Origin of the sequence: Streptomyces sp. NPDC056738 (genome assembly GCF_042790435.1) — a bacterium.
In the GTDB taxonomy this organism is placed as follows: domain Bacteria; phylum Actinomycetota; class Actinomycetes; order Streptomycetales; family Streptomycetaceae; genus Streptomyces.
Map to the genome: position 1 here is coordinate 436493 of NZ_JBHTZF010000001.1, position 112771 is coordinate 549263.

Consider the following 112771-nt stretch of genomic DNA (forward strand, 5'->3'; position numbering starts at 1 on the left):
CCCACCACGGAGGCCCCCCACCCGCGCACCCCGCGCGCCCCCCCCGGCCCCCACGACCCCCCCCCCCCCCCCCGCGCCGCCGGCACGCGGGCGCCGGGGCGCCGCGGCCCGTCGTGGGGCGATGGAGATTGAGGAGCGAAGAGCGGGCCTTGATCACCGTTGGCTAGGTTGGGGCCATGACGGGTGATTGGCGGACGGATCGGATCGGGGCCGCTCTACGGGGTGAGAACCCGACGGTGCTGCGGCGGCTCGAGTCGGGGTTCGCGGTGATCGGCGACGTTCAGTTCCTGCCGGGTTACTCGGTTCTCCTCGCGGATGACCCAGGTGTCGAGCGGCTGTCCGATCTGCCGAAGGCGAGGCGTCTGTCGTTCCTGTCCGACATGGACCGGCTCGGCGAAGCCGTCGAGCGCGTCTGCCGACGCCTGGACCCCGGCTTCCGCCGGGTCAACCTGGAGATCCTGGGGAACTCCGACCCGTTCCTGCATGCCCACGTCTGGCCACGGTTCGCGTGGGAGCCGGCCGAGTTGGTGGGCAAACCTGTATGGCTGTATCCGGGCAACCGGTGGAGGGACGAGGAGTTCCGGCTGGGGCCGCAGCATGACGTGTTGCGGGACAGGATCGGCGACGAACTGGATCGGTTGGGCTCGACGGTCTGACTGCGTGGGCAGCGCAAACGGCAGCGTCGCGACCGATTACACGAAGGCCACGGGCGGTGCCGACACTGACCTGCTGGAGGCGCTCCCGCTCATTGGGTCGGACGCCCTAGAAGGGCGGCCAGTCGGCACCGAGCGGCGGCACGGGGCGTATCCGTTCGCGCTTCTCGCCTCGGTCGTCGACAGGCCAGCGACCGTCGATGACGACGGCTGCCTCCCGGCACCCTGAGCAGGCCTCGTCCCAGTCGGGGAACCACGGATAGGGCGAGGGAACGATGCCCTCCTGCTCCATGCCGCACAAGGTCGTGCCGAAGTAGCCGTACGCATGAGAAACGCCAACGGGCGGTCCCGGCATGTCGGCCCACTCCCACCGCATGTCCACGGTCTCGTACCACGACCGGCTGATCAGCCCGGGGGCAGTCCCCAGCTCGGTCCACGCGTAGCACCAGGCGCAGAACCACCGCTCCCTCACCCGCGATTCCGTCGTCGGCACCTGTCGCATCTCGCACCCGCACACATCACACGTCACGGACCGATCCTTCCACCCACCCCTGACGAGACCGCTACGGCGTCGCTGCGACCAGCCCGGAGAAGGCCACGGACCGCACGCACGGGCAAGAGTGACGCCGCTTCGGCACGCTCGTAACAGGTCAAGGGGATGGGCGGGGTCCGGGTTCCTCGTCCACACGGTTGCGGCACACTGGAGGTCCTGTGCGGGCGGGGCCGGGGGGTCGCGATGGTCGGGTACGTGCGTCACGAGCTCATGGGGACCTGCACGGTGACGGCCGCCGCCGGTGTCGGTCTGGTGGTGGCCCTGCCCTTCCGCCCGCTGCCGGATGTGGAGCTCGAGGGGGATCTCGTCGCCTGGTCGGCGGGCATCCTCGTGGTCGTGTCGTGTCTCTCCGTCGCCATGGAATGGCGGAGTTTCCGGTCGGCGGTGCCGTTGCGGGATCCCGCAACGGTCTTGGCCCGCGAGCACGCGCCGCGGCCGCTCCTGTTCCACGGCGGGTTTTTCGCCTTCCTGCTGGTGATGACCCTGACGGCGGCCCTCGTGACGAACCCGCTGATTGCTCTGTGCGCGCTGCCTCTCGCGGCGCAGTCGCTGGTCAACGCCGTCTGTGCGATGTACTGGGAGCGGATTCACGGTCTGCGGATCTGGCGAGGCACCGCCCCGGAGCAGCCGCTGGGCAAGGGGCAGGTGTTCTACTCCTCCAGCCGGCCGCCGCGCCGCCGGGAGGATCACGATCTCCGGGCGGAGTACCACTAGGCTGCCAACCTGCACCGGCCTCAACCCTGGAGTGGATGTCATGGTCGACCCCTTCGGGAAGCACCCGTACCCCGACGCGTTCCGCCCGGACGACAAGCCCGCGCCGCACGCGCTGCTCGCCCCGGTGATCGGACTCCTCGGCACCTGGGCCGGACAGGGCCGCGGCGGCTACCCGACGCTCGACGAGGAGTTCGTCTACGCGCAGGAGGTCACCTTCAGCCACGACGGTCGGCCCTTCCTCCACTACGAAGCACGTGCCTGGCTGCTGGACCCGGACGGCTCTCCGCTGCGCCCGTCGGCCCGGGAGAGCGGCTGGTGGCGGATGCAGGCCGACGGACGCGTGGAGGCGTTGATCACGCAGCCCACCGGCATCGCGGAAATCCTGGTCGGGCGGGCCGCCGACGCTGCGGTGGATCTGACCACCGAGCAGGTGGCCCTCGCTCCCACGGCCAAGGAGGTCGTCGCCACGCGACGCCGCTACACCTTGGCGGACGCGGACACGCTGGACTTCCTCCATGACCTGGAGGCGGTCGGTCAGCCGTTGCAGCACCATCTTTCCGCGCGGCTCCGGCGGTCCGGCGAGAGCTGAGGAGCGGGCGGAACCGCTCACCGGTGCGGCGGCTGCCCGATGCGGGTGCCCATCACCGGGGCGGCCCGGGGCCAGAACCGGTCACCGGGGCCGCCCGACGCCGGAACCGCTCACTGCGGCCCGACCCCGGAGCCCGTCACCGGGGCCGCCTGACGCCGAACCACTCACTGCGGCCTGAGCCCGCAGCCCGTCACCGGGGCGGCCCGAGGCCAGAACCGCCGACCGGGCGGCCCGAGGCCGGGATCGGCGCGGCGCCCGCCTCCCCGTACACGGTGTCGTCGTATCCGTACCCTGGATGCATGCGCATGCGCCCCACCCTGACCTGGATCCCCTCCGGGGATCTCCCGCCCGGCACCACCGACCTGGAGCCGGTCGCCGCCGCGCTGCGCACCGGCGGTGTGCTGGTGCTCAGCGGGGCGGGCATCTCCACGGAGTCGGGCATCCCCGACTACCGGGGCGAGGGCGGGAGCCTGCGCCGGCACACCCCGATGACCTACCAGGACTTCACCGCCACCGCTCAGGCCCGGCGGCGGTACTGGGCGCGCAGCCACCTCGGCTGGCGGACCTTCGGCCGCGCCCGCCCCAACGACGGACACCGGGCCGTCGCCGCGTTCGGACGGCACGGCCTGCTCTCCGGAGTGATCACACAGAACGTCGACGGACTGCACCAGGCCGTCGGCAGTGAGGGTGTCGTGGAACTCCACGGAAGCCTTGAGCGGGTCGTCTGCCTCTCCTGCGGCGCCCGCACCCCGCGCCGCGAGCTCGCCCGCCTGCTGGAGGAGGCCAATCCCGGCTTCGCGCCGGTGGCCGCCGCCGTCAACCCGGACGGTGACGCCGACCTCACCGACGAGCAGGTCGGGGACTTCCACGTGGTCCCGTGCACGGTCTGCGGCGGCGTCCTCAAGCCGGACGTGGTCTTCTTCGGCGAGTCCGTCCCGCCGTCGCGGGTCGAGGAGTGCCGTCGGCTGGTCCGTGAGGCGACTTCGCTGCTGGTCCTGGGCTCCTCCCTGACGGTCATGTCCGGACTGCGGTTCGTCCGCCAGGCGGCCGATGCCGGGAAGCCGGTGCTGATCGTCAACCGGGACGCGACCCGGGGCGACCAGCACGCCCTCACCAGGGTCGCGCTCCCCCTGGGCACGGCCCTGACCACCGTGGCCGACCGGCTCGGCATCCCCTTGGACGAGACCGCGGCCTGACCCTGATGGGGTGACCGGCCGCCGCGGAGCCGCCGCGCGGGGGCGTGGTTCAGTGATCGCCCCGGAAGCGAGCGGCCCAACGGACCAGGGCCCTTCGCGAGCGGTGTGCACGGGAGCGGGCCGCTGGCGTGCGGTGCGCTGAACGCGCGCTGCCCGTCCCGCCCGCGCCGGGCTGCCCGTGGCCGTCGGGCGACAGGAGCGGCGCCTTGCGTTGCCTGTGTGCCTGAATCTCGACGTGAGCCGCGTGCGAGGTCGCGCGAAAGGCCTCTTCGTACGAGGCCAGGGCCGCGTTCACCGCCCCGCCGGCGAGACCCCTGGCGCGGACGCGGGCGGCGAGCCAGACCAGGAAGCCCAGGACCGAGGCGAGGCCGCCGAACATGACGGCGAAGGGCACGAGCGCATCCATGGGGTGAGGCTACTGGCCGATCGAAATCGGCTGGCGGCCGCACTGCCCGGCCCCTCGACGACCACACTCACCGATGAGGTACGGCGCTCATCCCCCCGCGCTCACAGCGCGGGCCCGCCTGCGCAGCTCCAGCCTGGCCGCGGGCATCCGGCCCGGCCCCGTCCAGAACGGATGCCACCACAGCCGGGCCGACAGCACCAGCAGACGACGGCGCAGCGCCGTGTTTCCGAGCGGGCGGGACCCGGCGAGGGCGTCATAGGTGCGACACCAGGCCACCTCCAGTTGGACCAGGTCGTGAGGGAAGGACATGTGCGACACGGACTCCATCGCTCTATTAGTTCACATGTTCGATTTCATGCTCAAGTCGACCCCCCACGCCCCAGACCCATCGAGTCGCCCGCTCGGATGAACAGCCGGATACTGGCTGTATGGCCCAGAAGACCGCGAAGGCACACGGGCCGTCCACCGTGACGGTCAAGGGGCGGGACTACCGGCTACGCAGCATCGGCTTCTTCGTGCTGGCAGCCCTCACGATCTGGTTCATCGCAGCCAATACCGGTTCGGTGACCATCCGACTCTGGATCCCTCAGGTCACCCTCCCCCTGTGGATCGTCCTGACCGTCACGCTTCTCGTCGGCATCCTCCTGGGGCTGCTGATCGCCTACCGCCGGGCACGCCGGTAGCTCGAGTTCCGCGTTCCGTCCTCGGTCGGGCCGCCCGGACCCGGGGCCTGCCCGACGGATCACGCCGGACAGGCCCACGCCGGCCCCGAGAGGCTCAGCGCTTGAGCGTGAAGGTGAAGTCGCCGGACACCTTGCCGCTCAGCCTGACCGCCGAGACGACCTTCCCCTCGTCCATCAGCCGCTCGACCTCGGCCCGCGACAGGCCGCAGCCGTCGGCGATCAGCCGGACCGGCCGGACGGGGATCCGCGCCGCGAAGCGGACCGCGACATCGATCACCTCGCGGCCCAGGTGATCCGAACCGCCGGTGTCGAGACGCCAGGCACCGTCCCAGTCGAGAGCGACGCGACTGCGGCGGCGCACGACCGGGTCCTGCAGCAACTCCGCCGCGAGGCCGGGGTCGTTGTCGTGCATCCGGTCCAGCAGGTCCGGTCGGATCGAGCGCACGTGCGCCCGCTCCAGGATCGTGAGCTTCGCCGTGTCCCCGCAGCCGACACAGAGCACGAGGAGCCAGGCGTCGAGGAGTTTGCGGTTCGCGTTGACACGGAACTTTCCGTCGGCCCGGAAACGCCCGGAGCCGCAGGCGTGGCATCGACGGAGAACGGTAGGCAGGCAGGTGGGCATGACCACCCAGCTATTGAGCACAGAAGTACACCGGTTTCAGTGAGAAGTCCGCAGCAAAAGGCAGCACGGCGCACGGATGCGACGCGCGACAGATCAGCGCTCGGGAGGTCTCACACGGTGTACAACGGGACGTCCTTGCCTAGACGAAGGGGCCGGGCAGCACGCTAGCGGCGGAGCGAGCCCCCACTCCACCGGTTTTTCGCACGCCCGACTCGACCGATCGCCCCGACCGTCCGGCTCGACACGACCACCCCCGCTGTGACGACCCCGACCGCCACCGGCCACCCCCACCCCCGGCGGCCGATACCCGACGTACGCCACATAGTCGCGCGCGAGTTGGGCAACCTCCCCAGATGGTGACGTCCAACCGATGGCGTGCGCCCACACGCAGAAGCGTCCTCCCGACGAGACCCGCCCGCGACCCGCGGTCCAGCGCACGCGGCCACAACGCGCGGGGAGGCGCGGTGTGTTGAGGTTCTTCGGCAAGGTGCGGCTCGCGGAGCCGGAAGTGTCCGATGCGGAGCGCGAGTTGTTCGGCGGTCCGTTGCGCTACGACATGGGCTGGTCCCAACACGAGCACGCGCGCCTCGACTTGACCATGCTGTCGGCACTGCGGTCCATGCCGACCCTGGTCGGGGCGACCTTGCGGATGGCATGGGGCACTGACCGCCGGGCCCTCATCGCGGTCGGCGTGAGCGAGATCGGGCAGGGTGTCGCCGCCGCCGTCGGGCTGCTCGCCGTGAACGCGGTGATGCACGCCCTGCTCGGGGCCGGCACCGCGGTCGAGCGGCTGCACGCCGTGATGCCGGGTCTGCTGGCCGCCGCCGCGATCGCCGTGGTCAACTCCGTACTGGCGGGCTGGTCCACGTCCCGGGCGGGCAGGCTCGAACCGCTCGTGGAGCGGATCGCCACCACCCAGTACCTGGCGGCCGCGGCCTCCGTCGAGCTGGAGGCCATCGACGACCCGGACTTCCGGCGGCTGATCGACATCGCCCAGTACGGCCCGGCGTCCGCCCGCCAGATGATCAGCGCCTCCGTGGCCGCGCTGAACAGCACCATCTCCTTGGTGGCCACGGCGGGCGTGCTCACGGTGCTGCACCCGGCGCTGCTGCCGATGCTCGTGCTCATCGCCGCCCCGCGCGGCTGGGGCGCGATGCGCGTGGCCCAGGAACGGTACGTGTCGGTGATCAGCTGGGTCGAGCACCTGCGGGCGAGCCGGCTCATCGGCAACCTCCTCACGGAACGAACCGCCGCCCAGGAGGTTCGTATCCACGGGGTCGGTCCCTTCCTGCTCAGCCGCTACGAACGTATGGCACGCAGCGCCGAGGCCGAGCAGGAACGGCTGGCCGCCGGCAAGGCGGTCACCGAGTGGGTGGCCTCCGCGCTGTCCGGACTGGCGATGGCCGGCACGTACGGAACCATGATCTGGCTGATCATGAGCGGGCACATGAGTCTGGCGGTGGCCGGCACGGCGGTGATCGCGGTCCGGTCCGGGTCGGCGAGCCTGGGCGCTCTGGTGATGAACGTCAACTCCCTGCACGAGGAGTCCTTGTACGTCCGCGACCACGGGCGCTTCCTGACCGAGGCGGCCGGGTACGCCATCCCCGAGACGGGCGCCCCGGTTCCGGAGCAGGTCAAGCAGATCACGCTCGACGAGGTCTCGTACCGCTACCCCGACCGCGAGGCTCCGGCGCTCGACCGGGTCACGCTCACCATCCCCATGGGCTCGGTCACAGCCGTCGTCGGCGAGAACGGCTCAGGCAAGAGCACCCTCATGAAGGTCCTCTCCGGCCTCCTGCTCCCCCAGGGAGGGACGGTCCGCTGGGGTGAGCTGGACGTCACCGGGCTCAGACGCTCACAGGTCTTCGAGCGCGTCGCCCTGCTCACGCAGGACTTCCAGCGTTGGCCCGTGACGGCGGCGATGAACATCCGGATCGGCCGTCCCGAAGTCGAGGCGACGGACGACGACCTGTGGGAGTCCGTCGACTACGCGGGGGCGGGCCCGGTCGTCTCCCGACTCCCGGACGGGATGCGGAGTCTGCTGGCCCGGGTGTTCCGCGGGGCCATCGAACTCTCTGGCGGCGAGTGGCAGAAGGTCGGTCTGGCCCGCACGCACTGGCGCAGCTCCACCTCGCGGGCGGACAGCATCCTCATCGTGGACGAGCCGACGTCCGCGCTCGATCCGGAGGCCGAGATCGCGGCGTTCGACCGCATCCGCGGACTCGCCGCCCCGCACCGGGCCGTCGTCCTCGTCACCCACCGCATGTCCGGGGTCCGCCACTCCGACCGCATCTACGTCCTGCACCAGGGGCGGCTGGTCGAGGAGGGCGGCCACGACGAACTCATGGCGGCCCAGGGCCGCTACGCGGCGATGTTCGCGGCCCAGGCAGCCCAGTACGCCCCCACCCTCACCATCCCGCACCCCGCCACACCCCCCTCACCCGACGCATCCGCCCCGCCCGACTCATCTGTCCCACCCGACTTATCCGACCCACCCGGCTCACCACCATCGCGCAGCTCATCCGACCCACCCGGCTCACCCGACTCACCGGCCGTGGCGGACCCGGCCTGACTCCGCGAGAGGAAACGAGCGGACGGGCGGTCGTTCCTGTTCCGTTCCGACGGTCCCGCGACCCTGGACGAGACACCGACCGGGGGTCCCGGTGTCGCGATATAGCGTTAGTCTTCTCCTCGCGTCGCGCCCGCGTCGCGCGGAGTCGTTCGACAGGATCAGGACGGAAGCATGTCGGGAGAGATCGCGCCCACCGGGAAGCCCGCCGGCCCCGGCTCGTCGCCCGAGCTGCGTGCCTCGCACGCGGACCGGGACCGGGTGGTGGACGTGCTGCGCATCGCGGCCGGGGACGGCCTGCTAACCGCGGACGAGCTGGACGAACGCCTGGAAGCCGCCCTGTCGGCGAGGACCTTGGGCGAACTGGCCGGGCTCACCGTCGACCTGCCGTCCGTCGGCGCCGCCGCGGCGGAGGCCAAGGACAGTGTCCGGATCGAGCAGGTCCACAGCGGCGCGGTCGAACGCGTGGGGCGCTGGGTCGTGCCGCGGAGGCTGCAGCTCGCGGTGACGTACTGCGAGGTGACGCTCGACTTCAGCGAGGCCGTGATCACGCACGACACGCTGCGCGTCGACGTCGGCATGGTGGGCAAGACCCTGACGCTGGTCACGCGGCCGGGGGTCGTGGTCGACACCGACGGTCTGCGGCTGGTGCACTGCAGGGTCAAACACCGTCCGGCTCCGGGGCAGCCGGACACCCCGGTCGTCCTGCGGGTCGAGCTGGTCGGCGAGAAGGCTCACGGCCGCGTGGTGGTGCGTCCGCCGCGCCGCACATTCGGACAGTGGCTGCTGCGCAGGCCCGCGGACGCTGCCCGCCGGTAATTGCAGGTGACCTGCGGGGACGGCACTGCTTACCATCGGGCGCTGCAGTCCGTGTCCGCTGTCCCTGATCGGTCGTCTCGTGAAGTCTTTGGTTCCTGGTGTGCTGCGTGATGAACCGCAGTTCGCCCGCCTGTTCATCGGGCAGTCCCTGTCGGTGCTGGGCGACCGTGTGTCGTTCGTGGCCGTGCCCTTCGCCGTGCTCTCGGTGGGCGGGTCCGCCTCCGACGTCGGGCTGCTCGCGGCCGCGGGCCTCGCGCCCATGCTGCTGTTCGCCCTGGTGGGCGGGGTGTGGGCGGACCGCTTCCGGCGCCACCGCATCATGCTCGTCTCGGACCTGGTGCGCTGCGCCGTGCAGGGGCTCGCCGCCGTCCTGCTGCTGACCGGCGTCGCCGAGGTCCGGCATCTGGTGCTGCTGATGGTCGTGTTCGGCACGGCCGACGCGTTCTTCATGCCCGCGGCCACAGGACTGATACCCCTGGTCGTCGGCGCCGACCGGCTGCGGGAGGCGAACGCCCTGCGCGGTTTCGTCCAGTCGGCGAGTCTGGTGGCCGGTCCGGCCGTGGCCGGGATCCTGGTGGCGGCGGCGGGACCCGGCGGTGCCCTGGCGGTGGACGCGCTGACCTTCGCGGCCAGTGCCGCGTTCCTGGCCCGGCTGACCCCCCGCGCGATGACACCCGGGACGGCGCAGGCGGCCCCGGGCGGAAAGTTTCTCGGGGAGCTGCGCGCCGGCTGGACGCAGGTACGAAGCCGGGCGTGGGTGTGGTCCGGCATGGCGGCGATATCCGTCTACCACGTCGTCGTGCTGCCGTCGGTGTTCGTGCTGGGGCCCGTCCTCGCGGAGCGCGAGTGGGGTGGCGCGGCCGCCTGGTCGATCGTGACGGCCGGCTTCGGTATCGGCTCCATCGTCGGTGACGTCGTCGCCTACCGGGTCAAGGTCAGGCATCCGATGGCACTCGCCGCCGCGGCGCTGGCGGTGGGCTCCTGCCAGGCGGTCATCATCGGGTCCGGCGCGCCCGTCGCCGTGATAGCCGTCCTCGAAGCGATCACCGGCGTCGGTGTCTCCCTCTACTTCGTCATCTGGGAGACCGCGCTGGGGACGCACATCCCCGAGGCCGCCTTGTCCCGGGTGAGTTCGTACGACTATCTGCTGTCGACAGGGCTCATGCCGCTGGGCCTCGTGCTCGCCGGCCCCATCTCCGACTCCTTCGGCGTGCGGCCCACGCTGTACGCGATGACGCTCGTCGCCGTCCCCGCGTCGCTCGCGCTGCTGTGTGTTCCCGCCGTACGACGTCTCCCCGCGCACGCCCCGGCCCCGACCGGCGACGGTGACGTCGTCCGCACCGCTCCGGAGGCCGGCGTCGCGTGAAGCGGGCGGCGGGGAGCGGTGGCCCGACGGCCGCCGGGCAGGGGCACGGGTGGCCGTGCCCCCTTGGCCCGTTCGGGGATGAAGACCGTTAGCCCATCCGTTTCCTGTGGTGAGACGGCCGTCGGCGCGCGTCCGCTTCGGGGACCTGCGCAAACGCTCCCGCGGGCGGCGGCAAGCCCGCTGCCCGGGTGACTCCTGGGCCGAATCCTCCTGTTGCGGAGCTGACGGAGCGTCGGTTTTCTCGTCGCAGGAGATCACAGGAGCGCCGAGCGGACAGGTCGGCCACTGCTTTGTCGGAGGATTCCCTTGCGAAACACACACGTTGGCGTCGGTGTCGGACTGCTCCTCGGCGTCCTGGCTCTGCAGAGCCCGGCCGCCGTGGCCGCCGGTGACACGGAACTCCGTATCGACCCGGGCAGCGCGGCGCCGGGCTCGACGGTCACGGTCACGACCACCGCCTGCGGCCCGGATGTGACGTACGGCAAGGGCGAGTCGGCGGTAGGGGGTCAGTTCCACATGTTCGGCGGCACCCGCAAGGGCGTGCTCGTCGGTGAGTTCACGATCCCGGCCGAGGGAGCGTCCGGCACCGACACCGTCACCGTGAAGTGCCCGCCCCGGATCAAGCTCACGGACACGTACGAGATCGCGGACCAGCAGCCGAACGGCGCCATCCACGCCGGGTTCGGAGACGCCCAGGACACCAACACCCAGGTCGCCATGGGCGGTGCGCTGATCACCGCGGCCGCGGCCGGGGCGCTGTACCGGATCCGCCGACGCGCGCACGGCGCCCGGCCCTGACCCTCCGCTCCGGCCGCCCAGGCCCCCGACCCCGTTCCCCGCACGGTGGGAGCGGACCCCATCCGGCTCCCTCCAGGCAAGAGGCCCGACGTTGAAGGAATCCAGGGACAAGGCCGACGCGCCGACGCGCACGTTCGTCCCACCAGTCACGTTTCTGATCGTGGCCCTGGTGGCGGGCGTCCTGCTGGTGCTCGGCACGATGGTCGACAGGCGGCCCCCGCAGCCCTCGGCCGACCAGGCCTTCCCCACCCCGCCGGCGGGTCATGCCGCCCCGCCGGCACACCGCGCCGCCCCGCCACTGCCTCGCTCCGAGCCCGTGCGCATCCGGATCCCCGAGATCGGTGTGAACGCCTCCCTGGCACGGCTGGGCCTCGACCGGGCGGGGGCTCTGCGGCCCCCGCCCGACGGCGCGCCCGATGTCGCCGGCTGGTACGGCGGGGGCACCGCACCGGGCTCGCGCGGCACGGCCGTGACCACGGGACACGTGGACACCCGTGACGGAGACACCGGCGTGTTCTACCGGCTCGGCGCCCTCACCAAGGGCGAGACGATCGAGATCAACCGGGCGGACGGCCGCACCGCCGTCTTCACGGTGGACGCCGTGGAGGTCTACGACAAGGACCGGTTCCCCGACAAGAAGGTCTACGGCAGCACGGGCCGGCCCGAACTCCGTGTGATCACCTGCGGCGGCGGGGCCGGGGACGGCGGATACCGCGGCAATGTCGTGGTGTACGCGACCCTCACCGGCTCGCACCGGACCGAGGTCCACACCTGACGAGGTGGCGCGCCACGCCGCCTGGCCCCGGTGAACAGCCGTCCTGGACGCTCTGGAACCCCTGCACGCCCAGGCCGAGAGCGACCGTCCGAGCAGTGGCCGGTCGACCGCTCCGCCCCCTGCGGGCACCCGACGGTTGATTTGCCCGCGTCAGCGGGGGAACTCGACGGGGGCTCGTCGGACGGTGTCTGTCGGAGGACAGGCAAGGCAGGAAGCGAGGTCGGCTCGTGGAGTACGAGTTGCGCGCGGAGTACGCGGAAGGCGCCCCGCCCGGGTCGGTCGGCTCCCGCATCGGGCTGTGGCACATGACAGGGGCGGGCGAACGCGTCTCGCTCTGCGGGCGGCGGCTCGATCCGGCCGCCTGGACCCAGCCGCCCACGGCCTGGGGCACCCCCGCGTCCGATCCCTTCTGCCCCGAGTGCGGGGTGAAGTATCTGCGCATGGGCGTGGGCTGATGCGTGTCTCGGCGGGCCCGGCCGGATCGGCCCGGGCGACACGGAGCGGCTTCGCTGGTGCCCCCGTGCGACGAAATCGAACGTCCGCGGCCTGCCGGTCCCCCCGTCGGCCGCGAGCTCGTGTCAACCGGCGACCGATGGGCACCCGGAGGCACCAGACGGACCATCCAGGAGCCGTCACCACGCCGGAGAGGTGGAGGACATGGGGCACGGTGGAAACGTCATCGACGAGCTGACGACCGATCATCGGGAGGTCGAGGAGATCTTCGGGCGCATCGACCGGTGCGCGCCCGGCGACAAGGACCGGAAGGTCTACGCGGACCAGGTGACGATGGAACTCGTACGTCACTCGGTGGCCGAGGAGGCCTACCTGTACCCGGCCGTGCGCCGGCACGTGCCGAACGGTGACGCGATGGCCGACCGCGAGACCGACGACCACTCCAAGGCCGAGCAGATCATGAAGGACCTGGAGAGCTACGAGGCGGACGACCCCGAGTTCGACCGGCTCCTCGCGACCCTGATGATCGAGATCCGCGCTCACATCGCCGACGAGGAGCAGAACCTCTTCCCGATGCTGCGCGCCGCGTGCCCTCCGGAAGCCCTGGACGATCTCGGGGACAAGGTGCGCCAGGCGAAGAAGGTGGCCCCCACCCGCCCGCACCCGTCGGCCCCCGACTCGCCGCCCGCCAACAAGCTCCTGGCACCGGGTATGGGCATGGTCGACCGGCTGCGCGACGCGCTGAGCGGCCGGGGCAAACTCGACTGAGAGCCGGCACCACGAACCCAGGACGCCCTGGCCGCCCGTACGACGTCGCGTCGCGTACGGGGGTCCAGGGCGCCCGTACACATCGGCGCCGCCCTTCAGACGACGAGCGCGCGGCCCTGTCCCAGACGGCCGGCGAGCTCCTCGTGATGGAGCGCCGCCACCGGGGCGAGCAGGTCGGGGTGGCGCAGCAGTGCCGCGGCTCGCCGGTCGCCGTCGTCCGGCGCCCTCAGACGCCCGAATGCCACGGGCGCGACCCTCACATGCTCCCCCTCGGCGAGCGCGGCGACCGCCAGATCGGCCAGCCGGGCGTCGGCGAGGAGGGACGCGGCCCAGCTCACCACGGCCTCGTCCACCCACGTACGCCAGGCGTCGTCGTCCGCCTCGCCACCGTCCTGACCGGTCAGGTCCGAGCCGACGACCATGTCGAGGTTTCCTGCGCCTCCCGGGCCCGCCATCGCCACCAGCGCGGCGTCCATCGGCGTCGGATACCGCAGCCATGCGGCGACGGTCACGGCCTGACGGGCCTGGGCCTCGCAGAGCGCGGACGCGAACGGCCCGCCGCAGGCCGGGTAGGCACGCGTCAGCCATTCCGTGGCGGCCGCGATGAGCGGGGAGAGATCTGCGAGCACTGCCGGCCCTCCGGGAGCTGCCGAGAAGAGTGAGTCACCTTCGACGCACGGTAGCTCCGGCCGGCGGCGACGCGATGTGGCGCAGCCCTCGGCGACGAGGTGGGATGCGACACAGGTTGCGCCACAGGTGTCTTTGTCGGCGAGCCGAGCTTCCCCAGCATCTGGACTCACCGGCCGGGCCGATCCGCGCGTCTCGATGTCCCGCGCCGAGCTTTCACCCGCCGTATCCGGGCATGCGGGCAAGGACATGGGCGAGCGGACAAGCCCGAACCGGAGACCAGACCGCGGAGGAAACGGTGGGTGGGGGCGACGAGGTGGACTCGACCTCTTCGACGTCGTCGGAGGCATGCGTCGCGGCGCGCCTGAAGGAGCTGGAGGGGGAGAACGTCCAGCTCCAGGAGGCGCTGCGGTCGCACGCCGTGGTGGATCAGGCGATCGGCGTCGTGCTGGCCCTGGGCGGGCTGACGCCGCACGAGGGGTGGGATGTGCTGCGGACGGTCTCGCAGCGGACGAACACGAAGCTGCGGAGCGTGGCGGAACTGCTCATCGAGTGGGTCAGGACCAAGGAACTGCGCGCCGACATCCGCACCGAGCTGGAGCGGCAGCTAGCACGGATCCCCGCCCATCGGCAGGCGGACACCCTGTGACCGCAGAGACCTGTGACCACCGCGGTCGGCCTCTCCACGGCTTCGCCCGCCCGGCCGGCGGAGGGCTCAGCGGCCGAGGCCGGACAGCCCGTCCCCGAGGACGTTGGCGCCCAGGAGCAGCAGCACGATCACCGTGATGACGGTGCTGTTGGTGACCATGAACCCTCTGACGGTGTCCAGGAAGGACGCGGCGCGTCGCCCTCCGCCGAGTTGGAGGGCGACGGAGCCCAGGACCGTGCAGGAGGCGATGAGGACGTAGACGGCGACGGCCGCGACGAGACCGACGTCGTGCGCCCCGGCTTCGACGATCGCCGTGGTGGCCGAGGCGGTCAGGACGAGGTTCTTCGGATTGGCTCCCGACAGCATGGCGCCCAGCAGCAGCGCCCGCCCGGCGGTGGCGTCTTCGAGGGAGGCCATCCAGCGTGGCTCGTCCGCCTGCTCGCCGCCACGCGGGCGTCTCCACCACGTGCGCACGCCCAGCACGACAAGGGCTCCCCCGGCGACGACCCGCCCCCAGTCCGCGATCGCCGACGAGGTGCTGTCCGGGTCGTCGGCCCCGCCGAAGAGCAGCGCGACGAGCGTCGCCGCGATCGTGAGGCCCGTGATCCAGCCGACCGCGAACAGCAGGCCGTTGCGGCGGCCGTGCGTGCCGGACAGGATCAGGATGATCCCGATCAGCGGGAAGGGACTGAGCGCGACCGCCAGCGCGGCCGGGAGCATCGCCCCCATCGCCTGGCCGAGCACGGGCTCCCCTTCCACATCGCGCGAATTCCACGTCGTACGACGTGCCATCGTCGTACGACCGGGACGGCACCCTTCGTGGAAGTCATCCCGATGCTGCCCCAGCGAGGGGCCACGCGCCTTTCGAACGCGCCGACGTCACCCGTCTGCGGAAGGCTCGCCTCCGGCCCTTCGGTCATGGGCCTCTGGCTTCGCCGGCCTTCAGGAGCAGCACGGCGATGTCGTCGGTCGGCAGGCCGTGGGGCCAGGAGTGGTGGATCAGCTCGTCTATGAGCCGGGCCGGGCGTGACGGGCCCGCGAGGAGCTGCGCGAGCTCACCGGTCAACCGGTCGAGGTCGGTGCCGTGCACTTCGACCAGTCCGTCGGTGTACAGGGCGAGGGTCGTGCCCGGGGGCATCGGAACCGTGGTGATCGGGTACGGGAGGTCGACGCCGATGCCGAGCAACGGACCCGGCTCGATCTCCAGCACGACGGGGCGTTCGCCGGGCCGGTGGAGCAGCGGTGGAACGTGGCCGGCGCTGGCCAGGCTCATCCGCCCGTGAGCGAGGTCGATGTGCGCGTACAGACAGGAGACGAGGAGATCGGGCTCCAGGTCGGCGAGGACGCGGTTGGTGCGGGAGAGCACTTCGTCGGGCCGCTCGCCCGCGGTGGCGTGGACGGCCGTACGGACCTGTCCCATGAGGGCGGCGGCCGCCATGTTGTGTCCCTGGACGTCGCCGATGACGGCCGCCGCGGTCGTGTGGTCGAGCCGGATGAGGTCGTAGAAGTCGCCGCCCACATCCATGCCGTGGCCCGCGGGGAGATAGCGCGCCGCCACCTCCAGTCCGCCGAGGGTGGGCAGGCTGCGCGGGAGGAGTGCCTGCTGGAGCGTGTGGGCCAGGTCGAGCTTGGCGTCGTAGAGGCGCGCCCGGTCGAGGGCCTGGGCGACGAGTCCGCCGAGCGACGTGAGGATGGCCCGGTCGTCGGCGGTGAAGGTGTGGGGGCGGGCGTAGGTGAGGATGCAGCAGCCGACGGGCCGGGCGTCGACGATGAGCGGGAGGAAGGCCCAGGCCTGCTTTCCGCTGATCCGTGGCGCGGCAGGATAGTCGCGTGCGAGTTCGTCGGGGTCGGAGAAGAAGAGGGGGATGCCCCTGAGCAGCGCCTCTCCGGCGGGCGTCAGGCTGGTGCCGACGGGAAGGCCGTCGAGGCGTTCGATGGTCTCCGCGTCGTAGCCGTGGTGGCCCATGATCCTCAGGCGTCCGGCGTCCGCCGCGGACAGGACCATGCCGTCGGCCCCGAACGCGGGCAGGATCTGGACGGCGACCAGGTCGACGACATCCTGCACGCCGACCACGTCCGTGAGGGCCGCCGCGAGATGCACGAGCTGGTACAGACGGCCGACGGACGCACCGGGCGTCGCCGGAGAGGCCGCCCTCGGCGAGTCGCCGGGCCCGGAACGGCGAGCGTCGAGGCGGACGCTGATGCCGCTGGCGTCGGGGTGGAGTTCGATGTCGAGCCAGGTGTCCGGCGGTCGCAGAACGGTGAAGCCGACGGGCTCGCGGCTGATGACCGCGGTGCGGTAGTGGTCCTCGACGAAGGCCTGGTCCATCCAGGGCAGGGACTGCCAGGGCCTGGTTCCCAGGAGGCGGCTGACGCGGCGGCCCAGGAGGGACGCGGCCCGGCCGGTGATGAAGGTGATCCTGCCCTGCAGGTCGAGGGCGAGGAAGCCCTCGGGCAGCCGTTCCAGGAGATCGGCGGGTGCGTCGGTGGACAGGGCGAAGCGCTCGGAGGCGCCGTCCAGGGGGATCATGAGGGGCTCGTCCGGTGGTACGAACGCTCTGCCGGCGTCCTCGATGACCCGGGCGATCCGTCGGCCGTGGGCGGCGAAGTTCCCCCTTTCCCTCGGCGAGGCCCGCCCGGAATGGGCGGCCGGCCAGAACAGGAACAGCGCGCCCCAGCTTCGGCTGCGGCCGGAGAGCGGCGCCGAGGCCAGTGCGTACTGGTAGGGCAGCGCCGCCGCGGTCTGCGGATAGGAGAGAGCCATCTCCCCCTGCGAGCCAACCCACACGACACGGTCGTCACGGAACGCCTCGGCGACCGGGACCGAGGCGGACACGGGCACCTGCCACCAGGAGTCGGCGACGTCGGCAGGGAGCCCGCAGCCCACCGTCAGTCGCAGATTCTCCCCGGTTCCGTCCACGAGGTAGACGCCTCCGCCGGACGCTCCCGTACGACGGACGGCCAGGGCCACCGACTCCGCCAGCGGCCCGATACCACTCGCCTTTCCGGCGGGCCCCTTGCCCGCAGGGCTCGACATCCCCGCACGACCAGGCATCCCCGCAGGGCCGGCCTTCCCGGCTGGGCCCGGCTCCGCGGCGGGGCTCGCCGGCCCGGCAGGGCTCGGCTCCGCGGCAGGGCGCGCCTCCCCAGGGCTCGGCTCCGCGGCAGCGCTCGACGTGCCGGCCTCGGCAGGGCTCGACGTGCCCGTGCGGATCGTCTCCTCGGCGCGGCCGGGATTCACCCTTCTCGGGTCGGTCGACACAGCGGCGAACCTCCTCCGCAGCCACCCTCGACGGTCAGGTTCGCGTGCCCCGGCACGCTCACAGGGCTGCGGCACGCTCCTGTCGGCCTACCCGTCCGGCCACCAGGTGCGCGCGATGTCCTTTCGGACCTCGGGACGCGGACGCTGCTCGGCTTCCTCGTGCGCGCGGCGACCGGGCTCGGGCTTCCTGTCAGGCTTCTTCTGCACCATTTCTCGACGCATCTTTCTGCCTCCTCGGCCTCTCCCAAGTTCCGCGTTATGCCCGTTTTAGACATTTTTCGAACGTATTGCTCAGATGCGAGCCTTCACCTCTCCGCGCTCCCTGTCCACCCACAGGCCCCACATCCTCGGGACACACGCCGCGCACCGGCAGGTGGCACGAAGGCCGAAAAGCAGTGGTCGCCCCGGCGGGCGGCCATGCCAGACTCCCGCGCATGCCCGTGCGATTCCCCAGCCCCTTGCGTCCCGGCGACCGTATCGGCGTCACCTCTCCGTCCAGCGGAGTTCCCAAGGAGATGCGGGAGCGGCTGGACGTCGCCGTCCGCGAGGTCCGGGCACGGGGGTACGAGGTCGTGGTCGGCGCGTGCATGGACGGCTCCGGGCACGTGAGCGCCCCGGCCGCCGAGCGGGCGGACGAGCTGATGGCGATGCTGACCGACCCGACCGTCCGGGCGGTCGTCCCGCCGTGGGGCGGGGAGACCGCGATCGACCTGGTGCCGCTGCTCGACTGGGACGAGCTGCGCGCTGTGGAGCCGACCTGGCTCGTCGGGTTCTCCGACCTGTCGACCCTGATGACACCGCTGACCCTGCTCACCGGGACGGCGACCCTCCACGGGAACAACCTCATGGACACGCCGTACCGCGTCCCCGAGGGCCTGCTGTCGTGGCTCGACATCGCCGCCGCGCCCGCGGGCCACCGGTTCACGCAGCGTCCGCCCGGCCGTCATCGGACCACGGGCTTCGACGACTTCGTCGGCCATCCCGAAGTACGCGAGTTCACGCTCGACACGCCCGGTACCTGGACCCGGCTGGACGGGACCGGAGACGTGGAGGCCGAGGGCAGGCTGATCGGAGGCTGTATCGAGGCCCTGTGCAACCTCGCGGGCACGGGCTACCTCGACACCTCGGCCTTCGCCCGCGCCGAGTCCCCGGACGGACTCCTGGTGTACGTGGAGGACGCGGGCAGCGACGTCTTCACGGTCTGCCGAAGCCTGCACGGCATGCGGCTCGCCGGATTCTTCGACCACGCGAACGCGATCCTCGTCGGCCGGAGCAGGGCGCGGGACCACAGCTCGCTCAGCCACCGGGAAGCGGTCCTGGACGCGCTCGGCTCCCTGGACGTGCCCGTCATCGCCGACGTCGAGTGCGGCCACGTCCCGCCGTACATGCCGATCGTCAACGGGGCCCACGGCCGCATCGTCCACTCCGCGCTGCGCGCCGAGCTGACACAGAAGCTGGCCTGACGTGCGGGCCGGTCACCCCTGGCGCACCTCCGATCTGTCCCCTGTCCGATGACGCGCCGCCTGTCACGGTCGTCCGCGGGCCGGGGCGATCTGCCCGTGACGATCGTGCACGCGTGTCTGCGCGGAGGCCGTGGCGGGAGTCCGACCGCGGTCGTCGCCGGGGGCCTCTCGACCTCGACCGACAGTCCGTTGACCGATGACGAGCGGCGCCGCGTGCCCGCCCTGGCCGGTACCTCTCATGCCGTCTTCCTCTCGAACGACCCCGCTCCGGCGGACGGTCCCGCGAACGTACGGCCCGTGGTCACGGCGCGCTTCTTCACCACCGAGGGGGCGCTGCCCGCGTGCGGCCACGGCACCGTCGCCGCCCTGGCCTTCCTCGCGGCGCGCGCGGGCCGCGAGGAGCACCGGGTCGAGGTACGGGTGTCGGAGCGGGTCATCACGGGGCGCGCGGTCCTCGGGGCGTCGGCCTCGTCCGTGGACGTCACCTTCGGGGCCGGCCCGATCGACCTGCGTGAGCCGACGCCGTACGAACTCGGTCTGCTTCTCCCCGCTTTGGGGCTCCCCGCAGCGGCCGCGACCGGGGCCTGCATCGCGACCCTGGGTCGTCCGCGACTGCTCGTCCCGGTGCCCTCCCGGTCCGCTCTCGCGGCACTGGCCCCGGACCTCGACCGGCTCACGGCCGTATGTACACGCCTGGACCTGCTGGGCTGCTTCGTCCACTCCCCCGGTGGGGCGACGGGCCGGGTCGCGGCCCGCATGTTCGCCCCGTCGATCGGCGTACCCGAGGACATCGCCAACGTGAACAGCTCAGCCTGCCTGGCCGCCCACCTCCTGGCCCGCAACGGAACGCCCCGGATCGAGCTCGACATGGGCGATGGATTGGGCTGTCCTGCCACCGTGACCGCTCGCGCACGCGGTGCTTCCCCGGGTGCGCTGGTCGACATCACCGGGGCCGCGCGGATCGGACAAGTACTGCGCTTCTCCGTGTAGTTGCGCGGCCCCGGGTCGACGCCGCCGCACCCGCGATCAGCCTTCACAGCAGAGCCACTAAGGTGAGCGGATGGCCGAAAACAGTACGAGGGACACGCCGGTGGCGCTGCCCGCCCACAGCATCGAGGTCGGGACCGAGCCGCTGGAACGGCCCGTGCGGAACTCTGTCGGCGGCTGGCCCTTCCTGGACGACGCCGACGACTGGCCCGAGTGCTTCTGTGGCGAGCGGTTGGCCCTGTTCTTCCAGCTCGACATACCCATGGACCTACCGCACTTCGGCGGAGACCACCTGATGGTGTTCCACTGCCGTGCCCACAACGACGCCTCCGAACCGGAGTTGGCCGACGGCCGCCTCGTCCCCCGGTACTGGGACGCGCCACAACCGCCCTACCCGCGTCCGTTCTGGCGCGTGCTGCTCCAGCGGAGCGCCGGCGTGCCCACGGCGGAAGCCGAACCGGCCGTCCGCGCACTGCCGTTGACGCTGAGCCCGTTCGTGGACACGCCCGGACCACGCGGACTGGGAGCCCAGGACTTCAAGGTCGGAGGCACGCCGTCCTGGGCGCAGGACCCCGAGTACTACCGGTGCGCGTGCGGCTCCGACCTGGTGTACCTCTGCCAGGTGCCGGAGAGCATGGAGTTCGCCGTCCACCCCGGCCTGCCGGAGCAGCCGTACAGCGTCGGCGCCGACACCTACAACCTGTTCCTGGCCAACGAGGTCTACCTGCTCGCGTGCCCGGACCACTGCGACCCTGCGGCGGTGTGGCCGGTGAACCAGAACTGAGCTCTGCTTCACCGACCACATGCCTCCCCCGCGGGCGCGGGTGTCAGCTCTTGGGCATCAGGACCGTGTCGATGATGTACACGTTGGCGTTGGCGGTCTTCACGTTGCCGCAGACCACCTTGGCGGAGTCGTTGACCGTGTAGGACTCGCCCGAACCGGACGTCATGACCTTCGACTTCTCCAGCGTGGTGAAGGAGCCGTTCTCCAGGTCCTTCGGCGTCAGCTTCTGGCCGACGACGTGGTAGGTGAGGATCTTCGTGAGCTGGGCCTTGTCGTTGAGGACCTTGTCCAGCGTGGCCTTCGGGATCTTGGCGAACGCGTCGTTGGTCGGCGCGAACACGGTGATGTTCTGGGCGTTGTTGAGGGTGTCGACCAGGCCCGCCTTCTTCACCGCCGTCACCAGGGTGGAGAGCGCGGGGTTGTTGGAGGCTGCGGTCGCGACCGGGTCCTTGGCCATGCCGTCGAACGAGCCGGCGCCATCCTTCGGAACGGAGGAACAGGCCGGGCCGAAGGGCTGGTCCATGCTGCTCGCGCTGCTGCCGGAGTCGGCCATCTTGTCACCGCCGGTTGTCGCGGACGCCGCCGCCGAACTGCCGGAATCGGACTTGCCCGAGTCGCTGCTGCCGTTGGAGCAGGCGGCCAGGGCCAGGGGCAGCACGGCCGCGGCGGCGAGAAGGCCGGAGGTACGACGGATACGAGTGTTCATCATGTTCTCCTGTTGGAAAGCGCAGCACGATGCGGCTGCGTCTGGGGTTGTGCGGACAGGTGGTTCGGGAGGGCGCGCGGGCCCTGTCGCGGTCCCGGCGCGGCTGGTCGCCAGGGGCGGGCGCGGCTAGTCGACGGTGACGACGACGGAGTGCCGCCCGCTGGCGCCGTCGGGAATGGTGCGGGTGCGTTTTTCGGTCTGCACGGCACCGGTGCGGTCCGTCGCGCGGACAGTGAGGGTGTGGCCGCCTCGGGTGGCCTTCCAGGGCATCGACCACTGGCGCCAGGTGTCGCGGGTGTCCTCAGCGGCCAGGTGGGCCTTCTGCCAGGGGCCGTCGTCGATGCGGACTTCGACCTTCTCGATGCCCCGGTGCTGGGCCCAGGCGACGCCGGCGATCATCACCGTGCCGGATTTGGGCCGGGCGAAGGGCTTGGGGGTGTCGATGCGCGATTCGGTCTTGATCGGGGCCCGGCGGGCCCAACCCCGCTTGACCCAGTACGGGTCGTAGGGATCGAAGGTGGTGAGCTCGATGTCCTCGATCCATTTGCAGGCCGAGACGAATCCGTACAGGCCAGGGACCACCATCCGTACCGGGAAACCGTGTTGGAAGGGCAGCGGCTCACCGTTCATGCCGAGGGCGAGCATCGCGTCGCGGCCGTCCATGAGTTCCTCGACCGGGGAGCCGATCGTCATGCCGTCCACCGACCGTGCCACCAACTGGTCCGCCGGACCTCCCCGGGACGGAGGCCTCACCCCGCACTCGGCCAGCAGATCGGCCAGGCGTACGCCGGTCCAGCGGGCGTTGCCCACGTAGGGGCCGCCGACCTCGTTGGAGACGCAGGTCAGGGTGATGTTCCGCTCGATGAGCTCCCTGTGCAGGAGGTCGTCGAAGGAGTAGATGGTCGGACGGCGTACCCCCTTGCCGTGGATGCGCAGTCGCCAGCCGGTGGCGTCCACCTTGGGCACCACGAGCGCGGTGTCCACCCGGTAGAAGTCGCCGTTCGGGGTGACGAAGGGGCTGATGCCGGGGACCCGGAGCCCGGCACCCCTGGGTACCGGTCGTGCCGCTGACCGAGGGGCCGGCAGCACGATCCTTTCGCGTGAGGTGACCGCTCCCCGGCCGCGCGAGGCGTTCAGTGACCGGCCGACCACGCCCACCGCGGCGGAGGCCGCGGCGGCCGACGCGGCCGCCAGGACGAATCCCCGTCGGTCCCAGTCCGCGCGCAGGGGTGAGTCCGCGCCCTCGGTGGCTGCCTCGGCCGGCGCCGGTGATGGCTTCACCGCGGTCAGGCGGCCCACGAGGACGTACAGAAGCAGGGCCCCGGCCATGGCCCCCACGACGGAGGGGAGCATGTCGGCGGGGCCGACCGAGTCGGGCCGGTTGACGGCTGCCGCCGCCCCCACGACCCCGAAGAGAAGGACTCCGGCGGTTCCGACCCGCCGGAACCGCACCGCCAGGACACCCAGCGCCAGCGCCGCGACAGCCAGCACGGCGAGGATGCCGAGCTCCAGCACGAGCTTGTCGTTCGTGCCGAAGTGGTGGATCGCCCAGTCCTTGACCGGAGCGGGAGTCGCGTCGATGGACGCGCCGCCCACCGCGACGATCGGACTGGACTGCGGACGCACCACCGCGGCGACCAGTTCGGCCACCGCCAGCGCGGCGAACGCGGCCAGTGCCCCGCTCAGCGCACCGAGCGCCCAGCGCGACAGACCTGTCCGTGCTCGTTGATCCTTCTCTTCGTCCCTCACATGGGGAATCCGGTTCTGCGCCCCGGACGGATTGGTCGACCCACCTGATCGGGTGAAACGAGATGTTCCACCCATCCACGAGGCGTTCCGCAACGGATAAGACGCCCGCTTCGTGAAGTGGCCGGCTACCCGTTCACGGGCTCCGGCCCCGTCCCGAGGCCCGTGTCGCCGCCCTGGCCGAGGGAGAAGAGCTGGTCGAGTCCGACGATCCGCAGGATGCGGAGCGTGTTGGCCGGTACGGCCTCCAGCGCTATGTCCGCCTGAGCGGTGTGGGCATGGTGGTGGGCCGCGATCAGGGCGCTGAGTCCGCTGGAGTCGCAGAATTCCATGCGGCCGAGGTCCAACGTGAGGCGCTGGCCCGGCCGGAGGGCGACGGTGGGGATCAACTCCCGTAGTTCGGAGGCGGTGTCGAAGTCGAGTTCCCCGGCGATCTCCAGAACGGGACCGGTGGCGGCATCTCGGGTGGTGATCTTCAGCGGGCTCATCAGGTGCTTTTCGTCAGGGTGTCGGTGGCCGGGACGCCGAGGGCGAGCAGGGCCGTGTCGTCGTCGAGCCCGTCTCCGAAGCCGTGCAGCAGGCCGGTGAGGGCCTGGATGACCGCCGGTGCGGGCTCGCCGGCGTGGTCGGCGGCGAAGGCGAGCAGGGCCTCGTCCCCGTACAGGCTCTTCCGGTCCTCGGTCGTACGGGCCTCGGTGATGCCGTCGGTGTAGAGCAGCAGGGTGTCCCCGGGGGCGAGCACGGTCCTGGCCGCGGTGAAGCGGGCGGAAGGGAGGATGCCGACGAGGAGACCACCGGGGGTGGGCAGGAAGTCGGCGGTGCCTTCGGCTCGTAGCACGATGACCGGCGGATGGCCGCCCGAGGCCAGGTGGACCGCGACCAGCCCGGTGGCGGGGTCGGGTTCGAGGGTGCCGAACACGGCGGTGCAGTACCGCGGATCACCGCTGCCGCCCGCGTACCGCTCGTAGAGCACCTTGTTGAGGGTGCTCAGGGCGGAGACGGGATCGGGGTCGTGCAGGGCCGCGGCGCGCAGGGTGTAGCGGGTCAGGGAGGTGACCGCGGCGGCCTGGGGCCCCTTGCCGCACACGTCGCCGAGGAAGAACCCGAAGCGCTTGCCGTCGATGGGGAAGACGTCGTAGAAGTCGCCGCCGAGCCGGTCGGGATGGGCGGTGTGATAGCCGGCGGCCGTGTCCACGCCGGGGATCGGCGGCAGGGTGTCGGGCAGCAGTGACTGCTGGAGGACGGCGAGGGCGTCCTCCAGTCGGGCCCGGTCGGCCTCCGCCCGCTTGCGCGCTTCCTCCGCCTGTTCGCGTGCGTCTTCCGCCTGTTCGCGCGCCTCCTCCGCCGCCTTGCGGCCGCGCAGGAGTTCCTCCTCGTAGGCCCGGCGGTCCCGGGCGTCGAAGAGGGTGGTGCGGATCAGGAGGGGCTCGCCGGTGCTGCCGTGCTTGACCACGGAGGAGACCAGCACCGGCATCCGGCCCCCGGGCTGCTTGAGTTCCAGGGCGATGCCGTTGATCTCGCCCCGCATCCGCAGCAGCGGCGCGAAGTGCGTCTCGTGGTAGAGCTTTCCGCCCACGGTCAGCAGGTCGGTGAACCGCATGCGGCCCACCACCGCCTCACGTTCCAGGCCGAGCCAGGTCAGCAATGTGGTGTTGATCTTCGCTATGGTGCCGTCCATCAGCGTCGACAGGTACCCGCACGGCGCGCTCTCGTAGAGGTCCTCGGCGCTGTCCTCCAGGAGTGAGGCGAACGCGGCGCCGGACTCCTTCTTGTCGTCGGCCTCGTGCGGATCGGAGTGCTGTCCGGCGCGGCACATCACCCTTGGCCCGCCAGGAACGTACGGATGGCGTCATTGGTGGCCTCGGGCGCGGACAGGTGCGGGCAGTGGCCGTACGCGTCCAGGGTGACCAGCGTCGAACCGGGGATCGCTCGGTGGATGAACGCGCCGACCTCGCGGGGAGCGATCACGTCCTGGGTGCACTCGAGCACCAGGGTCGGCACCGTCACCGTCTTCAGGTCGTCCCGCGAGTCCGACAGGAACGTGGTGCGGGCGAAGACGCGCGCCATCTCCGGATCGGTGGCGCAGAAGCTGTTCTTGAGCTCGTCACCGAGCTCCGGCCGGTCCGCGTTCCCCATGATCACCGGCGCCATCGCCGCCGACCAGCCCAGATAGTTCGACTCCAGTGACGCCAGCAGCTCGTCGATGTCCTCGGCGCTGAAGCCGCCGCGATAACCGTCGTCGTCGATGTACCGCGCGGAGGGAGCCACCATGACGAGCGCCCCGATCCGCTCCGGGGCCGCGGCGGCCGCCAGCACGCCGATCATCGCGCTCACGGAATGGCCCACGAACACGGCGTCGTGCAGGTCGAGCGCCTCGCACACCTCCACGACGTCCTGGGCATAGCCGCTCAGCGAGGCATAGCGATCCGCCGAGAACGCGGCCGCGTCCGAGCGGCCCGCGCCGACGTAGTCGAACAGGACCACCCTGTAGTCGTCGGCCAGGGCGGGCACGGTCAGCCGCCACATGTTCTGGTCGCAGCCGAACCCATGCGCCAGCACCACCGTGCGTCCCCGCGGGTTGCCGGTGACGGTGACATTGTTCCTACGAGCGACATCCATGCCCGGCAGTCTCTCAGGACCTGCCTGGTACCCCATTGCGACCATCCACCCCGTGTATCCCTTCCACCTCTCCCGCAAACCGATTCACCTCGGGAAAGGCGCGGCCGCCGGGAGGGCACGGCGGCCGGAAGAGCACGGCCGCCGCGAAGAGACGCCCCAGCTCTGCCGTGGTGCGCGGGCACGCCGCCGAGACGAGCGGAGTGCGGGCGGGACGATCCGGAGTCTGACCTCGCGAGTGCGCTCACCCGGTCCGGGTACTCGGCGCCCCTCCCCCGAGTGAGGTGATGAAAGTGGCATCGACTCCACGCCGGTCGGATCTGGCCGGCCTGTCCGCACTGGTGACAGGTGGGTCCAGGGGCCTCGGGCTTCTGCTGTCCGCGCGGCTGGCCCTGCGCGGCTGCCTGGTCACGATGGCGGCCCGCGACGAGGACGAACTGCGCCGGGGCGCCGAATGGGCCGAGGAGAGGACGGGCAAGAAGTTCTCCACCGCGGTGTGCGACGTCCGTGACCGCCGCGCCGTGGAGTCGGTGGTCCGGCAGGTGGATGCCCGGCACGGCGGGCTGGACGTCGTCGTCGCCAACGCCGGTGTCATCCAGGTGGCCCCGGTGGCGTCGCTCGACAGCCGGGCCTTCGAGGACGCCATGGAGACCATCTTCGGCGGCGCGGTGAACACGGCCATGGCGGCACTCCCCTCCCTGCGCGCGAGCGAGGCCGGAGGCCGCCTGTGCCTCATCGGCTCGGTCGGCGGGCTGCTCGCCGTGCCGCACCTGCTGCCGTACTCGTGCGCCAAGGCGGCCGTCGGAGCGCTGGGCGAAGGACTCCGGGCCGAGACGACCGGGGACGACCTCAGCGTCACGACCGTGCATCCCGGGCTGATGCGCACCGGCTCGCATCTTCAGGCCGAGTTCGGCGGACGCTCGTCCCAGGAGTTCGCCTGGTTCTCGGCTCTCTCCGGGGCACCCGTCGTCTCGATGGACGCCGACCGTGCGGCGGAACGCATCGTGCGGGCACTGGAGAAACGCCGGACCCGCCTGGTGCTCACTCCCGCCGCGCGGGCCGCTTCGCTGGCGCACGGCGTGGCACCGGCCACGGTCACCCGGCTCAACGGGCTCGCCGCGCGGCTCCTGCCCCCGCCCCCGTCCGGCCCGCGCGACACCGGCACCGCGGGCCAGGGCATCGAGCAGGGCCATGGCATCGATCGGTCCGCTGCCACCTGGACGGAGAAGATCCGCAGGCTGGGCAGCAACCTCAACGACCGGGCCGCCCGCCGCTACAACCAGCGGATTCCCGGCCCGCCGACCAGTGCCTGACCCCCGGCACGAGTCGAACCCTGCGACAAGAAGGAGCTCTCATGCGCGCACTGACCTGGCACGGCAAGCGGGACGTCCGTGTGGAGACCGTGCCGGACCCGCGGATCGAGAAGCCCGACGACGTGATCGTACGGATCACGTCGAGCGGCATCTGTGGATCCGACCTTCATCTCTACGAGTTGTTGGGCCCCTATCTGGACCCCGGGGACATCCTGGGGCACGAACCCATGGGTGTGGTCGAGTACGTCGGGTCCGAGGTCCACGCCCTCGGACCGGGCGACCGCGTCGTGATCCCCTTCAACGTGTCGTGCCGCGACTGCCACATGTGCGACCGCGGACTGCACTCGCAATGCGAGACCACACAGGTCCGTGAACGCGGTACCGGTGCCTCGCTCTTCGGGTACACCAAGCTCTACGGTCAGGTCCCGGGCGGCCAGGCCGAGCTGCTGCGGGTCCCGTTCGGCAACAGGCTGCCGATCAAGGTCCCGGACGGGCCGCCGGACGACCGGTATGTCTATCTGTCCGACGTCCTGCCGACGGCCTGGCAGGCGGTCGAGTACGCCGACATCCCCGACGGCGGCACCGTGACCGTCCTCGGGCTCGGCCCGATCGGTGACATGGCGACCCGCATCGCGCAACACCGCGGGGCCGGTCTGGTGATCGGGATCGACCCGGTCTCCGATCGGCTCTCGCGCGCCTCCGCTCACGGCGTCACGTGCTTCGACGCCCGACACGAGGGGACCGAACTCACCGCATCCGTACAAGAGTTGACCGAGGGGCGGGGAACCGACGCGGTCATCGACGCCGTCGGGATGGAGGCGCACGGAGCGCCGTTCGCGAAGGCCGCCCAGTGGGTCACCACCCTGCTTCCGGACAGTGTCGCGCAGCCGCTCATGGAGCGGGCGGGCGTGGACCGGCTGACGGCCCTGCACACGGCGATCGAGCTGGTAAGGCGCGGGGGCACGGTCTCCGTCTCCGGCGTGTACGGAGGGGCGGCGAGCCCGATGCCCCTGCTGACCATGTTCGACAAGCAGATCCAGCTCCGGATGGGCCAGGCGAACGTGTGGCGCTGGGTCGAGGACATCCTGCCGCTGCTGACCGACTCCGATCCGCTCGGCGTGGACTCCTTCAAGACCCACGACATGCCGCTGGAGGACGCCCCGAAGGCCTACGCGATGTTCCAGGCCAAGGAGGACGCCATGGTCAAGACGCTCCTCCACCCCTGACCCCGGGATCCACGCTCGACCCTGATTCCACCCCACCCGGGACCGCAGAGGCATCGGCGCCGGGCCGGGGGCACGCCACCCGACCGGAGCGGGCACAGGATGTCGGGTGCGGCAGGCTTGGTCCTTCATACCTTGGTGCTCGAAAGGGAAGGAGGCCGGGCTTGCTGGATCGGTTGAACCAGGCCATGGAGTACATCGAGGGTCACCTCGACGAGCACATCGAGGTGGCCGAGCTGGCCCGGATCTCGGTCACGTCGGAGTACCACTTCCGGCGGCTGTTCTCCACGCTGGCGGGCATGCCGCTGTCGGAGTACATCCGACGCCGCCGGCTCACCGTCGCGGGAGCCGAAGTCCTGGGCGGGGAGACGACGTTGCTGGAGATCGCGGTCCGCTACGGCTACACGTCGGGGGAGGCTTTCGCCCGGGCGTTCCGCGCCGTGCACGGCGTCGGTCCCGGCGAGGCCAGGCGCACCGGCGCGGCGCTGAATTCGCAGGCCCGGCTGTCCTTCCGCCTCACCGTCGAAGGGAACAGCACCATGCGCTATCGCATCGTGGAGAAGAAGGCATTCCGGGTCGTCGGCAGGAAGGCGCGCGTGCCGCTGATCTACCACGGCGTCAACCCGCACATCGCCGAGCTCATCCGGAGCATCCCGGCGGAGACGATGGTCCGGATCGCCGGGCTCTCGGACGACGACCCCGAGGGCGTGGTGTCGGCGACCGTCCGTCTGTCGGACGGCTTCGAGGAGGGCAGCGAACTCGACTACTACCACGCGGTGGTGACCTCGGCCGCCGAGGTGCCCGAGGACCTCGACGTCCTGGACTGCCCGGCGGGCACCTGGGCCGTGTTCGACAACACCGGGCCGTTCCCGGAGGCGCTGCAGCAGATGTGGGGCGACGTGGCCGCCCAGTGGATCCCGTCCAATCCGTACGAGTACCGACCGGGACCGGAGATCCTGCGGACCCGCCCGGCACAGGACGACCCGACCCACTCCGAGGCACAGCTATGGATTCCGGTGTCGCGGACCACGTCCTGATGCGGAGGGTGTGCCGGGTGCGGAGGGTGTGCCGGGTGCGGAGGGTGCGCGAGTGAGCCAGTGCGCCAGGTGTGCCGGGTGTGCCGGCAATCGTCGCGACGCTCGTCTCGGCCGTCGCGGTCAGTGCAGGGGGCCTTCATCAAGGGGCCCTCATTACCCCCGATCCCCCACTCGAATCCGAGATTTCCCCAGTGAATTCCGCGCCTCCAGGATGCTGAGGCAAGATCCTCAAGAATCCGAGATTGCCAGGTATACGGATCGACCCGGCGGGCATCCGATGCTCCGGAGGTTGATAACTATGGTTCCCGTTCTTCTTGTTCTTCTGCTCGCACTGATCCTCTTCGGTGCCGGTTTCGCGCTCAAGGCGCTGTGGTGGATCGCGGTCATCGTGCTGATCGTGTGGGCTCTCGGCTTCGTGATCCGACCGACGGCGAGCGGTGGCAGGCGTGGCCGCTGGTACCGCTGGTGAGTCCGTCAGACCGGCAGTATCCACGGGTGGGCCCCGACACTTCGGTGTCGGGGCCCACCCGTTTGTCTCCCCCGCATCAAAACGCCCCGAGCATCAAAACGCCCCGAACGTGACCTGTCTCGACTTTCGGGTGCACTCGGAGAGGCCGGTGAGGCCACCGAATTCGGCGGCTCTCAAAAGAACTCCACGGTCGGGCGGTCGGACGTGGAGCGGAATGGAATCACGACAAGGGAACCGTTCCCTGTCGGCGACGGCCTCTGCGGCTACCGGGCGACCGTGCGGGACGAAACGCCTTCAGTTCCGTTCCTTCTGCGGAAACACGTACTCGTCGAGGACCAGACCGACGGCGACAGCAGCCGGAATGGCGACGAGGGCGCCGATGATGCCGAGGAGCGCACCACCGACCAGCACCGCGAGGACGGTGACCAGTGGGTGGACGTCGACCGCGAACTTCATGGCCCTCGGCACGATGAAGTAGTCCTCGGCGACCCGGAAGACGACGTAGAAGACCGCGGTCCCGATCGCGATCGGCAGGGACACGGACAGCGCGACGAGGCTGACGACGATGCCCGCGAGAGTGGAGCCGACGATCGGAATCAGGTCCATCAGCGCGGTGAAGATTCCCAGGGCGGCAGCGTAGGGAACGCCGGTGGCCACGCACCAGGCGAAGGTCGCCAGGCCGGCGATCCCCGAGGTGACGAGGTTGCCGAGCATGAACTTCCCGATGCGATTCATGATCTCTTCGGCCACGCCCTCGACGCGTTCGCGCCGGCTCGCGGCCACGAAGCGGTAGCAGAACTGCTTGATGGCCGGCAGGGCCGCCATGCAGTACAAGGTCACCGTGATCACGATCGCCGTGGACGTGAGGGTACTCAGGACCATCTGGCCCGCGCCGAGGACACCGCCCGCCAGGCCGGTCGCCCCGTCTCCCGAGCCGATCTGCTGCTTGGCCTTCTCGACGAGGTGGTAGCGGTCCTCCAGGCGGCCGAGCGCCGATTGGTGGTCGTGGATCTGCTGCAACCAGCCGGGCACCGCGTCGACCACGGAGGACATCTCCTTGGTCACCGGCGGAATGACCAGAGCCAGGAATCCGCCGAGGACCACGATGAACCCCGTCAGCACGATCGCGACGGCCCAGCCGCGCCGCAGACGCCGGTGCGTGAACCACACGACGAGCGGCTCCAGGCTGATGGCGATGAACACGGCCAGCAGCAGCAAGGTCAGCATCGAACTGACCCGCAGAACGGTCTGAACGGCGAGCCACGCCAGACTCGCGCCCAGGCCCAGACCGAATCCCACCGTCACCCACGACCGCCCGCGCCCGCGACGTGGATCTCGACGCGGCGGCTCCTGGGGTGGCTCTTGGGGTGCCTTCCGAGACGTCTCTACGGCGTCCTCCGGGCCGGAATCGGAGCCGTGTGCGCCCGCTTCCTCCAGCACACCGTGCACCTGCCGAACGGACTCGGGCCCGGACCCGGACTCCACAGACATCGCGACGCCTCTCCTCGACTGCCTCGAACGGGCGTGGGACGTGTCCCTCAGGCCGCTCCTGAGCGCTTCTTGCCCTCACCGCCCACGAGCACTTCGCCCGAGGCGCCTTGCGGCACAGACCCGGTTACCCAGGTACTGCGCTCGTACCGCGTCCGTGCCCGCCCGGCGCGTCGTGAGCCGACCGGGGTACCCGCATGGTGAACGCTTGGCCCGCATCCGATCTCCTGAGGCGGGAGCCGAACACCGTGACCGAACTCGACCCCTTCACCGACCTGCTCGACTACCCGATGTACGTCGTGACCGCGGAGGCCGACGGGGAAAAGGCCGCCTGTCTGGTCGGATTCGCATCGCAATGCTCGATCCAGCCGGCCCGGTTCATGGTGTGGCTGTCCAAAGCCAACCGGACGTACCGGGTGGCCGAGCGCGCCGAACGACTCGCGGTCCATCTGCTCCGCGGCGACCAGCACCGGCTGGCCCGGCTCTTCGGCGCCGAGACCGGCGACCGCACGGACAAGTTCGCCGACGTCCCGTGGCACTCGGGACCGGGCGGATCACTGATCCTCGACGAGGCCCCCGCCTGGTTCGTCGGCCGCGTGGAGGAACGGATCGACGGCGGCGACCACGTCGGTTTCCTGCTCGCTCCGGAGGCGGCGGAAAATCCCGCGGGCGACCGCCCCCCGCTGCTGACGTTGAACGACACCCATGACATCACCCCGGGCCATCCGGCGAACTGACCAGCGGCTCTTCGCAGGTTGACGCAGCCCTGGGCCGTCCAAGGAATCCATAAGTTCCGAGGGAATGCCGGACCCCACCCATGTCCCGTCCCGACGATCGCCCGGCAGCACCAGGTGGCGACGCACCGGCGCCTCGTCCCTCGGACCGAGACGTGTCAGATGTGAGCCCTGATCTGCCGCACTGGATGTCCGAGCGCGTCCCCGATGACGCCACCGGGGAGCTGGAACCTCGTCCAGGCGACGCGATACTACGGAACGCGTGTTCGGGCGGTTCAAGCTGGTCACGTGCCGTGGGCCGGGCCACTGCATCCGGTCGGCGTCGCCGTCGGGAAGAGGATGCAGCCAGGCCTCGCGAAGCCTGAGGTCAGCCGCTGCGGTCTCCGCGAAAGGGACGTTCCATGGTCGAAGTCGAGCGCACGCTCACCCTGCACCACCCTCTGCCGGACGTGGTGGCATACCTGGCCGACTTCTCGCACGCGCAGGAATGGGACCCGGGCACGGTGAGCTGCCGTCCGGCCAGAGCCGACGCCCCCGTAGCCGAGGGTGCGGAGTGGCTCAACGTCTCGACGTTCCGCGGACGGCGCACCGAACTCCGCTACCGGTTGGTCCGGCTCGAGGACGAGCGGCTGACCTTTGTCGGACGCAACCGCACGGCCACCTCCACGGACGACATGACCTTCCGCGCGGAGAGCGGCGGCACCCTTCTCACGTACCGGGCCCACATCGACTTCCACGGCCTGGCCCGGCTGGCCTCTCCGTTCCTGCGCGGGGAGTTCGAGCGCCTCGGGGACGAGGTGACCCGCCGAATGCCACAAGCGGTGGACAGCCATCTCGGTTCAGGCGGAGCCTCGGCCCGCTGATCCCCACCGCAGGAATCCGGTGCAGCCACTCGGTGACTTCCAGCGGAAGAACGGGCCCGCTCACCTTCCTCTGTGTCCGCGAGGTGTGCGCGGCGTGCGCGCCGGCGTGGCCGTGCCCCCGCGGTGTGCGGCGGGCCCGTGGGTGAGGTTGTTTGCGGGTGGTGGGGACGGGAAGGCGGGGATTGTGCTTCGGACCGGAGGCGCAGCCAGGCGGAGACCACTCACGCGGCCGCACCTTCCTTCGGCGCTCTGTGCGGCTCTCCGTGTGGCAAGTCCCGTCATTCGCGCACGGGTCTGCGTCCCCTGTCCCCACGGATCAGCGGACGCGCCCCCAGGAGGGATCCGCATGCTGACCGAGAGCCCCGACCGTCCCGACCGGAAGCACACCACCTGCACCACCGCCGAGTTCCAGCCTGTCCGTTCCGTCTCCACCGGCCGTGGTTACGACGACTCACCCGATACGAGCGCGGGCTTCACCCGGCTCGTGACACTGGACGACGGACCGGAGCGGGACGTCGTACGCGATGAACTGGTCACTGTCTGGCTTCCGATGGCCCACCGCATCGCCGGCCGGTTCCGCAACCGCGGCGAAGCCATCGAGGACCTCCGCCAGATCGCGGCCCTCGGCCTCGTCAAGGCCGTCGACCGGTTCGACCCCGCCCGAGGCGCCTTCGAGAGCTACGCGGTTCCGACCATCACCGGAGAGGTGAAGCGGCACTTCCGGGACCGGATGTGGGCCGTGCGCGTCCCGCGCCGCGTCCAAGACCTGCGCAACCGCGTACGCGTCGCCCGCAGGGAACTCAGCCAGAGGCCCGGCGCGGCCGAGCCGACTCCCGCTGACATCGCCGCCCACACCCGCCTCACGGAAGACGAGGTGAGCGCCGGGCTGGAGGCCATGGAGAGCTTCAGCGCCCTGTCACTGGACGCCGAAACAGGCACCGGAGCCGATGGATACAGTCTCGGCGACACCCTGGGAGGCACCGACTCCTCCTTCGACACCATCGTCGACCGGGAGGCGGCCAAGAAGGAACTGCGCCAGCTCCCCGAGCAACAGCGGGCCGTCCTCTACATGCGGTTCTTCGAAGACATGACGCAAAGCCGCATCGCCGAGAAACTCGGCATCTCCCAGATGCAGGTCTCCCGCCTCATCACCCGGAGCTGCGCCCTCGTCCGCCAAGGGGCGCTGGCGCAGTGACCAGGCGAGCCAGGAGTCGAGGGGGCGAGCGCACGTGAGCCGGCGACCGGGTCTCGGACAAGGCGAACGTTCTGCCGACAACACCGAGATGCCGCACTCCGATCGGCCCCGGTCCGAGGGCGACGGGCAGGCCGTGGTCGAACGAGCGACGGGCGTGATGATGGCCCTGGGCCGACTGGACACGGACCAGGCCGGGCTCGCGCTGTCCGAGGTCTCCAGGCGCACGGGGATCGACTTGGGTCGTATCGCTGAACTGCTCACGGCCTGGACGTCCACGGGCGAACTCAATCTGGGCCTTCGGATCGCCCTGGAAGAGGCCATCCGGCACCAGCGCCCCGCTTCCTCGCGCCGGACGCCCTGAGAATCCGGCGCCGCGCGCCAGGGCGGACGCCGCCTGCCCCGGATGCCGGATGCCGGATGCCGGATGCCGGATGCCGGATGCCGGATGCCGGATGCCGGATGCCGGATGCCGGAGACAAGCCTCCCATCGCATCGGTCCAGCCGTGGAGAGGATGCTCCGGCCCGCACCGGCCTCGACCCCGGGCTCCTGTTCTCATGGTGTGTCCGAACAACCCTCGTCCGCTTCGCCGGGGTACGGGAACCGATCGTGAAGGTGCGAGAAATGGTTGAGCTGAGCCCGTTCACCCTTGCCGACGCCGGTGTTGTCGCGTCGTGGATATCCGGACCGGCTGAACTGGCGAATTGGGCCGGTCCCGGATTCACCTGGCCGCTGGATGATGTGCAGCTCGCCGCCTATGTGGCGGAGCCGGGACGCCGGACTTGGATGGGAGTCGGAGCCGATGGCCGCTTGGTGGGCCATGCCTCGCTACGGTTGGCTGCTGACGGCATGTCCGCAAGGCTCGGGCGGGTCCTCGTCGCCCCGGACGCCCGAGGCCAGGGATACGGGAGCGCGTTCCTGACGCTCGTGCTGACCTTCGGCTTTGCCCGACTGGGCCTGGAGCGAGTGGAGCTGGGGGTCTTCAGCCACAACGACAGCGCGGTGCGGCTGTACGAGCGCCTCGGGTTTCGCCTGGCCAAGGTGCTTCCCGCCACGGACCAAGGGAGCGGACAGTCCTCGTCCGCACTGGAGATGAGCCTCGCAAGGGCCGACTGGTTTCCTGAGACTCATCGAGTTGAACCCTGAACGGTGCACGTTCGATGTGAGGATCACGACCGGCGTTCGTGTCACCACCACTCAGCCTGCCGCCCAAGGCGCCTGCCACACGCCAGGACACCCGAACAGCACGAGACGAGCAGCCGCCCCGCATTGAGCCAAGGCCGCCGCCCCGGCCTGGCCGCCCCGTCTGCCGTGACAGTGCTGCCGTGAAGCGCGGGGCGGCGAACTCGCCCTTCAAGCCCTCGTCGACCGGATCAGCACCTGCGCCCGCCGCGCAGTTCCAGCCGCTCCCCCGGGAAGCGCTCGCGGAAGCCCCGGTCGTGCGAGACGGCGACCACCGCTCCCGGGTACACCGCGAGCGCTGCTTCCAGGTCCTCGACCAGGTCGAGTGCGACATGGTTCGTCGGCTCGTCGAGCACGAGAAGGTCCACGGGGTGGGTCACCAGCCTCGCGATCTGCAACCGGCGTTGCTGGCCCGCGGACAGCTCGGTGACCGGCGTATGCAGGTCCTCCTCACGGAACAGCCCCAGTGCCAGCAGTTGTCCGGCGTACTCCTGCGATGGTCCGGGCCGACCGGACGCGAAGGCGGCGAGCAGCGGGAGCCGTGTGGAGCGCGCGGGCAGTTCCTGCGCGAGATACCCGAGCCGAGCCGGGCGCCGCACCATGCCGGCCTCCGGTTCCAGATCGCCCGCCAGGACCCGTAGCAGCGTGGTCTTGCCCGCCCCGTTCTCCCCCGTGACCAGCAGTCGTTGCCCGGGGGCGATCGTCAACAGCCCTTCCAGTCGCAGCCGTTCGCCGACCGCCACGTCGGTGAGCTCGGCGACCGGGCGGTCGAGGGGAGGCCCGCCGTCCACCGCGCCCAGGGCGGCCGTGAACCGCAGCGGTTCCGGCGGCGGCGCGACGGGGTCGCGCCGTAGATGGCCGAGCCGCTCGCGGACCGCCCGCACCTGACCGCCGAGCTTCGCCTCGTGCGAGCGACGGTGCTTGCCGAAGCCCTGCCGCGGGTCCCCTCCAGTGGTGGCCAGCCGCTTCCCGGCGGCCTCCAGCAGTTCCTCGGTGCGGGTGACCTCTTCAACCCAGTCCGTGTACCGCTGTTCGGCACGGCGTCGGGCCGTCGTCTTCGCGGAGCGGTAGCCGGCCCAGCCGTCGCCGTACCGGTGTACCGTGCGCGCGTCCCGGTCGACCTCGAGGATCGTGGTGGCGATCTTCTCCAGGAAGCCGCGGTCGTGGGTGACCGCGACGACGGTGCCGCGGTGCGCGCGCAGGCGCTCCTCGAGCCAGTGCACGGCCACCGCGTCGAGGTGGTTGGTCGGCTCGTCGAGGAGCAGCAGTTCGGGGGCGGCGGCCAGCACACAGGCGAGCGCGAGGCGCGACTGCTCCCCGCCGGAGAGGGAGCCGAGCAGGCGGTCACGGGTGATGCCGGCGAGCCCGAGTCCGTACATCGCCGCATCCACGCGGGCGTCGGCCTCGTACCCGCCACGTTGCTCATACGCGATCAACAGCTCGCCGTACGCGCCGAGTTCGTCTTCTGATGCCTCGCCGAGGCGCTCCTCGGCCTCACGGAGTCGGCGTTCCATGGCGCGCAGTTCGGCCAGCGCGAGGTCGACCGCGTCCTGTACGGAGCGGTCCGGGTCGAGGTCGAGTGTCTGGGCCAAGTAGCCGGTGCCGCCCGGGAAGTTGGCGGTGATGTACCCGGCATCCGGGACCTCGGACCCGGCCAGCAGTCGCAGCAAGGTGGACTTGCCGGAGCCGTTCTCCCCGATGACGGCCGCCTTCTCCCCCGGACGGACGGTGAAGCACACCTGGTCGAGAAGGGTCCGGGTGCCGTAGGACTTGGTGACGTTCTTGAGAGACAACTGCGCCACGGCAGCGGGCACAGCGATATGGGCGCGTTCGCGCATGTGACTTTCCCTGATGATGCGAAGTGTCTACGGGCAGCAGAAGCGGCGGCGTCGGCCGCGCCCGGACTCAGAGAAAGTAGAAGAAACGCATAGCTGCATCGTACAGGATGATTCACATCCACCCCGCCCTCGACGGCCTGGCGAACGCGTCCGGCCCAGGTTCCACCGTTTGCCTCAGTTGGACGGGAACCCTGCACAGCCATGACGGCGCGTTTCTCCGTCACTGGCCTGCACCGACAGCCCCAGCCGAGCCGCCCTTCCGTAAGACAACCCCCTAAGCCTTGATGGGTGCGGCCGACCTGGCGGCCAGCTCGATCTTCGCGCAGTAGGCCGCACGGGCTTCCTCGTCGATCTGCTGCTCGTGTTCGGGGCGCAACCCGGTCCGGCCGTCGAGGCCCTCGCGCAGGATGTCGGCGTGCCCGGCATGCCGGTTGGACTCGCCGAGGACGTGGACCATGACGGCGAACAGGTTCGTGTTGTGGTGAGGGTCCGGCCACCACGGCACGTGGCCGGGAGCATCGAGGGGAAGCCCGTTGATCGTCGCGTCCGCGTGTTCCCAGGTGCGCCGGTAGAACCCGATGATCTGCTCGCGGGTCTCGTCCTCGGTCGCCCACAGGTCGTCGCCCTTGTAGTCCTGCCACCGGGGCAGCGGTTCCGGGGAAGGGCGGTCGAAGACCTCGCCGAAGTACCTGGCCTCGACGGTGGCCACGTGCTTGACCAGGCCGAGGAGGTTGGTCCCGGTGGCTGTCAAAGGCCGACGGGCGTCGTACTCGGACAAGCCGTCGAGTTTCCAGAGCAGTGCCTTGCGGTCCCGCCGCAGTCTCCCGTGCAGGTTGTCCTTCGCGAAGTCATCGATCATGCGGCATGAGCCTGCCACGGGCTGGTCGTGGTCTCAAGGTCCCGAACACATGGCCGCGAGAGCTCAGTGTGGCTATGTACGAACGAGCCTCGTTCAATCTCCTCCGCACCCGGAATCCCACCAGTCATGAGGGCAGCGGCTCACGCTCGCCTCAAGCGACGAATCTGGTGGCGAAGGCCGACATCAGGGTGTCCGCCCTCAGCAGTAGCTCAGGGTCGGACGTTCCCGCCACGCGGACAGAAACCTCAGCGCCACCCACGGCGTTGGCAAGGTGCACTTCAAGGTGATGGGCTGATCCGAAGAGTGTATAGCTGTACCAGCGGTCCGGGTGCTCATCGTCGGTGACCTCAAGGCCGAGTTCGACGGTCTGCCAGTCGGTTTCATCGAAGTCGTAGCCGGCATACTGCGCCAGGAGCGTCAAGAAAGGCTGGACGTTCTCGTTCCAGATCCAGCCGCCTACCGCGCGTTCCCGGTCGCTCTCCGCCATGCGGCCAGAGTGCCATACGCGGCATGTGCGCGCCCTGCCATATATCCGTACACGAAGCTGCGGACAGAGCCTCGAAAACGGCTCTGGCCGCGCCTACGTGATCGATCTTGAGTTGCGTCGCCGTGTCGGGAGATGCTGCAACTGTGAACAACGACCAGGGTGTTGGGTGGGCGGCGGTCGAGGGCGATCTGCGGTTCGTGCTGTCTCAGCCGCTGGAGCGGTTGATCGCCGGGGATCAGCAGGTGCTCATTCCGGAGGCCCAAGGCTGGGACATTCCCGAAAGCGACCGGAGGGCTCTGCGCGAGCTGGGCCTGCCGCGCCTGCCGCTCTTCACGTTCAGGCCGCAGTCCAGCCCAGATCCGGTACTGGCGCCCAACCTGGCGAGCACGTACGAGCGCCGTTTCATCGAAGGTGGCCGGCGACTCTACGACCTGGGGTTCTGGGGACCGAGCGAAGACAGCTTCGTGGTCGGCGTAGTTCCAGGCGATGGCTGTGTCCTGTGCCTTCTCCCCGAACCCCCATCACCGTCGAAGACATCCCGGAGTTCTCCGGCCCCACCACGCAGGTCTGCACACACCAGCGGACGTCCCTCAGAACTAGCCACGCAATCGCCCGCGAAAATCCCGGCGACGTCGGCGGTCGCGCCCGGGATACTGGGCGCCCATGGATGAGGTCGAAGTCGTCGTCGCCCATTCCGAGCGTGCGACCCTGCGCGTGGGTGACGTGTTCTTGAAGGTGGACGTCGATCAGGCGCGCGTCGACGTCGAGGTCGAGGCGATGTCCCTCGTTCCGGTCCCGACCCCGGATGTCCTCTGGCGCAAGCCGCCGGTGCTCGCGATCGCCGCGGTCCCGGGGACGACGCTGGGGAGCCTCGGCGGCCCCGCGACCGGATCGCCGTCGGCGTGGGCCGCGGCGGGCGCCGCCATCCGGAAGCTGCACGAGGCACCGCTGCCGCCCCGGACCGGCCGCGCCGGCCGCAGCATCGACGTACTGGCGACCGAACTCGACGAAGAGTGCGCGTTGCTCGTGACGACTGGCCTCCTGCCCGCCGACCTGGTCACCCGCAACCGCGAGGTCGCCGAGGCCGCGCTCCGGCCGTGGACGCCCGCGTTCACACACGGCGACCTGCAGATCGCACACGTCTTCCTCGACGGCGACGAGGTCACCGGCATCATCGACTGGTCCGAGGCGGGCCAGGGTGATCCCCTCTACGACCTCGCCACCTTCACACTCGGACACGAGGACCACCTCGCCGACGTCGTCGCCGGCTACGGCACCGACGTCGACCTCGATGTGATCCAGGCATGGTGGTCGATGCGAAGCCTGCTGGTGGTCCGCTGGCTGAGCGAACACGGCTTCGACCCCTTCACGCCCGGCTGTGAGGTCGACGTGCTGCGATCCCGGATGTGACGTCGCAGGTGGCCGCCAAGCCCGTCGTACCGTCAGTTCGCGTGATCGGTCACCGGATACGGGACGAACGTGCTGGTGTTCTGGTCGATCCGTAGGGGACGGCCGAGCGGTGGTGCCGCGCGTTGGGGGCAGTCGAGGCGTTCGCAGACCCGGCAGCCCATGCCGATGGGGGTGGCGGCGGAGGCGTTGGTGAGGTCGAGGCCGTCGGAGTAGACGAGCCGGTGGGCGTGGCGGATCTCGCAGCCGAGGCCGAGGGCGAAGGTCTTGCCGGGTTCGCCCCAGCCGCCGCGGTGGCGGGTGATCGCCCGCGCGGTCCACAAGTACCGCTGCCCGTCCGGCATTTCGGCGATCTGGACGTGGATGCGACCGGGCGCGGCGAACGCCTCGTACACGTTCCACAGGGGGCACGTGCCGCCGGCGCGGGAGAAGTGGAAGCCGGTCGCCGACTGTCGTTTGGACATGTTGCCCGCCCGGTCCACGCGGACGAAGGAGAAGGGCACTCCGCGCAGGCGGGGGCGCTGGAGGGTGCTCAGACGGTGGCAGACGGTCTCGTAGCCGAGGCCGTAGCGGTCGGTGAGGCGTTCGATGTCGTAGCGGACCTCTTCGGCCGCCGTGTGGAAGGCGGTGTACGGGAGGATCAGCGCCGCGGCGAAGTAGTGGGCGATGCCGATGCGGGCCAGGGCGTGGGCGGACGAGCCCGCCGGGAAGTCCTCCGACGCCTGCTGGTCGAGCCCTTCGCCGTGTTCGAGCAGGGCGAGTTGGGTCGCGAGGCGGAACGCGCGCTGGCCGGGGCGCAGGCGAGCGGAGAGGTGCAGGGTGCGGGTCTGATCGTCGTAGTGGTGCAGGCGCTCGCCGCTCCCGACGGCCGGCCGCACGCCGTGTCGTTCGGTGAGGCGCGCGGCGAGGGCCGGGACGACCTCGCCGGGGCGGATGCCGATCTCCTCGGCGAGACGTTCGGCGGCGAGGTCGGTGTCGTGGAGGTAGTTCTGGCGGCGGTAGAAGAAGTCGCGGATCTCCTCGTGCGGGGAACGGGGGCCCTCGTGTTCGGCGTCCCGCCCGTCGGCGGCGCCCGCGAGCCGTTCGGCCAGGAGCTGGTTGCGGCGGCCGAGGTCCAGCAGGACCTGAGCGACCGCGGGCAGGCGCGCGGCGAGGTCGGCCAGGTCGGACGCGGACACCCGGGCTCCCGCGATCTCGCCCGCCAGCGACTCCCGTAGATCGGCGACCAGCCGAGTCGTGTCGCGCTCGGAGAAGAAGGTCGGGTCGACGCCGAAGGTCTCGGTGAGCCTGAGCAGGACCGGCACGGTCAGCGGGCGGGAGTCGTGCTCCATCTGGTTCAGGTAGCTGGGCGAGATGGCGAGGACACGGGCCAGTTCGGCCTGGCTCATCCGCCGCTCCTCACGCAGCCGCCGCAGTCGTGCTCCCGCGTAGGTCTTGCTCACCGCGCTCCTCCCCTGGCCGGGACCGACGGTGGTCAGCGTAGGCGAAGAACGGTCTTGCCAACCCTTCGCAAACTTGGCAAAAGGCGCCGTGAAGATTCGCAGAAGTTGGCAGCCGTCCACCGTTGTTGGCACCGAGTGCCAGTGCCAGAGTTCCAGTGCGGCCCGCCGGACCTTCGGCAGCAGGCGCGCAGAACCGGGCGCGATTCACGCCCTGACGTCGGAGATCCCGGCATCTGCGCTCTGCTGCGCGGCAGCATTGCTCAGCCCGTTCAGCGACGGAACGGCGGGCCGCATCCCAGGCAGAGACACAGAGTGCCACTCCCTCTCTCCACAGCCGGGAGATTGGCAGATCGAACAACCGAGGAGACGGTGAAGACCATGGCAGAGTCGAGAACCACGGCGGCCGAGGAACTCGCGGGACACTGGGCCACCGACCCCCGTTGGCGTGGAGTCGAGCGCACCTACGGCGCCGAGGACGTGATCCGGCTCTCGGGCAGCGTCCGTGAGGAGCACACGCTGGCCCGTCGCGGTGCCGAGCGCCTGTGGCGTCAGTTGCACGAGCGGGACTACATCCACGCGCTCGGCGCGCTCACCGGCGGGCAGGCGGTCCAGCAGGTCAGGGCGGGCCTTCAGGCCATCTATCTGTCCGGCTGGCAGGTCGCCGCCGACGCCAACCAGGCCGGCCACACCTACCCCGACCAGAGCCTGTACCCGGTCAACTCGGTGCCACAGGTGGTCCGCCGGATCAACAACGCCCTGCTGCGCGCCGACCAGATCGCCACCGCCGAGGGCGGCACGGACACCACCGACTGGCTCGCCCCCATCGTCGCCGACGCGGAGGCCGGTTTCGGCGGCCCGCTCAACGCGTTCGAACTGACCAAGGCGATGATCGCGGCCGGCGCGGCCGGCATCCACTACGAGGACCAGCTCGCCTCCGAGAAGAAGTGCGGCCACCTCGGCGGCAAGGTCCTCGTCCCGACCTCGCAGCACATCCGTACCCTCAACGCGGCTCGTCTGGCCGCCGACATCGCCGACGTACCGACCGTCATCGTCGCCCGCACCGACGCCCTCGCCGCCAATCTGCTGACCAGCGACGTCGACGAGCGCGACGCCCGGTTCGTCACCGGCGAGCGCACCGCCGAGGGCTTCTACCGCGTCAGGAACGGCATGGAGCCCGTGATCGCCCGCGGCCTCGCCTACGCCCCGTACGCCGACCTGATCTGGGTCGAGACCGGCACCCCCGACCTCGCTCAGGCCCGGGAGTTCGCCGAGGCCGTCCACGCCGAGCACCCGGACCAGATGCTGGCCTACAACTGCTCGCCGTCCTTCAACTGGAAGGCCGCTCTGGACGATGACCAGATCGCCAAGTTCCAGCGGGAACTCGGGGCCATGGGCTATCGCTTCCAGTTCATCACCCTGGCCGGCTTCCACTCCCTGAACCACGGCATGTTCGACCTCGCGCGTGGCTACGCCGAGCACGGGATGACTGCTTACGTCGACCTCCAGGAAAGGGAGTTCGCCGCCCAGGAGCACGGGTTCACCGCCGTCAGGCACCAACGCGAGGTCGGTACCGGCTACTTCGACCTGGTCTCCACCGCCGTCAACCCGGCGTCCTCCACCACCGCTCTGGCCGGGTCCACGGAGGAAGAGCAGTTCCACTAGAACGTGTGGCCTCCCCCGCCCGCTCCCGACCGAGTGGGGATCGTACGGCCTCCCCCGTCCGCTCCCCACTCCCCCCTTCCGTCTGGAGAACCCGATGTCCACCACCACCCTGACCCACCGCGTCCGCGTGCTCGCGGCGCCGGGCGACCGGCACGACGAGATCCTCACGCCCGCCGCCCTGGACTTCGTCGGCAGCCTCGCCGCCGCGTTCGGCGAGCGCAGGCGGGAGTTGCTGAAGGAACGCAGACGCCAGTCCCTGCGCATCGCGGCCGGCTCCCCGCTCGACTTCCCCATCGTCACCTCGGGCGTCCGTGCCGACCCCTCCTGGCGCGTGGCGCCCGCGGCACCTGGCCTGACCGACCGCCGGGTCGAGATCACCGGACCGCCGGAACGTCGTATGGCGGTCAACGCCCTCAACTCCGGTGCCCGGGTGTGGATGGCGGACTTCGAGGACGCCACCGCCCCCACCTGGGCGAACATCATCGGCGGCCAGCTCACCCTGCTCGACGCGATCGAGCGCCGCATCGACTTCACCGCCGAGGACGGCAGGGAGTACCGACTTGCCGACCGGGAAAGGCTCGCCACCATCGTCGTCCGGCCGCGCGGCTGGCATCTCACCGAGGACCACCTGGAGTTCGACGGCGGACCGGTGCCCGCAGCCCTCGTCGACTTCGGGCTCTACTTCTTCCACTGCGCGCGGCGTCAGATCGACGCCGGGCACGGACCCTACTTCTACCTGCCAAAGCTGGAGAACCGGTACGAGGCACGGCTGTGGAACGACGTCTTCCTCACCGCGCAGGAACTGCTGGGCATCCCCCGGGGCACGATCCGGGCCACGGTCCTCATCGAGACGATCACCGCGGCCTTCGAGATGGAGGAGATCCTCTACGAGCTGCGCGAGCACAGCTCCGGCCTCAACGCGGGCCGGTGGGACTACCTGTTCAGCCTGATCAAGACCCTCGGGCATCGCACCGACTTCCTCCTCCCCGACCGGGCGAAGGTCACCATGACCGCGCCTTTCATGCGGGCATACACCGAACTGCTCGTGCGCACCTGTCACAAGCGCGGCGCCCACGCCATCGGCGGCATGGCGGCCCAGGTGCCGAGCAAGGACCCGGCCACCCACGAGGCGGCGCTCGCCACGGTACGGCTGGACAAGGAGCGCGAGGCGGAGGACGGGTTCGACGGGTCCTGGGTCGCCCATCCCGGGCTCGTCCCGGTGTGCCGTGAGGTGTTCGACGGTGTCCTGGGGGACCGGCCCGACCAGACCGACCGGACGCGGGACGACGTGGACGTCCGGGCCGCGGACCTGCTGTCGGTGCGCCGGATCACCGGACCGCCCACGCCGGAGGGCGTGCGCACCAACATCGCTGTCGCGTTGCGGTACTTCGCCGCCTGGATGCGGGGTCAGGGAGCGGTCGCCCTGTACGGCCTCATGGAGGACGCGGCGACCGCCGAGATCGCCCGCGTGCAGATCTGGCAGTGGCTGCGACACCGGGTGATCGACCGGCTGGGCGTGGTCGACATCCTCGACGAGGAACTCGCCGCGCTCGGATCCGAGTACCCGTGGGCGGACCTCGACGCCGTGCGCGCACTCTTCGAACGCACCGCCCTCAGCGGCGAGTTGCCTCTCTTCTTCACCCCGGACGCCTACTCCGGGCACCTCGTGCGGCACGCGGAGCCCCGATCGTGAGCGCCGGCTTCCGGCGCGTGGGCGTGGTCGGGGGCGGCCGGATGGGCGCGGGCATCGCCGAGGTCTGCGCGCGGGCCGGACTGGACACGGTGGTCTGCGAAGCCGACGCGACAGCCGCCCGCGCAGCCCGCGAACGAGTGGCCTCCTCTCTCGAACGGGCCGTACGCCGAGGCAAGTTGGAGCCACAGGCAGCGCGGGACGCCCTCGCCCGCATCGTCTTCACGGGCACTCTGGACGACCTGGCCGACCGGCAGCTCGTCGTCGAGGCGGTCATCGAGAACGCCGACGCCAAGACCGAGGTGTTCGCCGCCCTCGACAAGACCGTCGAGGATCCGGGTGCGGTGTTCGCGACGAACACCTCCTCCTTGCCGGTGATGCGGCTCGGGATGGCCACGAGCCGTGCCGACCGCGTGGTGGGACTGCACTTCTTCAACCCGGTGCCGGTGCTGCCGCTGGTGGAGGTCGTGGCCTCGCTGCACACCTCGCCGGAGACCGTGACCGCGGTGGAGGACTTCGCCACGGGCACGCTCGGCAAGACGGTGATCCGCTCACGGGACCGAGCCGGCTTCGTCGTCAACGCCCTGCTGATCCCGTACGTACTGGCGGCCGTCCGGATGGCGGAGTCGGGCTTCGCCACGGCGGCCGACATCGACACCGGCATGGAGCTGGGCTGCGCCCATCCGATGGGCCCGCTCAAGCTCGCGGACCTGATCGGCCTGGACACCGTCGCCTCGATCGCGGAATCGCTCTACGACGAGTTCAGGGAACCCCTCTACGCCCCGCCCCCGCTGCTCCAGCGCATGGTCGAGGCGGGACTGCTGGGCCGGAAGACCGGACGGGGATTCCACACCTACGGCCAGGCGACAGCCTGAACATCCTGCCCCGACCGGGCCGAGGGCCGGACCGCACTGCCGACCGAGGGAGCCGGCGGACGCCTCACGGGGGGAGGGCGACGGGAAGCGTGGGGGCGGCGCTTCCCGTCGTCACCGCGCCCGTGTCCCCGTCACCATCCGAATGCCGGACGGGGTCGGCCGCGCGGGCGGATTGCCCTAGGGTGGGCGGTGCAGCTGGTTCGCCCCGTCCGCCAGGCGGGATGCGTCGTAAGAGGGAACCCGGTGGGAATCCGGGACTGCCCCGCAGCGGTGAGCGGGAACGACCGCCGTCATACGCACTGGGTCCGACGAACCGGGCCTGGGAAGCGACGGCCAGTAGGTGTCTCGTATCGCTCGTACGAAGTGTGTACGAGGAGACGTGCCCGTGAGTCCGAAGACCTGCCCGTTGCCCGCGCGCGAAAGGACTCGTGCGCGGATGTCCCGGTGACCTCGTGGGCGGGTCGGCGTACATATCGGACGGAAGATCGCGCCGTGCCGCGCGAGGTCGGTTCCGCCCGGTCCGTCACCCCTTCGCGCTCGCGTCCCGTCACCGGGATCCCAGGGAGATATCTCGCGAAGGAGATTTCCGTGACAGCGAAGTCCGCGACCGCGGCAGCACGGGCCACCGTGTACGGCTACCCCCGCCAGGGACCCGACCGGGAACTGAAGAAGGCGATCGAGGGCTACTGGAAGGGCCGCGTCACCGCCGACGCCCTCCACCGCGCCGCCGCCGACCTCCGCGCCGCGAACTGGCGCCGGCTCACCGAAGCCGGTGTCGACGAGGTCCCGACCGGCGACTTCTCGTACTACGACCACGTCCTCGACACCACCGTCATGGTCGGCGCGATCCCCGCCCGCCATCGGGCCGCCCTGGAGGCGGACGCCCTGGAGGGCTACTTCGCCATGGCGCGCGGTACGCAGGATGTCGCACCGCTGGAGATGACCAAGTGGTTCGACACCAACTACCACTATCTGGTGCCCGAGTTGGGCCCTGACGTGGTCTTCACGGCCGACTCCACCCGGCAGGTCGCCCACCTGAAGGAAGCGCTCGCCCTCGGACTGGACGCCCGTCCGGTCCTGGTCGGGCCGGTCACCTACCTGCTGCTCGCCAAACCCGCCCCGGGCGTGCCCGCGGACTTCGAACCGCTCACGCTGCTGGACCGCCTGCTGCCGGTGTACGCCGAGGTCCTCGCCGACCTGCGCGCGGCCGGAGCCGAGTGGGTCCAGTTGGACGAGCCCGCCCTCGTTCAGGACCGCACCCGGGCCGAACTGGACGCCGCCGCCCACGCCTACCACGCGCTCGGCAGCCTGACCGACCGGCCCAAACTCCTGGTCGCCTCGTACCTCGACCGGCTCGGCGAGGCCCTGCCGGTGCTGGCCAAGGCCCCCGTCGACGGGCTCGCCCTGGACTTCACCGACGCCGCGGCGGCCAACCTCGAGGCCCTCGCGGCCGTGGGCGGTCTGCCCGGCAAGCGACTCATCGCGGGTGTCGTGAACGGCCGCAACATCTGGATCAACGACCTGGCCAAGTCCCTCGCCACCCTCGGCACCCTGCTGGGTCTCGCCGACCAGGTCGACGTGTCGGCGTCGTGTTCCCTCCTCCACGTCCCGCTCGACACGACCGCCGAGCAGGACATCGACCCCCAGATCCTGCGCTGGCTCGCCTTCGCCCGCCAGAAGTCCACCGAGATCGCCACCCTCGCCCAGGGCCTGCGCCTCGGCACCGACGCGATCGCGGGCGAACTCGCCGCGAACCGCGCCGACTTGGCCTCGCGCGTGAACTCACCGATCACACACGACCCCGCCGTCCGGGCCCGCATCACGGCCGTCACGGACGCCGACGGCCGCCGCTCACAGCCCTATGCCCGGCGGGCACCGGCTCAACGAGCCCGTCTCGGCCTTCCCCTGCTGCCGACCACCACGATCGGCTCCTTCCCGCAGACCGGCGAACTGCGCACCGCCCGCGCCGACCTGCGGACGGGACGCATCGACGCGGCAGGCTACGAGGAGCGCATCCGGGCCGAGATCCAGGAGGTCATCGCCTTCCAGGAGAAGACCGGCCTGGACGTCCTGGTGCACGGCGAGCCCGAACGCAACGACATGGTCCAGTACTTCGCCGAGCAGATGACGGGATACCTGGCCACGCGGCACGGTTGGGTGCAGTCCTACGGAACTCGCTACGTCCGTCCGCCGATCCTGGCCGGGGACATCTCCCGCCCCGGACCGATGACCGTGCGCTGGACGACGTACGCCCAGTCGCTCACCTCCCGGCCGGTGAAGGGCATGCTCACCGGCCCGGTCACCATGCTCGCCTGGTCCTTCGTCCGCGACGACCAGCCCCTCGGCGACACCGCCCGACAGGTCGCCCTCGCCCTGCGGGACGAGGTCGACGACCTGGAGACGGCCGGGACTTCGGTGATCCAGGTGGACGAGCCCGCCTTGCGCGAGACGCTGCCACTGCGGGCCGCCGACCGCCCAGCGTACCTCGCGTGGGCGACCGAGGCGTTCCGGCTGACCACCGGAGGCGTACGGCCGGACACCCAGATCCACACCCACATGTGCTACGCCGAGTTCGGGGACATCGTCCAGGCCATCGACGACCTCGACGCCGACGTCATCAGCCTCGAAGCCGCCCGCTCGCACATGCAGGTCGCGCGCGAGCTCGCCGCGCACGGCTATCCGCGTGAGGCCGGGCCCGGCGTGTACGACATCCACTCGCCGCGGGTACCCAGTGCGCAGGAGGCCGCCGCGCTCCTGCGGACCGGGCTCGAGGCCATTCCCGCCGAGCGGTTGTGGGTCAACCCCGACTGCGGCCTGAAGACCCGCGGTTGGCCGGAGACCCGCGCCTCTCTGGAGAACCTGGTCGCCGCCGCCCGCGAGGTTCGCGAGGAACTCTCCGCCCGCTAGCCAGAGGCCCCATCGGCCGGGGGAGGAAGCAGCCACACCGCCTCCTCCCCCGGCCCCGGGTCGAGACCGCGCCGGCTCTCACCAAGTCACCTGGTGTCCGACCGTGCGCCCAGCACCGACCGATGCCATGGATACGACAGGACTCGCCCCCTCACGCGCCGCTCAGTAACGCCACTCTCTTGCACTTGCACGTAATATGCAACAAGCTGTCGGAATCCTTACCGCCTGTTCGCGACAGGGAGCCCCGCCATGCCCCGTCTACTGCCGAGCACCGGACCACAACGCGTCCTCGCCGCCTCGAACTTCGTCTACACCGTCGGCAGCGGCCTGTACCTGACCGCCGGGGTTCTGTACTTCACGGAGGCGGTTCATCTCCCGGCCGGCCAGGTGGGACTCGGACTCGGCGCGGCCGGACTTGCCGCCCTCGCCCTGGGCGTCGCGGTCGGTCATCTGGCGGACCGATACGGAGCACGCGGCGTCTACATCGCCACCCTGGTGGTGCAGGCACTGGCCACGGCCGGCTTCGTGCTGGTGGACGGCTTCTGGTCGTTCCTTCTCGCGATCACCACGGCCGCCGGAGCCAAAGCGGCCGGGAAAGCCGCCCACGGTCCCCTCATCAGGCACTACGGAGGGAACCGGCCGCAGGAGTTCCGCGCCTATCTCCGCGCCGTGACGAACGTCGGCGTCTCCCTCGGTGCCGTGGGAGCGGGGCTGGCCGTCCAGGCCGCCACGCTCACGGCCTATCAGCTCATGGTCATCGGCAACGCGATCGCCTTCGCGGTCTCCGCGGCGCTGCTCGTCGCGCTGCCGCCGGTCACCCCCCTCGCCGCCACCGGCGGTCCCCGCTGGATCGCCCTCAGAGACCACCCCTACCTGCTGCTCACGGCACTCGACGGCATCATGGCCGTCCAGTTCAAAGTCCTCACCGTGGCCATCCCTCTCTGGCTGGTCGGCGCCACCACAGCCCCGCACTGGCTCATCTCGGGGACCATGCTCACCGGCACCCTCATGGTCGTCGCGCTCCAGGTGCGCGCCAGCCGCAACGTCGACTCCCCCACCGCCGGCGGACACGCCTACCGCCGTGCGGGCGTCGCCTTCCTCGTCTCCTGCTCACTGATATCCCTGTCCGCCGGCATCCCCGGGTGGGCCGCCGCGAGCGTGCTCCTCACCGCCGTGGTGATCCACACCGTCGGCGAACTCTGGCATTCCGCCGCCGCCTTCGAGGTGTCCTTCGCCCTCGCCCCGCGGCACGCCACCGGCCAGTACCTGGGCGTGTTCGGTCTGGGCATGGGCCTGGCCGAGGGGCTCGGTCCGGCGTTGCTCATCTCGCTGTGCATCACCTGGGGGCGCCCCGGCTGGTACGTCGTGGGAGCCCTGTTCGCGCTGACAGGTCTGGCAGCACCACCCGCGGTTCGCTGGGCGCTACGCCGTCAGCGTGCCGGGCAGACGACGACCGGTCCCCTGAAGCAGGAGGCACAAGCAGCCTAGGGGTCGACTCCGTCAATCCTTCGAGGGTGCTTGTGGTGCTTCACGGCGCTCGACAGCCAACACCCGGCCGTTCAGGCTTCCTTGTCAGCTCACTTGGCCGCCCTTCGGCCCGATGCCGTTGATCCTGGCCGGAGTTCCGTCCGGGGCGAACGAGTGGTGGAAGGTGAAGGCATGCGGCACGGAGCCGTGGTCGTGGAGGTGCTCCAGCCTGGACACCCCGTCCCGCCAGGTGGGTGTCACGTCGTCGGCGGTCCACCAGCACACGTAGTTCGGGAATCCCGTCCTCTCGAACCAGTCGTAGCGCCGGTTCAGCGCCTCACGATGCAGACCGGTGTACACGGCCTCGAAGGCGGAGCCCAGGTCGGTCCAGAGGGAGAGCGTCGCGGCCAGGGCGGTGGTCTCCACCGTACGGCCCTTGTCGTACCAGGCCGGTACGGCGAACTCGCCCCACGCACCCCAGTCCGCTTCGAAGAGCATGCCCCGGTCACCGCCCGCCGCCTCTGCGCGCGCGAGGTACCCGGGGTGCCGGCCGATCTTCCGGTAGACGGCCTCACCGACGTCGTAGAACTCGCGGGTGAGAGGTGCGGGATCGGCGAGAGGCGACTTCAGGACGCCGAAGGTGTACAGCGCGAGTCGGGGCATGCGTGTCTCCCTGGTCGGGGGGCTGGCGTGGGGCCGGTTCGGCGGCTTGCGCACGGGGGCGAGGGCTCGTAGGGGCGTGACCACTCGCCCCGTCGCGGGGTGGCCCAGCCTGAAGGAACTCCTGCGCGACCGTGGGCGATCGCCGAGGACCAGGTGAAGGTAGCTGCCGCTGCGGGCCCTGTCGAAGTTGCGTTTTCCGCGCCCGAGTGGCCTCTCGCACCGGTCATCGCGCGCACTGGACGCGGAGCGCTCCGGACCGTCAGCAGAAGGGCTCCCGCATGTCAACGTCCATGCGGGAGCCCTGGGTTGTGCCGCCTGCGGGTGATGGTCGAGAAGACGATCACGAGCAGGTCGTCTGTGCGGACGTGGACGTGGGGACGCTCACCGCGTCACGACCCGCCCGCCGCGCTCACGGCGCGAGCAGCAGGCTGTCGCCTCGCTCCTTGGCGGCGGCGTAACGCCGGGCCACGTCCTGCCAGTTGACGACGGCCCACATAGCGTCGATGAAGTCGACCTTCTGGTTCTTGTACTGGAGGTAGAAGGCGTGCTCCCAGGCGTCGAAGACCAGGATCGGCGTCGAGCCCTGGCCGACGTTGCCCTGGTGGTCGTAGACCTGCTCGACGATCAGGCGGCCGCTGAGCGGCTCGTACGCGAGGACGCCCCAGCCCGAACCCTGCGTGGTCGCGGAGGCCTTGGTGAGCTGGGTCTTGAAGCCCGCGAAGGAGCCGAAGGACTCGGCGATGGCGTCCGCGAGGTCACCGACTCCGTCCGCCGCGAGGGGCTCGCCGCCGCCGTCGCCGGTCATGTTGTGCCAGTAGATGCTGTGCAGGATGTGCCCGGAGAGGTGGAAGGCCAGGTTCTTCTCCAGGCCGTTGATCGAGCCCCACTGCTCCTTGTCGCGGGCCTCCGCGAGCTGTTCCAGGGTGTCGTTCGCGCCCTTGACGTACGCGGCGTGGTGCTTGTCGTGGTGCAGCTCGACGATCTGCGGGTTGATGACCGGTTCGAGCGCCGCGTAGTCGTACGGAAGCTCCGGGAGCGTGTAAACCGCCATGTCCAACGTCCTCCGACGTTATTGCGAATGATATGCAGGTGCACCATAACAGCAAGAGCGAACTGGGCCTGGACGGCACGTCATCCGGCTGCCATGGCCTGGCTGTCGGCTTCGAGCAGCAGGCGTTCCAGCGTGGCCCGGGCCCGGCACACCCGGGAGCGGACGGTGCCGATGGGGCAGCCGATGAAGCGGGCCGCGTCTTCGTAGGGCAGCCCGACGATCTGGGTCAGCACGAACGCCTCACGGCGTTCGTCGGGCAGCGCCTCCAGCAGGTCCAGGAGCGCGACGCCGTCGTCGAAGCCCGGCAGGCCGCGGGACTGCGTGCCCTCCAGGGCCGACTGCCAGTCGTGGGTGTGGGCCACCCGGGGACGGGCCGCGGCCCGTCGGAAGCTGTCGGCCACCGTTCGGCGGGCGATCGTCATCAGCCAGGTGCGCGCCGACGCACGCCCCTCGAAGCGCGGCAGGCTGTCCAGGGCTCGTACGAAGGTGTCCTGCGTCAGGTCCTGTGCGGTCTGGGGATCTCCGCTGAGGTGGGCGACGTAACGCAGGACGTCGCCGTGCAACGCGCGGACGAAACGCTCGGCCGCGTAGGCGTCGCCGTTGCGGGCCGCCAGCGCCCAGGCGGTGGCGGAAGCGTCCGCGACGGCGCGGCGCTCCGCGCGGGGAGAGGGCATGACAGAAGTGATCACGCGATGTCCTTCTCGAGGTCATCCGGGGCCACGTCTCATCAGAGAACGGGCTCTCCGGCACAGGGGGGTGCGCCGTCCACGGTGGGTACGGCGATGCACGGAGCCCACGGCCCGCTCGTCCGTTCGCACGCGGTGGTGTGCGGCTTCGGAGACGTCCGCCGCGCGGGATCGCGGCGGTCGGGAGCGGGTGGGCCCCGGTGGATCCGGCTGCCTCAGACGGCAGCGGCACCCACGGGTGGACCTCGGGACGTGACGGAGTAGCAGAGAAGGAGGCGGGCGAGTGCCGTCCGGCGCTCAGGGCGACGCCGCCGCCGGACGGGGCGGCCGCTCGGTGCGGGCAGCGCCAGCAGCATCCGCAGCGGAGCGGCCAGCCGGGCCGCCGCGGCCCGCAGGAGACTGAAGACGGCGCGCTCGCCGTACGCCAGCCAGATTCCGCACAGAACGGCCGCGAGGACGTGGGCGGCGAGCATGCCGAAGGTGGCGCCCGCTCCCATGTGGGCCATGCTGTCGGCGGTCGTCGCGCCACTCATGTCGGACGCCATGTGGCTCATGGCGCCCATGTCCATGGAGTCCATGTTCATCGCGGCCGCGTCCGCCGACCGGAGGCCCGGGCCGGACTCCGGCCCGGGCATCACTGTCTGCGCCAGGGAGAACGTCTCGTGGAGCAGCGCCTGTGCGGCGACCACGACCGTGACGATCAGCGCGCGCCCGCGCTCACGGCCGGCCAGGAACCAGCCGGCCGCCCCCGTACCCGCGGCACCGGCCGCCATGCTCCAGCCCGGGACGTCGGAGCCGGACATCGTCACGTGCCCGAGGGCAGCCAACAGCACGCAGGCGACGGCGAATACACCGGCCCGCAGTGTGCGGCACCACCCTCCGACAGTCATGACGCGCCCATCCTCGCACCCGGAATCCGATCGTCGTCAGGGGGTACGGGGGCGCATCGGAGCGCACCTCACGGGACTGACGGTGACTCATCTCATATCAGCACCGGCACCAGCACCAGCACCAGCACCAGCACCAGCACCAGCACCAGGGTCAGAGTCAGGGTCAGTTACCGGACGGTGTGGGTGCGGTCGGCGCTGGCTCGGCGGCGGACGGTTCCGATGACGAGGAACCCGGCCAGGGGGATGCCGAACAGGGGCAGCGCCCAGCCGACAGCGACCACCACCACGACGCCGACGGCGAGCGCCCAGATGGGCATTCCGCGCCAGGCGCCACGGGCCGGCGGAGCGCCGAGGGGAGCCCGGCGGTCGGCACGGGTGGGGCGGCGCTGCCACCACATGCGGTAGCCCCAGAGGATGACGCAGGTCAGGCCGACGGCCAGGACGGCCAGCAGGATCTGGTTGACGAGGCCGAACAGGGTGCCCATGTGCGCGTTGATGCCCCAGCGGGTCAGCTTGGACAGCACCGGCCAGTCGGCGAAGTCCACCCGGTCGACCACCTTGTCGGTGGAGGCGTCGACGGCGACGCTGTCGCGTCCGACCGGCCACAGGTTGCGGGTCTGTGAAACCGTCCACGCGGTGGTGGTGTCCTGCGGGACGCCGATCTCCACAGGGCCGTCCAGGCCGTCGCGTCGGGCCGTTTCGAGGACTCCGTCGACGGCTGCCGGATCGACCGTCTCGGCCGTGTGGGAGCCGTGATGGCCGGCGTGGTGACCGCCGGCCGCGCCCGCGGACGTGCCGGACAGCGTCGTGGACACACCGGGCGTGCCGGAGCGCAGCGCGTCCAGGGCCTCACCGAAGTGGGCGCCGGCGAAACGGGACCAGGTCAGACCGGTCGCGGAGAGGACCAGCAGACCGAGCGCGAGCCACAGTCCCGTGGTGGCATGCCAACTGCGCGTGCGCCGGACCCCCTTCTTCGCGGCCCGGTCGGGCAGCAGCAGCCGCCGCGCGGTCCGGTTCCCGCGCTGTCGCCGCCACCACAGGATGAGACCGCCGAGGACGAGGACCCACAGCCAACTGGCGGCGATCTCCGAGTAGTACCGTCCGGTCGTACCCAGGTGGAGGTTGCGGTGCAGATCGTCCAGCCAGGTCTTGAGCGGGGTGCTTCCGTACCAGGTGGTCAACTGGCCGGTGACCTTGCCCGTGTACGGGTCCACGTAGACCGTGTGGGCCTTCTCGCCGAGCTCCGGCAGCGCGAAGTCCACCTGGGTCGTCTCGTCGCCGGTTCCGGGGCGGACCGCGGTCAGCGTGCCTTTCGGGTGGGCGGTACGGGCGGCGGCGACCTGGTCGGCCAGCGGCCGGGCGCTGTCGGCGGTGTGCGCGACCGTGAGTTCCTTGCCGTAGACGAGCGAGTCGAACTGCGGCGTGAACGTGTAGAGCAGTCCGGTCACCGCCGCGACGAGCAGGAACGGGGCCACCAGGACACCGGCGTAGAAGTGCAGCCGTACCAGCAGCGCGCCGAAGCCCGTCTGCCGCCGCGCCGGCGTGGCCGTGCGGCCCGCGGCTTCGGGTCTCTCGGTGCCTGCCTCGGGCAGATCGGGTATCTCGGAACTGACGGACATGGCCGGTCCTCGCTCTGTGTCGACGGCGCTGTGCGCCGTCATCCGTGCTGGGCGGGGCGACGAGCGGCCGATGACCGGCCGTGACGCCACCGCACACCGGCCGGTTCAAGGCCGCTGTCCCCAAACAGTCGGACGGAGAGCCTGTGGAGTTCCCGAGCGGCTCCACGTTTTTTGGATCGGCTGCGCGACCTGCCCAGCCCCGCGCCCCGGGCTACCCCGGCAACCGACGCAAGAAGACCGGCGTCGTCTGCGCGAGTGGCGGGAGCAGGAGCGCGCGGGTATGCCCCGGCCGGTGGCCGGGGCATACGGGCGTCACGCGGTGCGTGGCTCGGTGAGGCGCCGGCTCAGCCGGGCAGTTTCCAGTTCTGGGCGGCCGAGCCGTTGCAGGTGTAGAGCTGGAGTTGGGTGCCGGTGGTCGTCGTGGAGTTGGGGTCGTCCAGGCACAGCTTGGACTGGGGGTTGATCAGCGAGCCGTTGGCGCCCGCGGTCCATTGCTGGGCGCCGGTCCCGTTGCACGTCCAGAGCTGGATCAGGGTGCCGTTGGTGGTCCCGCTGTGGTCGACGTCCAGGCATTTGCCGAGACTGCGGACAGTTCCGTCGCCGGCGACGATCCAGTCCTGGGCGTAGGTGTTGTTGCAGGTCCAGATCTGGACGTGGTTGCCGTCGGTGGTGGAGGAACTCGCGTCGTCCACGCACAGGTTGGAGGCCACCGCCGAGGTGATGGCTCCGATGCGGGGTGAGGCCGGGGCGGTGGTGTCCCCGGCGTAGGAGGGCGGAGCGGCGGAGGCGGCCGTCGCCCAGGAGGTGTTGGCGCTCGTGCCGAGCGTGTAGGTCAGGGTGCCGCCGGCGGTGATCGCCGACGTGGGGGCGTAGACGTTGTTCCAGGCGGAGCCGTTCCACGTCGCGGACTGGACGTAGGGGGCGTTGTCGGCGGCCCCGTTCCCGTTGATCGTCAGCGTCTTGCCCGACGGAAGGGTGATCACGGCCTGGGTGAACAGGGGCGAGCCCAGGGCGAGGTCGGCGGTCCCGGGAGTCTCGGGGAACATGCCGAGCGCGGACCACACGTACCACGCGCTCATCGCGCCGAGGTCGTCGTTGCCGTCGGCCAGCCCGCCCGGGGTGTTCGCCCAGATCTGCTGCTGGATCGACCGTACGGTGCTCTGCGTCTTGTAGGGCTGACCGATGTAGTCGTACTCCCACGGCAGTTCGATGCTGGGTTCGTTGCCGACCCACGCGTACCCCTTGTCGCCCGTGTAGCTGCGCAGCACGGTGTCGAGGTAGTGGCTCATCGCCGTGTTGCCGCCCTTGGCGCGCGCGAGGCCGCCGATGTTGAACGGGATCATCCCGGTGTAGATCCAGGAGTCGGCCTCGACCATGTCGGTGCCGCTGGTGGGGTCGAAGCCGCCGGTCCAGGAACCGCTCGCGTTGCGCGGCTCGACGAAGCCGGAGGCCGGGTTGAGCACGTTGCGCCAGCCCTGGGCCCGGTTCGCGTACGTCTTCTGGTTGCCGGTGTCGCCGAGCGCCCCGGCCATCGCGGAGAGCGCGAAGTCGGCGGTGTTGTACTCCAGTGTGGTGGCCACGGGACCGTAGAAGTTGCAGCAGCCGTAGCTGCCGTCGTGCGGCATGTATCCGGGCGAGTTCAGGTAGTTGAGACCCGGCCGGTCGTTGTTGGTCGTGCTCGCCTGCTTCACCATGTCGGCGAGGGCGGTCGTGGTGTCGAAGTCCCGGGCGCCGAAGGCGTAGTAGTCGGCGATGATGGCGTCCGCCGGGTCCCCCACCATCACGTACGACTCGCCGTTGTTCTCCGACCACTTGGGGAAGATCCCGGTCTGGGCGTAGTCGTCCACCATCGACTGGGCCGTGTCCGAGGCGACTTGGGGGGCCACCAGTGCTTCGAGCTGAGCCTGCGAACGGTAGATGTCCCAGCCGGAGTAGTTGGCGTAGGCCGCCTTGTGGCCGGCGTCCACGGTGTGGGTCCTGCCGTCGAAGCCGTAGTACTGGCCGTTGGTGTCACTGATGACGTTCGGGTGCAGCAGCGAGTGGTAGAGCGCGGTGTAGAAGGTCTGCTGCTGCGCGGCCGTTCCGCCCGCGATCTGTATCTTGCCCAGTGCGCTGTTCCAGGCGTCCTGGGCGGCGGTGCGGGTCGCGTTGAAGTCCCACCCCGTGTTCTCCGCCGCCCGGTTGGCCGCCGCGTTGGCCACCGAGACGTACGAGACGCCGACCTTGGCCTGCACCACCGGGTTGGCGGTGGTGTTGAAGGTGACGTATCCGTTCGAGGCGGCGGCTTCCGGCGCGGCGCTGTCCTTGGCGGTCTTCGGGGCCGCCGCGGTGGGCATCTTGCCGTGGAGCACGGGCTTGTTGGGCTTCTCGGCCGCGTTCTTGGACGCCGTACGGGGTTTCGCGGGGGTGGCGTCCGAGGTCTTGGCGACCGAGCTTCCCTGCGAGGCGAACGGCTGGTCGAAGACCATGTCGAAGTACACGGTGTACGTGTTCCCGGCCCCGCAGAAGCGACCGCTGGTGACCTGTCCGCTCACCTCGGTGTTCGAGACCTTGGTGAACTGCGTCGCCGAGGCGCCGTTCTGACTGCCCGTGAGCTTGAAGATCAGGTTGGCCTGGCTGGTCGAGGGGAACGTGAAGCGCGCCATCCCGCTGCGGGTCGTGGTGGTCAGCTCGGTGGTCACCTGGTTGTTGAGCGCGACCTTGTACGAACCGGCGCTCGCCGACTCGTTGGCGTGCGAGAACGCGTCCGTGGCGCCGGTGTTGACCGTGCCGACCGTCGGCAGCACGGGTACGTCCCCCGCGGCGCCGCAGCCCGGCCCGGCGATGTGGGTGAGGCTGAAGCCGGTGATGGACGAGTCGTTGTACTCGTAGCCGCCGCCGGGGGGCCGTGACGTCGTGTCGGGGCTCCACTGCACCATGCCGAACGGAACGTCGGCCCCGGGGAAGTCGTTGGCCTCGTTCGACGTGCCGATGAACGGGTTGACCACGGTGGCCGGCGAGGCGACGAGCGCGGCCTTCCCGGCCGCCGACGCGGGTGCGCACAGCCCGGCCACGGCCAGTGCGGTGGCCGCGAGTAAACCGATCGCGGCCGTTCCGGGGGGTCTCGACAGTCGTGTCACGGGGTTTCTCCTCTACTCGGGAGCGGGAGCTGAAGACTGACAACGTTGTCTTCCTGCGAGGTGCGGCTTGTGGGCAGCAGTCGAGTTGGACAACGTTGTCGCATCGTCGAGATGGGGCCTGGCGATGCGAACGCACGGACGGGACCCCTGGGCCGCGAGCACCTGGGGGCACGGACGGGAAACTGTCCGTGAAGCTAGCTACAGGGCAGGGTCATGTCAACGATTCGCGCAAGGGCGACCCCGACGTCCGCCACGAAGATGCGGCGCCGATCCATCGGACGGACCGTTGATACATGACGCATCCACTCGTACCCCCGGGCGAGACCCCTCCCGTCGAGGGTTCCATCGCCGAAGCGCACCAGGAACAGCCCGACGGCGGGATATGGGAACACCCCTACCTCTGGCTCGGTTTCATCGTCGTCGGCTCAGTGATCGTGGCCGGGTACTTCGTGGCCCGGATCAGCGGGTACTGAGCCGGACGGCCAGGTGACAGAAGAGAACCGGAGGCACGGACCGGTGGAACGCCACGAGCGGGCAGACCCGTTGAGCGCCGGGAGGACCGGGCGCGGAAGGTGATGTCAGTGCCCTGTGACAGGGTGAGTCCCGGAAGCAAGATTCGTCCGGGACGGATCCCGAAGAGCCAGGGAGCAGCACGTGACCAGCCCCGACACCGCCCCGCCCGGGCAGCGTACGACGCGGCGACGCTCGGATCTCGGCACGATCAAGGCCTGGTGGCGGGAGCTCGGAGGGGACGGATTCCTCGTGCTGCCGCCGCCGAACCGGGCCCGCTACACCCAGTCCGAGGGCCACGGAGACGCGGCGGAACTCATCGAGGCGAGGGGACTGGGCGGCCCCGTCTCCTTCGCGTACTGGCACTGGCAGTCCCACCGGCACGCCTTCGACCGCTCCGGTTCCCTGACGGGCGAGCTGCTGCTGCACTGGGGCGGCGATCACGCCGCCGTCGCCGCCGGACTCGGCGAGGGGCCGGCCGGATTCCGGGTCGTCGACGGCGGTCCGAAGAGCGCCTTCCGGCTGGACCGCATCACCGCCCGGGACGAGGCGGGCCTGCCCGACCCCGAAGACCCCGACGGCGTGCGCCAGTTCCTCGCGGCGCTGGACGAACCACTGGACCGCGGCGCTCTCTCGCTCCGGTACCGGCCACTGTCACCGGCCGAGGCCGCATGGCTCCACGAACGGCTGAGCGACTCCCTGGACCTCTCCGCCGCGATGCGCTTCGTCGTCGCCCTGGAGCGGCGGGACGCACTCACGATCGAGGAGGCGGAGCGGCTGCTGGCCTCCTGGCGACTGGAGCGTGAGCGACCGCCGGCGGAGTGGAGTGCCTGGCGGGAACTGCTCCACGCGCTGCTGCGCCACGACCGCGAGGAGGCGTGGGAGATGGTCACCGGCCTCGGCGCCGGGGCGTCCGGGGTCCTGCGGCAGGTGCCGTCCGAGCGTGCCTTGGCCGCCGTGCGGGCGTTCGCGCTCGCGGGCGACCGTGGTTCGGTCCACGCCTGGCTGGCGCTGCACCGGTCGATCCGCGAGCCGGACGCGGTGCGGGCCGCGGCCGACCTCGCGGCGGAACTCGCCACGTCCGCCGCCCCGGAGAATTCCCTGCGCGGGTTGTACGACGCGCTGGTCGGGGCCGTCACGGCCGACTGGCGCCGGGAGACGGGGGCGGATCACCGCGCCGGCCTTTCGTACGCGGCGCTCGCGGCCGTCCGCTTCGGCACGGACGAACGGCTGCCTCACGCCCTGCGCGTCCTCGCGGCTAGTGCTGCCCGCGACCAGGCGGATCTCGTACGGGAGGAGGCGCTTCGGCCCGGCGGCTCCGTTCTCGTCGGCACCGACTCCGCCGAGGTGCTGGCCACCGTGGAGCGCTACGAGGCCGTCCGGGACGGCCTCCTGTCCGGTACCGGCACCGATCTCACCGCCTCCGAGGGGGCGCTGACCCGCCTGTGGCACCGGTATCGGACGCTCACCGACACCGATGTGCGCTGGTTGCGGGAGCGGGTCGCCGACCCGGCCACCGGTCTGCAGGGGCTCGGCTTCTGCCTCGAACTCCTCCTCGCCCACGGCAAGGCCACCGAGGCCGATGTCGAGGCGCTGCTGCCGGGCCGGTTCAAGGACCTCACCAAGACGTACCGGACCACGTACACCGAGTGGCGCCACCCGCTCGTCACCTTGACCTGCCTCGCCCTCGACCTGGGCCATCCGGCCGCGGGGAAGCTGGTCTCCTGGTGGAACGGAGCCCGGCCGGTGTGGAAGGACAAGGTGCGGCTCCTGACCCACCTCGGCGCTCCCGACGAGGCCAAGGCCGCCGAACTGTGGGACTTCGTCACCAGACCTTCCCACGACGTCGGCCAGTTGATGACCTGGGTGCTGGTCAGGGCCCGCCTCGACAAGGAACATCCACTGTTCGTGGCCGACCGGCTGCTCGGCACCCCGGGCGTCAACGGTCACGTCCTGCGCCGGGTGCTGATCGGTGTGGCCGACCCCGAACAGCCGCTGTGGCACTACTCCGTCAGCCCGTACAGCCGGAGCTGGTGGCAGCGAGCCGTGGAGGTCGCCGATCACCCCGGCCTGTCGCCGGAGGCCCGCGCCATCGGACTGCACGTAGCCCGCGAACACCTCCTGATACGCAACCCGGACCAGTTGGACCCGAAGCCGACCCAGGCCGAACGCGAGGCGGCTCGGGCGTGGCTCGACGGTCACGCCGACGGCCAGGGGGAGGCGACGCCGTCGGGGTGACAGGGCCGCCGGGCTAGCGGTGGTCTCCCGCCTGCCCCTGTCGACCCGCCGGGTCCTGGCCCGCGCGGAGCAGCAGCTCGGCCGCCTGCAGGGTCCCGGCCGCCTCCGCCGGGTTGAACCTGCTGTCGATGAGGCCGGCCACGGACGCCGCGGCGGTGGCGTAGTCGCCGGTGCCTCGCCGCAGCGTGCTCAAGGCGATGTTCAGCCTCTCGTTGAGGGCGGCGATCCGGAAGCCGCCGCCCAGCTTCCAGGGTTCGGCCAGGGCCATCGCGGCCAGGTCGGCCACGTACGACGCGTCGAACTCGGCGCGGCACTCGTCGACGGTTTCGAGGAGGCGCGGGATGCCCCAGACGACGAAGGTGAAGTCCTGGGTCCCCGTGTGCACGGTGATCTGGCGTGTGGCCGCGAACGAGGAGTCGCGGACCTCCTCGACGCACGGCAGGAAGATGCTGAACGAGCCACGCACCCGGTTGAAGCGGTGGGAGGTGAAGACCATGCGGTAGTTGGTCAGGTAGAGCCGACCGCCGATGGCCTCCTTGTTCCGCATCCCGACGAGCCACATGAGGTCGTCGAAGGCGAAACGGGACAGGCCGGCCTGCCGGACGTCGATGACCGCGTTGGCGTTCTTGCGAAGGATGATCCCCTCGCCGGGCAGCAGGTCCTCGGGCTTGAACGGCGCTATCGCCACGACTCCCCCTCCATGTCGGTTGCGCAGCGGAGAGGGCATCGTAGGTGTACCGGCCACCGGCCCGTGCACCCGGGGGCCCCATGACGGCTGACCGCGGACGCCTGAGCCGCTCAACGCAGCACGGCCGCCAGCAGGTCGGCTCCCAGCGCCGTCAGATCGGGCAGGTTGAGGGTGTAGCGGACGTAGCGCCCCTGGCGTCGGGACGTCAGCAGACCGGCCCGCCGGAGGACGGCCAGGTGCCGGGAGACCTCGGGGGGTGTGAGTTCCCAGGCATGGGCCAACTCACGGGTGGTGTGCGGGCCACGGGCCAGGGTGCGCAGCAGCCGGAGCCGCACGGGATGACCGAGTGCCTCCAGTCGCAGGGTGACCGTTTCCAGCGAGACCGGCTCCGACGGACGTGGTTCGGCGACCGGATACTGCACCACGGGCTGCCAGCCGGGCGCGTGCACCACCGCAAGGTGCGGGCTGCCGAACACGCTGGGGATGAAGGTGACTCCGGTGTCGTGGGCGGAGGTCGCCTTGTCCTGGACCTTGTCCACCACGATGCACCGGCCGTCCGGCGCCAAGGCGATCGCGCCGGAGACCGACGCGAGCGTCGACTCGAGGCCCTGGCGCCTCAACAGGTCGTGTTTCAGGCGCAGATCGGTGGCGAGCCGTACGGCGACGTCCGACCAGGCCGCGTCGAAGAACGCCTCGGCGCACTGTTCGAGCGTGTCGCGCACCCGTGCCCGCACGGCGGCGGGATCCGCGAGCAGCCGTTCCGCGAAGGCCTCTTGCCGGACACCGCGGGCCTGGGCCACGTCCAGCGCCCGCTCCCGCGCGCTCGCGTCGGTCAGCGGTGAAGGCGTGCCGAAGTAGAGCCGGTTGCTGCCGCACGTGGTGACGAGCGCGGCGGTCACATAGGTCTCGTCGTCGATTCCGTCCACGTCGTCCAGTTCCTCGGCGAGGGTGGGCCGGGGCCGGGCGGGAAGCAGGAAGTCGGCCTGCGAGGAGCGCCACAGGAAGTCGGCCTCCCGCAGCCGCTCGGCCAGTTCCGGCCGCATCGCGGCCCACACGTGGCCGGCCCAGTCGGCCAGGTGTGGATGGTGTCCGGGCTCGGCCAGTACGTGCAGCATCGCGGTCAGCTCGGCCAGCGGGGACGCGGCGAAGCGCAGGCGCTCGTACGGCAGTCCGCCGATGTCGATCCTCAACGTCACCTCCTCAGGATCCCCGACGAGGAGGCCGGCGGCCTCGCCGGTTGACGATCTCCGTCAACTCACGTGCCCAACCTTCCCGACCGGCTCTCCTCTTGACGTCATGGCAATCACCGGCAAGACCCGCTACCGGGCGTTCGTCCGCGCCTCGGGAGGCCCCCGCTACGTCGTCGCCCTGACCGTGGACGCCCTGGGCACCGGCCTGTTGCGCCCCTTTCTGCTGCTGTACGGGGTGACGGTGTCGAAGTTGTCGGCACCGGTCACGGGCACGGCCATGACGGTCGGTGTCGTCGCGGGTCTGCTGTGCATGCCCGCGGTGGGCCGGTGGCTGGACCGGGGAGCACGCAGCACGGTCGTCGCGGCGTCGATGCTCGTGCGCGTGCTCGGTGTCGTCCTGCTGCTGGCCGACTCGGCCGGGTACGCATGGCTGTTCGCGACGGCGGCCCTCTTCCTCGGCATCGGCAATCAGGCCTGGCCGGCCGCGCACGCGGCTCTCGTGGCCACGGTCGCCGACGGCCGGGAACGGGACGCGGCACTGGCCGCGGGCCGCGCCCTGCGCAACGCCGGACTGGGCGCGGGCGCGCTCGTCGCCACCGCGTGCCTGACGGGCGGCGTCGAGGCGTTGCGGGTGCTGGCGGTCGTCACCGGACTCGCCTATCTCGTGGCCGCGGCGCTGGCCTGGTCGGTTCACGTTCACGCACGTCAGGCACCTGCTCCGGCCGAGGTCGGGAGGCGCGAGTCCGTGCCCCGGATGGGCGCGCTGCTGGCCGCGAACGTCGTCTACGTCTTCTGCCTCAACGTCCCCGAGATCGCGCTCCCGCTGATCCTGGTGACGCAGTTGCACGCGTCCCCCGTCTGGTCGGCCGCCGTCTTCGTGGCCAACACGGTGCTGGTCGTCACCCTGCAGATTCCGGTCACCGTGTTCCTGTCCCGTTTCCCGAGGAGATCGGTTCTGGCGCTCGGCGGGGTGGTGCTGACCGTGTCGTACCTCGGCTTCCTCGCGGCCGCTTCCCTGGGGGCCGGATGGGGTGCCCCGGCGGTCGCGGCGGTGTCCGTGGTCTGCACCGTCGGCGAGATCGTCTACGCGGGCAGCGCGACCGCGCTCGTCACCGCTCTCGCCCCGGACCGGGTCCTGGGACGCGTCCTCGCCCGCTTCCAGCTCTCCACGGGGTTCGGCCTCGCCGTCTCCCCCGCGGCCATCACGGCGCTCGCGCCGCACGGTCCCGCCGCCCTCTGGGGCAGCCTCTCCGCCGCGACGCTCCTCGCCGCCGGGGCCGTGGTCACCGAGAAGGACCCGGTGAAGCCGCCGTCGGCCGGCGTGTCCGCCGCGAGAGCGGGCTCCGTCCCGAGCGGGGGCTCCGTCGCGGCCTCGCGCGGGGGAACGCGCTCCTCGATCAAGGACTGCTCCGAGTGGAGCCCATGAGTGGTGGACGTCTGTCCACGCACCGAGGCTGACCCACGTGGTGCCCGCCCGCAGCAGGCAGTGGCGGGCGGAGCCCTGCCCTGCGCCGCGACATCGGCGTGGTCGGGGATGTCAGAGAAACGGGATCTCATGAGGGAACAGCGCATCAGAACGGGCTGTCCGCCGACCGTTCGCGGGAGCGGTGACGGCGGGAGCGTACGGAACGGCAGCAGCGACGGGCACGGCAGCGGTGGCGGACGCGGCGGCGGTGGCGGACGCGGCGGCGGTGGCGGTGGCGGTGGCGGACGCGGTGGCGGTGGCGGTGGCGGTGGCGGCGAGAACCGCAGTAGCCGGCACGGCGGCCCCGGGCACGGCGACGGCGGTGACCCTCGCAAGGGGGATGACGACGGCCGTCGAAGCGGCGATGGCGGCGGCCCTGGCGAGGGTGGAGGACATGGCGGCGGCTCCACATTCGACCCCGGGCGGACGCCGTACCCCTCCACCCGCCGACGCTCCCGCCAGGCCCGTACCAGGGTGGCCGTCGCCGCGGCGGGCCTGGCCTTCGTCGGGGTCCTCGCCCCGACACCCGGCCACGCCGCGACGGCCCCCGCGAGCGGGCCACGGCCCGGAGCGCACTCACGGTTCGTGCCCGGCCCGTGCCCCGCGACGCCCGAACCGGTCCCGGGACGGTGCGGGTTCCTGGAGGTTCCCGAGAACCGTGCCCGACCGGGCGGCCGGACGATCCGGCTGGCCGTCGCGATCGTCCCGGCCGTCACGCCGAAGCCGGGCGCGGATCCGGTCGTGTTCATGGCCGGTGGTCCCGGGGGTGACGCGTTCGGCGACATGCCGTTCGTCATCGGCGCGGGCGTGAACCAGGACCGCGATCTGATCGTCATGACCCAGCGCGGGACGCTCTACGCGGAGCCGAACCTCGCCTGCCCGGAGATCGACCGCTTCAACGCGGAGTCCGTCGGACTGCGTTACGACGCACCGTCGACCGGACGGCGCCTGGTGCGCGCGACCGGACAGTGCCGGGACCGTCTCGCGGGCGAGGGCGTCGACCTGAGCGCCTACAACACCACCGAGAACGCAGCCGACTTCGCCGACCTGCGCACCGCGCTCGGCATCCACCGGTGGAACGTGTACGGGTACTCCTACGGCACGGACCTGGGACTCACCTACCTCCGCCGCCACCCCCAGGGCGTCCGCTCGCTGGCGATCGACTCGGTCGTACCGCCGCAGATCGTCAGTCTGCCGTGGACCTGGGACAGCGCCCAGGAGGGCATCGACACCATCTTCGCCGCCTGCGCGGCCCAGCCTGCGTGCAGGAACCGCTACCCGAACCTCTCGCGCACGCTGACCCAGCAGGTGCGACGGCTCGAAGCACACCCCCTGACGGTGATGACACCGCCTCCGGCGGGAGGTGCGCCGGTCAGGGTCGTGCTCGACGGGGGCGCGCTCGTCAATCTGCTCGTCGGCAACGCCGTCCCGGCCGTCGACGTACCCGCGGCGCTCGACGAACTCGCCCACGGCAACCCCGATCGCTTCGCGCAGGCCCGCGCCGCCGGTGCCACACCCGTCATCGGCGAGTTCGCGCACGGTCTCACCCAGTCCGTGGCCTGCAGCGAGTGGGTGCCGGGCTATTCGCAGGCCGACCTGCTGGCGGCCGGCCGCCGGGCCTTCCCCGGGTGGCCCGACTCGGTGCTCGCCCAGGCACCCCAGCTCCCCTTCCAGCACGAGGCGTGCCGCGCCTGGAACGTCCCGGACCGCACCCGGGTGCAGCGGGTGACGACGGTGAGCAACGTGCCGGCGCTCGTGCTCTCGGGAACCTTCGACGCCAAGACGGGGGCCCGCTGGGGGGCGTACGCGGCCCGCACGCTGTTCCGCTCGACGACGGTGCTCATCCCCGGAATCGGCCACTGGGTGGTCCCCCAGTCACCGTGCGCGGCAAGCGTCCTGACCTCGTTCCTCACGCGTCCCACGGCGCCGGACACCCGCTGCGTCGCGGGCCTGGCACCGAAACCGTTCACCATCGTCCCCGCCCTGGAGAAGTCATGATGTCCATCCGTCCTCCGCGCCACCGCGCCACCACGCGACGGCTCCCCGCCGCGCTGGCGGGGGCCACGGCCGGCCTCCTGGTCGCCGGTCTCGCCGCGGCCCCCGCTGAGGCCGAGCCCGGCGCCTCGACGACTCCGGGCACGGTCGCCCGGACCGCCGGCCACTCCCGCTTCGTACCGGGCCCCTGTCCACGGACCGCGGATCCCGTCCCCGCTCTGGACGGGGCGAACTGCGGCACGCTCACCGTGCCCGAGAACCGCTCCCGGCCCCGGGGACGGAAGATCACCCTCTCCGTCGCCATCGTGCCGGCCGCCACCCGCAGGCACCCGTCCGACCCGATCGTGTGGTTCGCCGGCGGGCCCGGCGACGACGCCGTCTCCGAGGCCCAACTGGCGGTCGACGGCGGCCTGAACCGCGACCGGGACGTCATCTTCATGTCCCAGCGGGGGACCTACTCCGCCGATCCGGTGCTCACCTGCCCGAACATCGACGAGTTCAACGCCCGCGTCGTCGGCCTGGTCTACGACGCCCCCTCCACCGGACGTCTGCACGTCCAGGCGACGCGGGCCTGCCGCGACCAACTGGTGCGGCGCACCTCCGACCCCGGCGCGTACAACACCACCGAGAGCGCCGCCGACTACGCCGACCTGCGCGTCGCGCTGGGCATCAAGCGCTGGAACGTGTTCGGCATCTCGTACGGTACGGACCTGGCTCTGACCTATATGCGTACGCACCCGCAGGGCGTGCGGTCCGTCGGCATCGACGGAGTGCTGCCGCCGTCCCTGGCCGGGGGCGCCGTCACCTGGAAGGCCGCGCGGGAGGGCTTCGACGGCCTGTTCGCGGCCTGCGCCCAGGAGCCCGCGTGCAACCAGCGCTATCCGCATCTGTCGCGGACCTTCCAGGGTCTGGTGAGCAAGCTCGAGGCCCATCCGGTCACCACTCATGTCACCGTCCCCGGTCAGCCCGGACCGGTGAAGGTCGTCATCGACGGCGGCACGCTGGTGACCTGGCTGACCTCCGCCACCCACCTGGCGTCCGGAGTGCCGCGCTCCATCGACGAGTTGGCGCACGGCAACCCGCAGCGGATCGCCGAGCAGTGGGCCGGGGGCAAGCTGAGCCCGCAGGCCATCGGCCGGGTCGCGCACGGGCTCGCCTTCGGCGTCTTCTGCGGCGAGTGGACTCCGTACGAGAGCCAGGCCGAGGTGCTCCGGGCGGGACGGCGCGTGTTCCCCACGTTCCCCCGCTCCGTCCTCGCCAACGCCCCGCAGCTCCCGTTCCTCCACGACGACTGCCGTGCCTGGAACGTGCCCGCGCAACCGCGTGCCGTCCGCAGCGTGGTGCGCAGTGACATCCCCACCCTGGTCATGTCGGCCGGGTTCGACGCGCAGACCGCGCCGAGCAACGGTCCCTACGTGGCCCGCACCCTGCCTCGTGCCACGACTGTGACCGTCCCGTACGTCGCCCACGTGGCCTTCGCCGAATCGCCCTGCGCGCAGTCGATCACCCAGTCGTTCTTCGACACGCCGACGGCGGCGGACACGTCCTGCCTCGCCGGCCTCCAGCCCCCGCGGTTCGAGATCGCGCCGTAAGGACAGGCCCAGCAAGCGGCCCGTCGCACCCGGGGCGGGCGAGCAGCCGACAGACCCGGCGCTCGCCCGCCCCTCGCGCGAGCGGCCGAAGGTTCGCACGCAGCGGTCGTGATGAGGCCGCCCAACTCACCGAAAGGAGGAACCCGATGGCTCTGTCCCGTCAGGCCCTCGAGTTCGCCGCCGAGATCTTCAACCACGACTGGTCGGACTCCCCCTTCAAGGCGGACCAGGCGGGACACCGGCGGAGCACCGACCGCGCCGGCGAGGTCCTCACCCGGGAGGAGACGAGCCACGTACGGGCGAACGTGATGCTCGTCGTCGCCCAGGTCCTCGGGCACCAGGACCCCAACTTCGACCCGCTCGAGTTCGCCGAGGCCTGCGGCGTGGAGGACTTCACCGAGGACTCGATCCGGACCGGCCTGCGGATCAGCCTCGCGGGCCAGTACGCCACCCCGGGCACCTGGGACCACATGTAGGTGCGGCGGGGGTGCTCCCGTGCCGGACATCGTCCGGATCCGGGCGGCGTTCTCCGTCACGGGGCGAGCGCCTGTGGTCCCGCTCGCGCACCCTCGCCGAGACCTCGGGCCCGGCCCGCCGAGGTCAGACAGGGCGCGTCGCCGGGGCGGTGCGGGTGGCTCGGTTCTGGGTGAAGTGGGCGGCCGCCACGACCTCGGGCCGGCGCACGTACCCGCCGACACTCTCGACGCGCACGACGAGAGCCAGCGGTGACGTCGTGTCGTACGCCTTGGCCAGGGCGCGGATCTCGCCGCGGGCGAAGAGCTGGGTCGCCCCCGAGGTGGCCAGGAGGGCGCAGCCCGCGATCATGATCAGGCGGCTCCCCGCCGCGAAGGGATTGTGCGCCAGTACGACGATGGCGTGGTCGACGAGGGTCGCCGTGTCCACGTCCGACTCGCCGTACTCCTCGCCGCTCTCCACGGCGACGATGCGGTACTCCTCGGGGAACTGCCGGAACACATAAGGCGGTTGGAGCCGGTCCGTCAGCAGGGTCCACATGCCGTTGTGCACCGGCCCGCCGATCACGACCAGGTTCTCCTCGGCGTCCGACGCCATCGCGAAGGCCCTGGCCCGGACGGTCGCCGCCTCGTGCAGGCCCAGGTCCTGGGAGAGGAACTGCCGCAGGTTCATGGCCGCGAGGGCGTCGGTCTCCGGGATCTTCGGGTACGCGGAGGTCGGCCCGCCCGACTCCCCCACGACCATGACCACACGCCGGTCGCGATCGAGCCGCCACACACGCGCCGCCGGCATCCTCGTCCGGTAGGAGTGGAGAAGCGTACGGCCGAGCCAGCCCACGCCGAACGCCAGCAGCGAGGCCACGAGGTTGAGCACCAGATCCTGCCGCACGACCGGCTCCCCCCGCCCTCGCGTCCATGTCAACGAGCAGTCTGCACGACGGAGTTGACGGACGAGAAGAAGACGGTGGGACACGGCGGGACGCGAGGAGGGCGGAGTGCCGGGACTCACCACCGACGAGCAGAGCGTGAACCTCGGCGAGCCCGGACCACGACCACGGCGAGCCCGGACCTCGGCTCGAGGTCCGGGCTCGCCGTGCGAGTCGGCCGTCAGCCGCAGCGGTTGGTGTGGCTGAAGTCCACGACCACACGCTCGGGGCTGTGCAGCTTGAGCACCTTGTACGAGGGCTTGGTCTGGAACGCGGTGCCGAAGGAGACGACTCCTTCGAAGTCACCGGTCAGGGCCAGTCCCTTCAGCTTGTACAACGGGATCTTCACCAGTCGGGGCCCCCGGTACACGGAGTTGCCCGCGCTGTTGTGCGCGACCGCGGGCGAGAGCCTGATGTTCAGGAAGTACTTCCCCGCGAGCGGGACCTTCCTGCCGGAAGGGTCGTAACGGAGGGTGCTGACCCGGCTCACGGCGACGGACGGGGTGCCGCCCTGGATGTCGATGACGAGCCGGTCGTAGGTGCAGTGCCCGGCCCAGCGGGCGTTGACGACACGGGCGGGCGAGGTAGGCGTGGCGGCGGCCGTCGGCTGGGCGGCCGCGGAGGCGGGGATCGTGGCGCCGACGGCGGCGAGAATCGTGCCGGCGACTATGGCTGCGCGGGATGGGTGATGGTGCATGACGCCCCCAGTTGCTCCTGGTGAAGGGGACACACTATTTCACTAGCGTAGACATCCTGAGGGGCCGAACGGTTGCACTGCCGGAGACTTGTCGTGGCCGCCCGCCCGCAGCCCGGCGGCCCGGATCACGCCCCGGCGGCGGCCGCGCGCACGGCCGCGTGCACGGCCCTCGCGAGGCGGGCACCCCACAGCGAGCGGGGCCCGGCGAATGCGTGCACTTCTTCCCCGGGACGCGGGGTACGGGCCGCGACGCACACGGCGTCGGTGGGCGTGCCGGAGCAGTCGTACCCGGCGTCGAGCAGCGCCTGCACCTTGGCCTCCGTGACCGTGCTCACCGCGTTGACCAGTGCGGCGTCACCGAGTGCCACGGGAAGCGCGGCCACGATGTTGATCGTGCCAGGTGCGGCGGGACGGCGTACGGACTCGGCGGGGGCCGCGGCCCAGCCCCGTACCCCCAGACCTGCCGTCACGACGGCCTCCGCACCCCCGTCGTGGGCGTCGGCGTACCGGCTGACGTCGGCGGCCGTCATCAGTCCCACCCCCGGCCCATGCGCGCCGACGGCTCGGGCCAGTTCGGTGAGGTGCCGGGCCGGATCGGTGCGCCGGTAGCCGTGGGAGACCTGGGCGTTCAGGACCCACCCGTGTTCCGCGATGCCGCCGCCGAGGACCGCGCTGCTGACCATCCGCCATCCGGCGCCCGCCCGCCAGAACAGCGCGTTCAACTCCTCACCGTCCTCGACGCGGGTGAGCCGCTCCACGCGGATCAGACCGGCGACGGGTCGCGGCGGCGGGACGAGGGCGGTCACCGGGCAGAACTCCTTGCGAGGGGGAACGGGCCGATCGTACGCGCGACCCCACTCCGACGCCGCCGCCACCCTGCCCGACCGGGAGCCCCCCCTTCGCGAGTCCCCCGATCACAGCGCCCAGCACGCCAACACCTCGCCCCACGCGGCCACCGGCCGATGACCGCGGTACGCGGCCACGGACCCAGCGGCTGCGGGGGCGTTGGGGGGTGTCTCAGGAGATGACGACGATGACGTTGAACCACGGGGTGCCGAGGGATCCCAGAGGCGAGGTCAGTTTCTGCATCTCGAGCCGGTAGGTGCCGGCGGGCATCATTCCTCCGCCCGGCAGGGGGCCCAGCGGCAGGAAGCGCCCGTTGGCGACACCGGCGCGGTTGTACGTCCACAGTCCGGCGCCGGTGTGCATGACCGTGTACGGCCCGCTGAGCAGCGAGGGGTTCACCGCGGACCGGTGATTGCGGTCGAGGCCGAAGGCCGCGCCGGCGTACGAGGGGCGGCGCGCCGGACGCGTGAGCGTGAAGCTGAAGAAGCGCCTGGTGTAGAACGCACCGGAGGTCAGCGGCGGGCAGTTGACGGCGATCACCGTCCGGCCGGTGACGTTGCCGAGGGCGAGAGGACGACTGTAGGAACCGTCCCCGAGGAGTCGGCGGCAGTCGTACTGGTACGTCGCCGCGGAGGCCGGAGGAGCCAGCGCCACCGCCGAGACGATCGCCGTGGCGAGGGCGGTGGCCAGCAGCCCCATGCGCCGCGCCACCCGGGCGACGGATCTATGGATGAGTCTCACAGGCATTCTCCCCCTTCGCAGGCCCGGACACCCGGGCCTCGGTGAACGCGGGCATGCGGCGGCACACCCGTCCGCCGGCCGCGGTCGGGTCAGGTGAGCCACGGCCGGCGGATCACTGTCGACCGTAGGAGGGCAACGGACCGCTCGTCAGGCGGTGATCGATCCACTCCAGGAAAGGATCAGTGATGACCACGACGGGAGAGAACCCGCACAGCACCTGACCAGGAAGTTCGCCACTCGTCCCGGAGGAACCGCGGCCCGCGGAGTCCGCCGAGCGTGCCCGAACCAGCGCGCGCCGTCGGGCTCGGATGCCTCGCCGCCGAGGGCGTCACGGCTAGGGTGCATCTCTGACGTACCGTCACGAAAGGATCTTCCGTGGGCTCTCGTCTCAATCCCTACATCAGCTTCTCCGGTGACGCCCGGCAGGCCCTGACCTTCTATCAGGAGGTCTTCGGCGGCGAACTGGCGCTCAACGAGTTCGGCGCCTTCGGTTCCGAGGCACCTCCCGGATTCGCCGACAAGATCATGCACGGCATGCTGGAGGCCCCCAACGGCTTCACCATCATGGGCGCCGACGTCCCGCCGGGGATGGAACGCAAGGCGGGCAACAACTTCGCCGTGAGTCTCAGCGGCGACGACGACGCCGACCTGCGCGATTACTGGGCCAAGCTGTCCGCCGACGGCAAGGTGTCGGTCCCGCTGGAGAAGCAGATGTGGGGCGACACGTTCGGGATGTGTACCGACCGGTTCGGCATCGAGTGGATGGTCAACATCACCGGGGCTCCCTCGGCCTGACCCGTCCCGGCACCACCTGGCCGGCCCGGCACCACCTGACCCGTCCCGGCCGTGCCGGCCATCCCGCCCGGCCCGTCCCGGTCGCCGCCCTGCCCGACCCGTCCGGTCCCGCAGCGGGTGCCGGGTGCGGCGCTCGACCGCCGCACGCGGCACCCAGCGCCCGGCTCTCAGCACTCAGCACGCAGCACGCAGCACGCAGCACGCAAGTGCTCTCACCCGGAGTGCAGCACTCGGAATCGATCAGGTTCGGCCGGATCCCGTTCCACGACCTGGACCGGCGCCCACGACCACTGCCAGACGCCGATGCCCGGCACACGCGAGAACCGGATCCGCCCGCGGGTCCCCTCGACGTCGACGCCAGGCCACGCCGCGGCGATACGTGCCCGATCCGCGCCCTGCGTGCGCAGGACGTCGGCGAGGACGGTCACCGTGTCGTAGCCCTCGAAGGCGACGAAGGAGGGCTCCCGGCCCAGCCCGTCCCGCAAAACCCTCTCGACGCGCGCGCCCAGGGGACTCGGACGCTCCGGCAGGTAGCGCAGGAACGGGACGCCGGCTCCGTCGGCGCCCGACCGCGTGACCCATTCGGTGAACTCCGGCTGCCCGGCCGGGGCGCCGATCAAGATCTCGGACAACCGCCGGTCGCGGCGGACCGCTTCGACGATCGACGCGGCGGGCTCCGGAAACCCGACGAGGAGGAGCAGCGCCGTCGCGCCATGACCGACGAGTTCGTCGCACACGGCCGCGGGAGTGAGCGCACGCATGTCGAGTTCGAGGACCGAACCGCCGTGCTGGGCGAGGCGGTCGCGCAGGATGCCGGCCCCGGACGCCCAGTAGACGCTCGGTTCGGCCGCCACGGCGATACGGCTGTGGCCCGCGCCGAGGAGGAAGTCGGCGTAGATCCTCCAGCCGTGGGACTGCGCCGGGGCGAGCCGTGCGACCCATGACGTCGGCTGCTCGGTCAGCGTGTCGAGAACCGCCGACGAACAGAGGAACGGCACACCGAGGACATCGGCTCTCGCGGCGACGGCCCGCGCGACGACGCTGTGATACTCCCCCGCCAGGGCGGCCACACCCAGCCCGGCGAGTTCGTCCACGGCCGCGGCGGCCTTGCGTGGGTCGGCCGCGGTGTCCCGGACGACCAGTTCGAGAGGTCTCCCGGCGATCCCGCCGGCGCCGTTGACCTCACCGACGGCCAGTTCGAGTCCGGCGAGCAGATGACGGCCCGCCTCGGCCCAGCCGGGCCTGGTCAGCGGGACGAGCGCGCCGATGCGTACGGACGATCCTTCGGTCGGTGTCCCGGCGGACGTCGACTCCGACGGGGAGACGGGCTGTGACGGTGGCGGCTGCATGGGTCGGTGTCTCCCTGGGACCTTGTACTGCGCTCCATGGGCGCCAGGTCGGGCCGTCGGGGACGGCCGGCCGCGGAGCGGTGTGGTGCGAGGCGGTGTGCTGCCGCTCCACGGCCGGACCTGGGTCGCTCCAGGAGGTTACTTGCCCTCCCTACTGGTAGGTGACGGTGATCGGGGCGCGCACGCTGTGGCGGGGCAGTGTGATCGTCAGCAGCTTGGAGGCGGCGTCCCAGTGGTACGCACTCGGCGACAGGTTCACGCCGGTCGCCGAGACCTTCGTCGGTGCGTGCGCCGCCATGAGGGCGATCGTCCACCGGCGGTTCTGGACCTGACCGGGGAAGGAGCCCCGCGCCGGGCCGATCGACACCGTGTGACGCTCCCCCTTCTGTTGGTACCGGATCGTCGTCGTGGCGCTCCGGCCCTTGTGGCTGCCGACTCCGTCGTCCTCGTACAGGCGGAACGACCCTGCCCGGCCGGCGGCGACGGTGAGCGTGACGTCGGTGAGCGGGTTCTTGTCGTTGCCGCTCACGTCGTGGGTGCGGGTGGCGAGGATGCCGCCCGCCCTGACGAAGACCGGCATCGAGTCCAGGCCGGTGGTGATGTCCCGAGTGCCGCCACCGGTGTAGGTCTCACCGGTGAAGTAGTTCGTCCACTGGCCGGGCGGGAGCCAGACCGAGGTGGTGGCGGAGGTTCCCGGCGTGGTCACCGGCGCGACGAGGATGTCGGAGCCGTAGAAGTACTCGCTGCCGGCAGTGGCGTAGGCCTGGGGTTCATCGGGGTACTCCAGGTAGGTGGGCCGGACGATGGGCACGCCGGTGCGGTTCGCCTCCTCGGCGAGTGTGTACGTGTAAGGCACCAGGTTCTCGCGGAGGTTGAGGAACGTGTCGGCCGACTGCCGTGCCGCGGGCCCGTACTGCCAGGGCAGTCGGTCGCTGTGGTTGCTGTGCAGCCGGTCGACGGGCTGGAACGTGCCGAACTGGACCCAGCGTGCGTACAGGTCGTCGGGGAGTTTGCGCGTGGTGCGGGTCTGCCCGCCCTCGGTGTACTTCTCCGAACCGGTCAGCCCTGTCGTGTCGTTGTGGCCGCCGATGTCGTGGGTGATGGACGCCATGCCGGTCGCGGCGGACTCCCCGGGCGTGTAGCCGACCTCGAACTTCAACGCGCCCCAGGTCGATGAGGTGTCACCGGTGAAGTGGACGGTGCTGCGTTTGTCGGCCCAGGGCCCGGTGGGCAGCCCCTGCTGGCCGCTGTACCCGGCCGCCTGCAAGGAGCCGTAGGCACGGGAGAGGACGAAGCCGCGGCCGAGACCGGCGGAACTGGCGGTGGCGTACTGCTGGTTGATCCACGCGTCGGGTGTGACGCCCCGCAGCGACGACTGCGAGGAGTCGCAGCACCAGTCGAGCCACCAGAAGTCGTTGCCCTGCTGATCCATGGTCCGGTGCAGGTCCATGTACGCCTTGAGCTGGTCCGGGTCGCCGAAGTCGAAGGTGTAGCAGTTGTCCTCGACGGCGGCACCCGAGGCACAACCCCCTTTGGTCAGCTTGCCCTTGGCCGTGGCCTGCGTCTGGGCGAACTGGGGGTCGGAGGCGAGGATGCTGGGGTGCACGTTGAGTGTGTTGTGCAGTCCTTGCGCGGCGGACCAGTCGAAGAAGCCCTTGGGGTCGGGGAACTTCGCCGGGTCCATCTCCCAACCGCTCCAGGTGTTCACGGCCTTGAAGTCCGTGTCGGTCACCAGGACGTCCAGCGGGGTTCCTTCGGTGCGGAACGCCGGGAGGATGGTGTTCTCGTAGTCCGCCGCGGTGCGGTCGATGTACTCCGAGTACCAGACGCCGTAGGCCCATTGCGGCAGGAGCGCGGGCGGGCCGGTCAGCGTGGCGAGGTCGGTGAGTCCCCGCTTGTAGTCGTGTCCGTAGCCGAAGACGTAGCCGTCCTGGTAGGGCGTGCCGCCGTGGTCGGGGCGGGGTGTCGCCCGGTGGGCCGCGGCGTCGTACACCGCTGAGGACGTGTCGTCGAGGAGGTACCAGCCGTCCCGGTTAAGCAGGCCCGGCGTGGTGGGTACGGACTTCTCGTTGCCGGTCACACCGTCGAGGCCGCGGCGGTATCCGCCGAGCGCGAGGTGCGGCTGGGGTGCGGCCGTCCCGGAGGCGGTCACCGAGACGGTGTCCGCGTTGATGTGACAGCTCGCCGTGTCGGGGCAGTTGAGGGTGATGTCGTCGGTGCCGGCGGTGAGGGTGACGGGCAGCGAGGCCGTCTGCCAGTCGTCCCAGTCCTTCGTCGTCGGCAACGAGAGGGTGGTGTTCGTGCCGGCGGCGGACACGGTGGCGGTGCGCTGCTGGTGGAGGCCGTCGCCGCCGACGCCGTTGGCGTACCGGACCCGGAGAGTGTAGACGCCGTCGGCGGGCACGCCGACCAGGTGGGTCGTCAGACTCGATCCCTGGTGGAGGTCGCCGACGAAGCCGCTGCCGGCGTATCCCTGGTGGTCGGTGGCGGCGACGGCCGTACCGCCGACGCGGCCGGCTTCCGCCTCGCAGCTCGTGCCGTACGCGCAGTCCAGGATCGCGGTGCTGGAGACGGGCGGATAGGGATCGCCGGGGCGGACGAGGGCGACGCTGTCGACGTTGACGTCACCGGAGTCCGCGGCGGTCCGGGTCAGCGCGAGGGTGTGGTGACCCGCGCCCAGTCGCACGCTCGCCGACATGGTGTTCCAGGTGTCCCAGTTCGCCGTGACCGGCAGGGAGACCGTCTGCGGCGCGCCGCCGTCCACGGTGAGAGTGAGCGTACGGGTGCGGGTCTGGCCGTCTCCGCCGCGGGAGTTGGCGTAGCGCAGGTCGAACTGATAGGTCCCGGCGTCCTTGACATCGATGTCAGAGGATGCCGAGCTGCCGGTGCCCTCGAATCCGGCGGCGAAGCCGCTTCCGGTGTGGCCGACGTGGTCCGAGGCGACGGAAGCCCCGTCGAGACGCAGGCTCTCGGCCTCGCACAGGGCGCCGAGCGCGCACGTCAGGCGCTGCCAGGGGGCCGCGGTCACGGGGGCGCCGCCCGCCACCGACCGCGTCGAGAGGTTCTGGGCGTCGAAGGGACCCGAGCCGACCTTGTAGCGCAGGCTCATCGCGCTCGTCCTGATCGTGAGCCAGCCGTCGGAGGTCGTCGCGCTGTACGCGGCCGGCTCGAACCCGTCGCGGCCGATCGCGTTGAACGTCGGTGCGTCGGTGAACTTCCGATCCCCGGCGTACTCGGTACGGATCAGCGTGGGCGAGAGGATCTCGAATCGGGCGTTCCCCGAGGTGACGGTCGGGACGCGCAGGGTGTGCGGGTCACCGGCGGCCGGTAAGCCGGCGCCGGTCAGTGTCATGGTGGCCGACACGGCGAGGACCGCGGCGAGGCTCGCCTGCCGTCGCACCAGTCTCAGCCGTCGTCGTTTCGACGCCCTCGACGCCCTTGCCGTTCGTGCGGTCTCTGATGTCCTTGACGCGGTCGTCATACGCGCATCCGTTCTGCTCTCAGCAGGGAGGCTCGCCCCCTGTGCCGGTCGAGATCCGGAGATGCCGTGCCGCTCGCGAGCGGGGTCGGGCTGCGGCATCGTCCGGCGGTACGGCAGTGCGGCGGTACGGGAGTGCAGCAGTGCGGCGGTGGTGGAGTGCGGCGGTACTGCGGTGCGGGACGGCAGCACGGGCGTCGGCCCGCGCCCGAGGAGATCAACCCGGGAATCAGAGCATGTCCACTCCGGCGGTGTCCATAGAGCCCGCGACGGAGATGTCGGCCGAAACAAGCCGCTCACGGCGTTGGCATAAGCGTCGGCGCAAGCCTCCGCGTCAGGGATGTCGCGTGTTCGTCGGGTCCGGGTAGCGGCGGGCGCGGGACCAGGCGAGTTGTTCGGCCGCGCTGTTCAGCAGTGTGTCCAGGACGACGGGGTAGGCGCTGTGGGTCATCCGGCCGGCCAGGAGCCGCGCGGTGGCCGCGATGTGCGGGTGGGTCTCCGCGGGCAGTTCGGCGTACGTGGACTGCCACATCTCCTCGTCCGCCACGCGGGCCTCGTCCGTCAGCGCCAGCGACCCGGCGTCCAGGGCCGCGAAGGCCAGGGTGAGGTCGATGAACGCGTGGTAGACGACGACCGCGTCCACGTCCGGGAAGCCCGCGCCGCGCAGGATGCCCAGGATCGTCTCGTCCACCGCGATCTCCCGCGGCCGGCCGGTGACGCGGCTGGCGGTCAGCACGGCGGCCTGGGGATGGGCGAGGTAGGAGGCGTGAATGGCCTGGCCGAGCGCCCGCAGGTCGGCCCGCCACTCCCCGGTGGCCGTCCAGGTGTCCAGCGCCCGTCCCGTCAGCTCCTCGCCGATGGCCCTGGTCAGGTCGTCGAGTCCGGCGAAGTAGCGGTAGAGGGTGCTCGGGTCGGCACCGAGTGCCGTACCGAGTCTGCGTGCCGTCAGTCCGGTGCTGCCGTGCTCCCGCAGCATCCGCAACGCCGTCTCCACGATCAGTTTCTCGGACAGCACCGTGCCCTGCCGGGTCGGCCGGCGCCTGCGCCGCTCCGTCTCCGGCACCACCTGTTTCGCCATGCCGACCCCTCCGGCTCACCGCGCGCCGACACCCCTTATGCCAACATGATTGACCTTAACCGAGGACATCCCGTTGCATCTGTCCCAGGCCGGAGGCGCTCGTCTCCGGCGACGAAAGGTGTGTGACATGCGAGTACTTCTCGTGGGCGCGGGCGGCGTGGGCACAGCCGTCACTCGGATCGCGGCCCGTCGCGACTTCCTGACCCACATGGTCGTCGCGGACTACGACCTCGCCCGCGCCGAGGCGGCCGTGGCGGCCCTCAAGGAGCACGGGAACCGGTTCAGCGCGATGCGCCTGGACGCCACCGACGAGGACGCCGTGCGCCGTGCGCTCACCGAGGAGAGGTGCGACGCGCTGCTGAACGCGACCGATCCCCGGTTCGTGATGCCGCTGTTCAACGCGGCCCGCGCCGCGGGAACCCACTACCTCGACATGGCGATGTCCCTGTCCGCGCCGCATGCCACGGACCCGTACGAGCAGTGCGGTGTCAAGCTCGGCGACGCCCAGTTCGAGCAGGCCGACGCCTGGGAGAACTCCGGTCGGCTGGCGCTGGTCGGGATGGGCGTGGAGCCGGGTCTGTCGGACGTCTTCGCCCGGTACGCGGCCGACGAACTCTTCGACGAGATCGAGGAGATCGGGGTGCGTGACGGCGCGAACCTGACGGTCGAGGGATACGACTTCGCCCCGTCCTTCAGCATCTGGACGACGATCGAGGAGTGCCTCAATCCCCCGGTGGTCTACGAGAAGGACCGCGGCTGGTTCACCACCGCCCCCTTCAGCGAGCCGGAGGTCTTCGACTTCCCCGAGGGCATCGGCCCGGTGGAGTGCGTGAACGTCGAGCACGAGGAGGTCCTGCTCATCCCCCGCTGGGTCGACGCCCGCCGGGTGACGTTCAAGTACGGCCTCGGCGACGACTTCATCGCCAAGCTGAAGACCCTCCACGAGCTGGGTCTGGACTCCACCAGGAAGGTCACGGTCCCCTCGGCGAACGGGCCTGTGGAGGTCTCGCCGCGGGATGTGGTCGCCGCCTGTCTGCCCGACCCGGCCACGCTGGGCGACCGCATGAGCGGCAAGACCTGTGCCGGCACGTGGGTCAAGGGGACCAAGGACGGCTCGGCTCGCGAGGTGTACCTCTACCACGTGGTCGACAACCAGTGGTCGATGCGGGAGTACGGATCGCAGGCCGTGGTGTGGCAGACCGCCATCAATCCCGTCATCGCCCTCGAACTCGTCGCGACCGGAGCCTGGTCGGGAACCGGCGTCCTCGGCCCGGAGGCCCTGCCGCCCCGCCCCTTCCTCGACCTGCTCAACGAGTACGGCTCGCCGTGGGGCCTGCGCGAGGAGGGCTGACACCCGGGCGTGGTCCATGGCACACGGCGGGGGCGTCGTCACCGGTGGAGGGTGCGGTATGAAGTCTGGTGTGCATGATCAGACTCCGCCCGCGACCGTCCGCGTGTTCATCGCCCTCGCCCCGCCCGACCACGCGAAGGAGGAACTGGCCCGGGAGCTGCGTCCCGCCTACGGCACCCATCCGCAGATGCGGTGGAACCGCATCGAGGACTGGCACATCACCCTGGCGTTCCTGGGCGAACTTCCGGTCGGGACCGTTCCGCTCCTGCGGCCGCCCCTCGCCGGCCTCGCCGCGGCGCGTCGGCCGCCGTCCCTGGCCCTGCGCGGGAGCGGCGACTTCGACGACCGTGTGCTGTGGAGCGGAATCGACGGAGACCTCGACGAACTGCACGCGCTCGCCATGGATGTGCGGACGACCGTGAAGGACTGCGGGGTCGTCTTCGAGGAACGGCCCTTCCGTCCCCATCTGACGCTGGCCCGCGCCCGCAGGGGAGACCGGACCTCCACGGGCGAGATCGCTCACGGGCTCGCCGGGTTCACCGGCCGCGAGTGGCCCGCCGAACGCCTGCACCTGGTCGGCAGCAACGCCGGCCGCAGCAGCGGGCCGATCCACTATCGCGACATCGAGTCGTGGCCCCTCGGCGACGGGAACTCCCCCGGCTCCTGAGCGGCGGGTCCCCTCACTCGTCGGAGTCCGGCTTGTCGCGCGCCGCCGCGTAGGCCTGGGCCGGAGTCATGGGGACGCCGTTGAGGCTGACCGTCTTGTAGGGGCTGACCGCGGCACAGGTCTTGGCCTCGTCGGCGGTGGAGGCGTGGGCGTCGGCGACCGCACCCTTGCCGTCGTCGGTGCCGGACGACGATCCGCCGGGGTAGGTGGTGCCGCTGGGCCAGTCACTGCCGACCACCAGGACCAGACCGGGGCTCGTGCCCTGCTTCAGATGTGAGGCGGACAGTCCGAGGGCCTTGGCGGCGGTCTGGGCCGCGCCCTTCTGACCGGTGCCGTAGGTGAGGGTCGTGGTGGTCGCCGAGACCGGGGCGTTGGTCGTGGTCGTCGCCGGGCTGAAGCCCTTCCCGGTGAGCGCGGCCGCGACGACGGAGGCGCGGCCGGTGATCCCCGTACCGTTCTCCACGGTCACGGCGACCTGTGAGGCGGGCACGGCCGAGGCGCCGGGCTTCTTCGTCGCGGAGGCCGCCGCGGACTTCTTGCCCGACGCGGTGGTCAGCGACTTGTCGTCCGCGATCGTCGCGAACAGGCTCTTCGCGCCGGCCCCCACCACGACACGGTTCTTGTCGGCCGGGTCGGGAGCCGTCTGCATCGTGGTGAACGTCATCCGCTTCGTCGGCACCTTGTCCAGGTCCGAGGCGAGCCCGATCAGCTTCTTCACGGAGCCCAGGCCCTCGTCCACGGTCAGCGCCTTGGTGGCGGCGTCCGCGAGGTGGTACACGGCACCGGGGTCGGTGAGGGTGCCCGCGCTCTTGAAGTTGCGGATCATCGCGCTGAGGAAGATGTGCTGGGAGACCGTACGGCCGAGATCGCTCCCGTCGCCGAACCCGTGCCGGGAGCGGACGAACTGCAGGGCCGCGACGCCCTGGAGCGTGTGGCTGCCCTTGGACAGTTTCAGGTGCGAGTACGTGTCGTAGACGTCGTCACTGACGCACACGGAGACGCCGCCGACGGCGTCGGACATCTTGACCACGCCGGAGAAGTCGAGTTTCACGAAGTGGCTGATCGGGATGCCGGTGAGCTGGTGGACCGTGGCCACCTGGCAGGCCGGGCCGTACTGGAGCGCGCTGTTGATCTGACCGTAGTAGCCGGCCGTCGACTTCCCGCTCTCACCGTCCTTGCAGGCCGGGACGCGGGTCATGGTGTCGCGCGGGATGCTCATCACCGTCGCGTTGGAGCGGTCGGCGGACACGTGCACCACCATCTGCACGTCGGCGTTGCTGCCCGTCTGCACCCCGGTCCGGGCGCAGCCGCCGCCGAGCTTGCAGTCTGCCTTGCTCGTCCGGCCGTCCGAGCCCATCACCAGGATGTCGATGGGGGTGCGGCCGAAGGCGTCCGCCTTCTCCGTGCCGCCCTTGCCGTCCAGGGGGACGGTGTCGAGGTTGCCGTTCAGGTGATCGTAGAACCACCATCCGACGCCTGCCGTGCCCAGCACCAGGAGCGCGACGCATATCCCTGCGGTCCTCAGCACCCGCCTGCCGCGGCCCGACCTGTGCGCCCGCTTGCCGCCGTGTGAGCGGGCGCCGCCTCGGGACGTGAACCGGTCTCCCGGGAGTCCGGCTCCGTCAGGTCGCGTCGTGCGTTGTCCGGGCACCTGGGACCTGCGGTTGCGTGTCGCCTGGCCGCCCGAGCCGTCCCACGGGTCGCTCATCTCCCACTCCCATGAACAGTCGGGCCCGTCAGCCCCGTCCCTCGGAGGTACGGCGGCATGTCCTGCGGTCTACGGGCGAGTGAAGCGGGCGTCTTTCCGGCTTGCGTAGTTGCGCAATCTAACAAAGTGATGGCCCGGTCGGCAGGAGCCCCCCCCCCCCCGGCGTTTCCCGGGTGAGGCATCTCATGTCACGCGTGGGGCCCTTGATGGAACCGTCTCGTGAAGGGAGACGTCGGATCGGGCCTTCCCGTTCCGCGGCCGTCCGGAATCCGGCCACGGCCTCGGTGGCCCAGCGCCTTCACCGCGAGCGCGCGGTGAGCTGCCGGATCATCACCCGGACCACGGTGACGATGTCGGGGTCGTCCACGTAGTAGACCTGCCGCCGTCCCTCGCGGCGGGACCGCACGAGGCCGGCGAGCTTCAGTTTGGCCAGATGCTGGCTGACCGCCGGCAGCGCGCCGCCGACCCGGTCGGCGAGATGCGTGACGTCGCATTCACCCTGCGACAGCGCCCACATCAGATGCAGCCGGGCCGGGGAGGCGAGCAGCCCGAACGCGGCAGCCGCGTCGGCGAGAACCTCGGCGGACGGATCCTCGACACCACCGGCGTTCCCGGTCACAGCCTTCACCCGCTCACTTCACGGCCTCACTCGTGCGCCGCCCCAGTCTAGGACCGGGGACCCGGCGAGCTCCGGAAGGTTCGCCAGCGCGGTGCCTCGTCGTCGGGCACGTCCGGGGAAGCGAAGTGGAACGGCACCCCGAGCAGGTCCGCCAGCGCCCGGCCCGCCTCCGCGGCGGCGGTGCCCGGCCGGGGCCCGCCGCGCCGCTGGAGGACGGTCGCCAGGTGTCCGTCACCGGCCGGGTCGTCCAGGACCGCGACGAGCACCACGAACCAGTCGTGCACGGTGTCGCCGTCCCACAGTGCCTCGATCGCGGCGATCCGGCCCGGAAGCTCCTCGGCGCGAGCCGCGAGGGAGGGGAGGTCGAGGGGATCGGGCGGTCGGTACCGTACGCGGTCACCGAGGGCCTCGTAGCGCGCGTGCACCACTTGTTCCGCCTCGTGCAGGCCCAGCCCGAGGGGGCGCAGCGCCACCCATACGTCCCGCACCGCCGCGATCCGGTGATCACGCAGCACGTTCGCGTCGACGTCCTGGCGGGTCCGCTCCTCCAGGTAGGCCCACCAGCCGCTCATGGGCGCTCGGGACGGGGCGGGGCGGGGTGCGTCCGGTGGGTCATGGCCCGAATGTACGGCAGGAGGCCGCGGCGGAATCCGCGCGCACTCGCCCCCGCCGGGACACCCGCGAGGGAAGCCCCTCGCCGGCGAAATCGCCTGGCGATCCGTCAGGCGTTCAGGCAGGGTCGAGTCGATGAGCGATGAGCACGAGATGGTCTACGCCCGCATCGAGTCCTTGGAGGGCCTGCTGCAACGGGGGCGCGGCCTCGGCGCGGTACGGGCGCTCCGGGACCCGCAGGAAGCCGCCGCGTTCGTGTACGACGGGATCCGCCGTGACTGGCGCTGGGACTCGACCGACGACCGCTGTCTGTATCTGGCCCGGCTCGTCCGCGATCTGGACCTTTCCCTCACCCCGGTCCTGCGTCGGCTCGCGGGGGACGAGGAGACCTGTCTGCGGGCGTGCGACGTCCTGGAACTGCTGGCCCTCTCGGGTTCGGAAGCGGCGAGGGATGCGCTGCGTACGTACATCCGCGAGGGCGCGCACTGGGCGAGGGTCCTTGAGTCGGTCTCGATCGGCTGGCCGACCGAGTGGTGGGACGACCTCGGTGACGTCGCGCGCGCCCGGATCGGCGAGGAACCGGAACTCCCCTGGCAGCCCGAGCCGTGGAGCCGGTTCGGGATCGAGGTGCGCAACCGCCCGCCCGTACCCAGGCCGTCCCTGGACGGGCTCGGCACCGGCGAACTGCTCATCCTGCTCCGCGACGAACGCACCGTGGAAGAGGACAAGTTCGACGCGCTGCGTGCGCTGAACCGCAGGGAGCCCGACGAGGGGCTGCTCCCGCTCGTCCCTTCTCTGGGCACCTCGGACGGCCGGCGGCCCCTGCCGCTGCTCAGGCGGGCGGTCGAACGCCTCGACGCCCTCGCCGTACCGGCGGCGCGCGGCTGGGCGGAGGACCGGCGTCCGTGGCTGGCCGAGCTGGGAGCGGACGTGCTGGCCGACCATCCTTCCGCCGAGGACCTGCCGGGGCTCGTACGAGAACTGGCGGGGCAGTGGTCGGCGCGCGCCTGGTGCGGTCCCGACCGGACGGCGCGGCGTCTGGCCCGGCTCGGTCCCGATGCCGCCGAGGCGTTGCCCTACCTGCGGCGCTTCTGGCTCCACACCCCGCACTCGTACGAGCGGACCGCATATCTGGAGGCCTTGGCGGCCATCGACCGGAGCGGCCTGGAGCACGTCTACACCGAATCGCTGTGGGACTGCGAGGAGACGGCACGGCTGGCCGCGATCGCGTCGGTGCCTGCCGCCCGGGAGACGCTGGAGCGGATCGCGGCCTTGCGGGACGATCCGATGGAGACGCCCGAGGTACGGGCCGCGGCGCGCGAACGACTGGCGTCCACCGAGTCCGCGGACGGCACCGGCACCCGTACGGGCACTGGCATCGGCATAGGTACGGGCATGAGCGCGGGTACGGGTACGGGCTGACCCGGCCATCGGTCCGGCTCACGGGCCCGTCGACCTGACGCCCTGTCATCGCCCCATGAGGCAAGGCGAGTCGTCGTGGTGGAAACGCCCACCGGTGGCTCAACGGGGCGCCGACGCTGAGGGCGGGAGGTATCCCTGGGGACGTCGATCCACTGGACGAAACGGACCCATCATGCCGACCCGGCTCCCCCGCTCCCTCGTCCGCCCCCGGCGCGCCTCCGCGCCGACCCGGCGGCGTTCCCGGCTCACCGTCCTGCTCTCCGCCGCCGTGCTGGCCCTGACCCCCGTCGCACCGGCGCTGGCCACACCCACCGCCGTCGGCGACGTCCACCACCCGAAGGCGGGTGCGCCGCCCTTCGCCAATAGCCTGACGCCCGATCTGATCGCCCTGATGCAGCGCCTGCGCATCCCCGGAGCGGTGGTGTCGATCCGCACTCCGCAGTGGGGCACCTGGACCAAGACGCTCGGCACCGAGTCCCTCAAGACGGGCAAGCCGATCGCGGCCGACGAGCACTTCCGGATCGGCAGCATCACCAAGACGTTCACCGCCACGGTGATCCTGGAACTCGTCGACGAGGGCCGGATCAAGCTGGACGCCCCGGTGTCGCGCTATCTGCGCGGTGTACCGAACGGGCGCAACATCACCGTCCGCCAACTGCTGCAGATGACCAGCGGCCTCTACAACTACAGCGAGGACCTGCGCTTCAACCAGGTGCTCGACGACCGCCCCGAGACCCAGTGGAGGCCCGAGGAACTCCTGGCGATCGCGTTCCGCCACCAGCCGTACTTCCCGCCGGGACAGGGCTGGCACTACTCCAACACCAACTACATCCTGCTCGGGCTGATCGCCGAGAAGCTCACCCACCGGCCGCTCACGTCCTTGCTGCGTGACCGTGTCTTCCGCCCGGTCGGCATGCCGCACACCAACCTGGCCACCGACACGGCCTTCCCCGCCCCGCACCCGCGCGGCTACCAGTTCATCAGCAACGTGGACAGTCTCACCGCTCCGGTGCTCACCGGGAAGGACGCCGCCTGGGCCGACTGGTCGGCGGGCAACCCGATGGACGTCACCGACGTGAACCCCTCGTGGGCCTGGGCGGCCGGCGGCGGTATCTCCACGCTGTCCGACCTGCTGCGCTGGGCCCCCGCGCTGGCCGACGGAAAGCTCCTCAGCCCGCAGACGCAGCGCCAGCGGCTGCGTTTCGTCCCCACCTCGGACGTGCCGGGCACGCCCACGTACGGTCTGGGGATCGTCGACTTCTCCGGCTTCCTCGGCCACGACGGTCAGATCCCCGGCTACAACAGCTTCGTGGGGTACGACCCGAAGCGGAAGGCGACCGTCGTCGTCCTGGTGAACCTCAACCAGTCACCCGACGGCACCGCTCCCTCCGACGAGTTGACGAAGTTGATCCTCTCGGAGGTGTTCGGCGTATCGCCGTCCTGAGCGGCGGCGTGTGACCACGCGAGGCCGGGCCGCGTCGGCGGCCCGGCCTCGTACGTCTCCGCAGCCCGGTCACTGAGCCCCCATCAGGCCCCCATCAGGCCACCAGTTGGTAGATGCTCCGGGCCATGAGGTACAGACCGAGGAGCAGTGAGAGCGTGACGATCAACTGCTCCTGGTGCTGCTCCAGCCAGCCACGCAGGGCGTTCAACCGGGCGTTGGCGGCCGTGGGCGCCCAGACCGTGTACATCTCCATGACGATGAGGCTGAGCGTGGCCAGCAGGCAGTAGCCGGTCAGCGCGAGCCAGTCGGTGAGGGTGGAGAGGTCCGCGTCGACGGCGGTCGCGGCTCCGGCGCCGACCATGGCCCAGGGCTGCAGCAGCCAGGCCAGGCCCGCTGCCGTGGCCGGGGAGGCGTTGTCGATCCGGGCGGTCCAGCGTGGAGGGCCGTGCGGGTGGGGCGGTCGGCGGCGCCGGTGCGCGCTGTAGAGCACCAGCCCGACGCCGATGGCGAGTTTCGCGGCGATCGTCGCGGTCGAGGGCACGGTGTGGCGGGCGGGAGGCTGACCGCCCGTCAGCAGCACCACGCAGACGATCACCACGATCAGGTTGGCCAGCCACGACAGCAGGAACGCCAGGCCCTGGCGAACGCCGCGCCGCGAGGAGAGCAGCAGGATGAAGGCGCTGTTGTGCAAGGGCCCCAGGGTGATGGCCAAACCGATCACGAGCAGGTCGAGGACCATCGGATGCGTCGCTCCTGAGGATCAGGACCATCTACCACCTGGGACGGGCGGGTCGGTCGGCCGGGTCGGGCGGCGCCCTCACGGCGCCGCATCCCGACCCTGCAGGGGGCGACCCGGCCGGTCAAGCAGACCACGCCCACGTCCTCGTATGCACCAGGCCCGGAACTCGACCGCCACGGCCCGGACTCCCGCTTTCCGCTGCGTCGCTCCCTCGAGGAGGGCCGACGTTCATCGTGGACCGCGCGGAGAACGGGCGTGGATCAGCGGCGGCGCAGCATCATGACGACGGCGACGACCACGATGATGAGGACGACGGTACCCAGGCCTATGTACACGGGTTTCTCTTTCCTTCGAGGGAGAGGCGCCGACCGGCGCCGCAGGAGCCGAGTGCCCCCACCGGCGACTTTCAGACCCCTCTGGAAGGTCCTGTTGCCTGGACGTGGTCCAGGCGATGGCCGACGGAGTCGGAATCCCTCCCTCTCCTCATCCCTCAACCTCATCATCCCTCAGCCTCCTCATCCCCCCGTCTCCTCATCCCCCCGTCTCCTCCATGCCGTGCACGCCATCCACTGCGGCCAGCAACCGCGGCCATGTGGCGGCGAATCCGGGGTGCAGGCGCAGCGAGTCGATCTCGGCGGGGGCGCACCACCGGTAGGCGGACCCTTCTCCGTCCCCACGGAGCGGGGAGAACGGCCCGGTGACCTCCGCGACGACGGTGTGGTAGGCCCATCCACCGTGATCGTCGACGAAGGTGTGGATCCTGCGGAGTTCCGGAACACCGCCCAGTTCCTCCGCGAACTCCCGGCGGGCCCCGTCCCACGGACTCTCGCCGGCGTGCAGCGCCCCACCAGGAGTGCTCCAGGTGCGGCCGTGATGGACCCGCCAGGAACGGCGCTGGAGCAGGAACCGGCCGTTCTGGCGCAGGAGCAGTCCCGCCGCGCCGTGCGGGCCCCAATGGCGGCACCCACGACTGTCCCTGACGTATCCGCGACCGGTGTCGGCCATGCTTGCTCCCTCGCTGCGCAGGACGCGAAGCGTCCTTCATCGTCGGTGGGCCCGTGTTTAGGTCGCACGAGGCGGGAACCCGGCAGGAGAAGGGGACGCCCGCAGACTACGTCCCGCCACCGGAGGACGCCATGATCATCCTCGGAGTCATCCTGCTTGTCATCGGCCTCATCGCCGGTATCGGAATTCTTTGGACCATCGGGATCATCCTGGTCGCGATCGGCGTCGTGCTGTGGATCCTCGGAGCGGTCGGCCGCGAGGTCGGCGGACGACGTCACTACTACTAGGCGGGACCACTGACCACTGGGCGGGCGCGCGACCGGCGGCTCAGCGCGCCACTCGGGGCCCGGCATCTGCCGGGCCCCGGGCGTACCACCGAAGCGATCGGGACCGTCAGTCGCCGATCAACTCCGCGTACTCGGCGGCTGAAAGCAGGTTCCCTGCGGAGTCGCCCTCTCCCGGCTTGATCTTGAACAGCCAGCAGCCGTAGGGGTCGTCGTTGACTTCCTCGGGCTGCTCGAGGACGTCGTTGTTCGCCGCGGTCATCTCGCCGCCGACCGGAGCGAAGATCTCCGTGGCGGCCTTGACCGACTCGATGGTGCCGACGGGTTCACCGGCGTCGACCTTCTTGCCCAGCATGGGCAGATCCACGAACACGACATCGCCGAGCTGCTTCTGCGCGTGGTCGGTGATGCCGACCGTCACCGTCCCGTCGGCTTCGAAGCGCGCCCACTCGTGGTCGTCCGTGTACTTGAGGTCCTTCGGGATGGTTGACATGACAGCCCCTTTCGGAACACGAAGTGATCACCGAGTGGCAGATTGTCACGTCGTGACGCGTGAGAACGGCTTCCACGCGGACCGTTCGCCGAAGGATGGTTTCGCCAGGTCCGGCCGCGCCCGTGTCCGTTCGGGGCCGGGCCCCGCCACCCCGTACTCGGATGCGGACGCGTCCCTGGAATGATCCGGTGACATGACCGCGAGACCTTCCGACGACCTGGCCGCCGCCTTCGCCCGTCTGGGCGGTGAGGACGACGGACAGGTCTGGATCGACCTGTGGGACGACCTCTGCCATCAGGGCAGCGTCTACAGCGACAGCTTCCTGGCCCTCCCCTACCTGGCCGCCGCCGCGGACGGCCGCGCCCCGGGCGAACCGCACGAAGCCGTCGAACTGGCGGGCCTCATCGCGTCGGCGGCCGACGAAGAGCACAGCGCGCGTTACGCCGGAGAACTCGCCGTCCTCCTCCCCGTGGCCGGCCGCCTGCTCGACGCGGCAGGCGAGGACGCCGTGGTGTTCGTGGACCTTCTCCAGTGCGTCCTGGCCTTCGAGGGGGAACGCGTCTGGAGCGCCGGGCTGCTGGAAGGCCTGTACCAGCAGGAGTACGAGATCGAGTGCCCGAAGTGCGCTTCTGAGCTGTTCATCGCCTTCGGCGACCGCGGGACGTTCGCCTCCGCCGGCGACTACGTGACGACCGACCCGCCCACGGCGCCCTTGCTGCCCGCCGACCCGGCCGACCTCGCTCCCCTGCCCGCGCGGCTGCACCGTACGGCGGCACAGGCTGGCCACGCGGACATCGAACGCGGACTCCTGCACCTCTTCGGCCGGGCCACCTGCCCGGACTGCGACGACGTCTTCCCGGTCTCGGAGCAGGTGGAGGCGGCCCGGATATGAGCGAACGAAACTCGGGCGAGCGGGACTTGAGCAGGCGGACCCCGGGCGAGCCGAACGCGCACGAACGAAACTCGGACGGACGGGACTTGAGCAGGCGGTCCTCGGGCGAGCCAGACACGAACGAACGGGACTTGAACGAACGAAGGTTGGGCGAGCGGGACTTGAGCGTTGCGTCCACGTCGATCGAAGCCGTGGACTGGGCGGCCCTCAAGCACGCCTACGGAACCGCCGACGACGTACCCGCCATGCTGCGGAACCTCCGGCACCCGGAGAAGGCCGCCGACGCGGCCGAGGACCTGCTGACGCACGTCCACCATCAGGGCGGTGGAGTCTATTCCTCTGCGCCCCCAGCCCTGCCCCACGTCATCGCGGCCGCCGCGGACCCTGCCGTGGCAGCGGAGGTCAGGGGCGAACTCCTTTACCTCGTACGGTCTCTGGCGCACTCGGGAAACACCGCACAGCCCCGCTTCGTCACCCGCGGCTGGGCCGACGCCTGGAACCTGGCGGTCCCGGACCTGCTGCCCCTCCTCGACGCCCCCGTGGCGGAGCACCGTACGGCGGTCGCGCACTGTCTGGCCGAGGCCCACGGCCGGGCCGACGAGGTCATCGCCGCACTGCGGGCCCGCTGGGACGTCGAGACCGCGCCACGGACCCGGCTCCAGCTCGTCGATTCGGTCGGCGCGCTGACCGCCCACGCGCGTGAGCAGCGCGGCGCCTCCCTCGACTGGCTGCGCGCCGAGATGAACGACGCCGTGCCCTCCGTACGACTGACCGCCGCGCAGGCCTTGCGTCGCGCGCTGCCGGGGCAGGACGCCGTCGACGGCGTGCGGGCCGTGTCCGACGTGCTGTCCGGCAGCGAACCGCACACATGGCGTCCGGAAGGCATCACCACGGGGACCGTCGTCTGGGCGGTCGGCCTCCTCGGAGACGCCCCGGACGCCGTGGCCGGCGCGACCCGCGAGCTGCTCGGACACCGGGACCCCACCGTACGCGCGGGAGCCCTGCGGGTCGCCGCCCAGGCGCTCAGCCGCCGACGGTCCGCGGTCGCCGACCTGCTGCCGGACGTGGCTCGTTCGCTCGGCGATCCCGAAGCCGACAACCGGCTCTTCGCCACCCGGGTCCTCGGGATGTGCGGGCACGCGGCCCACCCCTGGGCGGACGCCCTGGCGGCCATGAGCACGGAGGCCGACGAGGCGGATCCGCGGGTCCGGGCCCACGCGCTCTGGGCACTGTCGCGGCTCGGCGATCCGCGCTGCGTCCCGCCCCTGGCGCGCCGCCTGGCCGACGCGGACCCCGGCTTCGCCCTCCACTCGTCCCACGCCGACGGCTGGTGGACGTACGAGCTGAGCCTGAACGACGTCGCCGCGGATCTCGGCGCCCACGCCGAGGTGCTGCTGCCCCCGCTGCGGGCCCGTCTCGCCACCTCCGCCGGCCTCGACGAACGCCGGGCGCTCTGCCAGTTGCTGACCGCGTGGGGTGACGCCTCCGCCCCCGCGATCCCGGAGCTGCTCGCCCTCCTGGACACCGATGCCGTGGTCTGGGCGCTGGACGCCCTCGCGGCGATCGGGCCGGCCGCGGCGCGGGCCGTCCCGCGTGAGCGGCTGCGCGCCTTGCTCGAAGCCCCGCCCCCGAACCAGTCGTTCGCACCGCGCAGTCTCGCGGTCGCCTACGGACGACTGACCGGCGACCGCGAGCCCGCGCTCACGCTGCTCCTTCCCGAGCTGGAGGGGCGCTACGGCCAGGAGGGCGCCGCCGTGCTGCTGGGCGAACTGGGTCCGGCGGCAGCGCCGTACGTCGGGCGGCTGCGCGAACTGCTGCCCCGTCATCCGCACGGCTGGCTGCCTTTGCGCGTCGGCGAGGCGCTGTGGCGGATCACCGGGCGGACCGACGAGGTGGTCCCGGCCCTCGTCTCGGCGATCGCCCCGTTCGCCGAGGAGGGTGGCGCCTATCCGGCCGTCATCGACACGGTGGAGCTGCTGGCGCGGATGGGCGCGGACGCCGCTCCCGCGCGGCCGGTCCTGAGGGCGTTCCTCGACGCCGACGTACGCCCCGTGCGGCACGGCACCTGGCGTTCCGTCCCTGAGGACGACGCACTGTGCGCCGCCGCACACGCCGCACTGCTCGCCATCTCCGTGGCGGGTGCTGCCGGCTGACCTCATCGGCTCGGGCCCCGATGCCGGGGCCCGCCGCGGGGATTCGGCTGCCCCGGACAACAAGAAACCCTGTCCCGCACATCGCGGGACAGGGTTTCGTCAGAGCGCCGGGCAGGCCTTGCACCTGCATTTCCCCGCAGGAAGCGGGGCGTCTTTCCTTGGACCACCAACGCATCACCAATCAGAGCGACTTCCTCCGACCGGCTCTGAACAAATAGTAGCGCACAGGTGTACGGGCGATGTCCCCCGCACCGTACGGCGGCTCCGAACCCGGGCTCGCGGCGGAGTCGGACCGATGTGTGGGGGCGGATGTTCACCGCTCTTGCCGGTACGACTAATCCATCATCACGAAGCCGTCGGCAAGCCCGGGTCATACTCCGACTCGCCCCGCACCCGGCATATGCCGTTTTAACCATGCCTTCAGGGCCCAATTGCGCGACACGGCCGATCCGGCCCGCCCCCGCGAAACACCCTGTTCACAAACCCGGAGGGGCCGCGCCGCACCTGGCCGGGCGCGCGGCGGCGCGGCGCACCGGGCACGGCCGGTGATCCGGTGTACGCCTCGGCGCTGTCGACGATCTGCGGTCTCATCATCACGCCGGGGGCGAATATCTTCGGAAAAGACTTCTTTCGCGCCGTTGTGGTCGAACTATCGCTTTCCCAATACTTCGAGTGGCCGGGGACCTCCCGAGGGATCCGGCCGGCACCGAAGCCGCGCAGCCCGCTCCCGCTCCCCGGGCCGGCGCACCTCCCCGCTCCCCGCTCCCCGCTTCTCGTTCCTCGCGCTTCGATCCCCGCTGCTTGCTCCTTGCTCCCCGCTGCTCGCCGCTTCCTCTCCGCTCGCCAGGCCCGTCGGATCCCAGCTCCCCCTGGGCCCGACCGCCTGCACACGTCCCTGCCCTGAGGAGAAGTCCGATGGACAACCGCTACGAGGCCTACGCCTACGCAGACCCGATCTTCTACGACTCGCCCCGACGCTGGGGCGCTCAGGAGGAGTTCGCGGCCGTCACCCGGCCGCTGCCCGCGGGCTGGGAGCTCGGCGACCTGGAGATCTGGGCGGTGGTACGCCCCCAGGACGTCCAACTGCCCTCACAGGGCTGGAAGATCCACGTGTCCTCGTGCGCCGAGGACGCCGAGGCGGTACTGGAAGCGGTCTACGACTACTGCCTGCGTGAGCACATCACGTTCAAGTTCCTGCGCGGCCTGCCCATCCTGCAGATGCAGAACTCGAAGTACTCGCCCCGCGGTTCGAGCGGGAAGTTCTGCACGCTCTACCCGGTGGGCGACGCCGAGCTGCGGCGCTGCCTCGAGGGACTCGGACCGCTGCTCGCGGGCCGCCGGGGCCCGTACATCCTCAGCGATCTGCGCTGGGGCGAGGGACCGCTGTATCTGCGCTACGGGGGATTCGCCGAGCGCCACTGCCACAACGACGCCGGTCAGCGGGTGCTGGCGCTCGAAGACCCGGACGGCCGACTGGTCCCCGACGTCCGCGGCGCCGGCTTCTCGGTGCCCGACTGGGCGCCCGTGCCGGACTTCGTGGAAGAGGCCATCGCCGAACGCAACGCCCCGCAGGCACCCGCCCTGCCCTACAGCGTCGAGCGGGTCCTCCACTTCTCCAACGCCGGTGGCGTCTACCTCGGCCGGAAGGACCCGGACAGCCCTCAAGTGGTGCTGAAGGAGGCCCGGCCGCACGCGGGCCTCGACCAGCGCGGCGTCGACGCCGTCACCCGGTTGCAACAGGAACACGACATGATGGTCCGTCTGGCGGGACTGCCCGGAGTCCCCGCCATGCACGAGCTGCTGACCGTGTGGGAACACCGTTTCCTGGTGCAGGAGTTCGTCCAGGGGCAGTCACTGAGCGAGTGGCTGACCGCGAAGTATCCGCTCATCCATCCGGACGCCGACGACACCACGGTCGCCGAGTACACCCGCGAGGCGATCGCGATCGTGGACCGGATCGAGCACATCCTGAAGGGCATGCACGACCGCGGGGTCGTGTTCGGAGACCTCCATCCCCGCAACCTGATCATCCGGCCGGGTGGCGACATCTGCTTCATCGACTTCGAACTCGCCAGCGCCGTAGACGCGTTCGTGCGGCCGGCCCTGGGAGCCGCGGGCTTCACCGCTCCGCGGGGATACACGGGCCCGGAGATCGACCTGTACGGACTGGCCGCGATCCGGCTCTGGTTGTTCCTCCCGCTCGCCCAACTGCCCACCCTGGACGCGGGCAAGAGCACCGAGCTCGCCGATGTCATCGAGCGCCGGTTCCCCGTACCGCCCGGATACACCGACGAGATCCGCCGCATGCTCGCCCCCTCCCCCGAGGACGGCCGGACCCCCAGGCCCGAGCTGGGCCTGCGCAGGGCCGAGACCCAAGCCCTGCTCAGCGGGCCGCGGGCCGACTGGCCGGCCATCCGGGACTCACTCGCCGCCGGCATCCGGGCCATGGCCACCCCCCACCGCGGCGACCGGCTCTTCCCGGGCGACATCGCCCAGTTCACCCAGGGCAGCCTGGGCCTGGCCCATGGAGCGGCCGGCGTCCTGTACGCCCTCCACGCCACGGGCGCCGGAACCGACGCCGAACACGTCCAGTGGCTCATCGAGGCCGCCCGCACCCGCCCGGCACTGCCGGGTCTCTACACCGGCGGACACGGCGTCGCCCACACCCTCGACCTCCTCGGCGAACGGGACGCCGCGCTCGACCTGCTGGAGCGGCTCAGCCACACCCCTCCGGACAGTGCTCCGGGCCCCGACCTGTCGTCGGGCCGCGCAGGCATCGCCCTGACCCTGTCGCACTTCGCCTCGGCCACCGGCGACGACCGGCTGCTGGACAGCGCCCTCACGCACGCGCAGACCGCGGCCGACGAGCTGGAGAAGGAGGGGCCGTCGAGCGGGCGCCGCAAGGCCGGCCTGATGAACGGGGCGTCCGGCGCGGCCCTCGCCCTGATCCGCCTCTACGAGCACACCGGCGATCACGCTCTCCTCGAACGGGCCCAGACCCTGCTCGAACTGGACCTCGAACGCTGTGTGACCGCGGCGGACGGCACCGTCCAAGTCCTCGACGAATACCGGGTACTTCCCTACATCGAGACCGGCAGCACCGGCATCGGACTGGCTCTGGAAGCCCTCCTCCGCCATCACCCCGACAGTCCGACAGCCCGTTTCCGTACGCCGATCAGCCGGGCCGCCGAACCCGAATTCATCATCCAGCCCGGCCTGTTCAACGGCCGCGCGGGGCTCATCGGCTACCTCGCCCTCACCCGGCCCCAGCCGCACGCCCCCGGCCCGTGGCACTCCCCGCGCCCGCGCACCGCGGACGACGCGGAGGCGGCCGCCGATCGCCAGACCGCGCTGGACCGCCACCGCAGGCTCCTGACCCTCCACCAGATCTCGTACCAGGGTCACCTCGCCTTCCCCGGCGACCAACTCCTGCGGCTCTCCGCGGACCTGGCGACCGGCTCCGCGGGCGTGCTCCTGGCCCTGGGCACGGCCCTGGCCGGCACGCCCTTCCTCCCCTGGACCGGCGGACCCGGATCGGCCCAGGAGAGCCCGAGCCTCCCCCCGGCCGCGGCCGGCCGGCGCCAGACCTCCGCCGGGCACACGGCCGGCCGTCCCTGACCACGTCACCACAAGTCGCGACCGGATCAGCCGAGTCGCGCCCCAAAGACTCCCGGCCACCCGGCCGGGTGATCCACCCGTCAGTGAATGAAGGAGAACAGCCATGATGATCCTCGACCTGCAGACGATGGACCTGCCCGAGACCGAGGCCACCCCGATCGACGACACCCTCGCGAGCACCAGCTCCCTGAGCGTACTCAACTGCGGCACCAGCACGGTGAGCACGATCCTCTGCGTGTAACGGGCACCGCCCTGTAGGGGGCGCACGCAGCACAGCCGGCCGGGCCGCCACCAGCGGCCCGGCCGGTCGCCCATCAGCTCCCAGCAGCCCCTCCCTCCGCCCGCCAGGTGCGTGCCCCCGCGCGACGCCCCCTCGCAACCAGAGAGGTTCCCCGTGGCCGACGAGTCCGCCCCCCGCGCTCACCCTACGAAGGGCCCCCTGCGGCTGCGCCGTGAACTGACCGCCGAACCCGGCCCGCTCACCGCCGCACTGTTCCTCGCGCTCGCCGCCACCGCCGCCACCCTCGCCCTCCCCCTCTTCCTCCAGGACGTCATCACCGACTTCTCCAGCCACCGTCCGCTCACCGACCACATCGCCCTGATGTGCGCCGCCGCGGCGGCCGGCGCCCTCACCCAGGCCTGCTCCGGCTTCCTGCTCGCCCGCATCGGCGAACGCATGGCGTACAGGCTGCGCATCACGCTGATGGAACACGCGCTGCGGCTGCCGCTGCCCGTCGTCCGGACCCAGGGCACCGGCGAACTCGCCGCCCGGATCACCTCCGACGCCCTGTTGCTGCGTCAGATCGTGGACGTGGCGAGCCAGTTGCCGCTCGCCACCGTCACCATCGCCGCGACCCTCGGCGTGATGGTGTGGATCGACTGGGTCCTGACCGTGGTCACCCTGATCGCCCTGTCCGCCCTGACCCTGATGGTGATGCTGGTCCTGCGCCGCATGCGGGCCAACGTGAGCGGCCAGCAGGACGCCGTCGGACACATCTCCCAGCGCTTCACCGCGAACCTGGAGGCACTGACCACGATCAAGGCCAACCGGGCCGAACCGCTGGCCACCCGCGCCCTCGCCGAGGACGCGGAACGGCTGCGCTCCATCTCCCTGGAGGGCGCCCGGCTGGGCACGCTGATCCCCGCCGTGCTCACCCTGGGCAACCAGCTCGCCATGATCGCCGTCATCCTCACCGGAGGCGCCCGCCTGGCCGCGGGCGACATCACGGCGGCCGCGTTCGCCGCGTTCCTCCTCTACCTGCTCCAGGCGATCCCGTCCGTCAACACACTGGCCACCGGTCTCGGCCGGCTGCAGTCGGGGCTCGCCGCCCGCGACCGCTGCAACGACCTGCTGCTCCTACCGCCCGAGGACGACACGACCGAGGACGGCCGGGGCGCTCCCACCCCGCTGCCCGACGCACCCGCCGTCGCCTTCGACTCCGTCTCCTACACCCACGCCGGAGCCGGCCGGCCCACCCTGCAGGGCATCTCCTTCCGTACCGCCCGTACCGGGCTCACCGCCGTGGTCGGCGCGTCGGGGGCCGGGAAGACCACCACGCTGTCCCTCATCGACCGGTTCATCCGGCCCTCCTCGGGCACCATCACGGTCCTCGGTCACGACATGCGGCACTGGCCGCTGGACGCCCTGCGCACCCGTATCACGTACGTCGACCAGGCCTTCACCCTGCTGGAGGCCACCGCCCGCGAGAACCTCCAGCTCGGCCGCACCACCCCCGCCACCGACGAAGAGCTCGCCACCGCCCTCGACGCCGTCGGACTCGCCGACGACATCACCCGCCTCCCCCAGGGACTCGACACCCTGCTGGGCCGCGAGACCGACCTGTCCGGCGGCCAGCGGCAGCGCATGGCCCTCGCCCGTGCCCTGCTGTCCGACGCCGACATCGTGCTGCTCGACGAACCCACCAGCCAGCTCGACGGCCTCAACGAACAACGCTTCCGGACCGTCATCGAGAAGCTGGCGACGACCCGCGCGGTCATCGTGGTCGCCCACCGGCTGACCACCGTTCAGCACGCCGAGCACGTGATCATGCTCGACCAGGGAACCGTCACCGACACCGGCAACCACCCCTCGCTCCTGGCACGCTGCGCCCCGTACCAACAGCTCATCGCCAGCCAGGCGATCACCGGGTCGTGATCCGGCGGATCTCCGCCGCAGGGCCAGGCCCCCGTCAAGGCCGACCGCCTCGCGCCCGATCACGTCGAGCGGGACGGCATCGAGCGGGGCGGCATCGAGCAGGATCGGAGAAGCCATCGCCGGCCGGCCGCGGCTAGCGTGATCCGTATGACTTCCATCGCATCCATCACCCTCGAAGTGGACGACCCGACCGCCGCCGAGCAGTTCTACGCCGGCGCCTTCGGACTCGGCGCGGGGCTGCGCCTGCGCGCCTCCGAGGCACCCTCGGCCGGCTTCCGCGGGTTCACGCTGGCGCTCACCGTGTCCCAGCCGGCCGACGTCGTGAGCCTCATCGACGGCGCCATCGCGGCCGGCGCCACATCGCTCAAGCCCGTGTCGAAGTCCCTGTGGGGCTACGGAGGCGTCGTCCAGGCCCCGGACGGGACGATCTGGAAGGTCGCCACCTCGGCGAAGAAGGACACCGGTCCGGCCACGGGCACCATCGACGAGCGTGTGCTGCTGCTGGGCGTCGCCGACGTCAAGGCGACCAAGCGGTTCTACGTCGAGCAGGGGATGACCGTCGCGAAGAGCTTCGGCGGCAAGTACGCCGAGTTCACCGCGGACGGGCCGGACCAGTTCAAGCTGGCGCTCTACAAGCGCGCCGGGCTGGCCAAGGACCTCGGCGTCACCGACGACGGCAGCGGATCGCACAGGCTCGCTCTCACCGGCACCGCGACGGCGTTCACCGACCCGGACGGCTTCACCTGGGAAGCCTCGTCGCCGGCACACACGAAGTCCTGACCGCAGAACCGGGCACTCCGCCCGTCAGGCAGGCACCGCTCGCGCCGGTACACCACGGAACCGGGCCGTAGTCTGTCGTCGTGGCCCGTCACACACCACCGCGCCCCGTGGACGTGGAGAAGCTGTTTCCCGAGCTGGCACCCCTCCGCAGAGAGACGGTGAGGCTCCACCCGCGGGCGGGTGAACCGACCTGCCGGGACAGCTCGGTGGGCGGCCCTCTGCTCTGGCCTGCCGAGGAGGCGTGGCCGCTGTGTCCCGAGCACGAGGGTTCGCCGATGGTGCCGGTCGTCCAGATCTACCGCGCCGCTGTTCCCGACATCGTCCCGTTCCCCGAAGGGTGCGATCTGCTCCAGGTCCTGTGGTGCCCGCGCAAGCACGGCGGTGGCCGGTGGGTCGTCCCTGAGGTGCGCTGGCGCGAGGCCGGCGCGGTCGGCGCGGTGCTGTCGGCGCCGCCGAGCCCGGCCGAGTACTGGGAGAACTACGTCCCGCGTCCGTGCGTCGTGCATCCGGAGCGGGTGACGGAGTATCCCCACTGGGATCTGGACGACGACCTCTGGGACGAACTGGAGTTCAGGTTCCTGGACTTGGACCAGGAGACGGGCTGGGACCACCAGAGCCACCTCTCCACGGCGCCGGGCACGAAGCTGGTCGGATATCCCGGCTGGAGCCAGGACCCGAGGTGGCCGGACTGCGCGGTCTGCGGGAGGCGCATGGAACACCTCCTGACCGTGGAGAGCACCGAGGGCGACGCGCTGTCCCGGCGCACCTGGACACCCGTCGAGGACATCGACGTACGGTACGAAGGACCGGGTCTGGTGCTCGGCGACCTCGGGGGCGTGTATCTCTTCGAGTGCCACACCTGTCCCGGGCGCCCCTTCGCCTACCGCTTCGACTGCCCTTAGCAGTAGAGGGCTTGGCGCCCGGAGCACGCGAGCGCCTGTCGAGTCCTCCGTGTCTAGACCTGCAGGCAGGCAGTCGCGGAACCCTGTCCTCGAACGGTTGGGGAGGTCGTCGCGGACCGGGCACTCGTGCTGTTGTCCCCGACGCCGGTCAGGCGACGCGTTCCAGGCCCGCCTTCACCGACTGCCGGGTGCCGTCCCGCTTGGTCGACTCGTAGGCGAAGTCCACCGTGTCGCCCGGGCGCAGTGTCAGGGTGATGCGGCCGTTCGTGACGCAGTTGCCGGACTGGATGCTCTCCCCGAGGATCACCTGCTCCGTGCCGCCGACCGCGGTCAGGCTCACGGTGCCATAGCAGTCGGAGGACTCCATCGCGTAGTGGACGCTGCCGACCCGCTCGCGCAGGGTGCCCTGGTCGAGCTCCACGGTGACGCGGTAGTGGTCGGTACTGGAGGCGTCGACCTCCTCGGCGTAGCCCTGCCAGCGTCCGAGGAACTTCTCCGGCACGCCGACGGGCGTCGGAGCGGTGGGGGTCGGGACGACCCCGGCCCCGTCGGCTTCACCGGGCGCTCCGGACCCTCCGGACGCCACGGACGTGCTCGGCGGAACCGAGGGAGCGACGGACGTCTCGGGCGTGCCGGGAGCCTCCGATACGGACGACGCGCCGCCGGGCGACGGACCCGAGGCGCGTTGCTCCACATCGCCGCTCAGTTGCACGAACAGGCCGATCAGAGCGGCGACGATCGTGGCCGCGGCACCGATCAGGGCGACGACGAGCGCGCTCCGGTGGGAGTCACCGGAGGCTCGAGGGACCGGGCGCTGCGGCCTCGCGTAGGGATCCGGCGGGGACTGCGGTCTGGTCATGGCGCGGCCTCTGATGCGTGGTTCAGGGAAGATCAGGCCATATTGCCGTCTAGGCACCGCACTTGTGCGACTTTCAGGCAAATCGACCGAATAGATCATGCCAAATCGATTCGCCACACCCGCTGTTCCTGCGCGACGCACATGGGTTGCTCGGCGACAGCCCCATCCGCTCCCAGCCCTCCGAAACTCGCTGGTGGGTCCCGGCCGGATGCCCAATGCTGTCGGGATGATCACCCGTGTGTCCGCCGTCTCCCGAGTCGAGACGGAGTTGGAGCGTGCGTACCTCGAGGAGCTCGCGACCTACGGCCGATCCGTCCCTGCGCAGGTGACCCTGGTCCGTGAGCACGCCCTGGGCTGGATCGTCTCCTGGGACGCGGAGGACTACGTCCGCACGGGCGACCCACGCCGCTCACTGCTGGGCAACGGCCCCTATCTGGTGGACAAACAGGATGGCGGTCTGCACCAGATCCCGGTCGTGGACGTGGTCACGGGAGCCTGGGAGAACGACTATCTGACGCGGGTGAAGGGGCGGGAACCGCCCGGCCCGGTCGACGCGCTGCACGACGAGCTGCGTTCGACCGCCGAGGCTCAAGGCAGGGCCCAGGCCCTGCGTCTCATCCGGCGACGGGTCTCCGCTCTCGGTATCCGCTCCGCCACGGCCTACGTGGACGCGTTGGTTGCCGGGGAAGGCCCGCCGGCCGACCTCCTCGCGTTGGCTGTCGAAGCACTCCCCCGCCCCAAGGAGCCCGTCGCGCTCGGCGTGCGAACCATCACCGAACCCCGTACCCCCATGGCAACGCCCGATCCGCCGTACGAGCCGTCGGGCACCGCACCACATCGCCGCAGGCAGATCCCTGAACGGTGCTCGACCAGATACCTCGGTGACTACCGCGAACTGTCGCCCGATCAGGCCGACGCACCGAGCATCCATGACCACATCGCCACCGAAGCCCGCCCTCACGAAGCGGAACTGATCGCCTATCTGCGTTCCGGCACGCGGTTGGCCGTATGCGGCACGGGCTCCTACGACGAGCTGCGTGGCGACAAGACGTACATCGGAGAGAACTCGACGCGGACCGACGGAACTTGGTTCTGGAACGCGCATCTCGCCTACTACGTCGAGACCTACCACCTCGCGCTCGACGACCGCTTCGTCGCCCATGCCGCCAACTCCGGCTGGAGACCGCGCCACCTCGACGACACCGAAGTGCTCGCCCTCAGTGATCGCCTCTACGACGCCGACGACCCGTGGGCATGGTGACAGCTCCGAATCGCCAGGGTCATCGCGTGGCATCCTCGGTCCGGCACCCTGACGGTCACGCCTTGACCGGGCCGCTTCCCGGCTCCTTCACGATGCGATCGCCGACCGCGATCGACTTCCACAGCCTACGGTCGACGCGCACCTTGACGGACTGGCCGTCCGCACGCCTCACCTTGACGAAGTGGTACATGTTCGCGCCGTCGAGCATGCCCCGCGACTTGTCCTCGACGGTGCCTTCCCAGGCGTCGTCCGCTCCTGGTTTGTGATTTGTGAACATGCCCCAAGCCTACGAAGGCCGACGCGCGTGGTGCAGGGGCAAGAGCCACACATACCGCGGTACAGGTGTCGTACAGGAAGCCGTACAAATGTCCCGAGCAGCGCCCCGACGACAGTCCCTGGGAACCGAACGGGCGGACGCGCCGTGTACCGGTAGGCGCGGCTGGCAGTGGCGGCTGCGAGGATGCGCCCATGGAGCAGACATTGAGTCGGCAGGAAGCATCGACGGCGGTCCAGGACCACGGGTGGCGCTTCCTGCTGGGCACCTTGCGCACGTCGGTCCGGGTCGGATCGTTGGCTCAGGCGGTGGGCTTGGCGGCGGACGCCGTCGGCGCGTGCGGCGACGACGCCGACCGGCACCTTCAGGTCGACGTGCGCCCCGATCGGGTCGTCTTCACCCTGCAGTCGGCGGACCGAGCGGCGGTCACCACCCGGGATGTCGAACTCGCGCGTCAGATCTCCGCCACCGCCGGCAGGTCCGGGCTTCTGACAGAGCCCGAGATCGGAACGGAGGCACAGCGATCGGTCCAGGTTCTGGAGATCGCGATCGACGCGCTGGACATCGCTGGGATCCGGCCGTTCTGGAAAGCGGTGCTGGGCTATACGGACGAGGCGGGCGCCGCGGGACCGGAGGACGCGCTCGTGGACCCGGTCGGGCAGGGCCCGGCCATCTGGTTCCAGCAGATGGACCAGCCACGCCCCCAGCGCAATCGCATCCACTTCGACGTCTGCGTTCCGCACGACGAGGCATCCCGGCGGATCGAGAACGCGCTGGCGTCCGGAGGCCACCTGGTGTCCGCGACCCGCGCCCCGGCCTTCTGGGTCCTCGCCGACGCGGAGGGCAACGAAGCGTGCGTGACCACATGGCAGGGCCGGGACGGCTGAGATCGTATGACGAGTTTCAGGAGACTGCCGTGAGCGTGCGGGGCCGGTGGTACAGATACGTCGGACCCGCCGAGCTGAAAGCCGCGGTCCTGCCAGGGAGCCGCGGATTCCGCGTCAGCTCGGCGGCCGACTTCGACAGGTGGATCGCTGAGCGACCGAGGCCGGAGCAGGCCGAACCCTTCACCTTCGTGGTCGACATGGACGGTGCGCTGCGACTGGCTCCGCGACGAAGCGAGCACGTGGCCTGTGCCGGCGGAGACAGGGTTCTGGGCGCCGGCGAGATCGGATTCGTGCGCGAGGCTGACGGGTGGGCCGTGAGCGAGGTCAGCAACCAGTCCACCGGGTACTGCCCGGACGTCAGCTCCTGGCCGGCGGTCGCCCGCGCTCTGGACGACCTAGGACTCGGGCGGCCTTCCGGCTTCACCCACGAAGTGGTGTTCCGGCGCTGTCCCGGCTGCCAGGAACACAACATCGTGCGCGAGGACGACTTCGTCTGTGTCTTCTGCGGCGGTGATCTGCCCGCGACCTGGAACGTGGATCCCACGGCGTGACGCTCGCGGAGGTCGGCCCAGAGGCGTCGGCCCCGCGCCACGGGCTCGTCCGGCGATACGGCGACCGGGACCCGTTCCATCGCGGAGAAGCAGTCGTGCGAAGATTCGGCGCCAGTATCCGACCCATCGGGCCGACCAGGCCGAACACAGCGCGACCAGCAGTCCGCGCGCCGAGAAAGTGCACATGCGTACGAACACGATCAGCGCCGCCCACACGGCCCTCGTCGCCGTGGTGGCGATTCTCGCCACCGGATGCGGCGCAGGCGCCGGAGCTGCCGCCTCTGCGGCAACCACCACCCCCGCTCCTTCCGCATCGGCGCCCTTCGGCCAGAAGGACGTTCGCAGGGACCTCCGAGCGGCCATCGCGGCAGCCGGACTGACGGGCGGCAAGGTGGAGGCCGGGCAGGGCGCATCCAAGGGGGCCGATACCCCCACCAACGCCGAACAGGGAGACAAGGCCGCCGCTCTCGCCGACCGGCTGACCCCTTGCGTGGTCTCCTGGTCGTCCACCGAGAAGGGCGACCGCTCCACGAACCCCGCCGATCCGGCCGGCGCGCGGCGGCAGATGAAGGCCATGCTGTCCGGCCTCGTGGCGCGAGGCTGGAAGCAGAGCACGCCGCCACAGAACGCACCGGTCGGAGGCGACGCGACCTACTTCATGGCTTCGTACAAGAAGAAGGGGTGGGTCCTCTACGCCCGGCATCTGGCGGCACCCACGCTCGGCCACATGACGGTCATGGCCACGGACGTGGCCTGCTTCAACCGACTCACCACCCCTGAAGAGCGAGCACTCATCGAGAAGCGAGGGCTGTAACACCAAGCCGAGTCCCCCGAGGTCGGAGCGGATGACTGGAACGCCCGCTCGTCATGTGAGGGCGACCGTCTTCGGGGGCGTCGGCGAGGACGAACCCGCCCCAGGACCGGACGCGGTCAGCGGGCCTCGCCCACGGACCCGGCCGCCAGGCGGGCCTCGAACCCGTCGAGCAGGGACCGGAGTCCGAACGTGAAGGAATGGTCGGGGGCCCCGGCGTACTCCGTGGCGGCCGTGGTGTCCAGGCGTTGCCGTAGGTGCGGGAATTGCCTGGCGGTGTCGGTGGCGCGCCTCATGGCGTCGGCCATCAACTCCTCGGCGTTCTCGCCGCTCTTGTTCAGCCTGCGGTTCAGCGACACCTGCGCGGCGGGGCCGAGGGTGCTGCCGAGCACGAACGCGAGGGCCGCGGCGGCCGCCCGGTCCGCGTCCGCGGCGGCGAAGCCGGCCTTCTCGTAGACGGCCAGACTGAAGTCGTTGTGCCGGGCCTGGGCCGATCCGTAGAGGAGATGACTGCCGAACGCCTGGACGAGCCAGGGGTGGCGGTTCAGCATCGCGTACACGCCCGTGGCATGGGCGATCGCGGCCGTACGCCAGTCCAGGGCGTCCAGGTCGGGCACCTCGACCTCGCCCCAGACCGCGTCGCTGGCGAGCCGGACCAGGTCGTCCTTGTTCTTGATGTGCCAGTAGACAGCCGTGGCGGCCGAGCCGAGCCGTTGCGCGAGGCTGCGCATGTTGAGGCCGTCCAGCCCCTCGTCGTCGAGCAGCTCGATGGCGGCACGAACGATCCGGTCTGCGGTCAGCGTGTCTCGCGGCATGACGGCCACCTTACTTGAACTTAGTTCATGGGATCCCTTGCACTTTGTTCAAGTCGTCTTCTACGCTCCTGCTTGTACTTAGTTCAAGAGTCGAGGGGGAGACATGTCGCAGGAGAAACTGTCGGAGTTCGTCGCGTCGCGGGCCACGGAGCTCGGCATCCCCGGTGCCGCCGTCGGGGTCCTCTTCGGGGGCCGGGAGACGTACGTCTCGCACGGTGTGACCAGCCTCGCGGACCCGTCGCCGGTGGACGAGAACACGCTGTTCCCCGTGGCCTCGGTCTCCAAGACCTTCACCGCGACCGCGCTGATGCGTCTGGTCGCCGAGGGAAGGGTGGACCTGGACGCACCGGTGCGGCACTACATCCCCGAACTGCGGCTCGCCGACGAGCAGGCGGCGGCGCGGATCACCGTCCTCAACCTGCTGAACCACACCGCGGGCCTGGACTGGAACCTGATCGACGACGGCAAGGGCGACCGCTCACTGGCCGGCCTGGTGGCGAAGCTTCCCGGCCTCCCGATGGTCGCGCCGCCCGGCACCCGGGCCTCGTACAGCCAGGCCGGTTACAACCTGGCGGGCCGGATCGTCGAGAAGGTCACGGGGCAGCCGTTCGAGCAGGCCATGGCCTCGCTCGTCCTGGAGCCCGTGGGCCTGACGGACACCGTGTACGGGCTGGCCGAGGCGATGGTCCGCAAGTTCGCCGTGGGCTACAACCGCGCCGAGGACGGCGAACTGCGCGCCGCCCGGCCCTGGAACGCGTTCAAGGAGGGCGCCCGCGGCGACAACCCCGGCGGCGGGCTCGCCTCCTCGGTGAGCGACCTGCTGCGCTGGGCCCGCTTCCAGCTCGGCGACGGCGCGGGTGTGCTGCCCGCCGCCGACCTGCACCGCATGCGGGAGCGGACGGTGGAACTCCGCGGCAGCACCCTCGGCGACGGCTTCGGCATCTGCTGGTTCCTCCACGACCTCGACGGTCTCCGCGGGATCGGCCACGGCGGTTCGGGCAACGGGCAGTTCGCCGAACTGCTCATCGTGCCCGAGCGCGATTTCGCGGTGGTCTCGCTGGCCAACCTCGGTCCGGACGGCCACCCGTTCAACCAGTCCGTCGTACGGTGGGCCCTCGAGCACCACCTCGGCGTCACCGAGAAGGCGGCGCGACCGCTCCCGTACGACGAGGGAAGGGCCCAACAGGTCGTCGGCCGCTACGAGATCGACGCCATGAACCTCGACATCGCCGTCGACGGCGCCCGGCTCACCCTGGCGGTGGGGATCAAACCGGAGATCCGCGCGGCATCCGACGAGGAGATGCCCCCGGATCACCCGGCCGCGGTCATCGGCTTCCTCCCCGGAGACGGCGACGAGTACGTCGTCACCGAGGGCGGCCTCGAAGGCCAGCGCGGCTACTTCTCCCGCGACGCCCACGGAGCGGTCACCGGCATCGACATCGCGGGCCGGCTGTTCAACCGGGCGACCGTGGCCTCCTAGGACGCGAGGGGCAGATCCCGCCGGAAGACGGCCATGGGGCGACCCGGGCCGTTGTAGTCCTCGGCGATGCTCACGTCGAATCCGACGCTGCGGTGGAAGGCGATCGAGCCGGTGTTCGCCACCGACGTGATCGCCTTCAACCGCCGCGCGCCCTGGAGTTCGGCCGCTTCGGCGAACGCCGCGTACAGACGGCGCCCGAGACCGCTGCCGCGGGTGTCGTCCCGGGTGGCGATGAGATGCGCGTAACCGGTGCCGTCGGGCGTGACGAAGCCGAAGACGTAGCCACGGATCCCGTCCTCGGCACGTGCGACCAGGCAGGTCGTCCCGAACTCCTGCACCAACGCCAGAAGATGCAGCGAGCGAAGGTCCCGCTCACCCCAGTAGCGGGCGTGATCGGCCAGGATCCGGTGGAAGTCGGCCACGCCGGCGGGAGTTATGTCGATCTCCATGAACGACGATCCTGGCACACGCTCCGCGCCGGTCACCAAAAGGAGTCGACGCCGGTCGACGCGGCAGTCGATCATCGGTGCATGTCACTGAGAGACACCCTGGCGCGCGTCGACGCGGACCTGGCCGCGGGCCGGGTCCCCGTCGCGCGCCAGCGCCTGCGCGGGCTCGTGTCGTCGTTCCCGAACGACCTGACGCTGCGACGCCGTCTTGCCGAGACCTACCGGTTGTACGGAGAGCCCGCGGAGGCGGGCCGCTGGATGTATCTCGAGTCGGATCGCGACACGGCCGAGACGGCGGCCTTCGAGGCCAGGTACGACACCCCTGAGCGGCGCATGCGCGCGCTCGCCTGGAGCGGTTCCGAGTCGCTCGCCCCAACGGCCTTCGCCCGAGGGCAGTTGGAGGCGGTGCGCGTGGCGTGCTCGGACTCCATGGGGCATCCCGTCGCATGGGACACCGTGCCGGACGGCAAGAAGACCGAGAGTGCGAACACTCCCTTCACCGACTTCCTGGCGGGAGCCGGATGTCTGCTGGCCGTCGTCGCGTTCCTCGCGATCTGGGTCAACGGCCTGGTGGCCCTCTTCGACTGAACCCAACGGCCGAGGACCCGTACGGTGTGAGCGGCGTGGGCCGGATCGGCGGCGGGTCGGACAGAGCGTCGCCGTTCCGCCGCCGGGCCGGGCTCAGGCACTCACAGGAAGCGCCACAGGTGGTCGGCCGTGCCGTTGTCGTCGTACTGGACCACCTGGGCGCTGTTGGCGGTGGACATGCGGTCGACGCCCAGGACCTTGCCGCTGTTCTTGTTCCGGATGCGGTACCAGCCGTCGCCGTTGTCGAGAAGCGTCCACAGATGGTCGTCCGTTCCGTTGTCCTCGAACTGCACGACGATCGCGCTGTTGTCCATCGACATGTGGTCGACGCCGAGGACCTTGCCGCTGTTGCCGTTGCGGATCAGATGCCATCCGTCGCCCCGGTCGACGAGCTGCCAGGCGTGGTCGCCCGTACCGGTGTTGTCGTACTGCACGACGCGTGCGCTGTTCTCGGTCGACATGCCGTCGACGGCCAGGACCTTGCCGCTGTTCTTGTTGGCGAGTCGGCGGAAGGGTGGTTCCGGGGTCCAGGGCCGGCCGTCCGGAGCCGCCGTGGGGAAGGACGTGATGCGAAGGCGCGCGGCCCCCATCGGGATGAGGGTGACCGTCTCGACCGGCGCGTCGCTGCGGGCCGGGGAGTCCTGCAGCGGCGCGACGACATGCTCGTCGTCGGCGATCCACTCCGGGATCCTCCGGGCCTGCGCCGAGAGGGACACGGGCGTGGTGCCGGGTGTGAAGGGCTGGTCCGGGACGACGGTGCCGGTCCCGGCCGGGGTCAGTGAGGTCCCCGGCAGGAGGCCGTAGTTCCATCCCGTGGTCGCGTGGACCTCGTACGCGGGGAACGCGTCGTCTCCCGCGTAGCGGTCGTAGCGTTCGCCGATCTTCAACGAGTAGGTGAGGGGGCCTCGTTCGACGCTGACCGCGCCGTGCTGCCCCGGCCATGAACGCAGTCGGGCCTGCTGGGGCAAGCGCAGGCGCACGGTGTCGCCGTCGCGCCAGGTGCGGTCGATCCGTGCCCAGGACGGGCCGTCCGAGGCGGTGACCGCCACTCCGTTGACCTGCAGTTGGGGCCCGGTGCACCAGCCGGGCACGCGCAGTTGCAGGGGGAAGCGCACCGGACGGGGTGTGGAGAGCGTGAGGGTGATCGTGTCCTGGAAGGGGTATCCCGTCTCCTCGGTGACGGTGACCGTCGTTCCGCCGGCGACCGTGGCCTTGACCCGGCTCGGGGCGTAGAGCGCGGCGACCAGGCCGCCGTCGGCACCGGCGAGCCAGAGCTCCTCGGTGAAGTAGGGCCAGCCCATGCCGTAGTTGTGGGGGCAGCAGCGGTACTGGTCGACGCCGGCCTGGAAGGCCTGCATGGCGAAGCCGTTCTGGAACTGCCCCTGGGTCTTGGGCCGGTTGTCGAGGTCGACGCTGTTGGCGCTGGTGATGTAGTGGACGGACCTGCCGTCGGGATCGAGGGAGGCCGGGAGCATGTTGAAGGCCAGGTCCTCACAGCGGTCCGCCCAGACCGGGTCCCCGGTGATCCTGGTCAACAGCTCGTGGCTGGCCATGAATTCGACGATGCCGCAGGTCTCGAAGCCCTGCCGTGGGTCGGCGAATCCGGGCCGGTAGTTCTCGTCCCCGGCCAACCCGCCGCCGGGGAACCGCCCGTAGGCACCCATCACCGTGTCGTAGGCCCGGTACGTGGCCCCTACGAGGTCGGCGGAGCCGGTCAGATGCCCGTACTGGGCGGGCTCCCGGAAGCCCTGGGCGATGTTCACGTTGTGCCGGCTCGGGGTGGCGCCGGTCCAGTCGGCGCCGTGACCGTGCATCTTCGCAGCGAGATCGAGCAGGAAGGCCTCGCCGGTCCGGCGGTGGAGCCATACGGCGATGTCGAGGCCGTCGCCCCAACGGTAGGACACCCAGCTCGTGTTGAAGGCGCCCGGACCCTGGGCGTTCATGTAGCGGAGGAAACGGACGAGGAACGGCACGATCCGCTGGTCGCGGGTGTACTCCTCGTGCGTCCGCAGCGCTTGCAGGAGCGGCAGGAAGGGCCAGAAGTCGGGCCCTCCGTTCAAGGACGTACGTAAGCCGCGGGGCCCGAAGAAGCCGTCGCTCTGCTGGGTCGCGAGGATCCCGTCCACCCACTGGCGTGATCGCGCCAGCGCGTTCTGGTCGCCGGTGGCGATGGCCAGCGGGATGTAGCCGCGCAGCCAGTACGGCACCTCCTCCCAGGCGTCGCGCTCGGGATGCACCCAGCCGGTCGCGGAGAAGTCGAGGAAGTGCGAGCCGTTCTCGTACGTGCCGCACAAACCGGCGAGCTGCAGCCGGAGTTGGCCGGCGAGCCACCCGCGGGCGACCACGCTTCCGGGCGGCAGCTTCTGGAACGCGTCGGCCGGCGCCGTCCCTGCCGCCGGCCGGGTCGCGGCGGCTGCGGCCCCCGTGTACGTGCCGCCGAGCGCCGCGGCGCCCAGTGCGCCGGAGCCCAGGGCGAGGATTCTCCGTCTGCTCACTGACATGCAGGTGACCTGCCTTCCGAAAGGGGTCCGCTCGCAGTGCGACAACGTTGTCCGACTTCTACAACGTTGGAAATTGCGCCGCGGACATGACAGCACGCCGGGGTCCGGCTGTCCAGGCGTCGTCACGGACGATCCCGGACCGCTCAACCGAAGGCCCCGCCAGAGGCCGTCGGGGTCCGTCAGGCTCCGACGGCCGATTCCCGGGGATGCGCCTTCATGGCCCGATGGTGGGCGGCGAGCCGGGACTGGGGCACCTCGGAGTCGTACACGGCCACCTTGCCGATCGCACCCTTGAAGTAGGACTTGGTGCCGGCGGTGCCGATCCGCATCGGAGCATCAGTGTTGCTCGGGGTGATGTCGTACTCGTCGAGGGCGTCCTGGTCGCGGAGCACCCCGTCCTTGTAGACCTTGACGTACCCCGTCGGGTAGGCGCGGCTCTTCTCACGGGTGTTGACGACCAGCGCGTAGTGGATCCACCGGCCGGGGCTGACCCGGTCCTCGAAGTACGAGCCGGCGCCGAGTCCGCCGCCCCGGTTGAAGACGTATCCACTGATGCGGTTGGCACGGGCTTCGGTGTTGTCCCGCGAGTACATACGGGCCAGCCACTCGGTCCGGGCATCCGAACTCGACACCTTGCCGAGCCAGTTGACGTACCCGGCGCCCGCCGTCCTGGTGAACGTCAGCGTGTCGGGCCGGATCCAGGCCTCCACGGTCAGTTCACCGGTCGTGGTGACGGAGAGCCGGTCGTCGTCCGGGATCTCCACGTACTGGGAGGTTCCGTCGAACAGGGAGGCCCTGTCTCCGTTGGGCATCGAGGTGACTCCGGGCGCGTGGTGGTACGCGGGCTCGAGGGCGGCTCCGGACCCGCGGGCCCCTTTCCCGGCACCGAGCGACAGATAGAAGGCCGGGGAGTCGGCCCGTACCGCGTCGTCGTACGAAGCGGGCGGACGGGTGGACGGGGTTCCGGCGCCGCACGCCGTCTGGGTCGTCGCGGCGACGGCGACCAGGCCTGTCAGCAGGCACGCCGTGCGTCGCCTTCGCGTCATCACGGATGGGTCCGTCGCTCGACGGAAGAATGGCACAACACCATCTCTGCGAAAGCGAGTTGGCGGGGAGGTACTGCCCTTGGGCCACAAGTCATGGGGATTTCCTGCTTGTTCCGCATTCACAGCCGGCCCGGACGGCGGGCACGGCACTTCGCGAGGGTGAAGACCACTCGCCTGATCCGGCGCCCGGTCGCCGTTCACCGGCGCTGCGCCTCATCCACGGAATACAGCTCCGCGAATAGCGCCATTCTCCCACATATCGCCTCGTCGACCGAGAGCGAAAATCCTGGCATTCCCGATGAGAGGCCGAAGACCCCACATAAGCGGCAAAGTGACGCACGCCACTCCCTGCGGTGGTGAAACTGACTGCTACATCACACCGACCCGCCCGTGAAACGACTCCACCGAACCTCAAAGTCGAGGTAAAGCGCCTGCTCGGAGGGTGGATAACAATTCCGTAAGAGCCGCGAGATAGCACATCTATTAACTTTTCCAGCGTTTGACCAGAATATGGACAATTGGGATGGTTGAACCGTCACAGAACATTGGCCGAGCAGGACTACAGGTCCCCGCCGCGGCACTACGTGCGCGCCAGTCGGTGTGCATCCCCGAGAGCCACCTCTGGAGCGTTCACCATGCCCACGAACACCCTCCCCACCCCTCAAGGACTGCACCTCGGCGCCGCTTTCGAGACCCTCAGCGGTCACGCCGCCCTGGACGCACCGGAGGTGGGGGCCGTGGCGGTCGTGGGCCTCGGCTACGTCGGTCTGCCGACGGCGCTCGGCCTGCTGGCCGCGGGCACCGAGGTGATCGGCATCGACGCGAGCACCGAACGGCTGGAGGCCATCCGGGGCGTCGACGTCGACCTTCTGCCCAGCGACCTGGAGCGCCTGAAGGAGTTCAACGGCGACCCGCGCTTCACCCTCACCGACGACCCCGCGGCACTCGCCGACGCCCGCACCGTCCTGGTGTGCGTACCGACCCCGGTGGACCGGCACCTCGCCCCCGACCTGCGCGCACTGACCGCCGCCGCGGCCACCGTCGTCGAGCACGCCGTCCCCGGCCAGTTGCTGATGCTGACCTCGACCACCTACGTCGGCACCACCCGTGACCTGCTCACCGAGCCGCTGACCGAGCGCGGCTTCACCGTCGGCGAAGACATCTTCGTGGCCTTCTCGCCGGAGCGGATCGACCCCGGCAACGCCCATCACACCCAGGACACCACCCCGCGCGTGGTCGGCGGCGCCGGCGAGGAGACCATCGACCGGGCCATCTCCGTGCTCTCGCGCACGGCTTCCTCCGTGTACGTGCTGCCCTCGCCCGAGGCGGCCGAGATGACCAAGCTGTGGGAGAACACGTTCCGCGCGGTCAACATCGCGCTCGCGAACGAGTTCGCCGACAACTGCCGCGTCCTCGGCCTGGACCCGATCCCCGTCATCGAGGCCGCCGCGACCAAGCCGTTCGGGTTCATGCCCTTCTACCCCGGCCCCGGGGTCGGCGGGCACTGCATCCCCTGCGACCCGCACTACCTGCTCTGGCAGCTCCGCGCCGAGCGCAGCACCTCCCCGCTGGTCGAAGCCGCCATGAACGCGATCGCCGGCCGGCCGCGCCAGGTCGTGCGCCGGGTGCGCGAGGCACTGGGTGAGCGCGGCAAGCCGCTCACCGGCGCCCGGATCCTGATCGTCGGCATGGCGTACAAGCCGGGTGTCGAGGACCTGCGGGAATCGCCCGCGCTGGAGATCTTCGACGAGCTGGTCCACGAGGGCGCCCAGGTCCGCTTCACCGACTCGATGGTGCGTGCCGCGCGGGTGGCCGGCGGGATACAGGAGAGCGTTCTCGTGCCCGAGGACCACGCGTGGGACCTGGTGCTGGTGCACACCGTGCACCCGGGCGCCGACCTCGCCTGGCTGAACGACCGGAACGACGTCCTGGACGCGACGTACCGGCTGGACTCCGTGGACGCCCGGGAAACCCTGTGAGCGACCTGCACCCGCCGGGAGCCGCGGACGCGGCCCTCGCCGCGCCCGGGGCCGCGCTGCCCGGGGCGCCGGGAGGCCGCGTGCCCGATCAGGCGACAGCGGCCGAGTCCCGTGACATGTCGGTCGGCCCCGAGGGCGCGACCCTTCCCGTGGCCACCGCCTCGTGCGGACTGATCCTGCCGAACCCGCGTCCCCGGGCTTCCGTGCCGCTGCCGCAGGTCCGCTCGTCCGCCGTCGTGGGCAGGCCGCCGGGCCCGCTGACCCGCTGGACGAACCGGATGCAGACCGATGTGCGCTTCGCCGTGCGCCGGGTGCTGGCGATGTTCTGCCTGCTGCCGCTTGGGCTGATCCTGGCCCGCGAGTTCCCGCTCGTGCCGGAGAAGCCGCTCGTCATCGG

General features: G+C 70.9%; 103 protein-coding genes and 1 riboswitch. Of the genes, 58 read left to right on the top strand and 45 right to left on the bottom strand.

The features are described 5' to 3' along the window. Positions 1 to 176: 176 nt before the first annotated feature. A complete protein-coding gene (locus ACFRIC_RS01715; RefSeq protein ID WP_382778477.1) occupies positions 177 to 656 on the top strand; it encodes an HIT family protein in 480 nt (159 codons plus the stop codon). A gap of 106 nt (positions 657 to 762) precedes the next feature. On the opposite strand, the gene ACFRIC_RS01720 is transcribed toward ACFRIC_RS01715, so the two are convergent. Next, positions 763 to 1146: a hypothetical protein gene (locus ACFRIC_RS01720; RefSeq protein WP_382778478.1), complete on the bottom strand. Its 384-nt coding sequence runs from the start codon at positions 1144 to 1146 to the stop codon at positions 763 to 765. Between the two features lie 285 nt (positions 1147 to 1431). On the opposite strand from ACFRIC_RS01720, the gene ACFRIC_RS01725 reads away from it, so the two are divergent. The 3 genes from ACFRIC_RS01725 (at position 1432) to ACFRIC_RS01735 (ending at position 3705) form a co-directional block, all read left to right on the top strand. Then, complete coding sequence (locus ACFRIC_RS01725) at positions 1432 to 1920, top strand: hypothetical protein (protein ID WP_382778479.1); 489 nt, start codon at positions 1432 to 1434, stop codon at positions 1918 to 1920. 40 nt (positions 1921 to 1960) lie between these two features. Further along, a complete protein-coding gene (locus ACFRIC_RS01730) occupies positions 1961 to 2509 on the top strand; it encodes an FABP family protein (RefSeq protein WP_382778480.1) in 549 nt (182 codons plus the stop codon). Between the two features lie 299 nt (positions 2510 to 2808). Beyond that, entirely contained in the window at positions 2809 to 3705 is an 897-nt protein-coding gene (locus ACFRIC_RS01735; RefSeq protein WP_382778481.1) for an NAD-dependent protein deacetylase, read from the top strand. A gap of 49 nt (positions 3706 to 3754) precedes the next feature. Here ACFRIC_RS01735 and ACFRIC_RS01740 read toward each other — a convergent pair whose 3' ends face one another. Next, the gene (locus ACFRIC_RS01740) at positions 3755 to 4111 is read right to left on the bottom strand and encodes a hypothetical protein (protein ID WP_382778482.1); all 357 of its coding nucleotides are present in this window, start codon (positions 4109 to 4111) and stop codon (positions 3755 to 3757) included. An 87-nt stretch (positions 4112 to 4198) separates the two neighbouring features. Continuing rightward, positions 4199 to 4420, bottom strand: coding sequence for a hypothetical protein (locus ACFRIC_RS01745; protein ID WP_382778483.1), 222 nt, complete (start codon positions 4418 to 4420; stop codon positions 4199 to 4201). A 119-nt stretch (positions 4421 to 4539) separates the two neighbouring features. On the opposite strand from ACFRIC_RS01745, the gene ACFRIC_RS01750 reads away from it, so the two are divergent. Next, positions 4540 to 4794, top strand: coding sequence for a lipopolysaccharide assembly protein LapA domain-containing protein (locus tag ACFRIC_RS01750; protein WP_382778484.1), 255 nt, complete (start codon positions 4540 to 4542; stop codon positions 4792 to 4794). Positions 4795 to 4888: 94 nt separating this feature from the next. On the opposite strand, the gene ACFRIC_RS01755 is transcribed toward ACFRIC_RS01750, so the two are convergent. Then, on the bottom strand, positions 4889 to 5437 hold the full coding sequence (locus ACFRIC_RS01755; RefSeq protein WP_382778485.1) for a DUF1062 domain-containing protein: 549 nt from the start codon (positions 5435 to 5437) through the stop codon (positions 4889 to 4891). Between the two features lie 445 nt (positions 5438 to 5882). On the opposite strand from ACFRIC_RS01755, the gene ACFRIC_RS01760 reads away from it, so the two are divergent. The 7 genes from ACFRIC_RS01760 to ACFRIC_RS01790 all read left to right on the top strand — a co-directional run bounded on the left by ACFRIC_RS01760 (position 5883) and on the right by ACFRIC_RS01790 (position 12964). Next, positions 5883 to 7988 (top strand): ATP-binding cassette domain-containing protein, encoded by a 2106-nt coding sequence (locus ACFRIC_RS01760; RefSeq protein ID WP_382778486.1) that lies wholly within the window; start codon positions 5883 to 5885, stop codon positions 7986 to 7988. Positions 7989 to 8159: 171 nt separating this feature from the next. Next, positions 8160 to 8804, top strand: a complete 645-nt coding sequence (locus ACFRIC_RS01765; protein WP_382778487.1) for a DUF1707 domain-containing protein — start codon at positions 8160 to 8162, stop codon at positions 8802 to 8804. A gap of 100 nt (positions 8805 to 8904) precedes the next feature. Continuing rightward, positions 8905 to 10170 (top strand): MFS transporter, encoded by a 1266-nt coding sequence (locus tag ACFRIC_RS01770; protein WP_382778488.1) that lies wholly within the window; start codon positions 8905 to 8907, stop codon positions 10168 to 10170. A 306-nt stretch (positions 10171 to 10476) separates the two neighbouring features. Next, positions 10477 to 10968 carry a sortase gene (locus ACFRIC_RS01775; RefSeq protein ID WP_382778489.1) on the top strand — a complete coding sequence of 164 codons (492 nt, stop codon included), beginning with the start codon at positions 10477 to 10479 and terminating at the stop codon, positions 10966 to 10968. A gap of 199 nt (positions 10969 to 11167) precedes the next feature. After that, positions 11168 to 11743, top strand: a complete 576-nt coding sequence (locus tag ACFRIC_RS01780) for a class F sortase (protein WP_382778869.1) — start codon at positions 11168 to 11170, stop codon at positions 11741 to 11743. A 227-nt stretch (positions 11744 to 11970) separates the two neighbouring features. Then, positions 11971 to 12198 carry a hypothetical protein gene (locus ACFRIC_RS01785; RefSeq protein WP_382778490.1) on the top strand — a complete coding sequence of 76 codons (228 nt, stop codon included), beginning with the start codon at positions 11971 to 11973 and terminating at the stop codon, positions 12196 to 12198. 202 nt (positions 12199 to 12400) lie between these two features. Further along, positions 12401 to 12964: a hemerythrin domain-containing protein gene (locus tag ACFRIC_RS01790; protein WP_382778491.1), complete on the top strand. Its 564-nt coding sequence runs from the start codon at positions 12401 to 12403 to the stop codon at positions 12962 to 12964. A gap of 95 nt (positions 12965 to 13059) precedes the next feature. On the opposite strand, the gene ACFRIC_RS01795 is transcribed toward ACFRIC_RS01790, so the two are convergent. Beyond that, complete coding sequence (locus ACFRIC_RS01795; protein WP_382778492.1) at positions 13060 to 13593, bottom strand: hypothetical protein; 534 nt, start codon at positions 13591 to 13593, stop codon at positions 13060 to 13062. Positions 13594 to 13955: 362 nt separating this feature from the next. Between ACFRIC_RS01795 and ACFRIC_RS01800 the strand changes: the two genes are divergently transcribed. After that, positions 13956 to 14240: an ANTAR domain-containing protein gene (locus ACFRIC_RS01800; RefSeq protein WP_382778871.1), complete on the top strand. Its 285-nt coding sequence runs from the start codon at positions 13956 to 13958 to the stop codon at positions 14238 to 14240. Positions 14241 to 14306: 66 nt separating this feature from the next. Here the strand turns inward: ACFRIC_RS01800 and ACFRIC_RS01805 are convergent, their stop codons facing one another. Further along, positions 14307 to 14999 (bottom strand): GAP family protein, encoded by a 693-nt coding sequence (locus ACFRIC_RS01805; RefSeq protein WP_382778493.1) that lies wholly within the window; start codon positions 14997 to 14999, stop codon positions 14307 to 14309. A gap of 157 nt (positions 15000 to 15156) precedes the next feature. Continuing rightward, complete coding sequence (locus ACFRIC_RS01810; RefSeq protein WP_382778494.1) at positions 15157 to 17277, bottom strand: SpoIIE family protein phosphatase; 2121 nt, start codon at positions 17275 to 17277, stop codon at positions 15157 to 15159. Positions 17278 to 17936: 659 nt separating this feature from the next. On the opposite strand from ACFRIC_RS01810, the gene ACFRIC_RS01815 reads away from it, so the two are divergent. The 3 genes from ACFRIC_RS01815 to ACFRIC_RS01825 all read left to right on the top strand — a co-directional run bounded on the left by ACFRIC_RS01815 (position 17937) and on the right by ACFRIC_RS01825 (position 20736). After that, entirely contained in the window at positions 17937 to 18965 is a 1029-nt protein-coding gene (locus tag ACFRIC_RS01815; protein WP_382778495.1) for a S66 peptidase family protein, read from the top strand. Positions 18966 to 19013: 48 nt separating this feature from the next. Then, positions 19014 to 19955 (top strand): PhzF family phenazine biosynthesis protein, encoded by a 942-nt coding sequence (locus ACFRIC_RS01820; protein WP_382778496.1) that lies wholly within the window; start codon positions 19014 to 19016, stop codon positions 19953 to 19955. A 70-nt stretch (positions 19956 to 20025) separates the two neighbouring features. Continuing rightward, positions 20026 to 20736: a hypothetical protein gene (locus tag ACFRIC_RS01825; RefSeq protein WP_382778497.1), complete on the top strand. Its 711-nt coding sequence runs from the start codon at positions 20026 to 20028 to the stop codon at positions 20734 to 20736. A 43-nt stretch (positions 20737 to 20779) separates the two neighbouring features. Here the strand turns inward: ACFRIC_RS01825 and ACFRIC_RS01830 are convergent, their stop codons facing one another. The 5 genes from ACFRIC_RS01830 to ACFRIC_RS01850 form a co-directional block, all read right to left on the bottom strand. Then, complete coding sequence (locus ACFRIC_RS01830; RefSeq protein ID WP_382778498.1) at positions 20780 to 21442, bottom strand: fasciclin domain-containing protein; 663 nt, start codon at positions 21440 to 21442, stop codon at positions 20780 to 20782. Positions 21443 to 21568: 126 nt separating this feature from the next. Further along, positions 21569 to 23191 (bottom strand): molybdopterin-dependent oxidoreductase, encoded by a 1623-nt coding sequence (locus tag ACFRIC_RS01835; protein ID WP_382778499.1) that lies wholly within the window; start codon positions 23189 to 23191, stop codon positions 21569 to 21571. Between the two features lie 125 nt (positions 23192 to 23316). Beyond that, positions 23317 to 23676 carry an STAS domain-containing protein gene (locus ACFRIC_RS01840; RefSeq protein WP_382778500.1) on the bottom strand — a complete coding sequence of 120 codons (360 nt, stop codon included), beginning with the start codon at positions 23674 to 23676 and terminating at the stop codon, positions 23317 to 23319. Beyond that, positions 23676 to 25004 carry a PP2C family protein-serine/threonine phosphatase gene (locus ACFRIC_RS01845; protein WP_382778501.1) on the bottom strand — a complete coding sequence of 443 codons (1329 nt, stop codon included), beginning with the start codon at positions 25002 to 25004 and terminating at the stop codon, positions 23676 to 23678. Before ACFRIC_RS01845 ends, ACFRIC_RS01840 begins: the two co-directional genes overlap by 1 nt. After that, positions 25004 to 25807: an alpha/beta fold hydrolase gene (locus ACFRIC_RS01850; RefSeq protein WP_382778502.1), complete on the bottom strand. Its 804-nt coding sequence runs from the start codon at positions 25805 to 25807 to the stop codon at positions 25004 to 25006. The genes ACFRIC_RS01845 and ACFRIC_RS01850 overlap by 1 nt, the downstream gene beginning before the upstream one ends. Positions 25808 to 26097: 290 nt before the next feature. Here ACFRIC_RS01850 and ACFRIC_RS01855 point away from each other — a divergent pair, with 290 nt between their 5' ends. From ACFRIC_RS01855 to ACFRIC_RS01870, 4 genes are all read left to right on the top strand, one after another. Then, positions 26098 to 27117, top strand: a complete 1020-nt coding sequence (locus ACFRIC_RS01855; protein WP_382778503.1) for an SDR family NAD(P)-dependent oxidoreductase — start codon at positions 26098 to 26100, stop codon at positions 27115 to 27117. 41 nt (positions 27118 to 27158) lie between these two features. Next, positions 27159 to 28343 (top strand): alcohol dehydrogenase catalytic domain-containing protein, encoded by a 1185-nt coding sequence (locus ACFRIC_RS01860; RefSeq protein ID WP_382778504.1) that lies wholly within the window; start codon positions 27159 to 27161, stop codon positions 28341 to 28343. 161 nt (positions 28344 to 28504) lie between these two features. Then, positions 28505 to 29377, top strand: a complete 873-nt coding sequence (locus ACFRIC_RS01865) for an effector binding domain-containing protein (RefSeq protein ID WP_382778505.1) — start codon at positions 28505 to 28507, stop codon at positions 29375 to 29377. 298 nt (positions 29378 to 29675) lie between these two features. Then, entirely contained in the window at positions 29676 to 29846 is a 171-nt protein-coding gene (locus ACFRIC_RS01870) for a hydrophobic protein (RefSeq protein WP_355774985.1), read from the top strand. A gap of 294 nt (positions 29847 to 30140) precedes the next feature. On the opposite strand, the gene ACFRIC_RS01875 is transcribed toward ACFRIC_RS01870, so the two are convergent. Continuing rightward, positions 30141 to 31151 carry an AI-2E family transporter gene (locus ACFRIC_RS01875; protein WP_382778506.1) on the bottom strand — a complete coding sequence of 337 codons (1011 nt, stop codon included), beginning with the start codon at positions 31149 to 31151 and terminating at the stop codon, positions 30141 to 30143. 431 nt (positions 31152 to 31582) lie between these two features. Between ACFRIC_RS01875 and ACFRIC_RS01880 the strand changes: the two genes are divergently transcribed. From ACFRIC_RS01880 to ACFRIC_RS01900, 5 genes are all read left to right on the top strand, one after another. Further along, on the top strand, positions 31583 to 32071 hold the full coding sequence (locus ACFRIC_RS01880; protein ID WP_382778507.1) for a flavin reductase family protein: 489 nt from the start codon (positions 31583 to 31585) through the stop codon (positions 32069 to 32071). Positions 32072 to 32469: 398 nt separating this feature from the next. Continuing rightward, complete coding sequence (locus ACFRIC_RS01885) at positions 32470 to 32931, top strand: SRPBCC family protein (protein WP_382778508.1); 462 nt, start codon at positions 32470 to 32472, stop codon at positions 32929 to 32931. Between the two features lie 346 nt (positions 32932 to 33277). Beyond that, the gene (locus tag ACFRIC_RS01890) at positions 33278 to 34126 is read left to right on the top strand and encodes a SigB/SigF/SigG family RNA polymerase sigma factor (RefSeq protein ID WP_382778509.1); all 849 of its coding nucleotides are present in this window, start codon (positions 33278 to 33280) and stop codon (positions 34124 to 34126) included. Positions 34127 to 34214: 88 nt separating this feature from the next. After that, entirely contained in the window at positions 34215 to 34487 is a 273-nt protein-coding gene (locus ACFRIC_RS01895; protein WP_382778510.1) for an ANTAR domain-containing protein, read from the top strand. Positions 34488 to 34748: 261 nt separating this feature from the next. Then, positions 34749 to 35270, top strand: a complete 522-nt coding sequence (locus ACFRIC_RS01900; RefSeq protein ID WP_382778511.1) for a GNAT family N-acetyltransferase — start codon at positions 34749 to 34751, stop codon at positions 35268 to 35270. Between the two features lie 227 nt (positions 35271 to 35497). Here the strand turns inward: ACFRIC_RS01900 and abc-f are convergent, their stop codons facing one another. The 3 genes from abc-f to ACFRIC_RS01915 form a co-directional block, all read right to left on the bottom strand. Next, entirely contained in the window at positions 35498 to 37144 is a 1647-nt protein-coding gene (gene abc-f / locus ACFRIC_RS01905; protein ID WP_382778512.1) for a ribosomal protection-like ABC-F family protein, read from the bottom strand. Positions 37145 to 37418: 274 nt separating this feature from the next. Continuing rightward, the gene (locus ACFRIC_RS01910) at positions 37419 to 38003 is read right to left on the bottom strand and encodes a DinB family protein (protein WP_382778513.1); all 585 of its coding nucleotides are present in this window, start codon (positions 38001 to 38003) and stop codon (positions 37419 to 37421) included. Positions 38004 to 38154: 151 nt separating this feature from the next. Further along, the gene (locus ACFRIC_RS01915) at positions 38155 to 38490 is read right to left on the bottom strand and encodes a hypothetical protein (RefSeq protein ID WP_382778514.1); all 336 of its coding nucleotides are present in this window, start codon (positions 38488 to 38490) and stop codon (positions 38155 to 38157) included. A gap of 143 nt (positions 38491 to 38633) precedes the next feature. Here ACFRIC_RS01915 and ACFRIC_RS01920 point away from each other — a divergent pair, with 143 nt between their 5' ends. Together ACFRIC_RS01920 and ACFRIC_RS01925 are read left to right on the top strand one after the other, a co-directional pair. Then, on the top strand, positions 38634 to 39161 hold the full coding sequence (locus ACFRIC_RS01920) for an SUKH-4 family immunity protein (protein ID WP_382778515.1): 528 nt from the start codon (positions 38634 to 38636) through the stop codon (positions 39159 to 39161). After that, a complete protein-coding gene (locus tag ACFRIC_RS01925) occupies positions 39154 to 39900 on the top strand; it encodes a phosphotransferase family protein (RefSeq protein ID WP_382778516.1) in 747 nt (248 codons plus the stop codon). The genes ACFRIC_RS01920 and ACFRIC_RS01925 overlap by 8 nt, the downstream gene beginning before the upstream one ends. Before the next feature lie 32 nt (positions 39901 to 39932). Here the strand turns inward: ACFRIC_RS01925 and ACFRIC_RS01930 are convergent, their stop codons facing one another. Continuing rightward, positions 39933 to 41339, bottom strand: coding sequence for a short-chain fatty acyl-CoA regulator family protein (locus tag ACFRIC_RS01930; protein ID WP_382778517.1), 1407 nt, complete (start codon positions 41337 to 41339; stop codon positions 39933 to 39935). A gap of 378 nt (positions 41340 to 41717) precedes the next feature. Between ACFRIC_RS01930 and aceA the strand changes: the two genes are divergently transcribed. The 5 genes from aceA (at position 41718) to ACFRIC_RS01955 (ending at position 49961) form a co-directional block, all read left to right on the top strand. Beyond that, on the top strand, positions 41718 to 43001 hold the full coding sequence (aceA, locus tag ACFRIC_RS01935; protein ID WP_382778518.1) for an isocitrate lyase: 1284 nt from the start codon (positions 41718 to 41720) through the stop codon (positions 42999 to 43001). A gap of 94 nt (positions 43002 to 43095) precedes the next feature. Then, positions 43096 to 44694: a malate synthase A gene (aceB, locus tag ACFRIC_RS01940; RefSeq protein ID WP_382778519.1), complete on the top strand. Its 1599-nt coding sequence runs from the start codon at positions 43096 to 43098 to the stop codon at positions 44692 to 44694. Beyond that, entirely contained in the window at positions 44691 to 45566 is an 876-nt protein-coding gene (locus ACFRIC_RS01945) for a 3-hydroxybutyryl-CoA dehydrogenase (protein ID WP_382778520.1), read from the top strand. Before aceB ends, ACFRIC_RS01945 begins: the two co-directional genes overlap by 4 nt. Positions 45567 to 45745: 179 nt before the next feature. Beyond that, positions 45746 to 45988, top strand: a riboswitch (cobalamin riboswitch). A 166-nt stretch (positions 45989 to 46154) separates the two neighbouring features. Next, on the top strand, positions 46155 to 48473 hold the full coding sequence (gene metE, locus ACFRIC_RS01950) for a 5-methyltetrahydropteroyltriglutamate--homocysteine S-methyltransferase (protein ID WP_382778521.1): 2319 nt from the start codon (positions 46155 to 46157) through the stop codon (positions 48471 to 48473). Positions 48474 to 48722: 249 nt separating this feature from the next. Further along, positions 48723 to 49961, top strand: a complete 1239-nt coding sequence (locus ACFRIC_RS01955) for an MFS transporter (RefSeq protein WP_382778522.1) — start codon at positions 48723 to 48725, stop codon at positions 49959 to 49961. A gap of 84 nt (positions 49962 to 50045) precedes the next feature. Here the strand turns inward: ACFRIC_RS01955 and ACFRIC_RS01960 are convergent, their stop codons facing one another. From ACFRIC_RS01960 to ACFRIC_RS01985, 6 genes are all read right to left on the bottom strand, one after another. Further along, complete coding sequence (locus ACFRIC_RS01960; RefSeq protein ID WP_382778523.1) at positions 50046 to 50603, bottom strand: DUF3291 domain-containing protein; 558 nt, start codon at positions 50601 to 50603, stop codon at positions 50046 to 50048. A 409-nt stretch (positions 50604 to 51012) separates the two neighbouring features. Continuing rightward, on the bottom strand, positions 51013 to 51654 hold the full coding sequence (locus tag ACFRIC_RS01965; RefSeq protein WP_382778524.1) for a superoxide dismutase: 642 nt from the start codon (positions 51652 to 51654) through the stop codon (positions 51013 to 51015). An 80-nt stretch (positions 51655 to 51734) separates the two neighbouring features. Further along, complete coding sequence (locus ACFRIC_RS01970) at positions 51735 to 52343, bottom strand: sigma-70 family RNA polymerase sigma factor (protein ID WP_382778525.1); 609 nt, start codon at positions 52341 to 52343, stop codon at positions 51735 to 51737. 212 nt (positions 52344 to 52555) lie between these two features. Continuing rightward, positions 52556 to 53230, bottom strand: a complete 675-nt coding sequence (locus ACFRIC_RS01975; RefSeq protein ID WP_382778526.1) for a hypothetical protein — start codon at positions 53228 to 53230, stop codon at positions 52556 to 52558. 167 nt (positions 53231 to 53397) lie between these two features. Continuing rightward, positions 53398 to 54849 (bottom strand): PepSY-associated TM helix domain-containing protein, encoded by a 1452-nt coding sequence (locus ACFRIC_RS01980; protein WP_382778527.1) that lies wholly within the window; start codon positions 54847 to 54849, stop codon positions 53398 to 53400. A 344-nt stretch (positions 54850 to 55193) separates the two neighbouring features. Then, positions 55194 to 57968, bottom strand: a complete 2775-nt coding sequence (locus tag ACFRIC_RS01985; protein ID WP_382778528.1) for a lectin — start codon at positions 57966 to 57968, stop codon at positions 55194 to 55196. Between the two features lie 293 nt (positions 57969 to 58261). Here ACFRIC_RS01985 and ACFRIC_RS01990 point away from each other — a divergent pair, with 293 nt between their 5' ends. Continuing rightward, positions 58262 to 58441 (top strand): DUF6480 family protein, encoded by a 180-nt coding sequence (locus ACFRIC_RS01990; protein WP_382778529.1) that lies wholly within the window; start codon positions 58262 to 58264, stop codon positions 58439 to 58441. A gap of 181 nt (positions 58442 to 58622) precedes the next feature. Then, a complete protein-coding gene (locus tag ACFRIC_RS01995; protein WP_382778530.1) occupies positions 58623 to 60716 on the top strand; it encodes a hypothetical protein in 2094 nt (697 codons plus the stop codon). 13 nt (positions 60717 to 60729) lie between these two features. Here the strand turns inward: ACFRIC_RS01995 and ACFRIC_RS02000 are convergent, their stop codons facing one another. Further along, on the bottom strand, positions 60730 to 61404 hold the full coding sequence (locus ACFRIC_RS02000; protein WP_382778531.1) for a hypothetical protein: 675 nt from the start codon (positions 61402 to 61404) through the stop codon (positions 60730 to 60732). Between the two features lie 110 nt (positions 61405 to 61514). Continuing rightward, positions 61515 to 62600: a DUF5937 family protein gene (locus ACFRIC_RS02005; RefSeq protein ID WP_382778532.1), complete on the bottom strand. Its 1086-nt coding sequence runs from the start codon at positions 62598 to 62600 to the stop codon at positions 61515 to 61517. 100 nt (positions 62601 to 62700) lie between these two features. Between ACFRIC_RS02005 and ACFRIC_RS02010 the strand changes: the two genes are divergently transcribed. Continuing rightward, entirely contained in the window at positions 62701 to 64020 is a 1320-nt protein-coding gene (locus tag ACFRIC_RS02010) for an MFS transporter (RefSeq protein ID WP_382778533.1), read from the top strand. 111 nt (positions 64021 to 64131) lie between these two features. On the opposite strand, the gene ACFRIC_RS02015 is transcribed toward ACFRIC_RS02010, so the two are convergent. Continuing rightward, positions 64132 to 64455: a hypothetical protein gene (locus tag ACFRIC_RS02015; RefSeq protein ID WP_382778534.1), complete on the bottom strand. Its 324-nt coding sequence runs from the start codon at positions 64453 to 64455 to the stop codon at positions 64132 to 64134. A gap of 351 nt (positions 64456 to 64806) precedes the next feature. Here ACFRIC_RS02015 and ACFRIC_RS02020 point away from each other — a divergent pair, with 351 nt between their 5' ends. The 3 genes from ACFRIC_RS02020 to ACFRIC_RS02030 all read left to right on the top strand — a co-directional run bounded on the left by ACFRIC_RS02020 (position 64807) and on the right by ACFRIC_RS02030 (position 68122). After that, the gene (locus ACFRIC_RS02020; protein WP_382778873.1) at positions 64807 to 66057 is read left to right on the top strand and encodes an alpha/beta fold hydrolase; all 1251 of its coding nucleotides are present in this window, start codon (positions 64807 to 64809) and stop codon (positions 66055 to 66057) included. Beyond that, the gene (locus tag ACFRIC_RS02025) at positions 66054 to 67646 is read left to right on the top strand and encodes an alpha/beta fold hydrolase (RefSeq protein WP_382778535.1); all 1593 of its coding nucleotides are present in this window, start codon (positions 66054 to 66056) and stop codon (positions 67644 to 67646) included. The genes ACFRIC_RS02020 and ACFRIC_RS02025 overlap by 4 nt, the downstream gene beginning before the upstream one ends. 146 nt (positions 67647 to 67792) lie before the next feature. After that, a complete protein-coding gene (locus ACFRIC_RS02030) occupies positions 67793 to 68122 on the top strand; it encodes a hypothetical protein (protein ID WP_382778536.1) in 330 nt (109 codons plus the stop codon). Positions 68123 to 68246: 124 nt separating this feature from the next. On the opposite strand, the gene ACFRIC_RS02035 is transcribed toward ACFRIC_RS02030, so the two are convergent. From ACFRIC_RS02035 to ACFRIC_RS02050, 4 genes are all read right to left on the bottom strand, one after another. Continuing rightward, a complete protein-coding gene (locus tag ACFRIC_RS02035) occupies positions 68247 to 69008 on the bottom strand; it encodes a hypothetical protein (RefSeq protein ID WP_382778537.1) in 762 nt (253 codons plus the stop codon). A gap of 218 nt (positions 69009 to 69226) precedes the next feature. Next, positions 69227 to 69742 (bottom strand): hypothetical protein, encoded by a 516-nt coding sequence (locus tag ACFRIC_RS02040; protein WP_382778538.1) that lies wholly within the window; start codon positions 69740 to 69742, stop codon positions 69227 to 69229. A 125-nt stretch (positions 69743 to 69867) separates the two neighbouring features. Further along, positions 69868 to 70548 (bottom strand): adenosylcobinamide amidohydrolase, encoded by a 681-nt coding sequence (locus ACFRIC_RS02045; protein ID WP_382778539.1) that lies wholly within the window; start codon positions 70546 to 70548, stop codon positions 69868 to 69870. 211 nt (positions 70549 to 70759) lie between these two features. Further along, on the bottom strand, positions 70760 to 71335 hold the full coding sequence (locus tag ACFRIC_RS02050; RefSeq protein ID WP_382778540.1) for a hypothetical protein: 576 nt from the start codon (positions 71333 to 71335) through the stop codon (positions 70760 to 70762). Between the two features lie 369 nt (positions 71336 to 71704). On the opposite strand from ACFRIC_RS02050, the gene ACFRIC_RS02055 reads away from it, so the two are divergent. Beyond that, positions 71705 to 72124 (top strand): VOC family protein, encoded by a 420-nt coding sequence (locus ACFRIC_RS02055; RefSeq protein WP_382778541.1) that lies wholly within the window; start codon positions 71705 to 71707, stop codon positions 72122 to 72124. Between the two features lie 212 nt (positions 72125 to 72336). Here ACFRIC_RS02055 and ACFRIC_RS02060 read toward each other — a convergent pair whose 3' ends face one another. The 3 genes from ACFRIC_RS02060 to ACFRIC_RS02070 all read right to left on the bottom strand — a co-directional run bounded on the left by ACFRIC_RS02060 (position 72337) and on the right by ACFRIC_RS02070 (position 78029). Next, on the bottom strand, positions 72337 to 73473 hold the full coding sequence (locus ACFRIC_RS02060) for an ABC transporter substrate-binding protein (protein WP_382778542.1): 1137 nt from the start codon (positions 73471 to 73473) through the stop codon (positions 72337 to 72339). Positions 73474 to 73624: 151 nt separating this feature from the next. Continuing rightward, positions 73625 to 76825, bottom strand: coding sequence for a TIM-barrel domain-containing protein (locus ACFRIC_RS02065; protein ID WP_382778875.1), 3201 nt, complete (start codon positions 76823 to 76825; stop codon positions 73625 to 73627). 460 nt (positions 76826 to 77285) lie between these two features. Continuing rightward, positions 77286 to 78029, bottom strand: coding sequence for a TetR/AcrR family transcriptional regulator (locus ACFRIC_RS02070; RefSeq protein WP_382778543.1), 744 nt, complete (start codon positions 78027 to 78029; stop codon positions 77286 to 77288). Between the two features lie 127 nt (positions 78030 to 78156). Here ACFRIC_RS02070 and ACFRIC_RS02075 point away from each other — a divergent pair, with 127 nt between their 5' ends. Beyond that, positions 78157 to 79380 (top strand): saccharopine dehydrogenase family protein, encoded by a 1224-nt coding sequence (locus ACFRIC_RS02075; protein WP_382778544.1) that lies wholly within the window; start codon positions 78157 to 78159, stop codon positions 79378 to 79380. A 70-nt stretch (positions 79381 to 79450) separates the two neighbouring features. Then, entirely contained in the window at positions 79451 to 80047 is a 597-nt protein-coding gene (gene thpR, locus ACFRIC_RS02080; RefSeq protein WP_382778545.1) for an RNA 2',3'-cyclic phosphodiesterase, read from the top strand. A 13-nt stretch (positions 80048 to 80060) separates the two neighbouring features. Here the strand turns inward: thpR and ACFRIC_RS02085 are convergent, their stop codons facing one another. From ACFRIC_RS02085 to ACFRIC_RS02095, 3 genes are all read right to left on the bottom strand, one after another. Continuing rightward, a complete protein-coding gene (locus ACFRIC_RS02085; protein ID WP_382778546.1) occupies positions 80061 to 81755 on the bottom strand; it encodes an LCP family protein in 1695 nt (564 codons plus the stop codon). 298 nt (positions 81756 to 82053) lie between these two features. Continuing rightward, positions 82054 to 82374 carry an ArsR/SmtB family transcription factor gene (locus tag ACFRIC_RS02090; RefSeq protein ID WP_382778547.1) on the bottom strand — a complete coding sequence of 107 codons (321 nt, stop codon included), beginning with the start codon at positions 82372 to 82374 and terminating at the stop codon, positions 82054 to 82056. Positions 82375 to 82421: 47 nt separating this feature from the next. Continuing rightward, entirely contained in the window at positions 82422 to 82946 is a 525-nt protein-coding gene (locus ACFRIC_RS02095; protein WP_382778548.1) for a hypothetical protein, read from the bottom strand. A gap of 175 nt (positions 82947 to 83121) precedes the next feature. Here ACFRIC_RS02095 and ACFRIC_RS02100 point away from each other — a divergent pair, with 175 nt between their 5' ends. Continuing rightward, positions 83122 to 84408, top strand: coding sequence for a hypothetical protein (locus ACFRIC_RS02100; RefSeq protein WP_382778549.1), 1287 nt, complete (start codon positions 83122 to 83124; stop codon positions 84406 to 84408). A gap of 172 nt (positions 84409 to 84580) precedes the next feature. Continuing rightward, on the top strand, positions 84581 to 85852 hold the full coding sequence (locus tag ACFRIC_RS02105; protein WP_382778550.1) for a serine hydrolase domain-containing protein: 1272 nt from the start codon (positions 84581 to 84583) through the stop codon (positions 85850 to 85852). Positions 85853 to 85946: 94 nt separating this feature from the next. Here ACFRIC_RS02105 and ACFRIC_RS02110 read toward each other — a convergent pair whose 3' ends face one another. Together ACFRIC_RS02110 and ACFRIC_RS02115 are read right to left on the bottom strand one after the other, a co-directional pair. Beyond that, entirely contained in the window at positions 85947 to 86591 is a 645-nt protein-coding gene (locus ACFRIC_RS02110; RefSeq protein WP_382778551.1) for a GAP family protein, read from the bottom strand. Between the two features lie 531 nt (positions 86592 to 87122). Beyond that, positions 87123 to 87596 carry an NUDIX domain-containing protein gene (locus ACFRIC_RS02115; RefSeq protein ID WP_382778552.1) on the bottom strand — a complete coding sequence of 158 codons (474 nt, stop codon included), beginning with the start codon at positions 87594 to 87596 and terminating at the stop codon, positions 87123 to 87125. 131 nt (positions 87597 to 87727) lie between these two features. Here ACFRIC_RS02115 and ACFRIC_RS02120 point away from each other — a divergent pair, with 131 nt between their 5' ends. Then, positions 87728 to 87883, top strand: a complete 156-nt coding sequence (locus ACFRIC_RS02120; RefSeq protein ID WP_382778553.1) for a DUF6131 family protein — start codon at positions 87728 to 87730, stop codon at positions 87881 to 87883. A gap of 106 nt (positions 87884 to 87989) precedes the next feature. Here ACFRIC_RS02120 and gcvH read toward each other — a convergent pair whose 3' ends face one another. After that, the gene (gcvH, locus tag ACFRIC_RS02125) at positions 87990 to 88373 is read right to left on the bottom strand and encodes a glycine cleavage system protein GcvH (RefSeq protein ID WP_382778554.1); all 384 of its coding nucleotides are present in this window, start codon (positions 88371 to 88373) and stop codon (positions 87990 to 87992) included. A 193-nt stretch (positions 88374 to 88566) separates the two neighbouring features. Between gcvH and ACFRIC_RS02130 the strand changes: the two genes are divergently transcribed. The 7 genes from ACFRIC_RS02130 (at position 88567) to ACFRIC_RS02160 (ending at position 98873) form a co-directional block, all read left to right on the top strand. Continuing rightward, on the top strand, positions 88567 to 89265 hold the full coding sequence (locus ACFRIC_RS02130) for a hypothetical protein (RefSeq protein ID WP_382778555.1): 699 nt from the start codon (positions 88567 to 88569) through the stop codon (positions 89263 to 89265). Positions 89266 to 89426: 161 nt separating this feature from the next. Further along, positions 89427 to 91418 carry a HEAT repeat domain-containing protein gene (locus ACFRIC_RS02135; protein WP_382778556.1) on the top strand — a complete coding sequence of 664 codons (1992 nt, stop codon included), beginning with the start codon at positions 89427 to 89429 and terminating at the stop codon, positions 91416 to 91418. Positions 91419 to 92333: 915 nt separating this feature from the next. Continuing rightward, on the top strand, positions 92334 to 95036 hold the full coding sequence (lanKC, locus tag ACFRIC_RS02140) for a class III lanthionine synthetase LanKC (protein WP_382778557.1): 2703 nt from the start codon (positions 92334 to 92336) through the stop codon (positions 95034 to 95036). A gap of 103 nt (positions 95037 to 95139) precedes the next feature. Continuing rightward, positions 95140 to 95277 carry a SapB/AmfS family lanthipeptide gene (locus tag ACFRIC_RS02145; protein WP_107065889.1) on the top strand — a complete coding sequence of 46 codons (138 nt, stop codon included), beginning with the start codon at positions 95140 to 95142 and terminating at the stop codon, positions 95275 to 95277. A 153-nt stretch (positions 95278 to 95430) separates the two neighbouring features. After that, on the top strand, positions 95431 to 97191 hold the full coding sequence (locus tag ACFRIC_RS02150; protein ID WP_382778558.1) for an ABC transporter ATP-binding protein: 1761 nt from the start codon (positions 95431 to 95433) through the stop codon (positions 97189 to 97191). Positions 97192 to 97338: 147 nt separating this feature from the next. Next, complete coding sequence (locus ACFRIC_RS02155; protein WP_382778559.1) at positions 97339 to 97971, top strand: glyoxalase; 633 nt, start codon at positions 97339 to 97341, stop codon at positions 97969 to 97971. 80 nt (positions 97972 to 98051) lie between these two features. Next, positions 98052 to 98873: a DUF1963 domain-containing protein gene (locus ACFRIC_RS02160; protein WP_382778560.1), complete on the top strand. Its 822-nt coding sequence runs from the start codon at positions 98052 to 98054 to the stop codon at positions 98871 to 98873. Between the two features lie 148 nt (positions 98874 to 99021). On the opposite strand, the gene ACFRIC_RS02165 is transcribed toward ACFRIC_RS02160, so the two are convergent. After that, positions 99022 to 99732, bottom strand: a complete 711-nt coding sequence (locus ACFRIC_RS02165; protein ID WP_382778561.1) for a hypothetical protein — start codon at positions 99730 to 99732, stop codon at positions 99022 to 99024. 226 nt (positions 99733 to 99958) lie between these two features. Between ACFRIC_RS02165 and ACFRIC_RS02170 the strand changes: the two genes are divergently transcribed. Continuing rightward, positions 99959 to 100993 (top strand): YrhB domain-containing protein, encoded by a 1035-nt coding sequence (locus tag ACFRIC_RS02170; RefSeq protein WP_382778562.1) that lies wholly within the window; start codon positions 99959 to 99961, stop codon positions 100991 to 100993. Positions 100994 to 101048: 55 nt separating this feature from the next. Here ACFRIC_RS02170 and ACFRIC_RS02175 read toward each other — a convergent pair whose 3' ends face one another. Then, positions 101049 to 101270, bottom strand: a complete 222-nt coding sequence (locus ACFRIC_RS02175; RefSeq protein WP_382778563.1) for a hypothetical protein — start codon at positions 101268 to 101270, stop codon at positions 101049 to 101051. Positions 101271 to 101461: 191 nt separating this feature from the next. On the opposite strand from ACFRIC_RS02175, the gene ACFRIC_RS02180 reads away from it, so the two are divergent. The 3 genes from ACFRIC_RS02180 (at position 101462) to ACFRIC_RS02190 (ending at position 103519) form a co-directional block, all read left to right on the top strand. Next, positions 101462 to 102154: a VOC family protein gene (locus ACFRIC_RS02180; protein WP_382778564.1), complete on the top strand. Its 693-nt coding sequence runs from the start codon at positions 101462 to 101464 to the stop codon at positions 102152 to 102154. Between the two features lie 29 nt (positions 102155 to 102183). Beyond that, positions 102184 to 102705 carry a hypothetical protein gene (locus ACFRIC_RS02185; protein WP_382778565.1) on the top strand — a complete coding sequence of 174 codons (522 nt, stop codon included), beginning with the start codon at positions 102184 to 102186 and terminating at the stop codon, positions 102703 to 102705. Positions 102706 to 102889: 184 nt separating this feature from the next. After that, entirely contained in the window at positions 102890 to 103519 is a 630-nt protein-coding gene (locus tag ACFRIC_RS02190) for a hypothetical protein (protein ID WP_382778566.1), read from the top strand. 116 nt (positions 103520 to 103635) lie between these two features. Here the strand turns inward: ACFRIC_RS02190 and ACFRIC_RS02195 are convergent, their stop codons facing one another. Next, a complete protein-coding gene (locus tag ACFRIC_RS02195) occupies positions 103636 to 104331 on the bottom strand; it encodes a TetR/AcrR family transcriptional regulator (RefSeq protein WP_382778567.1) in 696 nt (231 codons plus the stop codon). A gap of 103 nt (positions 104332 to 104434) precedes the next feature. Between ACFRIC_RS02195 and ACFRIC_RS02200 the strand changes: the two genes are divergently transcribed. Continuing rightward, the gene (locus ACFRIC_RS02200) at positions 104435 to 105811 is read left to right on the top strand and encodes a serine hydrolase domain-containing protein (RefSeq protein ID WP_382778568.1); all 1377 of its coding nucleotides are present in this window, start codon (positions 104435 to 104437) and stop codon (positions 105809 to 105811) included. On the opposite strand, the gene ACFRIC_RS02205 is transcribed toward ACFRIC_RS02200, so the two are convergent. Then, a complete protein-coding gene (locus tag ACFRIC_RS02205; protein WP_382778569.1) occupies positions 105808 to 106260 on the bottom strand; it encodes a GNAT family N-acetyltransferase in 453 nt (150 codons plus the stop codon). The genes ACFRIC_RS02200 and ACFRIC_RS02205 overlap by 4 nt on opposite strands. Positions 106261 to 106341: 81 nt before the next feature. Between ACFRIC_RS02205 and ACFRIC_RS02210 the strand changes: the two genes are divergently transcribed. Then, complete coding sequence (locus ACFRIC_RS02210) at positions 106342 to 106848, top strand: DUF6584 family protein (RefSeq protein WP_382778570.1); 507 nt, start codon at positions 106342 to 106344, stop codon at positions 106846 to 106848. A 101-nt stretch (positions 106849 to 106949) separates the two neighbouring features. On the opposite strand, the gene ACFRIC_RS02215 is transcribed toward ACFRIC_RS02210, so the two are convergent. Both ACFRIC_RS02215 and ACFRIC_RS02220 read right to left on the bottom strand, forming a co-directional pair. Further along, positions 106950 to 109349, bottom strand: coding sequence for an RICIN domain-containing protein (locus ACFRIC_RS02215; RefSeq protein ID WP_382778571.1), 2400 nt, complete (start codon positions 109347 to 109349; stop codon positions 106950 to 106952). A 179-nt stretch (positions 109350 to 109528) separates the two neighbouring features. After that, positions 109529 to 110395 carry a LamG domain-containing protein gene (locus ACFRIC_RS02220; protein ID WP_382778572.1) on the bottom strand — a complete coding sequence of 289 codons (867 nt, stop codon included), beginning with the start codon at positions 110393 to 110395 and terminating at the stop codon, positions 109529 to 109531. Between the two features lie 635 nt (positions 110396 to 111030). Here ACFRIC_RS02220 and ACFRIC_RS02225 point away from each other — a divergent pair. Further along, entirely contained in the window at positions 111031 to 112374 is a 1344-nt protein-coding gene (locus ACFRIC_RS02225; protein WP_382778573.1) for a nucleotide sugar dehydrogenase, read from the top strand. The last annotated feature ends 397 nt before the right edge of the window (positions 112375 to 112771 follow it).

Bases quoted from the DNA above. Each gene is read 5' to 3' on its own strand.
- ACFRIC_RS01715 (WP_382778477.1), top strand. From the start codon at position 177: ATGACGGGTGATTGGCGGACGGATCGGATCGGGGCCGCTCTACGGGGT.
- ACFRIC_RS01730 (WP_382778480.1), top strand. From the start codon at position 1,961: ATGGTCGACCCCTTCGGGAAGCACCCGTACCCCGACGCGTTCCGCCCG.
- ACFRIC_RS01735 (WP_382778481.1), top strand. From the start codon at position 2,809: ATGCGCATGCGCCCCACCCTGACCTGGATCCCCTCCGGGGATCTCCCG.
- ACFRIC_RS01740 (WP_382778482.1), bottom strand. From the start codon at position 4,111: ATGGATGCGCTCGTGCCCTTCGCCGTCATGTTCGGCGGCCTCGCCTCG.
- ACFRIC_RS01745 (WP_382778483.1), bottom strand. From the start codon at position 4,420: ATGTCCTTCCCTCACGACCTGGTCCAACTGGAGGTGGCCTGGTGTCGC.
- ACFRIC_RS01750 (WP_382778484.1), top strand. From the start codon at position 4,540: ATGGCCCAGAAGACCGCGAAGGCACACGGGCCGTCCACCGTGACGGTC.
- ACFRIC_RS01765 (WP_382778487.1), top strand. From the start codon at position 8,160: ATGTCGGGAGAGATCGCGCCCACCGGGAAGCCCGCCGGCCCCGGCTCG.
- ACFRIC_RS01780 (WP_382778869.1), top strand. From the start codon at position 11,168: ATGGTCGACAGGCGGCCCCCGCAGCCCTCGGCCGACCAGGCCTTCCCC.
- ACFRIC_RS01790 (WP_382778491.1), top strand. From the start codon at position 12,401: ATGGGGCACGGTGGAAACGTCATCGACGAGCTGACGACCGATCATCGG.
- ACFRIC_RS01810 (WP_382778494.1), bottom strand. From the start codon at position 17,277: ATGTCGAGCCCTGCGGGCAAGGGGCCCGCCGGAAAGGCGAGTGGTATC.
- ACFRIC_RS01815 (WP_382778495.1), top strand. From the start codon at position 17,937: ATGCCCGTGCGATTCCCCAGCCCCTTGCGTCCCGGCGACCGTATCGGC.
- ACFRIC_RS01820 (WP_382778496.1), top strand. From the start codon at position 19,014: ATGACGCGCCGCCTGTCACGGTCGTCCGCGGGCCGGGGCGATCTGCCC.
- ACFRIC_RS01825 (WP_382778497.1), top strand. From the start codon at position 20,026: ATGGCCGAAAACAGTACGAGGGACACGCCGGTGGCGCTGCCCGCCCAC.
- ACFRIC_RS01830 (WP_382778498.1), bottom strand. From the start codon at position 21,442: ATGAACACTCGTATCCGTCGTACCTCCGGCCTTCTCGCCGCCGCGGCC.
- ACFRIC_RS01840 (WP_382778500.1), bottom strand. From the start codon at position 23,676: ATGAGCCCGCTGAAGATCACCACCCGAGATGCCGCCACCGGTCCCGTT.
- ACFRIC_RS01845 (WP_382778501.1), bottom strand. From the start codon at position 25,004: ATGTGCCGCGCCGGACAGCACTCCGATCCGCACGAGGCCGACGACAAG.
- ACFRIC_RS01850 (WP_382778502.1), bottom strand. From the start codon at position 25,807: ATGGATGTCGCTCGTAGGAACAATGTCACCGTCACCGGCAACCCGCGG.
- ACFRIC_RS01860 (WP_382778504.1), top strand. From the start codon at position 27,159: ATGCGCGCACTGACCTGGCACGGCAAGCGGGACGTCCGTGTGGAGACC.
- ACFRIC_RS01870 (WP_355774985.1), top strand. From the start codon at position 29,676: ATGGTTCCCGTTCTTCTTGTTCTTCTGCTCGCACTGATCCTCTTCGGT.
- ACFRIC_RS01885 (WP_382778508.1), top strand. From the start codon at position 32,470: ATGGTCGAAGTCGAGCGCACGCTCACCCTGCACCACCCTCTGCCGGAC.
- ACFRIC_RS01890 (WP_382778509.1), top strand. From the start codon at position 33,278: ATGCTGACCGAGAGCCCCGACCGTCCCGACCGGAAGCACACCACCTGC.
- ACFRIC_RS01895 (WP_382778510.1), top strand. From the start codon at position 34,215: ATGCCGCACTCCGATCGGCCCCGGTCCGAGGGCGACGGGCAGGCCGTG.
- ACFRIC_RS01900 (WP_382778511.1), top strand. From the start codon at position 34,749: ATGGTTGAGCTGAGCCCGTTCACCCTTGCCGACGCCGGTGTTGTCGCG.
- abc-f (WP_382778512.1), bottom strand. From the start codon at position 37,144: ATGCGCGAACGCGCCCATATCGCTGTGCCCGCTGCCGTGGCGCAGTTG.
- ACFRIC_RS01910 (WP_382778513.1), bottom strand. From the start codon at position 38,003: ATGATCGATGACTTCGCGAAGGACAACCTGCACGGGAGACTGCGGCGG.
- ACFRIC_RS01915 (WP_382778514.1), bottom strand. From the start codon at position 38,490: ATGGCGGAGAGCGACCGGGAACGCGCGGTAGGCGGCTGGATCTGGAAC.
- ACFRIC_RS01925 (WP_382778516.1), top strand. From the start codon at position 39,154: ATGGATGAGGTCGAAGTCGTCGTCGCCCATTCCGAGCGTGCGACCCTG.
- aceA (WP_382778518.1), top strand. From the start codon at position 41,718: ATGGCAGAGTCGAGAACCACGGCGGCCGAGGAACTCGCGGGACACTGG.
- aceB (WP_382778519.1), top strand. From the start codon at position 43,096: ATGTCCACCACCACCCTGACCCACCGCGTCCGCGTGCTCGCGGCGCCG.
- ACFRIC_RS01955 (WP_382778522.1), top strand. From the start codon at position 48,723: ATGCCCCGTCTACTGCCGAGCACCGGACCACAACGCGTCCTCGCCGCC.
- ACFRIC_RS01960 (WP_382778523.1), bottom strand. From the start codon at position 50,603: ATGCCCCGACTCGCGCTGTACACCTTCGGCGTCCTGAAGTCGCCTCTC.
- ACFRIC_RS01965 (WP_382778524.1), bottom strand. From the start codon at position 51,654: ATGGCGGTTTACACGCTCCCGGAGCTTCCGTACGACTACGCGGCGCTC.
- ACFRIC_RS01975 (WP_382778526.1), bottom strand. From the start codon at position 53,230: ATGACTGTCGGAGGGTGGTGCCGCACACTGCGGGCCGGTGTATTCGCC.
- ACFRIC_RS01980 (WP_382778527.1), bottom strand. From the start codon at position 54,849: ATGTCCGTCAGTTCCGAGATACCCGATCTGCCCGAGGCAGGCACCGAG.
- ACFRIC_RS01990 (WP_382778529.1), top strand. From the start codon at position 58,262: ATGACGCATCCACTCGTACCCCCGGGCGAGACCCCTCCCGTCGAGGGT.
- ACFRIC_RS02010 (WP_382778533.1), top strand. From the start codon at position 62,701: ATGGCAATCACCGGCAAGACCCGCTACCGGGCGTTCGTCCGCGCCTCG.
- ACFRIC_RS02015 (WP_382778534.1), bottom strand. From the start codon at position 64,455: ATGTCCTCCACCCTCGCCAGGGCCGCCGCCATCGCCGCTTCGACGGCC.
- ACFRIC_RS02020 (WP_382778873.1), top strand. From the start codon at position 64,807: ATGGCCGGTGGTCCCGGGGGTGACGCGTTCGGCGACATGCCGTTCGTC.
- ACFRIC_RS02025 (WP_382778535.1), top strand. From the start codon at position 66,054: ATGATGTCCATCCGTCCTCCGCGCCACCGCGCCACCACGCGACGGCTC.
- ACFRIC_RS02030 (WP_382778536.1), top strand. From the start codon at position 67,793: ATGGCTCTGTCCCGTCAGGCCCTCGAGTTCGCCGCCGAGATCTTCAAC.
- ACFRIC_RS02040 (WP_382778538.1), bottom strand. From the start codon at position 69,742: ATGCACCATCACCCATCCCGCGCAGCCATAGTCGCCGGCACGATTCTC.
- ACFRIC_RS02050 (WP_382778540.1), bottom strand. From the start codon at position 71,335: ATGCCTGTGAGACTCATCCATAGATCCGTCGCCCGGGTGGCGCGGCGC.
- ACFRIC_RS02060 (WP_382778542.1), bottom strand. From the start codon at position 73,473: ATGCAGCCGCCACCGTCACAGCCCGTCTCCCCGTCGGAGTCGACGTCC.
- ACFRIC_RS02065 (WP_382778875.1), bottom strand. From the start codon at position 76,825: ATGACACTGACCGGCGCCGGCTTACCGGCCGCCGGTGACCCGCACACC.
- ACFRIC_RS02070 (WP_382778543.1), bottom strand. From the start codon at position 78,029: ATGGCGAAACAGGTGGTGCCGGAGACGGAGCGGCGCAGGCGCCGGCCG.
- ACFRIC_RS02075 (WP_382778544.1), top strand. From the start codon at position 78,157: ATGCGAGTACTTCTCGTGGGCGCGGGCGGCGTGGGCACAGCCGTCACT.
- ACFRIC_RS02085 (WP_382778546.1), bottom strand. From the start codon at position 81,755: ATGAGCGACCCGTGGGACGGCTCGGGCGGCCAGGCGACACGCAACCGC.
- ACFRIC_RS02095 (WP_382778548.1), bottom strand. From the start codon at position 82,946: ATGAGCGGCTGGTGGGCCTACCTGGAGGAGCGGACCCGCCAGGACGTC.
- ACFRIC_RS02100 (WP_382778549.1), top strand. From the start codon at position 83,122: ATGAGCGATGAGCACGAGATGGTCTACGCCCGCATCGAGTCCTTGGAG.
- ACFRIC_RS02105 (WP_382778550.1), top strand. From the start codon at position 84,581: ATGCCGACCCGGCTCCCCCGCTCCCTCGTCCGCCCCCGGCGCGCCTCC.
- ACFRIC_RS02110 (WP_382778551.1), bottom strand. From the start codon at position 86,591: ATGGTCCTCGACCTGCTCGTGATCGGTTTGGCCATCACCCTGGGGCCC.
- ACFRIC_RS02115 (WP_382778552.1), bottom strand. From the start codon at position 87,596: ATGGCCGACACCGGTCGCGGATACGTCAGGGACAGTCGTGGGTGCCGC.
- ACFRIC_RS02120 (WP_382778553.1), top strand. From the start codon at position 87,728: ATGATCATCCTCGGAGTCATCCTGCTTGTCATCGGCCTCATCGCCGGT.
- gcvH (WP_382778554.1), bottom strand. From the start codon at position 88,373: ATGTCAACCATCCCGAAGGACCTCAAGTACACGGACGACCACGAGTGG.
- ACFRIC_RS02130 (WP_382778555.1), top strand. From the start codon at position 88,567: ATGACCGCGAGACCTTCCGACGACCTGGCCGCCGCCTTCGCCCGTCTG.
- lanKC (WP_382778557.1), top strand. From the start codon at position 92,334: ATGGACAACCGCTACGAGGCCTACGCCTACGCAGACCCGATCTTCTAC.
- ACFRIC_RS02145 (WP_107065889.1), top strand. From the start codon at position 95,140: ATGATGATCCTCGACCTGCAGACGATGGACCTGCCCGAGACCGAGGCC.
- ACFRIC_RS02155 (WP_382778559.1), top strand. From the start codon at position 97,339: ATGACTTCCATCGCATCCATCACCCTCGAAGTGGACGACCCGACCGCC.
- ACFRIC_RS02165 (WP_382778561.1), bottom strand. From the start codon at position 99,732: ATGACCAGACCGCAGTCCCCGCCGGATCCCTACGCGAGGCCGCAGCGC.
- ACFRIC_RS02170 (WP_382778562.1), top strand. From the start codon at position 99,959: ATGATCACCCGTGTGTCCGCCGTCTCCCGAGTCGAGACGGAGTTGGAG.
- ACFRIC_RS02175 (WP_382778563.1), bottom strand. From the start codon at position 101,270: ATGTTCACAAATCACAAACCAGGAGCGGACGACGCCTGGGAAGGCACC.
- ACFRIC_RS02180 (WP_382778564.1), top strand. From the start codon at position 101,462: ATGGAGCAGACATTGAGTCGGCAGGAAGCATCGACGGCGGTCCAGGAC.
- ACFRIC_RS02190 (WP_382778566.1), top strand. From the start codon at position 102,890: ATGCGTACGAACACGATCAGCGCCGCCCACACGGCCCTCGTCGCCGTG.
- ACFRIC_RS02195 (WP_382778567.1), bottom strand. From the start codon at position 104,331: ATGCCGCGAGACACGCTGACCGCAGACCGGATCGTTCGTGCCGCCATC.
- ACFRIC_RS02200 (WP_382778568.1), top strand. From the start codon at position 104,435: ATGTCGCAGGAGAAACTGTCGGAGTTCGTCGCGTCGCGGGCCACGGAG.
- ACFRIC_RS02205 (WP_382778569.1), bottom strand. From the start codon at position 106,260: ATGGAGATCGACATAACTCCCGCCGGCGTGGCCGACTTCCACCGGATC.
- ACFRIC_RS02210 (WP_382778570.1), top strand. From the start codon at position 106,342: ATGTCACTGAGAGACACCCTGGCGCGCGTCGACGCGGACCTGGCCGCG.
- ACFRIC_RS02215 (WP_382778571.1), bottom strand. From the start codon at position 109,349: ATGTCAGTGAGCAGACGGAGAATCCTCGCCCTGGGCTCCGGCGCACTG.
- ACFRIC_RS02220 (WP_382778572.1), bottom strand. From the start codon at position 110,395: ATGACGCGAAGGCGACGCACGGCGTGCCTGCTGACAGGCCTGGTCGCC.
- ACFRIC_RS02225 (WP_382778573.1), top strand. From the start codon at position 111,031: ATGCCCACGAACACCCTCCCCACCCCTCAAGGACTGCACCTCGGCGCC.